We start from the raw sequence: 115,343 nt of genomic DNA, 5'->3' as shown, positions 1-115,343 counted from the left end.
ACAATGGCACGCTTGCCGTTCAACAAACCTTGCGGTCCGGTGGGGGTGTACTTGAAGGTCACACCCGCTCGCAACACGTGATCCAGCCAGGCCTTGAGGGTGCTGGGGATGGCGAAGTTGTACATCGGCGCAGCCATCACCAGCACGTCGGCGGCCAGCAGTTCGTCGGTCAATTCGTTGGAGCGGTCGAGGGAGGCCTGTTCGTTACCGTTGCGCTGATCCGCCGGTTTCATCCAGCCGCCGAGCAGGTTGGCGTCCAGGTGCGGAACCGGGTTGAGCGCCACGTCACGCACAGTGATCCGATCCGTCGGGTGGGCGGCCTGCCATTGGCTGATGAACTGCTGGGTCAGTTGACGGGAGATCGAATCCTGCTGGCGGGCACTGCTTTCGATGATCAGGACATTGGACATGGCTTCGTAGGCTCCATCTGTAATTGCTGTAAGTCGATGGAGTGGAGATTAGACAGAGCCAATTCGATAAAAAAGCGCAAAAAACTGCTATAACCCATCTATTAATTTGTTTATAAGCGGAGTATTCCTGTGGACATGCTCCGCTGCCGCTTTATTTTGGCGTGCAGGCCAACGCGATACGCATCTTGATAATGGCGCGGTTGAACTTGACCGTGGTGTTGGTGCTTTTTCCCGCCGGCACCGAAACCGTGCGGCGACGTGGCGATTCCGGACCGTTGGTGAACGTTACCGAACACACGGCGTCCTGGGTGCCGTAGTTATTCAGCTGGATCGAGCTGATATCGCCGTCCACGTCGGAGGCGGTGTAATCGATGCTCACGCCGTCGATCTTTTTCGTCACGTCGATGGGGTAGGCAAACGCGCTCATCGGCAGCAGCGTCAGCAACACACAACAGAATTTTCTCATTCGGCAGTCTCCAATAGGGACCGCCAGCTTAGGACAAGAGGAACACATCTTGAAAGCGCCCCGCGTTACCCTCGATCAATGGCGCACGCTGCAAGCCGTCGTCGACCACGGCGGCTTCGCCCAGGCAGCGGAAGCGCTGCACCGTTCGCAGTCCTCGGTGAGCTACACCGTGGCCCGTATGCAAGACCAACTCGGCGTGCCGCTGCTGCGCATCGACGGGCGCAAGGCGGTACTCACCGACGCCGGTGAAGTGCTGCTGCGCCGCTCCCGGCAACTGGTGAAAAACGCCAGCCAGCTGGAAGACCTCGCCCACCACATGGAACAGGGCTGGGAAGCCGAAGTGCGGTTGGTCGTCGATGCGGCCTACCCCAACGCGCGCCTGGTGCGCGCGCTCACCGCGTTCATGCCGCAGAGCCGTGGTTGCCGGGTGCGTTTGCGTGAAGAGGTGCTGTCCGGCGTCGAAGAGCTGTTGATGGAAGGCGTGGCCGACCTGGCGATTTGCGGCTTCAGCATCCCCGGCTACCTGGGCACCGAAATGAGCGACGTGGAGTTCGTCGCCGTGGCCCACCCCGAGCACGCCTTGCACCGCATGAACCGCGAGCTGAGCTTCCAGGACTTGGAAAGCCAGATGCAGGTGGTGATCCGCGACTCCGGCCGCCAGCAACCCCGGGATGTGGGCTGGCTCGGCGCCGAACAACGCTGGACCGTCGGCAGTCTCGCCACCGCCGCCGCCTTTGTCGGCAGCGGCCTGGGCTTTGCCTGGCTGCCACGACACATGATCGAGCGCGAACTCGCCGAAGGTGTGCTCAAGCAGCTACCCTTGGAACAGGGCGGCAGCCGCCACCCTACGTTCTACCTGTATTCAAACAAGGACAAACCCTTGGGGCCGGCAACGCAGATCCTCGTGGAGCTGCTGCGCACCTTTGACACCGCCCCCCTGGACGCGCCTTTCGCCGCCCCCCAGCAAGCCTGAAACGGAGTTCATGCATGGCCTGGTTCGACCATGAAGGCTGCAGCCTGCACTACGAGGAATATGGCCACGGCACGCCGCTGATCCTGATCCACGGCCTGGGCTCCAGCAGCCAGGATTGGGAGCTGCAGGTGCCGGTACTGGCTCGCCACTACCGCCTGATCGTGGTGGATGTGCGCGGCCATGGGCGCTCCGACAAACCCAGGGAGCGCTACAGCATCGAAGGGTTCACCTACGACCTGATTGCGCTGATCGAACACCTGGACCTGCCGCCTGCCCATGTGGTGGGCTTGTCCATGGGCGGCATGATCGCGTTCCAACTGGCGGTGGACGAACCCGGCCGGGTCAAGAGCCTGTGCATCGTCAACAGCGCGCCCCAGGTCAAGGTACGCAGTGCCCAGGAGTATTGGTGGTGGGCCAAGCGCTGGACGCTCGCCCGTGTACTTAGCCTGGCCACCATCGGCAAGGCCCTCGGTGACCGGCTGTTCCCCAAACCTGCGCAGGCCGACCTGCGCCGCAAGATGGCCGAACGCTGGGCAAAAAACGACAAACGTGCTTATCTCGCCAGCTTCGATGCGATTGTGGGCTGGGGCGTACAGGAACGACTTTCGAGGATTACCTGTCCAACCCTGGTCATCAGCGCCGACCATGACTACACCCCCGTGGCCCAGAAAGAAAACTATGTAAAACTGCTGCCCGATGCGCGACTGGTGGTGATTGAAGATTCCCGCCATGCCACGCCCTTGGACCAACCCGAAGTCTTTAATACCACCCTGCTCGATTTTCTAAAGACAGTCGAAACCACTACCCAGGATCACTGACCCATGCTGAAAAAAATCGCCTTCTTTGCCGGTTCCGTTCTGTTCGCTGCCAACCTGATGGCCGCCGAGCCTGCCAAGGCGCCACACGTATTGATCTCCACCACCAACGGCGACATTGAAATCGAACTGGACCCGGTCAAGGCGCCGATCAGTACCAAGAACTTCCTGGCCTATGTCGACAAAGGCTTCTACACCAACACGATTTTCCACCGCGTGATCCCGGGCTTCATGGTCCAGGGTGGCGGGTTCACCCAGCAGATGTCGCAAAAGCCGACCGAAGCGCCGATCAAGAACGAAGCCAGCAACGGCCTGCATAACGTACGTGGCACCCTGTCCATGGCACGCACCAATGACCCGAACTCGGCCACCAGCCAGTTCTTCATCAACGTGGCTGACAACGCCTTCCTCGACCCGGGTCGCGATGCCGGTTATGCCGTGTTCGCCAAAGTGGTCAAGGGCATGGATGTGGTCGACATCATCGTCAACTCCCAGACCACCACCAAACAAGGCATGCAAAACGTGCCAATCGATCCTGTCCTGATCAAGTCGGCCAAACGCATCGACTGAGGTCTGCAGGTAGCTCCGCGCGCGGCCCACAAGGCTGCGCGCGCATTTGAAAGGAGAGCCCGCCAGGCGGGCGTCAACCCTAATGCTCTATCGTCGTTTTGAACAACTGATCGATATTTTCCGCGACGCACCCAGCGCCGCCCCTCCCGACAAAGTCCTGCCCTTCTACCTCTACTACCTGCGCCAGGTGTGGCCCTGTTTTGCCGCACTGCTGGTGGTGGGCCTGGTCGGTGCGCTGATCGAAGTCGCGCTGTTCAGCTACCTGAGCCGTATCATCGACCTGGCCCAGGGCACACCGCCCGCTGACTTCTTCCAGATCCACAGCACCGAGCTGATCTGGATGGCCGTGGTCGCCTTGCTGCTGCGCCCGATTTTCAATGGCCTGCATGACCTGCTGGTGCACCAGACCATCAACCCCGGCATGACCAGCCTGATTCGCTGGCAGAACCACAGCTACGTGCTCAAGCAGAGCCTGAATTTCTTCCAGAACGATTTCGCCGGGCGCATTGCCCAGCGCATCATGCAAACCGGCAACTCCTTGCGTGACTCTGCGGTGGCAACGGCGGAGGCGATCTGGCATGTATCGATCTACGCCATCACCTCCCTGGTGCTGTTTGCCGAGGCCGATTGGCGACTGATGATTCCGTTGATCACCTGGATCATCTGTTACTGCCTGGCATTGCGTTACTTCGTGCCGCGGGTCAAGGAGCGTTCGGTCATTTCTTCCGAAGCACGTTCCAAACTCATGGGGCGCATCGTCGACGGCTACACCAACATCACCACCTTGAAGCTGTTCGCCCATACGCAGAATGAGCAGGAATACGCCAAGGAAGCGATCATTGAGCAAACCGAAAAAACCCAGCTGGCGGCCCGTGTACTGACCAGCATGGATGCGGTCATCACCGTCCTCAACGGCCTGCTGATCGTCACCACCACCGGCCTCGCCTTGTGGCTGTGGACGCAGTCGCTGATTTCCGTAGGCGCCATCGCCTTGGCGACCGGCCTGGTGATTCGCATCGTCAACATGTCCGGCTGGATCATGTGGGTGGTCAACGGTATTTTCGAAAATATCGGCATCGTGCAGGACGGCCTCAAGACCATCGCCCAACCCCTGGCCGTGGTCGACCGCGACAATGCCCCGCGCCTGACAGTGCCCCATGGCGAAGTACGCTTCGAGCAGGTGGATTTCCACTACGGCAAGAAGAGCGGGATCATTGGCGGCCTGAACCTGAACATCCAGGCCGGTGAAAAGATCGGCCTGATCGGCCCGTCCGGCGCGGGCAAGTCGACCCTGGTCAACCTGCTGCTGCGCCTCTACGACCTGCAAGGCGGACGTATCCTGATCGACGGTCAGAACATCGCCGAGGTGGCCCAGGAAACACTGCGTGAACAGATCGGCATGATCACCCAGGACACCTCGCTGCTGCACCGCTCGATCCGCGACAACCTGCTGTACGGCAAGCCGGACGCCACCGACGAACAACTCTGGGCGGCCGTGCACAAGGCGCGTGCCGACGAGTTCATCCCGCTGCTGTCGGACTCGGAAGGCCGCACCGGGCTGGACGCCCACGTGGGCGAACGCGGGGTGAAACTCTCCGGTGGGCAGCGTCAACGTATCGCTATCGCCCGTGTACTGCTCAAGGACGCGCCGATCCTGATCATGGACGAAGCCACTTCGGCGCTGGACTCGGAAGTGGAAGCGGCGATCCAGGAAAGCCTGGAAACCCTGATGCAAGGCAAGACGGTGATTGCGATTGCGCACCGGTTGTCGACCATCGCGCGGATGGACCGCCTGGTGGTGCTGGAGAAAGGCCAGATTGCCGAGACGGGCAGCCATGCCGAACTGCTGGCCCATGGCGGGTTGTATGCGCGGTTGTGGCAGCACCAGACCGGGGGGTTTGTCGGCATCGACTGAAGCAAATGTGGGAGGGGGCTTGCTCCCGATATCGGTGGGTCAGTCACCCAATTTTGCGACTGACACTCCGCCATCGGGGGCAAGCCCCCTCCCACATTGGTGGCCTGGATTTGTGTAAAAACCGTGCTGTACTCAGTGCAGTGCCCAGACGGGCGCTGAAGTAAATCTGCAGGGAGCATCACTGATTTACTGATTGGGTAGAGCGATCTATCAAGGACGTGTTGCATGTCTTTGTTCAAGCGTTCAGTCACAGAGGGGTTAGGTACGTTTTGGCTGGTGTTGGGCGGTTGCGGGAGTGCGGTGTTGGCCGCCGCGTTTCCCGCCGTCGGGATCGGATTGTTGGGCGTGGCCCTGGCGTTCGGGCTCACGGTGCTGACCATGGCGGTGGCTATCGGGCACATCAGCGGTTGTCACCTCAACCCGGCGGTATCGGTGGGGCTGGTGGTGGGCGGGAGGTTTCCGGCCAGGGAGTTACCGGCGTACATCGTGGCCCAAGTGATCGGCGGGGTAGTCGCCGCCGCATTGTTGTACTTCATCGCCAGCGGCAGGCCGGGCTTTGAACTGGCCGGTGGGCTGGCCTCCAATGGCTATGGCGAGCATTCGCCGGGCGGCTATTCAATGGCAGCGGGGTTGGTCTGTGAGCTGGTGATGACAGCCATGTTCGTGCTGATCATCCTGGGCGCCACCGACCACCGTGCCCCGAAGGGCCTCGCGCCCATCGCCATTGGCCTGGCCCTCACCTTGATCCACCTGATCTCCATCCCCGTGACCAACACCTCGGTCAACCCGGCCCGCAGTACCGGCCCGGCATTGATCGTGGGCGGGTGGGCGATCCAGCAGTTGTGGATGTTCTGGCTCGCGCCGATCCTCGGTGCGGTGGTGGGCGGTGTTATCTATCGATGGCTGGGCAAGGAGGAGCCGGCCTGAAACGCAACCCCCTACGGATTTGTGCGGTGTTGGATAAGACGGTATCTACGGAGGGCGGCTTATACGTGTCGATAAGGCAGTGCCGCCCTCGCCTCTTCGGCATACGCCGCAATCCCCACCCGCTCGCGCTCGAGGAAATCCTCCACGGCATTCTTCAACCCGGGATGACGCAGGTAGTGCCAGGACCGGGTGATCACCGGTTCAAACCCGCGAATCAATTTGTGCTCACCCTGGGCACCGGCGTCGAAGCGTTGCAAGCCATGGGCGATGGCGTAATCCATGCCCTGGTAGAAGCAGGTTTCGAAATGCAGCCGGTCGAACTCCGCCAGGCAGCCCCAGTAACGGCCGTAGAAGCTGTCGCCACCGATCAGGCTGAAGGCCATGGCCACCGGGCGTGTGCCTTGCTTGGCCAGCACCACACGGATAGCCTCGGGCATGCGCTCGGCCAGCAGGCTGAAAAATTCACGGGTCAGGTACGGTGACTGGCGGCGTACCGCATAGGTATTGGCGTAGCAGGCGTAGACAAAATCCCACTGCGCCTCGCTCAGCTCGTGGCCCTGCAACCATTCGAAGTCGATGCCCTGCCCCGCCACCTGTTCGCGTTCCTTGCGCATCTGTTTGCGCTTGCGGGAACTGAGGGCGTCGAGAAAATCCTGGAAGTCACGGTAACCGCGGTTCTGCCAATGAAACTGGCAACCCAGGCGCTGCAACCAGCCCGGCTGCTGGGCTAACGCGTCATCGGCCAAGCCGTCGGTGAAGTTGATATGGGCGCTGGAGAGCCCTTCGATTTCCAGGTAGCCCGGCAGGCTCTTCAGCAGTTCGAAACCATCGTCGGCGCTGGCAGCCAACAGGCGAGGACCGCTGACCGGGCTGAACGGCACGGCCGTCAACAGCTTGGGGTAATAGTCGATGCCGGCGCGCTCACAGGCATCCGCCCAACCATGGTCGAACACATACTCACCATAGGAATGCCACTTGCGATAACAGGGCAATGCCGCCACCAGTCGATCACCCTCCCAGTGCAACAAATGCTCAGGTTGCCAGCCCGAATGCGGTCCGACGCTCCCGCTGTCTTCCAGCGCGCTCAGGAAGGCATGCCTCACGAACGGTTGGGCCTGCGGCACCAGGGCATCCCAGGTATCCGGGGCTATTTCGGACAGGCTCAGCAGGCGTTGCAGCGGCATCGGCATCCTCACTACTTCAGGGCGTGAAAGCCTCGCGAGTATCGCTTATCGCCGGTCCGGGCACACCCCCAAATCGCCGGACAAGGCTCTAAATCAATAGTTCCATTCTTAAATAATTTGTCATCTACATGACATCACTTAGCCACTGCGCCGTCATAAACGATCGTGATACTGACGCCTGTTTTTAGAGCGCCTGGTTCTAGCAGGTGGTTATTTTTCCGTCCGTCATCGGTCGGTTGTGTCCTGGATGGTTTGCCATCCCTCCTCACTTTCGGAGATTGATATGCGTCTTGCTTCCACTAAAACTGCGGCGGTCCTGTGCGGTGGCCTGTTACTGGCCCTGAGCGTTCCGGCCAGCGCTGCAGTCGACGCTAAATTGCTCGACATGCTCAAGGCCAACGGCCAGATCACCGCTTCGCAGTACACCGAACTGCAAAACGAGTTGGCCAAAGACCAGAAAGAACAGCAGATCGCACGGCAAGCTCAACAAGAGACCAACGAACAGATCGCGGCCACCGCGAAGAAAACCAACGAGCTGAGCAGCTTCGACCAGAAGCTGGCCTGGGCCGCCAAGACTCAGTTCAAGGGTGATGTGCGCATGCGTCACGAGACCATCAAGGTCGAAGGCGAAAATGGCGTCACCCGCGCTGGCGTCACCGGCCGTGACAAGGACCGCGAACGGATCCGCGCGCGCCTCGGCGCCTACACCGAAATCAACCGACAGGTGGACACCGGTATTCGTATCGCCACCGGCGGCGGCAGCGATGCGCGCTCCACCAACCAGGACCTGGACGGCTATTTCGATAAAAAATCGATCTGGCTGGACCTCGGCTACATCGACTACCACCCCGACCAGATCAAAAACCTGCACATCATTGGCGGCAAAATGCTGCAGCCCTGGGTCAACATGGGCGATGTGATCTGGGATAGCGACATCAACCCGGAAGGCCTGGCAGTCACCTACAAGTATCCGCTGGGCGGCAACGCCGAGCTGTTCGGTAGCCTGGGCAACTACAACCTCAAGGACAACGTGGACGGTGACGGCGTGCAGTACCGCCATGACCTGCGCCTGACCACCGGCCAGTTGGGGACTCGTTTCTCGGTGACCGACAACCTGAGAATGACCCTGGGCGGCAGCGTCTACGCCTACCAGAACGATGAAGACAGCCGTGCCTCCGGCAGCAGTACCCCGAACGTGCTGGCAACCAACGGTAACACCCCCAACGGCGAGTTCCGCCTGTATGAAGGCTTCGGTCAAGTCGATATCGGCGGCCTGGCGGTCCCCCTGTCGTTGTACGGTCAGTATGTGAAAAACAACGACGCTGTCGACGATGCGGACACTGCCTGGTTGCTGGGTGCCAAGTCCCAGGTGTTCGGTTTCAACCTGGACTACAACTACCGCGACGTGCAGAAAAACGCCGTGGTGGGTGCCTTCACCGATTCGGACTTCGGCGGCGGCTTCACCGGTTCCCGTGGTCACAAGTTCAAAGTCGGCTATGACATCGACAAGAACTTCGCCGTCGGCGCGACCTACTTCCTGACCAAGACCGACACCTACAGCCGTACGCTCGTGAACGGTAGCGCCAAAGCCAACACCTTCCAGCTGGATGCAGAAGCCAAGTTCTAAAGAGAAGTGTTCAAAACCCCGGGCAAGGACGCCCGAGGTGGCTGCAACAGTCTCGCATGGGTGGATCGATCCCCATCATCCGTCCGATCCATCCACGCGAGCCTGCTTATTCCCCGCCTTTCTGATCCTTGAGCCGCTCGGCAGCCAGCCGCTGCGCCAAGGCATCCACATCCTTTACCGGGTCGTCCGGCAAAATCCGCAACGTCGCCTGCATCAGGCGCATCTGGCGGATAAACCGTCGGCAGTTCGGGCAGAACATCAAGTGATGACGCACCAGCAGACGTTCACGAAAGGTCAATTGCCCATCGAGATAGTCACTGGAACGTGCCACTTGTTCTTTACAGGTCAACATTCGCCCGTTTCCTCAAAATGCTCCACCGTGGCGAAGACTTTAAGCCGTGCTCGATGCAACAGCACGCGGACATTGGAGAGTGAGAGCGTCAGAAGATTACAGATCTCCTCCAGCTCCAGCCCCTGCCGTTCACGCAGCACCAGCACGCTGCTTTGCAGTTCGGACAAACTCAGCAACGTGTGCTCCAGGCACTCGCGCAGCTCATCCTCGGTCAGTAAGGCTTCCGGGGTGTCCTGGTGCCAGGCATACGGGGCGACGGCCCAGTGGCCATCATCGGGGGAGAATCGGTCATCGCCGATGGTACCGTGGGGCGAAGGCAAATCGTCGAGCAACACTTCCCGGCGATTCTGCTTATAGCGCCCCTTGGCAGTGTTGGCGGTGATGGTCAGCAGCCAGGTCTTGAGACTGGAACGCCCTTCGAACTTGGCCAGGTTGCGCACCACCGACAGCCAGGCGTCCTGCACCACTTCGTCGGCATGGCGCTGGCCGGCGATGGCATACGCCACCGCCCGCATTGCGCTTTGGTACGTGGTGACCAATTCCTTGTAGGCCCGTTGCTCGCCCTTGAGCAGTCGTTCAAGCAGGTGCGCGTCGTCCGCTGCTGCCATTCAAGACCTCGATTGTCTTAACGCTTACGCAGGATCACGCTACCGATCGAATAGCCTGCGCCAAACGAACTGAGTACCGCGACGGCGCCCTTGGGCAGATCGTCCTGGTAGGTGTGAAACGCAATCACCGAACCCGCCGAGCTGGTATTGGCGTAAGTATCGAGGATCACCGGGGCTTCTTCCACCGTGGCTTCGCGGCCCAGCAGTTTCTTCACAATCAGGTGGTTCATGCTCAGGTTGGCCTGGTGCAGCCAGAAGCGCTTCACATCGGCCACGTTCAACTGGTTCTCTTCCAGGTGCACGCCGATCAGCTCGGCGACCATCGGGCACACGTCGCGGAAGACTTTGCGGCCTTCCTGCACGAACAGTTTGTCGGGCGCACCGATGCCCTCTTCCGCCGCGCGGTTGAGAAAGCCGAAGTTGTTGCGGATGTTATTGGAGAACTTGGTCAGCAGCTTGGTGCTCACCACGTCGAACTGATGCTCGGAGGTCGCCAGGTCGGCGCGCTCGAGGACCACGGCCGTGGCGGCGTCGCCGAAGATAAAGTGACTGTCACGGTCGCGGAAGTTCAAGTGGCCGGTGCAGACTTCCGGGTTGACCATCAGGATCGCCCGGGCCTGGCCCAGCTGGATGCTGTTGGCGGCGTTCTGGATGCCGAAGGTCGCCGAGGAACACGCCACGTTCATGTCGAAACCGAAGCCTGCGATGCCCAGGGCTTCCTGGACTTCGATGGCGATGGCCGGGTAAGCACGTTGCAGGTTGGAACAGGCGACGATCACGCCGTCGATGTCGGCAGCGGTCTTGCCGGCGCGCTGCAGGGCCTGTTCGGCGGCACCGATGGCCATCTGGCAAAGCACCGACCACTCGTCATTGCTGCGCTCAGGCAGGCGCGGCGCCATGCGCTGCGGGTCGAGGATGCCGTCCTTGTCCATCACAAAGCGGCTCTTGATGCCCGAGGCTTTTTCGATGAATGCAGCGCTCGACTCCGTCAGCGCCTGGACTTCACCGCGCTCGATGGCGGCGGCGTTGTCCGAATTGAACTGATGCACGTAAGCATTGAAAGACTGCACCAGTTCTTCGTTGCTGATGCTGTTGGCAGGGGTGTAAAGGCCAGTGCCGCTGATGACGACGTTATGCACGATCGTTCCTCTAAATCTGTCAGGCAGATGATATTGGTACCGACGTACCAAACCGTAAGTAGTTCTATTCCGCCCAGCGGACATCAAACTGGCATCGCTTTATTCCATCGCGCCGTGGCTACACACCAGCCCATCACGACGATCCCGGCATTTATAACCGCGAAGTTTGCCACAAACCCTGGGGTTTGGCGCCATATGCCGGACAAACACCCTGATCAAAACGCCATCAAGTTTCAATGTGGGAGGGGGCTTGCCCCCGATAGCGGTGTGTCAGACAAAGATTCTGTGACTGATACACCGCTATCGGGGGCAAGCCCCCTCCCACATTTGGACCTGCTCAGTCTTGGAGACAGGGAGAGCTTCAGGGCTCTACTTGGCTCCACTGCTTGCTCAAGCGCTTGTCGGAAATCGGCACCTTGGTACCCAACTGCTGGGCAAACAACGACACCCGATACTCCTCCAACCACCAGCGATACAGCTCCAGTTGCGGGTCGCGCTTGCCTTCCTGGGTGTGCTTGTTCAAGCGGTTCTGGTACTGCGCCCACAGGCCGCCCAGCTCGCTGCTCCACACGCGGTCCTTTTGCACCTGGCTCGGCAGTTTCTCCAGGCGCAATTCAATGGCCTTGAGAAAACGCGGCAATTCCTTGAACCACTGCGCCGGGGTTTCGCGCACAAAGCCGGGATACACCAGGTTGCTCAATTGCTGCTTGATGTCGTTCAGGGCCACGGCCTGGGCCAGGTCGATCTTGCCCTTGAAGCGCTTTTGCAGGCCATGCCAGAGCTTCAGCACTTCCAGGGTCAGGCGCGCCAGGCGTTCGGCGTGTTCGGTCCAACTGCCACGCTTGCGTTCAGCCAGCGCCGCCAATCCGGCACCGTCACGCGGCAAACTGGCTTCGCCGTCCAGCACGCAGGTGTCGAGGCTGGCCAGCAGGATGTCTTCCACCAGGGCATCGATACGCCCCAGTTCGCGGTACATCAGGCCCAGTTCAGTGAGGCCGGGCAATTTGCCGCGCAGGAATTTGGCCGGTTCCGCCAATTGCTGCATCAGCAGGCGCTGCAACGCACGGCGGTGCTGGAACTCAGCCTCGGCGGCGGTGGAAAAACGTCCCTCTTTGACGGTGCCGTTTTCTTCCACCAGCGCCGGGTAGACCGTCATCGACAGCCCGGCGATCTTCTGCTGGGTTTTCTCGGCCACCGCCGCGAACACCTTGGCCTCCACCGGCTGCTGGCTTTTCGCGGTGTGCGGCACGGCCAGCGCGGCCTGGCTGGCTTCGACAAAACGCGCGGTCAACTCGGCCAGGTCGCGGCCTTCGCCAAGGAACTTGCCTTGGCCGTCGACCACTTCCAGGTTCATCTTCAGATGGTTTTCCACCTGCTGCGCCGCTTCGGCCCAGGCCTCATCGCTGACCCGCGCCCCGGTCATGCGCAGCAACTCGCGCCCCAATGCCTGGGGCAGCGAGCCCTGACCAAACTCGATGCGCTGCAGCGCCGCCTTGACGAAATCCGGCACCGGCACGAAGTTCTTGCGCAGGGCCTTGGGCAGGTTGCGCACCAGGGCGATGCACTTGGCTTCGATCACCCCAGGCACCAGCCACTCCAGACGCTCCGGCGGCAAGGCCGGCAGCAGCGGTGCCGGTACGCGCAGGGTCACGCCGTCGCGGGGGTGGTTGGGTTCGAAGTGGTAACTCAGGGCCAGTTCCAGATCGCCCAGGTGCAGGGTGTCCGGGTAATGCGCGGCAGTGACTTCACTGGCCTCGCGGGCCAGCACGTCTTCTTCGCGCATGATCAGCAACTGCGGATCTTTCTGGCTGTTGACCTTGTACCAGCTGTCAAAGGTGGCGGTCTGGTGGATCTCCGCCGGCAGCCGTGCATCGTAGAAGGCGTACAGGGTTTCTTCATCGGCCAGGATATCGCGGCGGCGCGCCTTGGCTTCCAGTTCGTCGAGTTGCTCCAGCAGTTGCTGGTTGGCCGTGAGGCACTTGGCGCGGGACTGGATCTCACCGCGTACCAGACCTTCGCGAATAAACAGCTCGCGCGACACCACCGGGTCAATCGGCCCGTAATGCACCGGCCGACGCCCGACCACGATCAGCCCGAACAGGGTGATCTGCTCGAACGCCACCACCTGGCCGCGCTTCTTCTCCCAGTGGGGTTCGAAGTGGTTCTTCTTGATCAAGTGCCCGGCCAGCGGTTCTATCCAGTCGGCATCGATCTTCGCCACCATGCGTGCATACAGCTTGGTGGTCTCCACCAGTTCGGCGGTCATCAGCCATTGCGGGCGTTTTTTGCCGATCCCCGAGGACGGGTGAATCCAGAAACGTCGCTGACGGGCGCCAAGGTAATCGCCGTCCTCGGTCTTCTGGCCGATCTGGCTGAGCAGACCGGACAGCACCGCCTTGTGCAGCTTGGGGAAGTCTGCCGGTTCTTTGTTGACGGTCAACTGCATGTCGCGACAGATCAGGCTCAACTGGCGATGGGAATCGCGCCACTCGCGCAGGCGCAGGTAGTTGAGGAAGTTCTTGCGGCACCAGTTGCGCAGCGGGCTGGCGGTCAGCTCCTGGCGCTGCTCTTCAAAGCCACGCCACAAATTGACCAGCCCGGCGAAGTCCGAATCCGGGTCCTTCCATTGTGCGTGGGCCTGATCGGCGGCCTGCTGACGCTCCGGTGGGCGCTCGCGCGGGTCCTGGATCGACATGGCACTGGCCACGATCAACACTTCCTGCAAACTGCCAAGCTTGGCGGCTTCGAGCAGCATGCGGCCCATGCGCGGGTCCACCGGCAGGCGCGCCAACTGGCGACCCAGGGGGGTCAGCTGGCTGTTACGGTCGACCGCCGAGAGTTCCTGCAACAGGTTGAAACCGTCGCTGATGGCCTTGCCATCCGGCGGCTCGATAAACGGGAAGTCGGTGATTTCGCCCAGGCGCAGGTGCAGCATCTGCAGGATCACCGCCGCGAGGTTGGTGCGCAGGATTTCCGGGTCGGTAAATTCCGGACGCCCGATAAAATCCTCTTCGCTGTACAACCGAATGCAAATCCCCGGCTCCACCCGGCCGCAACGACCTTTACGCTGGTTGGCACTGGCCTGGGAAATCGCCTCGATCGGCAGGCGCTGCACCTTGGCGCGGTAGCTGTAGCGGCTGATGCGAGCGGTGCCGCTGTCGATCACATAACGAATGCCCGGCACCGTCAGCGAGGTTTCCGCGACGTTGGTCGCCAGTACCACGCGGCGCCCTGGGTGGGACTGGAAAATGCGCTGTTGTTCGGCCGGCGACAGGCGCGCGTACAACGGCAGGATCTCGGTGTGCTTGAGCTGGGCCTTGCGCAGCATGTCGGCCGCGTCGCGAATCTCGCGCTCGCCGGGCAAAAACACCAGCACGTCGCCGGGACTGCGCCGTTCGCTGCGCTCATAGGCGGCGATTTCGTCGAGGGTGGCGAGGATCGCCTGGTCGACGGTCAGGTCGTCTTCGACACGGTTGCCTTCCTCGTCCTGTTCCAGGGTCAGCGGGCGATACCAGGTGTCGACCGGGAAGGTACGACCCGACACCTCGACAATCGGTGCGTCGTCGAAGTGCTTGGAAAAACGTTCCAGGTCGATGGTCGCCGACGTGATGATGACTTTCAGGTCCGGACGACGCGGCAGCAGGGTTTTCAGGTAACCCAGCAGGAAGTCGATGTTAAGGCTGCGTTCGTGGGCTTCGTCGACGATGATCGTGTCGTAGCGTTCCAGGTAACGGTCGTTCTGGGTTTCCGCCAGCAGGATGCCGTCGGTCATCAGCTTGATCAGGGTGTTGGCGTCGCTCTGGTCTTCGAAGCGCACCTGATAGCCGACCAACGCACCCAGCGGCGTGGCCAACTCTTCGGCGACGCGGCTGGCTACGCTGCGCGCAGCGATCCGGCGTGGCTGGGTATGGCCGATCAGGCCGTATTGGCCGCGGCCGATTTCCAGGCAGATTTTCGGCAACTGGGTGGTCTTACCCGAGCCGGTTTCGCCGGCAATGATCAGCACCTGATGCTTGAGCAGCGCGTCCTTGATCTCATCGCGCTTGGCGGCAATCGGCAGGCTGTCGTCGTAACGAATCACCGGCAGGCTGGCACGCCGCGCCGTGACCTGGGCGCAGGACGCCTGCATGCGCGTGACCCACTGCGCCAGCTTCTCCTCGTCGGGTTTCTTGCGCAGCTCGAGCAACTGGCGCCGCAAGCGGTGTCGGTCGGCGAGCATGGCGTGGTCGAGGTTTTTCAGCAGTTGGTCGATAGCGGGCGCTTGGTCAGTCATCAGGGCGGCAAGGGTCTTTTGGGTGAGGCAGGTGAGGCCTGCGCAGCGTAAGTCGTCAGAGAGGACGGGGATTGTCGCAGATTTCGACAAGTATGGAGACGGTCAGTCAATCATGACTGCGCTGACTTACCACTGAGGACGATATTTACTACGACACTGAGTGGACCATTCGGTAGTTTCAATAGCAGCAGTCCGATGGGATGGATGGCATGTGAACGGTTCAATGAGACTTCCAGACACCAACCTAATGTGAAACGGAGCCTCCATGCAGATCATGCCGTCCACTACACGCTCAGACGACCCGCCCTCTTACGCTGAAGCAATGAGTTCTCGGAACCCGCCGCCCTATGAACACCCCACAATGCCCGGGTGCCAATAGTGCAAAGCGCAAGTCATCAAAGAGGAAGGAATTGTCGAAGATTTCGGCAAGTCTGGAGACGGTCAGTCAATCACGACCGCGCTGACCTACCGCCTAAAAGGACATTTACTACGACACCGAGTGGATCATTCTGTCTTTTTAACAGCATAAGTCCGATGGAATGGATGGCGTGTGAAAGGTTCAATAAAACTTCCAGACACATCTGGCCAACCTTCATTTCTTAACGTGAACAGGAGTTTCCATGGAGATCAGTCCATCCACTACGCGCCTAGACAACCCGCCCTCCTACGCCGAAGCAACGAATCCTCGAAACCCGCCGCCCTATGAACACCCTCCCAGCTATGCGCGAGCAACAGGTACGCAGCGTTCGACGAGCAATAGCCGTACTCCATCCGCGCCAGCCACCAACCTGACAGCCAATCGAATCGCGAACTACCACACTACAAGCCAGGCCAATCGAGGAATGCGCTTCATGAGTAACCTTTAACAAAAGAAAAGCCAAGAAGACGCGTCTTTTTCCATTCGATACTTGAATACGCCATTAAAAAACATAGAAAACTATTTCACCAGAGGAATAAAGAAGCATCTCGCACTTTTGTGAGAACTCACTGATGCGCTGATGTAATATCGAAATTATATTCGGCGCGCTGTTTATCAATCATCAACAACAGTATTCATCGGAGTTTTTATGCCTATAGATCGCATGTCTTCCTCTCGTGTCGGAGGCTATGGACATTCATTTGCGGAAAAGCACCAACGTACGCCCGACAGCATGCCACAAGGTGCATCGGCGTCTTCCTCCAGCTCGTGGAAAACCATTGAAACTTTAAAAAGTCTCCCCACCGACTTCCCCACGTCCAAATTCGGTCAAAGTTACGTTGACAAGCCTATAGGTTTGCTACAGAGAAAAATTGAATTGCAGGACAAAGGATATTCAACCAAGAATATCGACAAAACGTATAAAGAATCGATGAATGACCTCTACCAGGCAACGGCTAAAGGCCAGAGGAGTTCGCCCAACGAAACAGACAGGAACCGTTTGACTAACTGGAGTGACAGGATACTGGAAACTAACAAAGACATGCCATTCCTGAAGTAAACTCAACCGAACCATTAGACATATCGACTTATAACCTGCATCACCTTGAACTACTGGCACTTTTATAATTGCCAGTAGTTTTTTTCAGTAGGCACACTCCAGGGTGTGCTAAACCACAGTGACTGAGCGGTTCAAGACACTTCTCCCCACCTGCGCCGATACGGAAACACATCAATCACCTTTCCCGCCCGAATCGTATCCTGCAGGCCTTTCCAGTAATCGGCGTTGTACAGCTCGCCGTGCAGTTGATCGAACAACTTGCGCTGGCCGGCATCGGCGAACAGAAACGGCGGGAATTCTTCCGGGAATACATCCAGCGGGCCGATGGAGTACCAGGGCTCGGACGCCATTTCGTCCTCGGGGGTACGCGGCGCGGGGATGTGGCGAAAGTTGGCCTCGGTGAGAAAGCAGATTTCGTCATAGTCATAAAACACTACGCGCCCATGGCGGGTAACGCCGAAGTTCTTCAGCAGCATGTCGCCGGGGAAGATATTCGCCGCCGCCAGTTGCTTGATCGCCAGGCCGTAGTCTTCCAGGGCTTCACGCACCTGGGCGGGGTTGGCGTTTTCCAGGTAGAGGTTCAGCGGGGTCATGCGCCGTTCGGTCCAGCAGTGGCGAATCAGCACGGTGTCGCCTTCCACTTCGACGGTGCCGGCAGCGACGTCCAACAATTCAGCCAGGCACTCGGGCTCGAACTTGCTCAGGGGAAAGCGGAAGTCGGCAAACTCCTGGGTATCGGCCATGCGCCCGACGCGATCGACGCTTTTGACCAGGCGGTACTTCTCGATCACCGTGGCGCGGTTGACGTTTTTCGACGGTGAAAATCGGTCCTTGATGATCTTGAACACGGTGTTGAAGCCCGGCAGGGTGAACACACTCATGACCATGCCACGTACGCCGGGGGCCATGATGAATTGATCGTCGGTGGTGGCCAGGTGGTTGATAAGCGCGCGGTAAAACTCCGATTTGCCGTGCTTGTAGAAACCAATCGAGGTGTACAGCTCGGCGATGTGCTTGCCCGGCAGGATGCGTTTGAGAAAGCCGACGAATTCCGCCGGCACCGGCACGTCGACCATGAAGTAGGAACGGGTGAACGAAAAGATGATCGACACCTCCGCCTCGTCGGTGATCAACGCATCGATCTGGATGCCCTGCCCTTCGCGGTGCAGCAGCGGAATCACCAGGGGCCATTGCTCGTCGCGGGTGTAGATGCGCCCTACGAGGTAGGCGCCTTTGTTGCGGTAGAGCACCGAGGAAAACAGCTCGACCTTGAGGTCCGGATCCTTGCACACCCAGTCCGGCAGGTTTTCCCGCAGTTGGATTTCGAGGCGCCCCAGGTCGGCCGCCAGATCGGCGTAGGGCTCGCTGAAACGATAGTCCGCAAAAATCTGCGCGAGCATTTCGGGAACCTGGCCGGCAGGCGCGTAGATCCGGGTTTGTGCCGCCCGTGCCCGGCGCAGGCTCGGCCGAGTGGTGTGGATGAACATGCAGCCGTCGCTGATCAGGTCATGGCTGAACAGGCCGCAGAAGATCGAGTTGTACCAGGTCTCGGACAGCTCATCGTCAAAACGCAGGTCGATCAGGCCGATGTAGGCGCTTTTCACCAGCGGCCATAGATCAATGTCGAACAATGTGCCGCCCTCGAAATTCCCACGCAGGCGCGTGGTCACTTCGCCGACCTTGTCTTCATACAGGTTGATCCGCGCCGCCGAGGCCGCTTGCCCCTGCTGCCACTGGGCCTTTTCGAAACGCTCGCGGGCGCCATCGGTGATCTGGCGAAAGTGCTCGCGGTAATCGTCGAAGCCTTCGAGGATCGTGCGGGCGATAGCGAGGGCGGGCGTGGATGTCGACATGCGGGAAACCTCTACGGGTATCTGGAAGCCCTGAGCTTAGCCAGTGTACGAAGGCAGGAGAAGGGTCATTTTTTGCACTGACTTGTACGGTTCTGTTCATTTCGTACATTTATTTTCAATTTTTTAATTCGACCATCTGGTCAATAAACGCCCCTTACAGTCACGGCGCGTTTTATCCACACGCCTTTACTATCGTGGCCTGGCCGGTAGAGGCGGGAAACCGCCAGCCAGCACGGGGGCGCACCCTCCGCAGGGCTTTGGATCCAACTAAGGGAAACCCCGATTACCACCTTAATGGCACTTTGATATACAGCGCGCCCTCTCCCACCCTAACAAGGTCCGAAGACCGATCCGGGAGCAGGTTCTAATCGCCCAAGGAGCATTGAGATGTCATTGAGGAATATGAGGATCGGTCTGCGTGCCGGCCTGAGTTTTGGGGTTTTGGCCAGCTTGCTGGTGATTGTGGGAATGTTTGGCCTGGGCCAGATGGCCAAGCTGCGCGAAAGCGCGCTGGTCATTGAACAGTCGTGGATGCCGAGCATCGAGAATATCCACGACAGCGCAGCCTTGGTGGCCACCATCCGCCTGGAATCCCTGCGCCTGGTGAGCACCGACGAATCTCGCGTGCGTGACACCAGCAGAGGCCTGATCAGCCGTACCAGCAACGAACTGCAAGCCCTGCTCGATCGCCATGAAACCTTGCTGAGCAATGACGAAGAGCGCGATCTGCTGAAAACCCTCAAGAGCAATGTCGCAACGTACCTGGCCATCGTCGGGCAGATGGTCGCGCTGGTGGACAAGGATCAACAGCAAGACGCCCTCGACCTGCTCGTCAGCCGCCTCGCCCCTCAGGGCACGATCTTGAGCCAGAGCCTGGAAAAACTGATCGTCTTTAACCAGAACGGCGTCGAAGCAGCGGCTGATTCGGCCGCACGGATGTATTCGAGCGCACAGTGGATTGTCGGCCTGATTATCGCCGTCGCCCTGATCACCACCTTACTGCTGGCCTGGCTGCTGACCCGCAGCATCACCGCGCCGATCGGCCAGGCCCTGAAGGTGGCTCGCACCATCGCCGCCGGCGACTTGAGCCAGCCGATTGTGGTGCGCGGCCATGACGAACCCGCGCAATTGCTGACCGCCTTGGCGACCATGCAAGTGCAGCTGCAGACCACCATCCGTGGCATCAGCGAATCGGCGCAGCAACTGGCTTCCGCCGCCGAAGAAATGAGCTCGGTGATGGAACAAAGCACGCGCGGCCTGCAGGCGCAGAATGATGAAATCGAGCAGGCTGCCACCGCCGTGACCGAGATGAGCACGGCGGTGGACCAGGTCGCGGGCAATGCGGTGTCCAGTGCCGAGGCGTCCCAGGCTTCCGATGAAGACAGCAAGCACGGCCACTACCAGATCAGCGAAACCATCAACTCGATCCAGAACCTGGTGGACGAAGTGCTCGGCGCCTCCAACAAGGCCGAAGGCCTGGCGCTGCAAGCCCAGGACATCAGCAAGGTGCTGGAAGTGATTCGCGGCATTGCCGGGCAAACCAACCTGCTGGCGCTCAACGCAGCGATTGAAGCGGCGCGTGCCGGTGAAGCCGGGCGTGGGTTCGCGGTAGTCGCCGACGAGGTGCGTTCGCTGGCACAGCGCACCCAGGACTCCACCGAAGAAATCGAGCAGATGATCACCGGTATCCAGCAAGGCACCCAGGATACGGTCACAGCGTTGAACAGCAGTGCCGAGCACGCCGGCCAGACCCTGCAACGGGCCAACGGCGCCGGCAGCGCCCTGGAGAAAATCACCGCCGCCATCTCGCAGATCAGCCAGCGCAACCTGGTGATAGCCAGCGCCGCCGAGCAACAGGCACTGGTAGCGCGTGATGTGGACCGCAGCCTGGTGAACATCCGCGACCTCTCCACCCAGACCGCCGCTGGCGCCACCCAGACCTCGGCCGCCAGCCAGGAACTGTCGCGGCTGGCGGTGGACCTCAATGGGCTGGTGACGCGGTTTGTTCTGTAATCAGTGAAAGCGGCGTGCAACACTCGCCGCCTTATTGATGTAGGAGCGTTCCGTGAGGCCTGTTGACACCCTTTACCTGCTGGGGCTCGCCGCCATCTGGGGCGCGAGCTTTCTGTTCATGCGCATCATCGCGCCGGAAATCGGCACGGTGCCGACCGCATTTTTCCGCGTATCGATTGCCGCCGCAGGCTTGCTGGTGATGCTGGCGGTGATGCGGGTGCGCTGGGATTTCCAGGGCAAGTTCAAGACCGTGCTATTGCTGGGGGTGATCAACTCGGGGATCCCGGCGACCATGTATTCGGTGGCGGCCCAGGTGCTGCCGGCGGGTTACTCGGCGATCTTCAATGCCACCACGCCGTTGATGGGGGTGTTGATTGGCGGGCTGTTTTTCAGTGAGCGCCTCACCGCGTCGAAAATCGCCGGGGTGTGCCTGGGCCTGTTCGGCGTGGGCGTGCTGACTCGCGCGGGGCCGGTGGCGTTTGACCTGGAATTATTGATGGGCGCACTGGCCTGCCTGTTGGCCACCACCTGCTATGGCTTTGCCGGTTTCCTCGCGCGGCGCTGGCTGGACCAGCGTGGCGGGCTGGACAGTCGTCTCGCGGCCCTGGGCAGCATGCTGGGCGCGACGCTGTTTCTGCTGCCGTTGTTTGCCTACAGCGCGATCAGCCATCCGCCCGCGAGCTGGGGTGGGTGGCAGGTGTGGCTGTCGTTGCTGGGGTTGGGGCTGGTGTGTACGGCGTTTGCTTATGTTTTGTACTTCCGACTGCTCACCGCTATCGGACCGGTGAGATCGATGACCACCACCTTCCTGATCCCGCCGTTTGGGGTGTTGTGGGGGGCGCTGTTGCTCGACGAACCATTATCAATGGCGCATTTATATGGCGGCATGTTGATTGCCGGGGCGTTGTGGCTGGTATTGCGGCCTCGAAAACCGTAGGCACCGGCTGGCCGGCGCCTACGGGGGGGTCAGTTTTTGCGGAACACGAAGACCAGCCCAATGATGATCAAGCCCATCCCCAACAGGCTAAGCACCGCCAGCCGGTTGCCGAAGATCAGGTAATCCATCACCGCCGTCACCGCCGGCACCAGGTAGAAGAGGCTGGTGACATTCACCAGGTTGCCCCTGGCGATCAGACGGTACAGCAACAGCGTTGCCAGTACCGACACCACCAGGCCCATCCACAGCACCGGCAGGTAAAAGCCGGCGTTGTGTTCAACATGGAACGGCTGGAACGGCACAAACACCGAACACAACAACAGCCCCGCCAGGTACTGCACCGGCAGGGTGCCGAGGGGGTTGTCGGTGATGCGCTTTTGCATGATCGAGCCGAAGGTCATGCTTGCCAGGGCCAACAGCCCGAACAGCATCCCGGCCAGGGACATGCCCGACAGCCCGATGCCTTGGTAGACCACCATGATCAGCCCGGCCAAGCCCAGACTCAGGCCGAACATGCGACGCCAGGAACGCTGGCGCTCCATCAGCACCACGGTGAGGATCGGCTGCACCCCCATGATGGTCGCCATGACGCCGGGGGTGACGTTGAGGTCCAGGGCCAGCAGATAGAAAATCTGATAGGCCCCCAACAACACCAATCCGGTTGCCGCCGCGTACAGCATGGGCTTGCCGGGACGCGGCAGTTTCAGCTTGAGGATCGGCACCAGCACCACCAAGCCTGCAAGGGCGACGGCAAAGCGGATCAACAGAAACGCGAAGGGTGACGCATGGGCCAGGCCCAGTTTGGAGAAGATCGCCCCGCTGCTCCACAGCAGGACAAACAGGCTCGTCGAGGCCGCCGCGGCCACGGAGTGTTTCGAAAGAACGGACATGGATACCACCTGTAATCAGGCAAAAAAAGCCGATTCAGCAGCAGATGCTGAAATTCAGTAGTTTTTTTCAGGCAGGCACAGCGGGAACAGCAACGCGCTGATCAGCCCGGAATGCCAACACCCGGCGGTGATACGACTGCGTACACCGGGGTGCTACTGACAGGTGGGGGGTAGTGACTGATCTGCGCAGGCTGCTTGTTCGCGCACGGCACGACCACAGCGTTGACCGCTGAATCGACTACCGCTATGCGCAGGGAAGCTGGCATGTGCTGATCTTTTTGAAGGGATAACGACGTGAGGACTATAACCAGCCGAAGACATGTTTTGCAATCACTTGCCCAAACCCTGTTGCGTGGAGGCGTTTTCACGTTCCGGCGCGCGGGCCGTCGCTATAATGTCGACCGTTTTTTCCCAAGGAATCCCCATGCTCGCATTGCCCTGGCTGTACCTGACGCTGCTTTCCATCGGCTATGTGCTGGCCTTGGCCTACGGGCAACTGGGCGTGCTGGCGCTGGTGTCCATCGCCCTGCTGTTGATCGCCGGCTATGCCGTACGCCAGCAACGCACGCCGTGGGCACGCAACCTCGGCCACGGGCTGTTTATCGTACTGGCCCTGAGCCTGGCAATGCACTGGTTGCCGGGGTTCTACAACGGACGCGGCATTGACCCGCAGCGCCTCACGCCTGATGCCGTGCCGTTCTCGATGTACCTGAACCAGGACAAGCCGTTGATTGGCTTTTGGTTGTTGCTGGCCTGCCCGTGGATTGTGGCGCGGCGTTCGTTGCGCTTGTCGATCTGCGTCACCGCGTTGGCGCTGGCGCTGACCGCCATCATCGCTCTGGGTGGCGCAGCCTTGCTGGGCGTGATCAGTTGGGCACCGAAATGGCCGGACCAGGCCTGGCTGTGGGTGCTCAATAACCTGCTGCTGGTGACCCTGGTGGAAGAAGCGCTGTTCCGTGGCTACATTCAAGGCGGCTTGAGCCGGCGCTTCAAACAGTTGCCCTACGGCGAAAACCTCGCGCTGCTGCTGGCGTCGCTGCTGTTCGGGCTGGTGCACGTGGGCGCGGGGTGGCATTGGGTGCTGCTGGCAAGCATCGCCGGGGTCGGTTATGGCCTGGCTTATCGGTTTGGCGGGCTGGGTGCGGCGATTGCCACGCACTTTGGCTTGAATCTGCTTCACTTCGGGTTGTTTACCTATCCGATGCTAGCGGGTTGACACCACCTCCAGAAACGAGCAACCCGCCGATTGTTGCAAAAATAAGTTAAATAAACCCCCGTTACCGCCGATACCCATTGAAAGCCTTGCGGATTGAACAATCATGCGTAATAACCAACCCGTTACCCAGCGCGAACGTACCTTCCCCGCTCAGCAACGGTTGATCTCCACCACAGATGCCAAAGGCGTGATCACCTACTGCAACGACGCTTTCGTTGAAATCAGTGGGTTCTCTCGCGACGAACTGGTGCGTGCGCCGCACAATCTGGTCCGTCACCCGGACGTGCCAGCGGCCGTGTTCGGGCATATGTGGACCACGCTCAAACAAGGCTTGCCATGGATGGGCATCGTTAAGAACCGTTGCAAGACGGGCGATCACTACTGGGTTAACGCCTATGTGACGCCGGTCTTTGAAGGCAATCAGGTGGTCGGCTACGAATCGGTGCGCATCAAGCCCACTGCCGAGCAGATCCGCCGTGCCGAGGCGCTCTACCAACGCATCAACCAGGGCAAGTCGGCCGTTCCCCAGCGGGACAAGTGGTTGCCGGTGTTGCAGGACTGGGTGCCGTTTATCCTGATCAGCCAGTTAAGCTTCATGATCGGTGCGTCGCTCAACTCCCACTGGGGCTTTGCCCTGGCGGCGGGGTTGTCGGTGCCATTGGGGCTGCTGGGCCTGAGTTGGCAACAGCGCGGTCTCAAGCGCTTGCTGCGTCTGGCCGAGCAGACCACGTCCGACCCGTTGATCGCACAGATGTACACCGACAGCCGTGGCGCCCAGGCACGCCTGGAGATGTCGATCCTCAGCCAGGAGGCGCGTCTGAAGACCTGCCTGACGCGTTTGCAGGACACTGCCGAGCACCTCAACGACCAAGCGGCGCAGTCCAACACCCTGGCGCATAACAGCTCCAGCGGCCTGGAACGCCAGCGCGTGGAAACCGAACAGGTGGCCACTGCGGTCAACCAGATGGCGGCGACCACCCAGGAAGTGGCCAGCCATGTGCAGCGCACCGCCGATGCTACCCAGGAAGCCAATCGCCTGACCGGTCGCGGTCGCTCTATTGCCGGGGAAACCCGCGAGGCGATTCAGCGTCTGTCGGTGGCCGTGGGCGAGACCGGCGTGACCGTCACCCAACTGGCCAAGGACAGTGATGAGATCGGCGGCGTAGTCGACGTGATCAAAGGCATTGCCGACCAAACCAACCTGCTGGCGCTCAACGCCGCCATTGAAGCGGCGCGTGCCGGAGAGATGGGCCGTGGTTTTGCGGTGGTCGCCGATGAAGTCCGCCAACTGGCGCAGCGCACCACTGAGTCGACCGGGCAGATCCATGCCCTGATCGCCAAGCTGCAGCAAACCGCTGCCGCCGCCGTGCAAACCATGGATGCCGGGCATCGCCAGGCCGAAGAAGGTGTGGCGCGGGTGATGGAGGCGGATCAGGCGTTGGTGGGCATCAGTGAAGCGGTGGCACATATCACCGACATGACCACCCAGATTGCAGCCGCCACCGAAGAGCAAAGCTCGGTAGCCGAAGAGATCAGCCGTAATATCAGCACCATTGCGCTGTTGGCGGATCAGACTTCGGAGCAGGCGATGAACTCGGCGCAGTTGAGTGAAGAGCTGACGCATACGGCGAATACCCAGTATTCGTTGGTCGAGCGTTTCAACCGGTAGACCGCTATCGGGAGCAAGCCCCCTCCCACAGTTAACCGCGTACATCCCTTGGAATGCGGTCGAATGTGGGAGGGGGCTTGCTCCAGATTGGCCCTAACAGGCGCTGAGAAACTCAGCCACTTGCACGGCCGCAGCCTCCAAATGCTGCTCATGCGTAAACCCCGAAGCCTTCAACGGCTTCAAGTCATGATCCCCCGCCTCCAGCCACATCACCTCGATGCTCGGCGACAAATCATAGCCTTCCACCGCCACCCGATTACCCAAGGCATCGCGCTCGCCCTGCACAATCAGCGTCGGCGTGTTCAGCCCGGCCAGGTGCTCGACCCGGGGTTTCTCCGGTTTCCCCACTGCATAGAACGGATACCCCAGGCACACCAGCCCATCTGCCGCCAATTCATCCGCCAACAGACTCGCCATGCGCCCACCCATGGACTTGCCGCCAATGGCCAGTTTCCCAGCGACATGACGTCGCACCTCGGCATACACCCCGCGCCACGCCTCCAACAGTTTCGGCGCCGGGTTGGGCGGGCGTTTACCGCCGTCCAATCGACGTTGAGCCATGTAGGGAAACTCGAAGCGCAACACGTTGACGCCATGCCCGGCAAGGCGTGCAGTCATGTCGTTCATGAAGGATGAGTCCATCGGTGCGCCGGCGCCATGGGCAAGGATCAGCGTCACGCAATCACCCGAAGCAGCGCCCGACGCGACATCCCAAAGCCAGCCATGTTCCCGCACACACTGCGCCCATTGATCCCCGTCAATACTGGCCTTGTGCTCTTTGCCCATGCTTGCCTCGCTATTCAGTCTGCCTATAACTCCAGCCCAAGTGCCGCATCTGCTTGGGTTGAACCGTGGATGGGGAACCATGAACACTACTTTAAGTACCGCCTATAACTACAAGGTGGTCCGCCAATTCGCCATTATGACGGTGGTGTGGGGCATCGTCGGCATGGGGCTCGGGGTTTTTCTCGCCGCCCAATTGGTTTGGCCCGCGCTCAACTTCGACTTGCCCTGGACCAGCTTCGGCCGCCTGCGCCCACTGCACACCAACGCGGTGATCTTCGCGTTCGGTGGCTGTGCGCTGTTCGCCAGCTCCTTCTACTCGGTGCAGCGTACCTGCCAAACCCAGCTGTTCGCGCCGAAAATCGCCGCGTTCTGCTTCTGGGGCTGGCAGTTGGTCATTCTTTTGGCCGCAATCACCTTGCCGCTGGGTTACACCAGCTCCAAGGAATACGCCGAGCTGGAATGGCCGATCGATATCCTGATCACCATCGTCTGGGTGGCCTACGCCATTGTGTTCTTTGGCACCGTGGCCAAGCGCACCACCAAGCACATCTACGTCGGTAACTGGTTCTTCGGTGCGTTCATCATCACCGTGGCGATCCTGCATATCGTCAACAACCTGGAAATCCCGGTCAGCCTGACCAAGTCCTACTCGCTGTATGGCGGTGCGACAGATGCCATGGTGCAGTGGTGGTATGGACATAACGCGGTAGGCTTTTTCCTCACCGCCGGTTTCCTCGGGATGATGTACTACTTCGTGCCGAAACAGGCCGAGCGTCCGGTGTATTCCTATCGCCTGTCCATCGTGCACTTCTGGGCACTGATCACCCTGTACATCTGGGCCGGTCCTCACCACCTGCACTACACCGCGCTGCCGGACTGGGCACAGTCGCTGGGCATGGTGATGTCGCTGGTACTGCTGGCTCCGAGCTGGGGCGGCATGATCAACGGCATGATGACCCTGTCGGGCGCCTGGCATAAGTTGCGCAGCGACCCGATCCTGCGCTTCCTCGTGGTGTCCCTGGCGTTCTACGGCATGTCGACCTTCGAAGGGCCGATGATGGCGATCAAGACCGTCAACTCGCTGTCCCACTACACCGACTGGACCATCGGCCACGTACACGCCGGCGCCCTCGGCTGGGTAGCGATGATCTCCATCGGCGCGCTGTACCACATGATCCCGAAAGTCTTCGGTCGCGAGCAGATGTACAGCCTCGGCCTGATCAACGCGCACTTCTGGCTGGCCACCATCGGCACCGTGCTCTACATCGCTTCGATGTGGGTCAACGGCATCGCCCAGGGCCTGATGTGGCGTGCGATCAACGACGACGGCACCTTGACCTACTCCTTCGTCGAAACCCTGGTGGCCAGCCACCCAGGCTTCATCGTGCGGTTGGTGGGCGGTGCGGTGTTCCTCAGCGGCATGTTGCTGATGGCTTACAACACATGGCGCACCGTGCGCTCGGCACAACCTGTCGAAGCCGCCCCTGTCGCGCAGATGGCCTGAGGAGTCAGTGATGAAACACGAAACGATTGAAAAAAACGTCGGCCTGCTGATGCTGCTCATGGTGCTCGCCGTGAGCATCGGCGGCCTGACCCAGATCGTCCCGCTGTTCTTCCAGGACGTGACCAACAAGCCGGTCGAAGGCATGAAGCCCTACACCGCGCTGCAACTGGAAGGCCGCGACATCTACATCCGTGAAGGCTGCGTACAGTGCCACTCGCAGATGATCCGTCCGTTCCGCGCCGAGACCGAGCGCTACGGCCACTACTCGGTCGCCGGTGAAAGCGTGTGGGACCACCCGTTCCTGTGGGGCTCCAAGCGTACCGGGCCAGACCTGGCACGCGTCGGCGCACGCTACTCGGACGACTGGCACCGCGCGCACTTGTACAACCCGCGCAACGTAGTGCCTGAGTCGAAAATGCCGGCCTACCCATGGTTGGTCACGGCTGCGGTCGACAACAGCCACACCGAGACCAAGTTGAAAGTGATGCGCACCCTCGGCGTGCCGTACACCGACGACGACATCAGTGCCGCCGTGGCCAGCCTCAAGGGCAAGACCGAAATGGACGCGCTGGTTTCGTACCTGCAAGTACTCGGCACTGCCATCAAGAGCAAGAGGTGAGCCATGGGATTTGAATTCGATGCGGGCACCATCCGCGGCCTCGGCACGCTGGTGGTCGCCATCGCCTTTATCGGCCTGTCGCTGTGGGTATTCAACAACCGGCGCAACGCGGAATTCGAGGAAGCGCGCCTGCTGCCCTTCGCCGATGAACCTTCGCCATCCGACGCTCACCAAGAGCCTGCAACAAGGAGCAACCGGCCATGACTACCTTCTGGAGTACATGGATCTGCGTACTGACCATCGGCAGCCTGATCGGCCTGACCTGGCTGTTGTTCGCCACCCGCAAGGGCGAGACCAAGGGCAGTGTCGACCAGACCATGGGCCACGCCTTCGACGGTATCGAGGAATACGACAACCCCCTGCCCCAGTGGTGGTTCATGTTGTTCGCCGGCACCCTGGTGTTTGCCGTCGGCTACCTGATCCTCTACCCGGGCCTGGGCAACTGGAAAGGCGTGTTGCCGGGCTATGAAAACGGCTGGACATCGGCCAAGGAGTGGGACAAGGAGATGGCCAAGGCCGACACCAAGTTCGGGCCGATCTTCGCCAAATTCTCAGCCATGCCCGTGGCAGAAGTCGCCAAAGACCCTCAAGCGCTGAAAATGGGCGGCCGCCTGTTCGCCTCCAACTGCGCGGTGTGCCACGGCTCGGATGCCAAGGGCGCATTCGGCTTTCCAAACCTGGCTGACAACATCTGGCGTTGGGGCGGTTCGGCCGAAGCGATCAAGACCACCATCATGAACGGTCGCCACGCGGCGATGCCGGCCTGGGGTGAGATACTGGGCGACGAGGGCGTGAAAAACGTCGCGGCCTATGTGCGTCACGATATCGCCAAGTTGCCATTGCCGGCCGACAGCACTGCCGACCTGGCTGCCGGCCAAGCCGCGTTCAACACCACCTGCGTGGCCTGCCACGGTCCACAAGGCCACGGCATGGAAGCCATGGGCGCGCCGAACCTGACCCTGCCTGCCGGTTACATCTACGGCACCAGCCTCGCGCAGTTGCAGCAGACCATTCGCCACGGCCGCCAAGGCCAGATGCCAGCGCAGGAAGCGCTGCAGGGCAATGACAAAGTGCACCTGCTCGCCGCCTACGTTTACAGCCTGTCCCATAACGCTGATGGTGCAACGCCAGAAAGCCCCGCTCAGTAACACCTGACTGCCGCCCCAATTTGGGGCGGCAGCTCTACCGCGCTACGCGACCAAGTGTCGCACCCTTCCAAAGCACACCTTTCCCCTCCTGCCATTCGGGTCTACGCTTGCTTGCACAGCGGACCGATCCTGGCGTACGCGACGACAGTCGTTGCGAACCCCAAAATTTCCTGTCCACTTGATCAGCTTTCGATTTCGGATTTTATCCTTACGCCAAACATGGAAAGGGCGCAGAATCTGGCGTGGAACGCATTGACACAGGTCAGCCTTGCGTTGCAATGGCCCCTTGCTTTCTACATACTTGCGGCCGAATTTTACCTATAAAAAAACCTAAACCGTGGAACCTTAGAATGAGCACAGCAATCAGTCCGACTGCTTATAACTATAAGGTAGTCCGCCAGTTCGCCATCATGACGGTGGTCTGGGGGATCCTTGGCATGGGGCTCGGGGTGTTCATCGCCTCGCAACTGGTTTGGCCGGAATTGAATTTCGGCTTGCCATGGACAACCTTCGGCCGCCTGCGCCCGCTGCACACCAACCTGGTGATTTTCGCCTTCGGCGGATGTGCATTGTTTGCCACCTCCTACTATGTCGTGCAGCGAACCTGCCAGACGCGACTCATCTCCGACAGCCTTGCAGCCTTCACCTTCTGGGGTTGGCAAGCGGTCATCGTCGGCGCCATCGTCACCTTGCCGCTGGGCTACACCACCACCAAGGAGTACGCCGAGCTGGAATGGCCGATCGCGATTTTGCTCGCCATCGTCTGGGTGACCTACGCGGTGGTGTTCTTCGGCACCATCGTCAAGCGCAACACCAAGCACATCTACGTGGGTAACTGGTTCTACGGTGCCTTCATCCTGGTGACGGCGATGCTGCACATCGTCAACCATGCCTCGTTGCCGGTCAGCCTGTTCAAGTCCTACTCGGCCTACGCCGGGGCAACGGACGCGATGATCCAGTGGTGGTACGGCCACAACGCGGTGGGTTTCTTCCTCACCACCGGTTTCCTGGGGATGATGTACTACTTCGTGCCGAAACAGGCCGAACGTCCTATTTACTCCTACCGCCTGTCCATCGTGCACTTCTGGGCGCTGATCACCCTCTACATCTGGGCCGGTCCTCACCACCTGCACTACACCGCGCTGCCGGACTGGGCGCAGTCCCTGGGCATGGCGATGTCGATCATCCTGCTGGCCCCGAGCTGGGGCGGCATGATCAACGGCATGATGACGCTGTCGGGGGCCTGGCATAAGCTGCGCACCGATCCGATCCTGCGCTTCCTCGTGGTGTCCCTGGCGTTCTACGGCATGTCGACCTTCGAAGGGCCGATGATGGCGATCAAGACCGTCAACTCGCTGTCCCACTACACCGACTGGACCATCGGCCACGTACACGCCGGCGCCCTCGGCTGGGTAGCGATGATCTCCATCGGCGCGCTGTACCACATGATCCCCAAACTGTTCGGCCGCGTGCAGATGCACAGCGTCGGGCTGATCAACGCGCACTTCTGGCTGGCCACTATCGGTACCGTGCTCTACATCGCCTCGATGTGGGTTAACGGCATCACCCAGGGCCTGATGTGGCGTGCAATCAACGATGACGGCACCCTCACCTACTCCTTTGTCGAAGCGCTGCAAGCCAGCCACCCTGGCTTCATCGTCCGCGCCATTGGTGGTGCGTTCTTTGCCAGCGGCATGCTGTTAATGGCCTACAACGTCTGGCGCACCGTGCGTGCCTCGGACCCGGCAGAAGCCGAAGCCGCCGCCAAGATCGCCGTTGTGGGAGCCCACTGATGAAGCATGAAGTAGTCGAGAAGAATATCGGCCTGCTGGCCTTCTTCATGGTCATCGCCGTGAGCATCGGCGGCCTGACCCAGATCGTTCCGCTGTTTTTCCAGGACGTGACCAACAAGCCGGTCGAAGGCATGAAGCCGCGCACTGCCCTTGAACTGGAAGGCCGCGACGTCTACATCGCCAACGGTTGTGTCGGCTGCCACTCGCAGATGATCCGCCCGTTCCGCGCCGAAACCGAACGCTACGGCCACTACTCGGTCGCCGGTGAAAGCGTGTGGGACCACCCGTTCCTGTGGGGTTCCAAGCGCACCGGCCCGGACCTGGCGCGTGTTGGCGGGCGTTACTCCGATGACTGGCAGCGTGCGCACCTGTACAACCCGCGCAACGTGGTGCCTGAGTCGAAAATGCCGGCGTACCCGTTCCTCGTGGAAAACAAGCTCGACGGCAAGGACACCGCGAAGAAGATGGAAGTCTTGCGCACCCTGGGCGTGCCCTACACCGACGAAGACATCGCCGGTGCAGCCGCAGCCGTGAAGGGCAAGACCGAAATGGACGCATTGGTGGCCTACCTGCAAGGCCTGGGCACCATCATCAAAAGCAAACGGTGATTCTTCATGGATATCGGGATGATTCGAGGCCTGGGCACCGTTGTGGTGATGGTGGCCTTTATTGGCCTGGCGCTGTGGGTGTTCAGTCCCCGGCGCAAGTCGGAGTTTGACGACGCGACCATGTTGCCCTTTGCGGATGATCCCGAAGCCATCAAGCACGTCGAGCAAGCTTCTAGGAGTAACAAAGAATGACTACGTTCTGGAGTCTGTACGTCACAGTCCTGAGCCTGGGTACCATCTTCGCCTTGACCTGGCTGCTGCTGTCGACCCGCAAGGGCCAGCGCGCCGAGCAGACCGACGAGACCGTCGGCCACTCGTTCGACGGCATCGAGGAGTACGACAACCCGCTGCCCAAATGGTGGTTCATGCTGTTCGTCGGCACCATCATCTTTGCCCTTGGCTACCTGGTGCTCTACCCCGGCCTGGGCAATTGGAAGGGACTGCTGCCGGGCTACAACTACCTCGACAACGACAAGCAAACCCCGTTCGCCAACGGCCAGACCGGCTGGACCGGCGTGCACGAATGGGAAAAGGAAATGGCCAGGTCGGACGCCAAGTTCGGGCCGATCTTCGCCAAATTTGCGTCGATGCCGATTGAAGACGTCGCCAAGGACCCGCAAGCCTTGAAGATGGGTGGCCGCCTGTTCGCCTCCAACTGCTCGGTGTGCCACGGCTCCGACGCCAAGGGCGCCTACGGTTTCCCCAACTTGACCGACGCCGATTGGCGCTGGGGTGGCGAGCCTGCCACCATCAAGGAAACCATCATGAAAGGTCGCCATGCTGTCATGCCGGCCTGGCTGGACATCCTCAAGGAGCAAGGCGTCAGCGACGTTGCCGCGTTCGTCGTCACCAACCTCGACGGCCGCAAGCTGCCGGAAGGCGTCAAGGCTGATGTAGCCAACGGCGAAAAACTCTTCGCCGCCAACTGCGTGGCTTGCCACGGCCCGGCCGGCAAAGGCACTCCCGCCATGGGCGCGCCAGACCTGACCCACCCGGGTGCATTCATCTACGGTTCGAGCTTCGCCCAACTCCAACAGACTATCCGTTGGGGTCGCCAGGGCCAGATGCCTGCGCAGGAACAACTGCAAGGCAACGACAAGGTGCACTTGCTCGCGGCGTATGTTTACAGCTTGTCCCATGGGGATAAGAAGGCTGACGAGCAGTAAGGCTCTCGGAAACAAAAGAGCCCCGCCCAGCGAAAGCTGGCGGGGCTTTTTCGTTTCCAATGCAGCGACAGCTCGCATGGGAAAAGCACGTTGACCGCTTGTAGCTTTAAGCTTGTGGCTAGCAAAGGTGAAGTAGTAACGTAACTACATTCAGCCCACTCCAGGGGAGGCGCACCATGACTTTCACCACCATTTCCAGCCGCGAATTCAATCAAGACACAAGCGGTGCCAAAAAAGCCGCTCGCCAAGGCCCGGTTTTTATCACCGATCGCGGCAAGCCTGCCCATGTACTGCTAAGCATTGAGGACTACCAAAAGCTGGCAGGTCTCAATGCCAACATCGTTGACCTGCTGGTGATGCCGGAAGCGGCCGATATCGACTTTGAAACCGAACGTGCCGTGATCACTCATCGACCCGTGGACCTCTCTTGATGTATCTACTCGACACCAACGTAATCTCTGAACTGCGTAAACCCCAGGCTGATGCGAACGTGGTCGCCTGGGCCAAAAGTGTCATCGCACCGCGTATGTTTATCTCGGCAATCACCCTTAAAGAATTGGAAACCGGGGTCTTGCGCATTGAGCGGCGAGACCCGGCTCAGGGGAAGGTGTTGCGAACCTGGCTCAAGCGTCATGTGATGCCGGCCTTTGATGCCAGAATCCTACCCGTCGATGCTGCAGTCGCGTTGCGTTGCGCACACTTGCATGTGCCGGACCGAGCCAATGAAAGTGATGCATTAATTGCCGCGACCGCGCTGGTGCATGGGCTCACGGTTGTCACGCGCAACGTCAGCGACTTCAAATCCAGCGGTGTTCCACTGATCAATCCTTGGGACGAATGACCGCCTCCCCCACGAAAACCGTCCATACTTCACAAGTCAATTGATCCAGATCACGTACACCATCAATTGATTTCCCCCAATGCGACCAAAGGTCGCACCCTTTGAGCGCCAGCGGGGGCGTATCATTACGCCACTGCAACACCCTTAATTTGACCCCGGTTGGCACGTACTGGCCGAGGCAAATCTCCACCGCCGTGGGATGCAATGATGACCAACCAGATACCGGTACATGACGTTACCCCGCCTGCCAAAATCTCGAATAGCCCTGAAGGTAAGAGCGTCGACCTCTACGCGTCGCGAGAGAAAATCTACACCCGTGCCTTCACCGGCCTGTTCCGCAACCTGCGCATGCTCGGCGGCGCCGGCCTGTTCCTGCTCTACTTCGGCACGGTGTGGCTGAACTGGGGTGGCCACCAGGCGGTATGGTGGAACCTGCCGGAACGTAAATTCTTTATTTTTGGCGCGACCTTCTGGCCCCAGGATTTCATCCTGCTCTCGGGCATCCTGATCGTCTCGGCGTTTGGCCTGTTCTTTATCACCGTGTACGCGGGCCGCGTGTGGTGCGGTTATACCTGCCCGCAAAGCGTGTGGACGTGGATCTTCATGTGGTGCGAGAAGGTCACCGAAGGTGATCGCAACCAGCGCATCAAGCTGGACAAGGCGCCGATGGGAGCCAACAAGTTCCTGCGCAAATTCAGCAAGCACACGCTGTGGCTGCTGATCGGCTTTGCCACCGGCATGACCTTCGTCGGCTACTTCTCGCCGATCCGCGAGTTGGTGTTCGACTTCTTCACCGGCCAGGCCGATGGCTGGTCGTATTTCTGGGTCGGCTTCTTCACCCTCGCCACCTATGGCAACGCCGGCTGGCTGCGCGAACAGGTGTGCATCTACATGTGCCCGTACGCACGCTTCCAGAGCGTGATGTTCGACAAGGACACCCTGATCGTCTCCTACGATCCACGCCGTGGCGAAGTGCGTGGCCCGCGTAAAAAAGGTGCCGATTACAAGGCCCAGGGCCTGGGCGACTGCATCGACTGTACGATGTGCGTACAGGTATGCCCCACCGGTATCGACATCCGCGACGGCCTGCAAATCGAGTGCATCGGTTGCGCCGCCTGTATCGACGCCTGCGATAACATCATGGACAAGATGGAGTACCCGCGCGGCCTGATCAGCTACACCACCGAGCACAACCTGTCAGGGCAGAAAACCCACAAGTTGCGCCCACGCCTGATCGGTTATGCCTTGGTGTTGCTGACGATGATGAGCCTGTTGGCCGGGGCGTTCTTCATGCGTTCGCTGGTGGGCTTCGACGTGAGCAAGGACCGCGTGCTGTACCGCGAAAACGCCGAAGGGCGCATCGAAAACGTCTACAGCCTGAAGATCATGAACAAGGACCAGCGCGACCACACCTACGTGCTCGACGCAGCCGGCCTGCCGGACCTCAAGCTGCAAGGCCGACGTGAAATCAAAGTGGCGGCCGGCGACATCGTCAGCATGCCGGTGGAACTGTCGAGTTCGCCCGAGCAACTGCCGTCGAGTACCAACGAGGTGACGTTCATCCTCAAGGATGCCGATGACACCAGCATCCATATTGAAGCCAAGAGCCGATTCATCGGCCCCCAGGTTCGTTAATAAATAGAAAGCTTCGTTAATAGAGAGCAGAACAATGCCCCAAGCCACTGCCGCAAGCCCTTGGTACAAGCACCTCTGGCCCTGGATCATCATTGGGATTCTGGCCTGCTCGGTGACCTTGACCTTGTCCATGGTGACCATCGCGGTGAACAACCCGGACAACCTGGTTAACGACAACTACTACGAGGCCGGCAAAGGCATCAACCGCTCCCTGGACCGCGAACGGCTGGCCCAGACCCTGCAACTGCGCGCCAAGCTGCACCTGGATGAGCTGACCGGTGAAGTCGAGTTGCAACTCACCGGCTACAGCAACCCGAACACCCTGGAACTGAACCTTATTTCCCCGACCCAGCCAGAGAAGGATCGCAAGATCAACCTGACCCGCAGCGACAGCGAACCGGGCCGCTACATCGGCCAGGTCACCGACAAGGTCGAAGGCCGTCGCTTCGTGGAATTGCTGGGCGTGGAAGGCGACAAGACCTGGCGCCTGTTCGAGGAAGAAGAAGTCAGCCACGACAAGGACTTGCTGCTGGGTGATGAACCGTTGCAGGGTGCTGAAGACCTGAAAAAATAGCAGCGCCCATGACCAGCCCAACCCCCTGCTACCACTGCGCCCTGCCCGTCCCGTCCGGCAGTCGGTTCACCGCCGTGATCCTCGGCGAGCGCCGCGAGCTGTGCTGCCCCGGCTGCCAGGCCGTGGCCGAAGCGATTGTGGCCGGTGGGCTGGAAAGCTATTACCAGCACCGCAGCGAAGCCTCGGCCAACCCCGAGACGCTGCCGGTGCAACTGGTGGACGAACTGGCGCTGTATGACCGCGCCGACGTGCAAAAACCCTTCGTGCACCACGAAGGCGACCTCGCCGAAACCACCCTGTTGATGGAAGGCATCAGTTGCGCCGCCTGTGGCTGGCTGATCGAAAAACACCTGCGCAGCCTGCCCGCCGTGGCCGAGGCGCGGCTGAACCTGTCCAACCATCGCCTGCAGGTGCGCTGGGCCGACGGGCAATTGCCGTTGAGCCAGGTGCTCAGTGAACTGCGCCATATCGGCTACGCCGCGCACCCGTATCAAGCCGACCGTGCGGCCGAACAACTGGCCAGCGAAAACCGCCTGGCCCTGCGCCAACTGGGGGTCGCCGGGCTGCTGTGGTTCCAGGCGATGATGGCGACCATGGCCACCTGGCCGGAATTCAATATCGACCTGAGCCCCGAACTGCATGTGATCCTGCGCTGGGTGGCGATGTTTCTGACAACGCCCATCGTGTTCTACAGCTGTGCGCCGTTCTTCAAGGGCGCCATGCGCGACGTGCGTACGCGTCACCTGACCATGGACGTGTCGGTGTCCCTGGCCATCGGCGGGGCTTATCTGGCCGGCATCTGGACCGCGATCACCGGCGTGGGCGAGTTGTATTTCGATGCGGTGGGCATGTTTGCGCTGTTCCTGCTGGCCGGTCGCTACCTGGAGCGCCGTGCCCGGGAGCGCACGGCCGCCGCCACCGCGCAGTTGGTCAACCTGCTGCCCGCCTCATGCCTGCGCCTCAAAGGTGACGGCCAGAGCGAACGTATTCTTTTGAGCGAACTGGCACTGGGCGACCGCGTGCTGGTGCATCCGGGCGCGGTGCTGCCGGCAGATGGGGTGATCCTCGATGGCCGGTCCAGCATCGATGAGTCGCTGCTCACCGGTGAGTACCTGCCGCTACCGCGCCAAACCGGCGACGCCGTCACCGCCGGCACGCTGAACGTCGAAGGCGCGCTGACCGTCGAAGTGCGCGCCTTGGGCCACGAGACCCGCCTGTCCGCCATCGTGCGCCTGCTGGAACGGGCCCAGGCCGAGAAGCCGCGCCTGGCGCAGATCGCCGACCGCGCCGCGCAGTGGTTCCTGTTGTGTTCGCTGATTGCCGCGGCAGTGATTGGCCTGCTGTGGTGGGAGCTGGATTCATCGCGGGCGTTCTGGATTGTACTGGCGATGCTGGTCGCGACCTGCCCGTGTGCGTTGTCCCTGGCCACGCCGACCGCCCTCACCGCCGCCACCGGCACCCTGCACAAGCTCGGGCTATTGCTGACCCGTGGCCATGTGCTCGAAGGCCTGAACCAGATCGACACGGTGATTTTCGACAAGACCGGCACCCTCACCGAAGGCCGCCTGGCGCTGAAAGCGATCAGGCCCCTGACCGCACTGAACAGCGACGAGTGCCTGGGCCTCGCCGCCGCCCTGGAAAACCGCTCCGAACACCCGATTGCCCGCGCCTTCGGCCGTGCGCCGCTGGCCGCTGACGAGGTGCTCAGCTCCCCCGGCCTCGGCCTGGAAGGACGTGTCGGCACACGCCAGTTGCGCATCGGCCAGCCGGGGTTTGTCTGCGCACTCAGTGGTTGCCCGATTCCTGCCTCTCCGGAGGATGACGGCCAATGGCTGCTGCTGGGCGACGGCGATGGCGCCCTGGCCTGGTTCGTCCTCGACGACCGCCTGCGCAGCGATGCCCCTGCCCTGCTGGCCGCCTGCAAGGCGCGCGGTTGGCGTACGCTGCTGCTGTCGGGGGACAGTTCGCCGATGGTCGCCAGCGTCGCCGCTGAACTGGGCATCGATGAAGCCCACGGCGGCCTGCGCCCCGACGACAAGCTGCACGTGCTGCAACAGTTGCACAAGGAAGGCCGCAAAGTGCTGATGCTCGGCGACGGCGTCAACGATGTTCCGGTGCTGGCCGCCGCCGATATCAGCGTGGCCATGGGCTCGGCCACCGACCTGGCCAAGACCAGCGCCGATGCGGTGCTGCTGTCCAACCGCCTCGACGCGCTGGTACAGGCCTTTACCCTGGCACGACGCACCCGCCGGGTGATCATTGAAAACCTGCTGTGGGCCGGGCTGTACAATGGCCTTATGCTGCCGTTTGCCGCCCTCGGTTGGATCACCCCGATCTGGGCGGCGATCGGCATGTCCCTCAGTTCGTTGACCGTGGTGCTCAACGCCCTGCGCCTGACTCGCGTGCCGAGTGCGCAGGCCACAAGCGCCCCTTTGGTAACCCGCCCGCTGCCGGCTTGAGCCGCGCGGGCATGGAGTGCAGATGCCAGCTTTATACGTGATGATTCCGGCGGCGCTGCTGTTAGTGGGCGTGGCCATCTACATCTTCTTCTGGGCCGTGGACAGCGGCCAGTACGACGACCTCGACGGCCCGGCCCACAGCGTGCTGTTCGACGACCAGGACCCGAACCACCTCGCGGCCGTCGACGAAGCCAACGGCCCCGAGCAACCGCCCACGCCCAAAGACCCACCCCATGCTTGAGCTGGCGCCGCTGCTGGTCTCTGCGCTGATCCTGGGCCTGCTGGGCGGCGGCCATTGCCTGGGCATGTGCGGCGGGCTGATGGGCGCGCTGACCCTGGCGATTCCCAAGGAACAACGCAGCCGCCGATTCCGCCTGCTGCTGGCGTACAACCTGGGACGTATCCTCAGCTATGCCACTGCGGGGTTATTGATCGGCCTGGCGGGCTGGGCCGTGGCCAACAGCCCGGCGGCCCTGTTCATGCGCGTGCTCGCCGGGTTGCTGTTGATCTGCATGGGGCTGTACCTGGCCGGTTGGTGGAGCGGCCTCACCCGTATCGAAAGCCTCGGGCGCGGCCTGTGGCACTACATACAGCCCGTCGCCAACCGTTTGCTGCCGGTGTCCAGCCTGCCCCGCGCGCTGCTGCTGGGCGCGCTGTGGGGCTGGTTGCCGTGCGGGCTGGTGTACAGCACCCTGCTGTGGGCCGCCAGCCAGGGTAATGCGCTCGACAGTGCGTTGCTGATGTTGGCTTTTGGCTTAGGCACCTGGCCGGTACTGTTGGCGACCGGGTTGGCGGCCGAACGCGTGACCGCGTTATTGCGCAAGCGCAGCGTGCGTATGGCCGGTGGCCTGCTGGTGATTATTTTCGGTATCTGGACCCTACCAGGTCCGCATCAGCACTGGCTAATGGGCCACTAAAAGGCCATGTGGCATAGCGCCGCTCCCCGTTGACGCAAATCAAGATGCCATATCGGCCACGCCCCTAGACTCGGCCCACTAGCCTATCCGGGGAATGCCCGCATGCTCGACGCCATTCGTTGGGACCCACATCTGATTCAACGCTACGACCTGGCGGGACCGCGCTACACGTCCTACCCCACCGCCGTACAATTCGACAGCCAGGTCGGCACCTTCGACCTGCTCCACGCCCTGCGCGAAAGCCGCAAGGCCACGCGACCGTTGTCGCTGTATGTGCATGTGCCGTTCTGCGCAAATATTTGCTACTACTGCGCGTGCAACAAGGTGATCACCAAAGACCGTGGCCGCGCCCAAGCCTACCTGCAACGCCTGGAGCAGGAGATTCAGTTGGTGGCCTGCCACCTCGACCCGAAACAATCAGTCGAGCAATTGCACTTCGGCGGCGGCACCCCGACCTTTCTCAGCCACGACGAACTGCGCCAGGTCATGGGCAGCCTGCGCCAGCACTTCAATCTGCTCGACGGTGACTCCGGCGACTACAGCATCGAGATCGACCCCCGCGAAGCCGACTGGGCGACCATGGGCCTGCTGCGTGAACTGGGCTTCAACCGTGTGAGCATCGGCCTGCAAGACCTCGACCCGGACGTGCAGCGGGCGGTCAACCGCCTGCAAAGCCTGGAAGAAACCCGCGCGGTGATCGACGCCGCGCGCACCCTGCAGTTTCGCTCGATCAATATCGACCTGATCTACGGCCTGCCCAAGCAGACGCCGATCAACTTCGCGCGCACCGTGGAGGAAGTGATCAAGCTGCAACCGGACCGCCTGTCGGTGTTCAACTACGCGCATTTGCCGGAACGCTTCATGCCCCAACGACGGATCAACAGCGAGGAGTTGCCGTCGCCGGAATCCAAACTGCTGATGCTGCAAACCACCATCGAGCAACTGACCCAGGCCGGCTACCGCTACATCGGCATGGATCACTTCGCCCTGCCGGACGACGAGCTCGCCATTGCCCAGGAAGAAGGCACGCTGCAACGTAACTTCCAGGGCTACACCACCCACGGCCATTGCGACCTGATCGGGCTCGGCGTGTCAGCCATCAGCCAGATCGGCGACCTGTATTGCCAGAACAGCAGTGACCTGAACGGCTACCAGAACGCCCTGGCCAGCGCCCAACTGGCCACCAGCCGCGGCTTGATCTGCACCACCGACGACCGCTTGCGCCGGGAAGTGATCCAGCAGTTGATCTGCACGTTCAGCCTGGCATTCGAGCAGATCGAACAGGCGTTCAATATTGATTTTCGTGGGTACTTCGACGAAGTCTGGCCGCAACTTGAGACCATGGCGCAAGACGGCCTGATCGAACTGGATACGCAGAGCATCAAGGTTCTGCCAGCTGGGCGGCTGCTGGTGCGTTCGGTGTGCATGGTGTTCGATGCCTATCTGGAGCACCAGAACCGGCAACGATTTTCACGGGTGATCTAGTTACATCGACAACGAAGCGGCTTTGAGCGCGTCATCGGCGCTCATGGTCTTCATCGCTTTGGCCAGAGATATCTGGGCCGTCATCAAACCTGCCTGCAACGAACTGATCGCGCCTTGCACATTGGCGGTCTTGGCCCGGGCCTGTTCCGGGGTCAAGCTTTTGTCAGCCGCGATCGCCTGAAGCTCAGCCATTTTCTCGGCGATCTGCTGTTTCAGCTTACGGATCATTTTCAGCACGTCCTTGACGTTATCGTCCAGGCCGCTGTCGTCGATATCGGCATTCGCGCTTTTGGGCGCCGCGGCCGCCTTGAACGCTGCGGCGGAAATAGTCACCGTAACCCCTTCATTCACCTTGGCCTCAGGCACCGGCGCGGTCACGGGCAGTTTTTCCTCGGTCTCGGCAGCGGGCTTCAAGTCCTGCACACTGGGTACACGGATGGCAGGGTTGTAAGCCGCGACAACAGACATGATCCAAGCTCCGAATGGTAGATGTGCAGCTTGTATCGGCATCGGTACAAAAAGCTTTATACCGTTGCCTGTTTTTTGTACAGACTGGCTTCACTGCCCCCCAGTGCGGTACCCTTACGTCTTATGTGTGTTTTCCCACAAGGATTTAAGAAATGTCCGAGCCAGTCAAACTGCGCGCTAACAGCCAGGCTCACTGCAAGGATTGCAGCCTGGCTCCCCTCTGCTTGCCACTTTCGTTGAATCTGGAAGACATGGATGCGCTGGACGAAATCGTTAAACGCGGTCGCCCGCTCAAGAAAGGCGAGTTTCTGTTTCGCCAGGGCGACAAGTTCGATTCCGTCTATGCAGTACGTTCGGGCGCGCTGAAGACCTTCAGCCTGAGCGACGGCGGCGAAGAGCAAATCACCGGTTTCCACCTGCCCAGCGAGCTGGTCGGGTTGTCGGGCATGGACACCGAGATTCACCCGGTGTCGGCCCAGGCCCTGGAAACCACGTCGGTGTGCGAAATCCCCTTCGAGCGCCTGGACGAACTGGCCCTGCAACTGCCACAACTGCGCCGTCAGTTGATGCGCGTGATGAGCCGCGAGATCCGTGACGACCAGCAGATGATGTTGCTGCTGTCGAAGAAAACCGCCGACGAGCGCATCGCCACCTTCCTGGTCAACCTGTCGGCGCGTTTCCGCGCCCGTGGTTTCTCGGCCAACCAGTTCCGTCTGAGCATGTCGCGCAACGAAATCGGCAATTACCTGGGCCTGGCGGTGGAAACCGTGTCCCGTGTGTTTACCCGTTTCCAGCAGAGCGAACTGCTCGCCGCCGAAGGCAAGGAAGTGCACATCCTCGATCCGATCCAACTGTGTGCGCTGGCAGGCGGTTCGCTGGAAGGCTGACGCAGACACTTGCGGCCGCGCCAATCGGCGAGGCCGCAGGTATACTTCGAGTCCGTTTTCCGCCCTGGACTCTTCGACGATGACCTTCGATTCGTTCGACATCAAATCCCTGATCCGCCCCGTCATCGACTTCCCCAAGCCTGGGGTGATCTTTCGTGACATCACACCGCTGTTCCAATCGCCCAAGGCCCTGCGCCTGGTGGCTGACACCTTTGCCCATCGTTACGTCGAGGCTGATTTCAGCCATATCGGCGCAATGGATGCACGAGGCTTCCTGATCGGCTCGATCATCGCCTACCAACTGAACAAGCCGCTGATCCTGTTCCGTAAGCAGGGCAAGCTACCGGCTGACGTGCTGGCCGAGGGTTACCAGACCGAATACGGTGAGGCCTTCCTCGAAGTGCATGCCGACAGCCTGTGCGAGGGTGATTCAGTGCTGATGTTCGATGACCTGATCGCCACGGGCGGTACCCTGATCGCGGCGGCGAACCTGGTGCGGCGCATGGGGGCGAAGGTTTTTGAAGCGGCGGCGATCATTGACCTGCCGGAGCTGGGTGGCTCGCAGCGCCTGGAAGATATGGGGATTCCGACGTTTTGCCTGACCCGCTTTGCCCTCACCGAGCGATAACGGTTGCCTGGACTGACGCTATCAGGGGCAAGTGAAATCGCCGCACCGCCCCTCCCACATTTGATCCTGCGGTGATCGTTAGAGCGCGATCGGTTTACGACCGGCAAACGAATGCGCCAACGTGCCGCCGTCCACCAACTCCAACTCGCCACCCAGCGGCACGCCATGGGCGATGCGCGAAGTGACCAGGCCTTTGTTGCTCAGCAGTTGAGCGATGTAATGCGCGGTGGCTTCACCTTCCACGGTCGGGTTGGTGGCCAGGATCACCTCGGTAAAGGTGCCCTGTTCTTCAATACGAGCCACCAACTGCGGAATGCCGATGGCCTCCGGCCCCAGGCCATCGAGCGGCGAGAGGTGGCCCTTGAGCACAAAGTAGCGCCCGCGATAACCGGTCTGCTCCACCGCGTACACATCCATCGGCCCTTCCACCACGCACAGCAGCGTGTCGTCGCGGCGCGGGTCGGCGCATTGCGGGCAGAGTTCTTCTTCGGTGAGGGTACGACACTGGCGGCAGTGGCCCACCCCGGTCATGGCCTGGCTCAGGGCCTGGGCCAACCGGGTACCGCCGCTGCGATCACGCTCCAGCAGTTGCAGCGCCATGCGTTGGGCGGTTTTCTGGCCGACACCCGGCAATGTGCGCAGGGCGTCGATCAGTTGGCGAATCAAGGGGCTGAAGCTCATGGGCGAATGGTCCGACAAAACAACGAGACGCGGTTTATACCCGCGCCCCGGATTAGCGTCAAATGCTCAATCCTGCGCGACCCGCACCACCAACTTGCCGAAGTTGCGCCCTTCCAGCAAACCGATAAAGGCTTCGGGCGCCTGCTCCAGGCCCTCGACCACGTCTTCACGGAACTTGATCTTGCCGTCGCGTACCCACGGTGCCATGGCGCTGAGGAACTCCGGCTGACGATCACCGTAGTCGTCAAACACGATAAAGCCCTGGATCCGTACACGCTTGGTCAACAACGTGCGTTGCAGCGCCGGCAAGCGGTCAGGCCCGCTGGGGGCTTCATGGGCGTTATAGCCGGCGATCAGCCCGCACAGGGGGATGCGCGCCTTGGGATTGAGCAGCGGCAGCACGGCGTCGAACACCTTGCCACCGACGTTTTCGAAGTAAATGTCCACGCCCTTGAAGCAGGCCTGGGCCAAGTCTTCGGCAAACGTTGCGCTCTTATGGTCTATGCAGGCATCAAAGCCCAACTCCTCCACCACGTAGCGGCACTTGTCGGCACCGCCCGCAATCCCGACCACACGCAGGCCCTTGAGCTTGGCCACCTGGCCGACCACCGAACCCACGGCGCCGGACGCTGCGGCCACCACCAGGGTTTCACCGGCTTTTGGCTGGCCGATGTCCATCAGGCCCATGTAGGCGGTCATGCCAGGCATGCCCAGTACCCCCAAGGCCATGGACGGGCTGGCCAGGCCATTGGGCACCGGAATCAGGTTGCGGCCGTCGGAAATGCTGTGGCTTTGCCAACCGGTGGCGCCGACGACCAGGTCACCCACCTCGAATTTCGGATTACGTGATTGCTCGACACGGCTGACAGCCCCGCCGGTCATCACCTCGTCGATTTCCACGGGCGCGGCGTAGGACGGTGCGTCGCTCATGCGACCGCGCATATAAGGGTCGAGGGAGAGATAGAGCGTTTTCAGCAGGACCTGGCCGTCTGCCAACTCCGGCAAGGTCACGCGCTCCAGGCGGAAGTTTTCCGGGGTGGGGGCGCCTTGGGGGCGTGAGACCAGGACAATGCGCTGGTTCAAAGTCGGTTCGTGAGGCATGAAGGGGCTCCTTTATCGAATCTATCGGTATAGGGTGCAGACCATGGGTGCCGCGCCAGGGTTCGATTGGATTGGCACAAACAAAAATGCCAGGCACAAGGCCTGGCATTGGAGTCTAGCTAAAGACCGCCGATTAGAACGGCAGCTTCATGCCCGGCGGCAGTTGCATGCCGGCGGTCACGCCGGACATTTTGTCCTGGCTGTTGGCTTCAATCTTGCGCACGGCGTCGTTGACGGCTGCAGCGAACAGCGCCTCGAGCATTTCCAGGTCATCTTCGCCCACGCCTGGCAATACGCTTGGGTCAATGCTCACGCGCTTGATGTCGTGACGACCGGTCATCACCACACTGACCATATCGCCACCGGCTTTACCGGTGACTTCGGCGTTGGCCAGTTCTTCCTGCATCTTGGCCATCTTTTCCTGCATCTGCTGTGCCTGCTTCATCAGGCCGGCCATGCCACCTTTCATCATGGGAATCACCTCAAAAGTACGTGGATCAATTAATAGCCCGGTGTCAGGACGCCTGGGGCACCGGGGCTTCGACAGGTTCAATTGTATCTTGGCGAACGACCGCACCGAACTGCTGCATCATTTGCTGGATGAGCGGATCGCCGTGGATCGAGTCCTCAGCCTCCCGCTGGCGGTTGATACGCCGGCGGGTCGCGGCCTGGGCCGGGGTTTCCTGCTCGGGCTTGATCAACTCGATGGTGATGGTCAGCGTGCGCCCATGGTACTGGTTCAGGGCATCGTTGAGGCGCCGCTGCTGGGTCGCGTTGAACAGGGCGCTGTGGGCCGGGTCCAGGTGCAACAGCCAGTGGTCGCCGTCAATGGCGATCAGGGTGCAGTTGGCGGCGATGCTGCCGGTCATGCCGGAAATCGGCAGTTTCGGGAACAGCTCCAGCCATTGCAGGGCCAGGCCGGTGGCCGGCGCCGCAGCGGGCTCTGCCTCGGGTTCCGGGGCTGGCTCGGCAGTGTGCTCGCTGGCCAGATCGTCCAGGTAGCTGTAGGCAGAATCCATGTCCGGCTCGATGTAATCTTCGTCCAGCGGCGGTTCGTCGTCGAGGTCGATGCCCGGGATTGCGGCTTCGACCTGGGCGACGGTCGGCTCGGGAACCGGCGCTGAAACCCACTCCGGGGCGGCCGGCACCACGCTGTCCGGCGTCGGTGCAGGCATCGGCGTCAACTCGGGCTGCTCGCCGGCGGTTTCCAGTACCGGCTCGACATAGGGCTGCTGTTCGACCTCGACCTCAGCGTCTACCGGGTCATTCCAGGGCAGGTCGACCACAGGCTCGGGCTCGACAACCGGTTCCGGCTCGACCACTGCTGCCGCCACCACCGGTGCCGGCTCAGGCGCCGGTGCAACGGGGGCAGCAACCACTGGCGCGACCACCGCCGCGCCAGCCACTGGTTTGGCGGAATCAACTGTGGCCTGGCTGATCCCCACTGGCTTTAGCGGCTGTCTCGGCGCATCGGCCGAATCCGCCGGTCGGAACGCCAGCATCCGCAGCAGGACCATCTCGAAGCCTCCGCGCGGGTCCGGTGCCAAAGGCAAGTCGCGACGACCGATCAGGCCCATCTGGTAGTAGAACTGCACGTCTTCGGCCGGCAACGCCTGGGCCAGGGCCAACACGCGGTCGCGGTCGCCATGGCCGTTGTCGACACCTTCCGGCAACGCCTGGGCGATAGCGACGCGGTGCAGCACGTTGAGGATTTCCGAAAGCACGCCGTTCCAGTCGGGGCCTTGCTCCGACAGGTGGCGCACGGCCTCGAGCAACGCCTTGGCATCGCCCTCGATCAGCGCGTGCAGCACGTCGAACACCTGCCCGTGGTCGAGGGTACCGAGCATGGCGCGCACGTCGGCGGCCATGACCTTGCCTTCACCAAAGGCAATGGCCTGGTCGGTGAGGCTCATGGCATCGCGCATCGAACCATCGGCGGCGCGGCCCAGCAGCCACAGTGCGTCATCTTCGAACGGTACGTTCTCGACGCCCAGCACGTGGGTCAAATGCTCCACCACGCGCTCAGGGGTCATGTTTTTCAGGGAGAACTGCAGGCACCGCGACAGGATCGTTGCAGGAAGTTTCTGCGGATCGGTGGTGGCCAGGATGAATTTAACGTAGGGCGGCGGCTCTTCCAGGGTTTTCAACAAGGCGTTGAAGGAATGGCTGGAGAGCATGTGCACTTCGTCGATCAGGTAGACCTTGAAGCGGCCACGGCTGGGCGCGTACTGCACGTTGTCGAGCAGCTCGCGGGTGTCTTCGACCTTGGTGCGGCTCGCGGCGTCGATCTCGATCAGGTCGACGAAACGCCCTTCATCGATCTCGCGGCACACCGAGCAGGTGCCGCAGGGCGTCGAAGTGATACCGGTTTCACAGTTCAGGCATTTGGCGATGATGCGCGCAATGGTGGTCTTGCCCACCCCCCGAGTACCGGTGAACAGGTAGGCGTGGTGCAGCCGCTGGCTGTCCAAGGCATTGATCAGAGCCTTGAGCACATGGGTCTGGCCGACCATTTCGCGGAACGAGCGCGGACGCCATTTACGTGCAAGAACCTGATAACTCATCGAAAACCGTCGCAACTGGGAAGCGGAAGCCGGTAATGCTAGCGGAGCAAGGGGGAAATTGCATCCGGCACGCTCGCCTAATCTGACTAAGCTCTGCTGATTGGCCCCAAAAAGGCCTTAACCCGGAGAGTGTATGCGTGTAGTCCTGGGCGCTTTATGGATGATGACCACGGCTTGCCTGGCGGCGCCTGCACCGCTGCGTTTCTCGGTTTCCGACAGTTGGGCGATGCCCATGGTGCAACTGGACGAGGGGCGGCCCACCCAGGGCATTCTGTATGACTTGATGTTGAGCCTGGCCACCCAGGTCGGCCGTCCGGCACAGTTCCATGTACTGGCCCGGGCACGTATCTCGACGGCCATGGAGCATGGCGATATTGATGTGCGCTGTTATGTCACCCAGGCCTGGCTCAACAACCTGTCCGGCGACTACACCTGGAGCATCCCGTTGATGGTGCAGCGAAACGTGCTGGTGAGTAGCCACATTCCCACGCAGCCGGTGCAAGTGACCAGACTGGCACCTCAATCGATCGGCACCGTGCTCAATTATCGCTACGCCATCCTCGACCCGCTGTTTGCCAGCGGCCAACTCTCCCGCGACGACGCACGCAGCGAAGAGCAGGTGCTGTACAAGCTGGTGGCCGGACGCTTCAAGTTTGCGGTGAGCAACGAATGGATCCTGGATCGTTTCAACCAGCGTATGCCAACCGGCACAAAACTGCATAAGGTCGCCGTGATCGATGAACAACGCGTGGGCTGCGCCGTGCGCAATGATCCGAACGTGCCGGTGCAGCAGATCCTGCGCACCTTGCTGCGCATGAAGATGTCCGGCGAAGTCGATGAAATCATCAAGCTGTACACCGGTGAGACTCCTGACAAGAACTGACAATGACGCCTTATAGACTCGGCGCCCTCACCCACCCGTTCTCAAGGAGCCCACATGAACACCGTCGCCCATTACTTCCTGCTGTACGTCGACAGCCCGGCCACCAGTGCCAACTTCTATAGCCGCCTGCTGGGCAAGCCACCGGTCGAATTGAACCCGACTTTTGCCCTGTTCATTCTCGACAACGGCGTAAAGCTCGGGCTGTGGTCGCGACATACCGTCGAGCCGGCAGCCCAGCTCACAGGCGGGGGCGGTGAAGTGGGCTTCTCGCTGCCCGACACGGCCGCCGTGGACGCGCTGCACGACCAATGGGCAGAACGGGGCGCCGTCATTATCCAGTCACCGACGAGCCTGGATTTCGGCTACACCTTCGTCGCCCAGGACCTCGATGGCCACCGCCTGCGCGCGTTTTGCCTGAACGACTGACCGCCAGCGCCCCTCCAGGCTGATGGCCGCCACGCTGGCCAGCACGATCACAGCGCCCAGCATCACCTGCAAGGCAATGTGTTCGCCCAGCAACGTCGCGGCCATCACCATCGCCACCGGCGGGATCAGGTACATCGCCACCGACGCGCGACTGACTTCAACATGCTTCAACACATAACCCCAGGCCAGGTACGCCAGGGCGCTGGGGAAGATGCCGAGCACCAGCACCGCCAGGTTCTCCGGCAACGGCGCCTGCAGCACCGCCGCAGGCAAGCCCGGCAGGTTCACACACAACATCAGCGTGCCCGCCCACACCATGTAGCACGCCATGGTCAGTGGGCTGTAACGGTGGGCATAGTGTTTCTGCAGGGCGAAATACACGCTCCACGACACCGCCGCCAGCAGAATCAACGCGCCACGCGGGTCGATGTCACCCACGCCCTGATCGCCCCAGATCACCACCAGCACGCCGAGCAGGCCCAGCAACACGCAGCCCCAGCGCCAGGCGCTGACCCGTTCCTTCAAGCAGAAAAACGCGATCAGCACACTGAACAACGGCGCTGACTGCGCCAGAACACTGGACGCCGCCGCAGTCACCCATTGCTGTCCGTAGTTGATCGCGGTGTGATGCAGGAACACGCCGAAAAACCCCAGTACCAGTAACCAGGGCACATCGCGCAAGCGCGGCCGGCCAATGCCCATCACCAGCGCCACGACGCCCATGAACACCGAGGCGATCAAAAACCGTAGCAATGCCAACTGGCCGGGACTGTAGCTGTGCAACCCCATGTGCACGCCAATCGGCGAATAGGCCCAACACAGGATGACGCTGGCGATGACTAGCGTAAGCTTTACGGGTGAAGGGGTATTCATCGACGGCGTCCAGAAACTGAGAAGGTGTGCCGTCAGTCTTGGCCCGGGTAAGGCGCAGGACAATTAACCGTTTCTGACTTCTGCAATCACTGGAACTGAGCAATGGAACTGGCCCAACTGAAAATGGTGCGAGCCGTGGCGCAAACCGGCAGCGTGGCCCAGGCCGCGGCGCAATTGCACTGCGTACCGTCCAACATCACCACGCGCATCAAGCAGCTGGAGGGAGAACTGGGCACACCGCTATTCATCCGCGCCGGGCGTGGGCTGGCCATCAGTGCTGCCGGTGAGATTTTCCTGGATTACTGCGAACGCATCCTGGCGCTGGTGGATGAGTCCAAACGCGCCGTGGACGCCAATGCCATTCCCCGTGGCACCTTGCGTATCGGCGCGGTGGAGTCCAGCGCCAGCGGACGCTTGCCGCCGCTGCTGGCGGAGTATCACCGGCGCTACCCCGATGTCAGCCTGGAACTGGTGACCGGCGCCTGGGGCCAACTGCTCGACGACCTGCAACACCATCGCCTGGACGTGGCGCTGGTGGCCGCCGGCAACAAGCGCACCAGGCTCGAACACAGCGTGGTCTACAGCGAGCGCCTGGTGCTGATCGCCAGCGCGTCCAGTGACCCCATCAGTGGCGCCGAGGACCTCGCCGGGCGCACCTTGCTGGTCTGGCCACCCGGCTGCCCATATCGCGCGGCACTGGAAAACTGGGTCAAGCCCCATGACTTCAAGCCGACCATCGCCAGCTATGCCAGTTGGGGCACGATCATCGGCTGCGTCAGCGCTGGGATTGGCGTGGCGCTGGCGCCGGAAGGCATCCTCGCCCGCTACGAGCAGGCCAACCAGCTGGCGTCTTATCGATTTGAAGAACTGGCGGCCGTGGATAACCTGCTGTTCTGGCACAAGGACACCCAGCGACATCTGGCCAGGGATGCATTTGCCGAGCTGTTGCGGGAGACTTTTGGCTGACACAAATCAAAAAGGTGGAACGGACTTGTCCCCTCCCACCTTTCGTTTTCAAGCATCTGCGCAATCAGCCTTCCGGAGCAGCCAACCTTGCGTACTGATCCTGACGGATCCAGCCGCTGAACGAGCGGTCGTCGGCATTGATGAACTCGACCTGGGCCCAACCGTCCTTGAAGGCCAGCACACCGACCACATCGCGCTTGACGATATACGGACGCTTGGCGGGCTTGGCGCCTGGGGTCTTCAGCAGGTAAGCCTTGTCGGCGGATACCGTCACCAGGCCGATCCATTTTTTGCTGGCGGTCTGGGTCAGGTCCAGGCCGGTGGCAATCGCCGGCATCAGCACGTTCATGCACCCAGGGTGCTGGCGGCCCTCTTCCACCGTCAGGGTCACGCCATCGGACGAAGGCGCCAGGCTGCCGGGATGAGCCTCATCGAGCCAAGTGGTGAGCGCCTCAGGTTTGCCTTGCAGGTAAAACGCGCAACGGCGGGTGACGCCCTCGCCCATGGCTTCAGAATAGAACCCTTCAACCCGATGTTCGGGCGTCACTGCCAGCATCAGCCCTTCGTACTTGCCCGAATGCAACGCAGCCGAACCGGCCAAGGCAGGGCCCACGGCGCACAACGACAACACACCTATCGCTAGAAAACGGATCATCCTATTTTTTCCCTTCAAGTTTTTCGTAGGCTTTTTGCATCAGGACGTCGTAGTTGCCGTAGTCCTCGCCATTATAGTTACGCGCCATGCCGGTAAAATCCTTGGCTTTCATGGCTTTCATCAAGGCCGGGCTCTTGCTGCAAAAACCGAGGAACGCTTTTAGTTGGTTGCCGGCATTCACTTTTAATGCTGCCGAAAACTCAAACACCGTCTTGTAGCCGCACGATGCAAAGTTGAAGCCCATGATCTGGAACATACCCCACGACGCCGACATGAGTGCCGCTTCCTGGTCCAGGGCAAATGCGGTGGCCATGGTTTCCCAAGCCTTGGCCTGATCCTTGTTATTGGCCTGCCACTGCGGCCCGGCTTTTTTCTTGTAGGGGTAGGACAACAGCGGGTGCGCCTGGTCGTAGATGTGCTTGGTGTACTTGCGAAACAAGTGCCCTTCAAACGCGATCACCGGCAACTTGGCCGGGCCGAACCCCGAACGCCCACCTGATTCCACAGTGGCGAAGGCCTTGATGATATTCACCGAAATACCGCTCCCCAACTGCGTGGCGGCGTTCTGGAAGTCCGTTTCGCTGAGGGTCATGCCCCCGTCGCACGTGGCCTGGAGCATCAATTGCCGGTTACGCCGCTCGGCCTCGATCATCGCGCGCATGCGGTCCAGGTACACATTGACCGTGGCCTGCACCGCATCGCCCTGGTTGTTGCCAAATGCATTGAGAAAACTCGGTATGCGCATCGCCGGGAAGGCCTTCACCGGCACCTTCACCGCTTCCTCGATCAGGCTGTTGAACGTGCGACCGGTGGGGTCGACCACGCCATCGGGATGGGCATACTTGAGGTGGCGAAACTGGTATTGGCTGATGCACTGCACCAACTGGCCATCGCACTTGCCGTTTTCGGCCAACGGGAAACCCATCTTGGGAATGATCAGATTGAATAAATACTGGATGCACTGCACATCGGCGGGCAAGTTGCGGGCTTTACCCGGCGCACCTACCGAAGCACTGATAAGACGAGGTAACCCTTGCAGGCTTTTCAATACAGACATCCTTGTTAGTTAAAGAAGTGATAGCACTTCAATATCAAATCAGCACCACTGTCATATTCTGAAACAAGTGGCCGGCGGAAACTAACAAGGCGGTTTGGGGTTGTCCAGAGGGGTGTTGGAAAGTTGTGAAACAGCCGTCATCGACCGCGCAATAAAACATCGGCAGTTGACTGAAAATAAGTAATTTGGATTTGAATCGAAGGTGGGGACTGCTGGGAAGAGCGTTATGGAGGCAACCCCACCAGCCACACCCCGGCACACAATGTTCCCGCTGTGGCTGCTGCCTTCCGGCTCTGACCAGGTTCACGGGTAATCGTTGCGGGGGGACCGATGGGGTCACCATAACGACGCTGGCCTCTCGGCAAGCGGGGCCATTGTACCGATCTCATCGGAAGTTACAACCGTTGGTGACGGATTAAAAATATGAAGGGGTTCAAGCACTTGCCATGCCATCGGCTTCCCCTTCCACATTGGCTGATCATTGTGCCTGCAACACCTCATCCGCCCGACCGCCCTCTTCCTGGATCACCAGGTGAATGAAGTGCAGCTTGGCGATCACCGCCGGTGGCAGCACAAACGGGTAGAAATCCGGCTGGCCCATGGCGCGGGAGAGTTCATTGAGCATGCCGGCCAGTTCGATCCAGGCGTTGACGAAGGACAGGAATGCAACACCGCCGGGATGTTCGGGGTCGTAGAGCGTGGTGAGGGGGAATGGCTGGTAATCCAGGTCCATCTCACGGGCGCTCATACCAAAGCCCAGGGCGGTGTCGACGGCGTCCATCATGTGCAGGTAGTGAGCCCAGGTCTCCGCCCAGTCTTCCCAGGGGTGCATGGTGGCGTAGGCACTGACGCTGGTTTGCTGCCAGTCGGGGCGTGGGCCGTTCTGGTAGTGCTGGTCGAGGGCGTCGGCGTAACTGGCGCGCTCGTCGCCGAACAACTGGCGAAAAGGCTCCAGCCAGTGGCTGTTGGCGATCAGGCGGTCCCAGTAATAGTGGCCGACCTCATGGCGGAAATGGCCCAGCAAGGTGCGGTAGGGTTCGCGCATCTGCACCCGGATTTTTTCGCGGTGGGCGTCGTCAGCTTCCTTGATGTCAAGGGTGACCAGGCCGTTGGCATGCCCGGTCATGGGCGCGTTGCCTTCCAGGTCGATGCCGACGAAGTCGAACGCCAGGCCGCTATCCTCGTCGACGCTCTTGGGCACTACTTGCAGGCCCAGGCTGATCAACTGCGCCACCAGCCGGCGCTTGGCGGTCTCTACCTTGCTCCAGCGCTCGGGGTTCTCCGGGATCGACAGGTCGGGGATGGTGCGGTTGAGGCTGCACGCCACACACAGCGGCGCAGTGCTGTGGGCGGGAATCAGCCAGTTGCAGGCCGCCGCGGTGTCGAGGTTGGCACAACGGCGAAAAGCGCCGGCGTCGAGGTTGTCGTCTTGCAGCCAGGTGCCTTCCACGGGCCCGGGCTGCAGGGAGGACAAGCGGCTTTGCTGCGGCTGATAGCCCAGCAGCGCCTGGCAGGCCAGGCATTGGCTGTTGCGAAAGAACAGCGCTTGCCCGCACCGACACTGCCACACCTTGCTGTTGCGCGAGGTTTCGGCCATGAACGGTGCAGCGATGCGCGAACTGAGTTGCTCGAAGTAGCGGAACATGGCGATCTCTCCCTGGGTGACTGAGACTAGATCATTTAGGACTCAGGATCGTTCCACTTTCTTCAGGGGCTGCGTCCCAGCCCGGCGCGGGGCAAGCCCGCTCACCACAGGCGCCGCGTCAGACCGAAATATTGTGTTTGGCAAGGAACGCGACAAAGGCCTCTTCGTCCAGCACCTTCAACCCCAGTTCGCTGGCCTTGGCCAACTTGGAGCCGGCACCCGGCCCGGCCACCACGCAATGGGTCTTCGCCGACACGGAACCGGCCACCTTGGCGCCAAGGCTTTCAAGCTTGTCCTTGGCCACGTCGCGACTCATCAGCTCCAGGGAGCCGGTGAGCACCCAGGTATGCCCAGCTTCGGGCAGGCCTTCGACCACCTTCTTCTCGCTCTGCCAGTGCATGCCGAAGTCCCGCAGTTGCTGCTCGATAGCCAGGGCGTGGCGAGCGTTGTCCGGGTTATCGAAAAACTCCCGCACGGCCTTGGCCTGCTTCTCCGGCAGCGCCTGGCGCATGTCGAGCCAGTCCGCCTTGATCACGCCTTCCAGGCTGCCGAACTTATCCGCAAGTTTCTGCGCAGCGCCGGGGCCCACCGAGGGTACATGCAGCTTGTCCAGGAAGCCGCCCAAAGTGGTACTGGCGGCGAACTCGGCGCTCAGCTCCCCCTGATCCTGCAATTGCAGGCCGCATTCATCAGGCGACAACAGCGCGCCGATCACGTCCTGGTTGTGGCTGTCTTCGAAGAAGCTGTGGATCTCATGGGCCACTTCCAGGCCCACATCCGGCAGGTACGTCAGCACTTCCGGCAAGGCTTTCTGCACGCGCTCAAGGGACGCCAGGGAGCGCGCCAGCACCTTGGCCGTCTCTTCGCCCACGTCGGGAATGCCCAGGGCGTAGATAAAACGCGCCAGGGTCGGGGTCTTGCTGTTTTCGATGGCGGTGATCAGCTTCTTGCTGGAGATATCGGCAAAGCCTTCCAGGTCGATGATCTGCTCGTATTTGAGTTTGTAGAGGTCGGCCGGCGAACCGATGAGTTTTTCATCCACCAGTTGCTCGATGGTTTTGTCACCGAGCCCGTCGATGTCCATGGCCCGGCGCGAGACGAAATGGATAATTGCCTGCTTGAGCTGCGCACCACAGGCCAGGCGCCCGACGCAGCGGTACACCGCACCTTCACTGACGGTTTCCTTGCCCTTGCTACGCTTGACCAGCTGGGTGCGCTCCACATGGGAGCCACACACGGGGCAGCTTTCGGGGATCTGCACCGCACGGGCGTTGCTTGGGCGCCTATCTTTGACAATTTGCATAATCTGCGGAATAACGTCGCCTGCGCGACGAACAATTACCGTGTCGCCAATCATCAGACCAAGACGCTCAACCTCGTCCATATTGTGCAGGGTCGCATTTGAAACAATAACACCAGCTACTCGAACAGGCTTCAAACGAGCAACGGGAGTAACCGCGCCCGTACGTCCGACTTGGAACTCCACATCGATCAGCTCAGTCAACTCCTCTAACGCAGGAAACTTGTAAGCAATAGCCCATCTAGGTTCACGAGCTCGGAAACCGAGCTCACGCTGAGAAGGCAGGCTGTTGACTTTAAACACAACACCATCGATTTCGTATGAGAGACTGCTACGACGTTCACCAATATCACGATAGTAAGCGAGGCATTCGTCGATCCCCTTCGCACGCTTCAGGTCTCGACTTATTGGCAGCCCCCATTCTTGGAGCTTTTCCAATATGTCAACATGCGTATCAGGCAAGCTTCCCTGAACCTGACCAATACCATAACTACAGAAGTCCAATGGACGAGTAGCAGTAATCCTAGGATCGAGCTGTCGGAGGCTACCCGCAGCAGCATTACGCGGGTTGGCAAATGTTTTTCCGCCACCCTCAGCTTGAAAAGCGTTTAAGCGCTCAAACCCTGCTTTTGACATAAAGACTTCACCGCGAACCTCCAGCACCGAAGGCCAGCCTGCTCCATGCAATGAAAGAGGGATGCTGCGTACCGTGCGTACATTTAGAGTGACATCCTCCCCAGTCGCGCCATCGCCACGAGTAGCACCTTGAACCAAAACCCCGTTCTTGTAGAGCAGGCTGACAGCAAGGCCGTCGAGCTTTGGTTCACAACTATATTCGATATCCTCAAATAGCAAATCACTATCCAAGTCCAGCCCACCTCGCACACGTCGATCAAATTCGAACATGCTGCTTTCATCAAAAGCGTTACCGAGGCTCAGCATCGAAACCTCATGACGAACCTGCCGGAATGTCGCAAGAGCCGTACTACCAACTCGCTGAGTAGGAGAGTCAGAAGTAACCAATGTTGGCCATTTGGCCTCAAGAGCCTTTAGCTCCCGGAACAGGCGATCGTATTCAGAGTCAGGAACAGTCGGCTCATCCAAAACGTAATACCGATGATTGTGCTCTCGCAGCTCCGAACGGAGCTGCAAAATTCGCTGGGTATCACTCTCAATGTCAGACATGGGATATTCTCATAAAGCAAAAGAGCAGCCGAAGCTGCTCAAATGTTGGTGCGCTTATTCTAATGACAACGCTGGAAACCAATCCTCAGCGTTTCTGTGTCAGGGCGCGACGCTCGAACTCGACGATGCGCTGACGGTAGTGTTCGATGGTCTGGGCGGTCAGGACGCTGCGTTGGTCGTCCTTGAGCTCGCCGTTGAGTTCCTGTGACAGCTTGCGGGCAGCGGCCACCATCACGTCGAACGCTTGTTTCGGGTGACGCGGGCCCGGCAGGCCGAGGAAGAAGCTCACCGCAGGGGTACTGAACAGGTCAATGTCGTCAAGGTCGAAGGTGCCTGGCTTGACTGCGTTAGCCATGGAGAACAGCACTTCGCCGTTGCCGGCCATGCTTTCGTGGCGGTGGAAAATATCCATCTCGCCAAAGCGCAGGCCGCTTTCGAGGATGTTCTGCAACAGCGCCGGGCCCTTGAAGCCGGCCGCGTCGCGGCAGATCACGCTGATCACCAGCACTTCTTCAGCGGCAGGCTGATCGTTGACCGATTGACGCGGCGCATTCTTGCCAGCGTTTTCATCCGGGAAATCATCGTCGCGGCTGCTGAAGCTCGGGCCTTCATCGACATCGAGGTTCAGGTCACCCTGATGCGGTTCGGCAACGCTGGCGCTGCCACGCTTGCCACGCTTGGAGGATGGCTCGCGGGCTTCACGCACCGGCGCGCTCATCGACGGCAAGTCATGCTCGTCCAGTTGCGGTTCCTTATGGGTATCCAGCACACGGGGCGGCCCCAGCAGCTCGGCGCTGCCGTCGTCGTCAGGCAAGTTGGACAGGTTGCGGTCCAGACGGAATTTGAGCTTGCCCTTGCCACCGCGCATGCGGCGCCAGCCATCAAAAAGAATACCGGCAATGACAATGATGCCGATGACGATCAGCCACTCGCGCAGACCGATTTCCATGTAATCCCGTGCCTCTAATAAAAAATGCTGAAAAATAAGGGGTTTAGCACCGTGCAAACCGCTTTAAAACGTGGCGCCAACTCTATGTTCTGACTGACGTTTTGCCCACGCATACGAAAAATTGACATTAAACTAGCACGACCAAAGATAACTTTACACAGTTGACGCGAAATGTGTCGAATTGCCAGCTTTCAGGCATAGTAGGCAATCTCCTACAGCAGGCGCCGACTGTGAGCTACAAGCCCTGAGCTACAAGCTTCAAGCCAACTCACTTGCTGCTTGAAGCTTGCCGCTAGGCGTCCACCATCGCCATCGCTTCTTCCACATCCACCGCGACCAAACGTGAACAGCCCGGTTCATGCATTGTCACCCCCATCAACTGATCAGCCATTTCCATGGCGATCTTGTTGTGGGTGATATAGATGAACTGCACCGTCTGGGACATCTCCTTGACCAGTCGCGCATAGCGTCCAACGTTAGCGTCATCCAGTGGTGCGTCAACTTCGTCGAGCATGCAGAACGGCGCCGGGTTCAACTTGAAGATGGCAAACACCAAGGCCAATGCGGTCAGGGCTTTTTCGCCGCCGGACAACAAATGGATGGTGCTGTTCTTCTTGCCCGGAGGCCGCGCCATGATCGTTACCCCTGTATCGAGTAGATCTTCGCCCGTCAGTTCCAAGTAAGCGCTGCCACCACCGAAAACTTTCGGAAATAACGCCTGTAAACCGCCATTAATCTGATCAAAGGTATCTTTGAAGCGGTTACGGGTTTCCTTGTCGATCTTGCGGATCACGTTTTCCAGGGTGTCCAGGGCTTCCACCAGGTCGGCGTCCTGGGCATCCAGATAACGTTTACGCTCGGACTGCTGTTGGTATTCATCGATGGCGGCGAGGTTGATCGCGCCGAGTCGCTGGATACGTGCGGCAATCCGTTCAAGTTCTTCCTCGGCCTCTTTCTCGTTGGCCTGGGCGGTCAAGGTGTTGAGCACGCCATGCAAGTCGTAGCCGTCTTCGAGCAATTGGTCTTGCAGGGTCTTGCGGCGCACGGTCAAAGCTTGCCATTCCATGCGCTGTTGTTCGAGCTGGCCGCGAATCAGCTGGGATTGCTGCTCGGCCTGGGTCCGGCGTTTTTCCGCATCGCGCAGTTCGCGATCGGCATCTTCCAGGGCGATCTGCGCGGTCTTGAGTTCTTCGTCGACGGTCATGCGTTTGTCGAGCAACTCTTCAAGCTTGAGGCGCAACTCTTCCAGCGGCGCTTCGCCCTCCTCCAGGTTGAGACTCAGTTGCTCGCGCTTTTCGGTCAGGCGTTCGGACTGCATTTCCAGGCGTTCAAGGGCCTGGGCCGTGGAATTGTGCTGGGCCTTGAGCGAACCCAGGCGCACTGCCAACTGATGGGCGTGGTCCTTGTGCTGGCGGGCTTCCTGGCGCACACGATCAAGGCGCTCGCGCAGGCTGTCACGCTGGGCCAGCAGCAGTTCGCGCTGCTCGGTGTCCAGGGCCATGCTGTCGAGGGCTTCCTGCAATTGCAGGCGCGCTTCGCCGATCTGTTCGTGTTCGAGGGCGCGCTGCTCGCCCATCTCCGCCACTTCTTCGTCGAGGCGGGTGCGGCGCAGGGTCAGTTGCTCGGCCTTGGCTTTGCTCGCGGAGAGCTGCGCTTTTAATTCGCCTTGCTGGCGTGCTTCGTCCTGCAACAGGCGGCGCAGGTGTTCGCGGCCGGTCTCTTGCTGGCGCTGTGTGGCGCGCAAGGTTTGCAGTTCGGTTTCGAGGCTTTCCAGAGTGGCTTCACGCTCTTCACGCTCGGCGATCAGGTTGACGATTTCCTGGCCACGGGCCAGAACGCCGCTTTCCGCTTCACTGGCACGGCGCACTCGCAGGAAGTGGCGGCCGACCCAGTAACCGTCGCGGCTGATCAGGCTTTCGCCGGCAGCCAGTTGACCGCGCTGGGCCAGGGCCTGCTCAAGGGACTCCACCGGTTTGACCTGGCCCAGCCACGGCGACAGGTCAATCGCCGCCTCGACCTTGTCCAGCAGGCTGCCCGGCACCCGCGTGCCATCAGCGGCGGGGCTGAGCAAACGCAGGTCACCCTGGGTAAAACCGGCCAGGTCGAAGCCGCCAAAATCATCCACCAGCACGGCTTGCAGGTCGGCGCCTAAAACGGTCTCTACCGCCAGCTCCCAACCGGCTTCAACCTTCAAGCCCTCGGCCAAACGCGGACGCTCCGCCAGGTGCTGATCACGCAGCCATTCGGCGGTGCCGGTGCCTGGGTCCAACGCCGCTTGCTGCAAGGCTTCAAGGGACGCCAGCCGGCCATTGAGCCGCTGCAAATCGCCCTGGGCCTGCTGCTGGGCCTGGGTCGCCTGTTGCAGCTGCTGACGCAGTTGCTCCAGGCGCTCCACTTGTTGTTCTTCGCTGGCTTCCAGCTCCTCCAGCGTCATTTCGCTTTCGGCCAGTTGCTCGCTGAGTTCCATGATCGCCGCGTCTTCCGGGTCGGCGGCAAGCAGCACCCGCTCTTCCTGCAGACGACGCTGGCGTTCGGCCAGGCGTTCCATGCTGGTTTCCAGTTGCTGGATGCGCGACTGCTGCACCTCGGCCTGGCGCCGCGGTTCGGCAGATTGCAGGTTGAAGGCGTCCCACTGCTCCTGCCAACCGTGCATGGTGGTTTCGGCTTCTTCCAGCGCAGCGGCGGCCTCTTCGGCGGCGGCGTTGGTGATCTCCTGCTCGGGGGTGAGCATGTCCAGCTCTTCGCCCAACGTCAGCAGCAAGGTGCGGTCGTGGCCCAGGTGCGATTCGGTTTCCAGGCGCGCGCGTTCGGCTTCCTTCAAATCGTCCTGCAACTGACGCAGGCGCTGCTGGCCGTGCTGGATGCTTTGCTCGACCCGGGCGATATCGCCGCCCACCGAATAGAAGCGGCCCTGCACCAGATTGAAGCGTTCGGACAGGTCATGGTGCCCGTCGCGCAGGCGCTCGATGGCGGCGTCGGCATTGCGCTGCTCGGCCACCAGGGCCTCGAAGCTTATTTCCTGGGTGCCGATGATCGCTTCGCGCTGGCCCACTTGGTCATTCAGCGCCTGCCAGCGCAGGGCCGACAGTTGCGCCTTGAGCTGGCGCTCTTCGCCCTTGTATTCCTGATACTTCTCGGCAGCCTGGGCCTGGCGGTGCAGGCGCTCCAACTGGCGCTCCAGCTCTTCGCGCAGGTCGGTGAGGCGGGCAAGGTTTTCATGGGTGCGGCGGATACGGTTTTCGGTCTCGCGGCGGCGCTCCTTGTACTTGGAGATACCGGCCGCCTCCTCGATAAAGTTGCGCAGGTCTTCGGGCTTGGCTTCGATCAGCTTGGAGATCATGCCCTGTTCGATGATCGAATAGCTGCGCGGGCCCAGGCCGGTGCCGAGGAAGATGTCGGTAATGTCCCGGCGTCGGCACTTGGTGCCGTTGAGGAAGTAACTGTTCTGGCTGTCGCGCGTCACCTTGCGGCGGATGGAGATTTCCGCGTAGGCCGCATATTCGCCGATCAGGGTGCCGTCGGAGTTGTCGAACACCAGTTCGATGCTGGCCTGGCTCACTGGCTTGCGGCTGGTGGAGCCGTTGAAGATGACGTCGGTCATCGACTCGCCACGCAGGTTTTTTGCCGAGCTCTCGCCCATCACCCAGCGTACGGCGTCGATGATGTTCGACTTGCCGCAGCCATTGGGCCCGACCACTGCCGCCATGTTACTGGGGAAGTTCACCGTGGTCGGGTCGACGAAGGATTTGAACCCCGCCAGTTTGATGCACTTGAGCCGCACGTTTAGGCGTCCGCCAACGCAGCGATGACCAGCGAGCTGCTGCGCTCGCAGTAGGCCGACAGCACCTGGCGAATCTGCAGAAGGTCACGGGCGAGCACGGCGGCGAGCAGTTGCTCGAACAGCGCCAGGTACTCACTCATGGACGCCTTACGCTGATCCAGGGCCAGATAATAGGCGCGGTTCATCGCTGGCTGCAGGTTCTCGACGGTTTCCTGCAAATACGGGTTGTTGGCAAAGGGGTATGCGGCGCGCATCACATTGAAGCATTCTTCGACAAAGGCGCGGATGTCCTGGCGCTCGAAATTGCTCACCAGGCGCTGCTGGATCTGTACGAACGGCGCCATGTCGGCCTGGGTCTGCCAGCCCTGGGCGACCGCATTGCCAAGCAGGATATACAGCTCACTCATCAGCGTGCACAGACTCTGCACCTTGTGCGCCGTGAGCTCGGTCACGTGGGCGCCACGGCGCGGCAGGATCGCGATCAAGTGGCGACGTTCAAGGATCAGTAAAGCTTCACGCACGGAACCACGGCTGACATTGAGCGCCAGCGTGACTTTCTGTTCCTGGATCCGCTCCCCAGGCTTGAGATCGCCGCGAATGATACGTTCGGCGAGGTGGTGAGCGATCTGCTCGGCGAGACTGTCCGGCGCCTTGAACGTCATGTTTTCCCTTCAAAATCTTCTATCGGTACAAGCGCGGCAGTGTAGCGCATTGGCCCGCTGATGGCGCTACGCCCACCGTGGCGAATTTGGCATGAAATAAGCAACTTTTACGCATCAGGCGAAACCCATAAGCCGCCAAAAACGCCGGTTCCAGAAGACTGGACCATAATTGAATGTGTTGAGATCGCAATTTCTTGACCTTAAAGTCAGAAAATCGTTGACCGAAAAGTCAGACATGACTAGATTCGGCGCAAAGCGGTTAACAACAATAATGAGTCTGCGAGGCCTTCCGTGATCCAGTTTTTACTTAACCAGGAACTCCGTAGCGAGCACGCCCTGGACCCCAACCTCACCGTGCTCAACTATCTTCGCGAGCATGTGGGTAAACCCGGTACCAAGGAAGGCTGCGCCAGCGGCGACTGCGGCGCGTGCACCGTGGTGGTCGGCGAGTTGCACACCGACCCTCAGGGCGTTGAGCAGATCCGTTATCGCAGCCTCAATTCCTGCCTGACATTTGTCTCGTCGCTGCACGGCAAACAACTGATCAGCGTCGAAGACCTCAAGCACCAGGGCCAACTGCACAGCGTGCAACAGGCCATGGTGGAGTGCCACGGTTCGCAATGCGGCTTTTGCACCCCAGGTTTTGTGATGTCGCTGTTCGCCCTGCAAAAGAACAGCGACGCTCCCGACAGCCAAAAAGCTCACGAAGCCCTGGCCGGCAACCTGTGCCGCTGCACCGGTTATCGGCCGATCCTCGCCGCCGCCGAACAGGCCTGCTGCAATAAACCGGTGGACCAGTTCGACAGCCGCCAGGCCGAGACCATCGCCCGCCTCAAAGCCATCGCGCCGACCCAAACCGGTGAACTCAACAGCGGCGACAAACGCTGCCTGGTGCCACTCACCGTTGCCGACCTGGCCGACCTCTACGATGCCTACCCCCAAGCCCGCCTGCTGGCCGGCGGCACCGACCTGGCCCTGGAAGTCACCCAGTTCCACCGCACCCTGCCGGTGATGATCTATGTCGGCAATATTGAAGAGATGAAGCGCATCGAGCGCTTCGACGACCGCCTGGAAATCGGCGCCGCCACGGCCCTCTCCGACTGCTACACCGCGCTGCACCACGAATACCCGGATTTCGGCGACCTGCTGCACCGCTTCGCCTCCCTGCAAATCCGCAACCAAGGCACCCTCGGCGGCAATATCGGCAACGCTTCACCGATTGGCGATTCGCCGCCGCTGCTGATAGCCCTCGGCGCGCAGATCGTGCTGTGCAAAGGCAACGTGCGCCGTACGTTGGCGCTGGAAGACTACTTCATCGACTACCGTGTGACGGCGCGCCAGGACAGCGAGTTCATCGAGAAAATTATCGTTCCTAAAGGCCACGCGTTGTTCCGTGCCTACAAGGTTTCCAAGCGCCTGGACGATGATATTTCCGCCGTCTGCGCTGCATTCAATCTGAAGATCGACAACGGTGTGATCAGTGAGGCCCGCGTCGCCTTTGGCGGCATGGCCGCCACGCCAAAACGCGCGAAAAGCTGCGAAGCCATGTTGGTCGGCGCCACCTGGAACGCCGCCACCGTCGAGAAAGCCTGCGCCGCCCTGGCCGAGGATTTCACCCCGCTGTCGGACTTCCGCGCCAGTAAGGAATACCGCCTGCTCAGCGCGCAGAACCTGCTGCGCAAATACTTCATCGAACTGCAAACGCCGCACATCGAGACTCGGGTGACCGCTTATGTCTAACCATCACGCCGTGGAAAAAACCCAGGCCGAACTGGCCGCGCTGTTTGCCCAGGACCTGACCTCCGGGGTCGGCCGCAGCGTCAAGCATGACAGTGCCGCCAAGCACGTATCCGGTGAAGCGCAGTACATCGATGACCGCCTGGAATTCCCCAACCAGTTGCACCTGTATGCGCGCATGTCCGACCGCGCCCACGCCCGGATCATCAGCATCGACACCGCGCCCTGCTATGCCTTTGACGGCGTGCGCATCGTCATCACCCATGAAGACGTGCCGGGCCTCAAGGACATCGGCCCGCTCATGCCCGGCGACCCGTTGCTGGCCATCGATACGGTGCAGTTCGTCGGCCAGGTCGTTTTGGCCGTGGCTGCCCGCGACCTGGACACCGCACGCAAGGCCGCGATGGCCGCGGTGATCGAATACGAAGACCTGGAGCCCGTGCTGGATGTGGTCGAGGCATTTCGCAACAAGCATTTCGTACTCGACAGTCACACCCACCAACGGGGCGATTCGGCGGGCGCGCTGGCCACGGCGAAAAACCGTATCCAGGGCACGCTGCATATCGGCGGCCAGGAACACTTCTACCTGGAAACCCAGATCTCATCGGTGATGCCCACCGAAGACGGCGGCATGATCGTCTACTGCTCCACGCAGAACCCCACCGAAGTGCAGAAGCTGGTGGCCGAAGTGCTGGACGTGTCGATGAACAAGATCGTCGTCGATATGCGCCGCATGGGCGGCGGTTTTGGCGGTAAGGAAACCCAGGCCGCCAGCCCGGCGTGCCTGTGCGCGGTGGTGGCGCGCCTCACCGGCCAACCGACCAAGATGCGCCTGCCGCGCGTCGAAGACATGCTGATGACCGGCAAACGCCACCCCTTCTATATCGAATACGATGTGGGCTTCGACGACAGCGGTCGTCTGCACGGGATCAATCTGGAGCTGGCCGGTAACTGCGGCTGCTCGCCGGACCTGTCCAACTCGATCGTCGACCGCGCGATGTTCCATGCCGACAACTCTTATTACCTGGGCGATGCCACGGTGAACGGCCATCGCTGCAAGACCAACACCGCGTCCAACACCGCCTATCGCGGCTTCGGTGGCCCGCAAGGCATGGTCGCCATCGAGGAAGTGATGGACGCCATCGCCCGTCATTTGGCTCTGGACCCGCTGGCGGTGCGCAAGGCCAATTACTACGGCAAGACCGAGCGCAACGTCACCCACTACTACCAGACCGTCGAGCACAACATGCTCGAAGAGATGACCGCCGAACTTGAAGCCAGCAGCCAATACGCCGAGCGCCGCGAAGCGGTTCGCCTGTACAACGCCCACAGCCCGATCCTGAAAAAAGGCCTGGCGCTGACGCCGGTCAAGTTCGGTATCTCGTTCACGGCGAGCTTCCTGAACCAGGCGGGCGCGCTGATCCATATCTACACCGACGGCAGCATCCACCTGAACCACGGCGGCACCGAGATGGGCCAGGGCTTGAACACCAAGGTCGCGCAAGTGGTGGCCGAAGTGTTCCAGGTGGACATCGACCGCGTGCAGATCACCGCCACCAACACCGACAAGGTACCCAACACCTCGCCGACCGCTGCCTCCAGCGGTGCGGACCTGAACGGCAAAGCCGCGCAGAATGCCGCCGAAACCATCAAGCAACGCCTGGTAGAATTCGCCGCGCGCAAGTACGACGTGAGCGAAGCGGATGTGGAATTCCACAACGGCCATGTGCGCGTGCGCGACCAGATCCTGACCTTCGAGGCGTTGATCCAGCAGGCGTATTTCGCCCAGGTCTCGCTGTCGAGTACCGGCTTCTACAAGACCCCGAAAATCTTCTACGACCGCAGCCAGGCGCGCGGTCGGCCGTTCTATTACTTCGCGTTTGGCGCTGCCTGCTGCGAAGTGATCGTCGACACCCTGACCGGCGAATACAAGATGCTGCGCACCGACATCCTTCACGATGTGGGCGCCTCACTGAACCCGGCCATCGACATCGGCCAGGTGGAAGGCGGCTTTATCCAAGGCATGGGCTGGCTGACCATGGAAGAGTTGGTGTGGAACAACAAGGGCAAGCTAGAGACCTGCGGCCCGGCCAGCTACAAGATCCCGGCGGTGGCCGACATGCCTTTGGATTTGCGCGTGAAGCTGGTGGAAAACCGTAAGAACCCGGAAGACACGGTGTTCCATTCCAAGGCCGTGGGCGAGCCACCGTTCATGCTCGGGATAGCCTCGTGGTGCGCGATCAAGGATGCGGTGGCGAGCCTGGGTGATTATCGCCATCAGCCGAAGATTGATGCGCCGGCGACACCGGAGCGGGTGTTGTGGGGGTGTGAGCAGATGCGCAAGGTGCAGACGGCGACAGCTGTCGAGACTGAAACTGAAATGGCTTCGCTCTAGACCGAGGCGCTGCCATCGGGGACAAGCCCCCTCCCACATTTGAAGGTATTCACAGATCAAAATGTGGGAGTGGGGCTTGCCCCCGATGACGGCCTGACAGACACCACAAGAGGTGACTATGAACAACTGGATCAGCGCCCTCGCCGACCTGCAAAACCAAGGCGAACCCTGTGTACTGGTGACCATCATCGAAGAGCTCGGCTCCACGCCGCGCAATGCCGGTTCAAAGATGGTGATCAGCGCCGCGCAGACCTTCGACACCATCGGCGGCGGGCACCTTGAGTACAAAGCGATGCAGATCGCCCGCGATATGCTCATGCGTGGCCAGCAGAACACCCACCTGGAGCGCTTCAGCCTCGGCGCGAGCCTGGGCCAGTGCTGCGGTGGCGTCACCGTGTTGCTGTTCGAACCCATGGGCCAGGTCCAGGCGCAGATCGCCGTATTTGGCGCCGGCCATGTCGGCCGCGCGCTGGTGCCGTTGCTGGCGACCCTGCCGTGCCGGGTGCGCTGGATCGATTCGCGCGAGCAGGAGTTTCCGGATCATATCCCCCACGGCGTGCGTAAAATCGTCAGCGAAGAGCCGGTGGACGAAATCGCCGACCTGCCGGTGGGCAGTTACTGCATCGTCATGACCCACAATCACGCGCTGGATCTGGAACTGACCGCCGCCCTGCTCAAGCGCAATGACTTTGCCTACTTCGGCCTGATCGGCTCCAAGACCAAACGCGTCAAGTTCGAACATCGCCTGCGCGATCGCGGCTTCGACGCCGCGCAGTTGCAACGCATGCGCTGCCCCATGGGCCTCACCGAGGTGAAGGGCAAGTTGCCGGTGGAGATCGCCATCTCCATCGCCGGCGAAATCATCGCCACCTATAACGCCAATTTCGGCCAGCACACCGCGAGCGCCGAACCCATTGCCAAATTGCTCCCGGCCTCGCGCCGCAGCCAAGCAATTCCTTCTTTTGCCAAGAATTGAGATCACCATGCCTTTGACTCGCAAAGCCTACCGTGCCGCCATCCTGCACAGCATCGCCGACCCCGCCATCGTTGGGATCGAAGCCTCCTACGAGTATTTCGAAGACGGCTTGCTGGTGATCGAAAACGGCCGGATCAGCGCCGTTGGCCATGCTGGCGACCTGCTGCCGACCTTGCCTGCCGACATCGACATCACCCACTACCAGGATGCGCTGATCACCCCGGGCCTGATCGACACCCATATCCACCTGCCGCAAACCGGCATGGTCGGCGCGTATGGCGAGCAGTTGCTGGACTGGCTCAACACCTACACCTTCCCGTGCGAAAGCCAGTTCGCCGACAAGGCCCATGCCGAAGAAGTCGCAGACATTTTTATCAAGGAACTGCTGCGCAACGGCACCACCACCGCACTGGTGTTCGGCAGCGTGCATCCGCAGTCGGTGAATGCTTTTTTTGAAGCGGCGGAAAAACTCGACCTGCGTATGATCGCAGGCAAGGTGATGATGGACCGCAACGCCCCGGATTACCTCACCGACACCGCCGAATCCGGCTACCGGGAAAGCAAGGCGCTGATTGAACGCTGGCACGGCAAGGGTCGCCTGCACTATGCGGTCACACCGCGTTTTGCGCCGACCAGCACGCCGGAGCAATTGGCGCTGGCCGGGCAACTGTTGGGCGAGTACCCGGACTTGTACATGCAGACGCACATCAGTGAGAACAAGCAGGAAGTCGAGTGGGTAAAGGCACTATTCCCCGAGCGAAACGGCTATCTGGACGTGTACGACCACTACAAGCTGCTGGGCGAGCGTTCGGTGTTTGCCCACGGCGTGCACCTGTGTGATGACGAATGCGCGCGGTTGGCGGAGACGGGGTCGGCGGTGGCGTTCTGTCCGACCTCAAACCTCTTCCTCGGCAGCGGCCTGTTCAACCTGCCGATGGCCGAGAAACACACACTCAACGTTGGCCTGGGCACCGATGTGGGCGGCGGCACCAGCTTCTCACTGCTGCAAACCCTCAACGAAGCCTACAAAGTCATGCAATTGCAGGGCGCGCGGTTGAGCCCGTTCAAGTCGCTGTACCTGGCCACCCTCGGTGGTGCGCGGGCGCTGCGCCTGGAAGACAAGATCGGCACGTTGCAGCCGGGCACCGATGCAGACTTCCTGGTGCTGGATTACAACGCCACGCCCCTGCTGAGCTATCGCTTGAAGCAGGCCAATAACATTGCCGAGACGTTGTTTGTGTTGATGACGCTGGGGGATGATCGGACGGTGTTGCAGACCTATGCGGCAGGCCAACTCGTGCACCAACGCTGATCTCAACCGCCACACAAAACCAAATGTGGGAGGGGGCTTGCTCCCGATGGCAGCGGTTCAGTTAGTAATGTGTTAACTGATCCACCGCTATCGGGAGCAATCCCCCTCCCACATTTTGTCCCGGGTGAGCCGGGGAAATTACAGCTTTATCGAGGAACGCCCCGGCTTCTTGGTCTGCAACAGATGCGAGAACACCGCATGCAAATCATCCGACGCACTTTCCTCGTCGAGGTTGAGCTTGCTGTCGATGTGATCCATGTGATGCATCATCAAATTCACCGCCAGCGCCGCGTCCCGTGCTTCGATCGCATCGATCAGCTGTGTATGTTCATCGTAAGAGCAGTGCGAGCGGTTGCCGCTTTCATATTGGGCGATGATCAACGAAGTCTGGGACACCAGGCTGCGCTGGAAGCTGATCAGCGGCGCGTTTTTCGCTGCCTCGGCCAGCTTGAGGTGGAATTCGCCGGAGAGGCGGATGCCGGCACCGCGATCGCCTCGGGAGAAGCTGTCGCGCTCGTCGTTGACCATCTGGCGCAGTTCGGCCAGTTGCTCGGCGGTGGCATGCTGCACTGCCAGCTCGGTGATCGCTCGCTCTACCAGCCGCCGGGCCAGGAACACCTGGCGCGCTTCTTCCACGCTTGGGCTCGCCACCACCGCGCCACGATTGGGCCGCAGCAACACCACGCCTTCATGGGCCAGGCGCGACAGGGCGCGGCGAATGATGGTGCGGCTCACGCCGAAGATTTCGCCCAGTGCCTCTTCGCTCAATTTGGTACCGGGTGCCAGGCGCTGCTCGAGGATCGCCTCGAAGATATGCGCATAGACGATATCGTCCTGGGTTCCGCTGCGACCGGCCTTACCGGCTCGCGGTTGTTTCTTGAGAGGTTGCAACTGTTCGTTCATGGGCACTCGGGTCGGGAGAACGGCGGCGAATTAACGGTAATACGGCAAATTCAAGGTAATACGGCAACACTGGGTCGCTGGCAAGTACCACCTAAAAACACGGCACATTGTACACAACCCACTGCGCCAACACACTGTACGGCTGTTTGCGGTGCCGTCTGTATTGCAATGAGTCGTTACGTTTGAGTTTAGGCTTGAATCTGCGCCGCCACCGGCAAAAAACCAGGTAAAAGGAACACCTCTCCATGACCGACGCCACCCAAGCGCCTTTGCGCCCGCTGGCCGACACTTCTGCCTCCGCCGTCGTCGCCGGCTTTATCGCCATGATGACCGGCTACACCAGTTCCCTGGTCCTGATGTTCCAGGCCGGCCAGGCTGCCGGCTTGACCACGGCGCAGATTTCTTCGTGGATCTGGGCGATTTCCATCGGCATGGCGGTGTGCAGCATCGGCCTGTCCCTGCGCTATCGCACGCCGATCACCATTGCCTGGTCCACCCCTGGCGCGGCGCTGTTGATCACCAGCCTGGGCGGTGTGAGTTATGGCGAGGCCATCGGTGCCTATATCACCTGCGCGGTGCTGGTGACGCTCTGCGGGCTCACCGGCAGCTTTGAAAAACTGGTCAAGCGTATCCCTGCGTCGTTGGCGGCAGCGTTGCTGGCGGGGATCCTGTTCAAGATCGGCAGCGAGATTTTCGTTGCCGCGCAGCATCGCACCGGCCTGGTACTGGGGATGTTTTTCACCTACCTGATCATCAAGCGCCTGTCGCCACGCTATGCGGTGCTGGCCGCGCTGGTGATCGGCACCCTGTTGTCGGGGCTGATGGGCTTGCTGGACTTCAGCGGCTTCCACCTGGAAGTGGCGACGCCGGTGTGGACGACGCCGCACTTCTCGCTGGCGGCGACCATCAGCATCGGGATTCCGCTGTTCGTGGTGGCGATGACCTCGCAGAACATGCCCGGCGTCGCCGTACTGCGGGCCGATGGCTATAACGTGCCGGCCTCGCCGCTGATCACCACCACCGGCCTGGCCTCGCTGGTGCTGGCGCCGTTCGGCTCCCACGGCATTAACCTGGCGGCGATCAGCGCAGCGATCTGCACCGGGCCCCATGCCCATGAAGACCGCAACAAACGCTACACCGCCGCCGTATGGTGCGGGGTGTTCTACGCCATCGCCGGGGTGTTCGGAGCGACGCTGGCTGCATTGTTCGCAGCCTTGCCCAAGGAGCTGGTACTGTCGATTGCGGCCTTGGCCTTGTTTGGCTCGATCATCAATGGCTTGAGCATCGCCATGAATGAGCCGAAGGAACGGGAAGCGGCGCTGATCACCTTTATGGTTACCGCGTCAGGCTTGACGTTGTTTTCCATCGGGTCGGCGTTCTGGGGGATTGTGGCGGGGGTGTTGACGCTGCTGATTCTGAACTGGCGCAAGGCATAAAAAAACGGCGACCCTCAGGTCGCCGTTTTTTTTAGTATCACTTGGCCGCGTTGATCGGCTTTTCCGGATACCACACGTCCAGCAGCGGGCTGACTTCAGCCTTGGTCAGCTCGGAACGGGTTTTCAGCCAGGCTTCGACGGCAGCACGCTGCTCTTCGGAGACCGAGCCACGCTTCTGCAGGCAAACCAGACCGTAGTCATCGCCGCCAACATAGCCCAGACCATTGGCTTCCATGGCTTCTTTGATGAACGCTTCGAGGAAAGCGTCGATAGCTTCTTCACTCAGGCCTTCTTTGAAGTCCAGGTTCAGTTCGAAACCCAGCTCTTGAAATTCATCAACGCACAGTTTTTTGCGCAGACGCTGGGAACGGTTAGTCGCCATTGGAACAATCCTCATAAGTAATAACGGGCGGCACTTTAGCAGTTTAAGACGACGATTGCCCGACTCTCTGGGACAGGCGGCACTTTGCTGTTAAAAAAACGCCGATTACCAGCTATCGTTCAGCTACAAGTGCGTTCACCTTGGGGCATAATGCCGACACTTTCATGACCATTGAGGGAATTTTCCTATTTACCCCTCGCCTTTTTCACCCTCCTCAGCAGTAGGGTTTTACTTCTTATGATCAAATCTTTGCGTCCATTGCTACTCGCCGGTTTTCTCCTGCCACTGGCCTTTTCCACCTCCGCTGCCCCGATCAATAACACCCTGCCGCCGAACGTCCAGCAGGCACTTGCCAAAGCCAAGCTGCAAAACACCGCGCTGTCCCTGGTGATGATCCCCCTGAACGGCCCCGGCACCCCCACGGTTTTCAACGCCGACGTCTCGGTGAACCCGGCCTCGACCATGAAGCTGGTCACCACCTATGCGGCTCTGGAAATGCTCGGCCCCAACCACCAGTGGAAAACCGAGTTCTACACCGACGGCACCCTCAGCGGTGGCGTGTTGCACGGCAACCTGTACCTCAAGGGAGGCGGCGACCCCAAGCTGAATATGGAAAAACTCTGGCTGCTTATGCGCGACCTGCGGGCCAATGGCGTACAGCAAGTCACTGGCGACCTGGTGCTGGACCGCAGTTTCTTCAACCAACCGCAGTTGCCGGAATTCAATGATGACGGCAACGACGAGAACAAACCGTTCCTGGTCAAGCCCGACGCCCTGCTGGTCAACCTCAAGGCCCTGCGCTTTGTGACCCGTAACGATTCGGGCCGCGTGCTCGTCTCGGTCGAGCCGCCGATTGCCAGCATCCGCATCGACAACCAGGTCAAGGCCTCCAACGCCAAGCAGTGCACCGGCGACGTACGCTACAACCCGGTCACAGGCGCCGATGGCAGTATGACGGTCACCGTCAGCGGCCAACTGGCCGATGGCTGCAGCTCGCAGACCTACTTGTCGCTGCTGGACCACGCCACTTACACCGCGGGTGCGGTGCGGGCGATCTGGCAGGAACTGGGCGGCAGCATCCAGGGCCGTGACATCCAGGCGCCGGTGCCCAAGGATGCCAAGGTGCTGGCCCGCGCGTTTTCGCCGGACCTGGCGGAAATCATCCGCGACATCAACAAATACAGTAACAACACCATGGCTCAGCAGTTGTTCCTGAGCCTGGGTGCACAGTTCCGCAACGATGCCGACGGCGACGATGCCAAGGCCGCGCAACGTGTGGTGCGCCAGTGGCTGGCGAAGAAAGGCATCACCGCGCCACACCTGGTGATGGAGAACGGTTCGGGCCTGTCCCGTGCCGAACGGGTCAGCGCCCGCGAGATGGCCGCCATGCTGCAAGCCGCCTGGAAAAGCCCCTACGCTGCGGAATACATCAGCTCGATGCCGATCGCCGGCACCGACGGCACCATGCGCAAACGCCTGAAGACCACCGCCATGCGCGGCGAAGCCCACGTCAAGACCGGTACGTTGAACACTGTGCGTGCCATTGCCGGGTTCAGCCGCGACAACAACGGCAACACTTGGGCGGTGGTGGCGATCCTCAACGACCCGAAGCCGTGGGGCGCTTCGTCGGTGCTGGACCAGGTGCTGCTGGATCTGTACCGCCAACCGAAGCTGGCGGCGCCTTCACCGGTGCTATAGGACACTATGGGAGGGGGCTTGCCCCGATGGCGATGAAGCAGTCACAGCCAGGTTGACTGACACTGCGCCATCGGGAGCCCTCCTCCCACATACCTTTCAAGCTCATACCCTCTCCGGCTCCACCCGGTCCCTGCCCGCCTGCTTGGCCAAATACACCGCCGAGTCGGCACGCAATAACAGCCCATCGATGCCTTCATCCACCCGCCAACTGGCCACCCCAAAGCTGGCGGTGACGATGCCCACCGGCTCCATCGGCAGGCTGCGCAGCGATTGCCACAACTCCATGGCCAGGCCATATGCCTGCTCGCCGCCGGTGTTGGGGCACAGCACCATAAACTCCTCTCCCCCCAAGCGGCAGAATACATCGGTGCGGCGCAGACGCTGACCGATGCGCTTGCACAACTCCTGTAACACCCCGTCGCCGACTGCATGCCCGTGCTGGTCGTTTATACGCTTGAAGTGATCGATATCGAGCATGATCACCGACAGCGTCCCCGAGGTCCGGTTGAGCCTGGCCATCTCGACCCTGAGGCGATCCTGGAAATAGCGGCGGTTGTGAATGCCGGTCAGGGAATCGGTAATGGACAGCGCCCGCAGTTCTTCTTCTACCCGCTTGAGATCGGAAATATCCGACACGTAGCCATGCCACAGCGTACCGCCCCCCGGTAATTCTTCCGGCGTGGCCTCGCCACGAATCCAGCGCAGGCCACGTTGCGGCAACAGCACCCGATACTCTTCGCGCCAATGGCTCAACTGCAACGCCGACAAACGAATCGACGCCCGTACCCGCTCCGCATCCAGCGGATGGATCCGTTCGAAGACCTTCGTCGCATCTCGTTGCAACGCGTTGACCTCGATTTCATAGATGTCGCGCATACCATCGCTGGCGTAGATGAAACGCCAGTTGCCCTGGGGCTCAAGGGTGAATTGGAAGATACCGCCGGGCACGTGGGCACTGAGTTTCTTGAGCAGGCGGTCCCGTGCCGACAGGGCCTCGTAGGCGCGTTTCTGCTCGGTAACATCCAGGTAAATGGCCAGGTGACCGATCCACAGACCATGGTCATCCAGCAATACGGTGGCCAACATGTTCACGATCAACTGGCTGCCATCCTGGCGGACCAAGGTCCACTCCCGGGCTTCGTGCAGGTTGTCGGGGCTTTCAACCAGCATGGCCTGGCTCGCAGGGATACGCTTGCCCAGGGTCACGCTCAGGCTGGCCGAGCGTGCCTCCAGCTCGACCGCCAAGTGCAGGCTTTCCAGGGTCAGCCTGCCCACCACCTGCTCGGCCGGGAACCCCAGCATCTGCTCGGCACCGGCGTTGAAAGTATTGATGACACCCCGCAGGTCAGTGGCGATGATCGCCACTTGGGTAGCGGCATTCAGCACACTGCGCAACTGGCCGTGGGCACCGCGCAGTTCCTGCTCACGCAAACGCAACTGCACAGTGCGTTGCTCCACCAGTTTCAACGCGCGCTGGCGTTGGCTTACCAACACATAGAGCAAGGCGCTGAGCAGCAGGCTGAGCAGGCCACCCATGGTCAGGATCGTGGACAGCGAGGAATGATTGGTCTGCTCGAATACCTGGCTCGGGCGCAGGCTCAGGGCGTACACATGGTCGCCCAGGGTCAGGCGGCGCGCGCCAGCGAGGTCGCTGTTGGCCACGGCATTGCCGGACTCGAAGAGCACACGCGATTGCAGGTCGGAGGTGTCGACGATCTGCATCACCAGGTTGTCCCGCTCCGCTTTGGGCAATCCATCGGCGACCAGTTGGCGCATGCTGATCACCGCCATCACATAACCGTAGGGCTCATTTTTGGACAGCTCGGACGTGGGTAGGTGACTCACCGGCGCGACCAGTAATACACCCATGGCATAAGCCGGCTCGACCCCCACCAGTTGCATCGGTTGGGACACCGCCAGCTTGCCGCTCTTTTGCGCACGTTCAAGGGCCGAGCGTCGCAAGGGCTGGGCCAGCAGGTCAAAGCCCAGGGGTGTGCCCAGCAGGCTTTGGGTCTGGCTGTAGAGCACCGGCACGTATTCATCACGCTCGGGCGCAGGGGTCAGTCCTCCGGCGCTATTTAACTCACGGATGACGAAGGGCACCCCACGCTGGCGGGATACTTCTTGCTCAAACTGTCTGCGCTGTTCGCGAAACACGCGGGGCGCCCAGGAGTAGGCACGGGCGCGCAATAACAACGGCTGGGCAAACCCATCGAACTCTTCGCGGGACACGTCATCGGAATTGACGAAGAACCGCCGCAGGCTGTTCAGGCGTTGCTCCTGATCCTCGAAGCGTTCCTGCAAGCGGGTGTAACGCTCGTTGACTAGCAACTGAAAGCGCTGGCGCACCTGTTGCTGATAGAGGTCGGAGGCGGCCCAGGCGATGACTGCCGTCAGCGCGAAACCTGCCAATAACACCACCAATGCCACCAGCCAAGCCGACGCCTGCTCACTGATAAAGCCTAGGATTTTCGGGCGAACGGCTTGCAACGGCATAGGCAGCACTCACAACGCCAGCCTGCGGGAGGTGTCACTTTGGCTAGGCCTTAAGTTATAGCTATCGGCCCAGGGTTTGACCAGCGTAAAAAAGCCGCAAGCCCGGAATAATCCAGGCTTGCGGCTTTTTCTTAGCGCCGATCAGCGAGCCATGATTTTCCATGCCCGGTGGATCTTCGCATTACGCGCAAAGTCCGGATCGATGGTCTTGTCGCTGATTTCCTCGACCGCATAGCGTTCGCTGAGGTTGTCCTCCAGCTGGAACTTGCGGAAGTTGTTCGAGAAATACAGCACGCCGCCCGGTGCCAGGCGCGCCATGGCCAGGTCGAGCAACTGCACGTGGTCGCGCTGGACGTCGAAGATGCCTTCCATGCGCTTGGAGTTGGAGAAGGTCGGCGGGTCGATGAAGATCATGTCGAACTCATCGCGGCTGGCGTCCAGCCAGGCCATCACGTCACCCTGCTCCAGGCGGTTCTTGTCGGAGAAACCGTTGAGGGAGAAGTTGCGGCGGGCCCAGTCCAGGTAGGTCTTGGACAGGTCGACACTGGTGGTGCTGCGCGCGCCGCCCTTGGCTGCGTGCACACTGGCGGTGGCGGTGTAGCAATACAGGTTGAGGAAACGCTTGCCGGCCGCTTCCTTCTGAATACGCATGCGCATCGGACGGTGATCGAGAAACAGACCGGTGTCCAGGTAGTCGGTGAGGTTGACCAGCAGCTTGACGCCGCCTTCGCTGACCTCGGTGAACTTGCCCTGGGCACTCTGGCGCTCGTACTGCTTGGTACCGCTCTGGCGCTCGCGACGCTTGACCACCACGCGGCTCTTGTCGATGTTCAGTGCCTGGGGAATGGCGGCCAGGGCATCGAACATGCGGGCCGAGGCTTTTTCCGGATCAATGGATTTGGGCGCGGCGTATTCCTGCACGTGAACCCAATCGTGGTACAGGTCGATGGCCATGGAGTATTCGGGCATATCGGCGTCGTACACGCGATAGCAATCCACGCCTTCACGCTTGGCCCACTTGCCCAGCAGCTTGAGGTTCTTTTGCAGGCGGTTGGCGAACATCTGCCCGCCTTCGCTCAGGCGTGCCTGCTCGACCACAGGGGCCGGAGTTGGCTTGATCGGGTTGCCGTTCTTGTTGTACTGGCGCTCTTGTGGCTCGACCGGGGCTTGGTCGTAAACGGCCTGCTCACGTTCAGCCTGGCGCTGTTCCGGGGTACGACGCTCGCCGGTGACGAACTGATCCGGGTTGACCTTGATCAGCAGCAATTTGCACGGCAATGCGCCGTTCCAGAACGAATACTGCTTGTGGCTGCGGATGCCCATGCGCTTGCCCAGGTCCGGCGCGCCGGTGAACACCGCCGCTTCCCAGCCCATGCACGCCTGGCGCAAACGCTCGCCAAGGTTCTGGTAGAGATACAACAGGCTGGCTTCGTCACCCAAACGCTCGCCGTAGGGCGGGTTGCAGATCACCAAGCCTTTCTGGTTCTGGTCCGGGCGCGGCTCGAAGGTGCCCACTTCGCCCTGGTACACCTTGATCCAATGGCTCAGACCGGCGCGCTCAATGTTGTTGCGTGCAGGCTGGATCAGGCGCGGGTCGGCTTCATAGCCACGCACCCACAACGGCGGCTTGTTCATGCCGATGGCTGCGCGTTCAGTGGCCTCGGTGTGCAGCTTCTTCCACAACGCCGGGACGTGACCCAGCCAGGTGGTGAAGCCCCACAATTCGCGATTCAGGTTGGGCGCCATGTCGGCGGCGATCATCGCGCCTTCCACCAGGAAGGTACCTACGCCGCACATCGGGTCAGTCAGCGCGCCGCCTTCGGCAGCAATGCGCGGCCAGCCGGCACGAATCAGGATCGCCGCCGCCAGGTTTTCCTTCAACGGCGCGGCGCCCTGCTGCAGGCGGTAGCCGCGCTGGTGCAGGCTGTGGCCGGACAGGTCGAGGGACAGGATGGCTTCGCCACGGTCCAGGCGCAGGTGGATGCGCAGGTCCGGGTTAATCTTGTCGATGGACGGGCGTTCGCCGCTCGGGGTGCGCAGCTTGTCGACGATCGCATCCTTGACCTTTAGCGCGCCGAAGTGGGTGTTGTCGATGCCTGAGCCGTGACCGCTGAATTCCACCGCCAGGGTACCGTCAGAGACCATGTGATCGGCCCATTCAATATCCAGCACGCCGTGGTAGAGGTCTTCGGCGTCCTTCATGGGAAAGCGCTTGAGCACCAGCAACACACGGTTGGCCAGGCGCGACCAGAGGCACAGGCGATAGGCGGTTTCCATGTCGGCCATACCGCGCACGGCCGAAGTGTGCTCGCGGGCTTCCTCAAGGCCAAGCCCGACGGCTTCCTCGATCAGCAGGCCTTCGAGGCCCTTGGGGCAGGTGAGGAAGAGTTCAAAACGGTCCGACATGGGGCATTCCAGGCTTTTCAGCAATAAATGAACGGGCGACGCATCGCCGGCTCGGTTTTCAAGCAAGCACTTTTCTTGAAGAGTGCTCGCGTGGCACGAATGTGCCGTTCCACCCCGTCAGACGGGCACTGGGGCCTTTATTGACAGGGCAGGGAGAGAATTTGACGCAACAAAAAGAAATATTCCGACCCTTCGTCGAATAATAACCGACTGCAACCAGTGGGCATTCTCACTAAAGGTTTAAACCCATCCTCTTTGCAGGGTGCATCATAGCTGGCTTTGCCCAACAAATGGGGCGAAAAGCCATCCCAGCTTATGGCTATAGCATCGTTATCGTTACGTGCTTATGACAAAACGATCATTGAATCCATGTGACCTATTGGTTAGAACTCAACACAGGTTGGCGCCGTAACGACGCCGACACCTAGGCTCGCCACGCCGGCAGCGAGCCCACCAACGGCAGAAAAACTCTGCCCGGCCTCAGACGAGGCCGAAGGATATCAAGACAGTCAACAAGTGAGGGAAACACCCTATGAGAAGACTTAAGCGTGATCCGTTGGAAAGAGCATTTTTACGCGGATATCAATATGGCGTTCATGGCAAATCCCGTGAGCTTTGCCCATTTACTCTACCGTCGGTACGCCAAGCCTGGATCAACGGCTGGCGAGAAGGACGCGGCGACAACTGGGACGGTATGACTGGCACTGCGGGCATCCACAGACTCAACGAACTTCACGCCGTCGGCTAATCAAGGGCATTAATTCCGACACCACCACGAATATGTAACGACTTAACCACGCACGCCCTATCCAGGCGGCGGGCTTCGGCCCAGGGGGCTCCTTTATGGAGCCCTTTTTATTGTGATGGTCCTTTTATTGTGGTGAGCGGGCTTGCCTCGCGTAGGGCTGCGAAGCAGCCCCAATAAGATCCACTCAGTCTTTCAGATAGAAATGCGCTGCCTGGTTTCAGGGCCGCTGCGCAGCCCCACGCGGGGCAAGCCCGCTGGCCGCAATCGCATCCACCGACTGGCGAATCAACGCCGGGCCTTTGTAAATAAAACCCGAGTACAACTGCACCAGGCTGGCACCCGCAGCGATCTTCTCGGCTGCATGCTTGCCTTCGGTGATGCCGCCCACCGCGATGATCGGCAAACGTCCGGCCAGCTCAGCGGCCAGCACCTTGACGATATGGGTGCTCTTGTCCCGCACCGGCGCGCCCGACAGGCCACCCGCTTCATCGCCATGGGCCAAGCCTTCGACGCCGACACGGCTGAGGGTGGTGTTGGTCGCAATCACCGCGTCCATGCCCGAATCCACCAGGGCCTGGGCCACCAGCACGGTTTCTTCGTCGCTCATGTCCGGGGCAATCTTGATTGCCAGCGGCACGCGCTTGCCATGGCGCGCGGCCAGGTCTTCCTGGCGCTGGCGCAGGGCTTCGAGCAATTGCTTGAGCGAATCGCCGAACTGCAGGCTGCGCAGGCCCGGGGTGTTGGGGGAACTGACGTTGACGGTGACATAACTGGCGTGGGTGTAGACCTTGTCCAAGCAGATCAGGTAGTCATCCACCGCACGCTCGACCGGGGTGTCGAAATTCTTGCCAATGTTGATGCCCAGGATGCCCGTGTACTTCGCGGCCTCGACACGCGAAAGCAGGTGATCGACGCCCAGGTTGTTGAAACCCATGCGATTGATGATCGCCTCGGCTTCCGGCAGGCGGAAGATCCGTGGCTTGGGGTTACCCGGCTGCGGGCGCGGCGTCACGGTGCCGATCTCCACAAAACCGAAACCCAGTTGCGCGAAGCCATCGATGGCCGCGCCGTTCTTGTCCAAGCCGGCGGCCAATCCGACCGGGTTGGGAAAGTCGAGCCCCATCACTGACACCGGCATTTTTGCCGGTGCCTTGCATACCAGGCCATTGAGCCCCAGGCGGCCACCGGCGCCGATCAGGTCCAGGGACAGATCGTGGGAGGTTTCCGGGGAAAGTTTGAACAACAGCTGGCGGGCCAGGGTATACATGGGCGGGCTAGACTCGGATGGCGGCGAAAGGTGGCCGCGATTATAGCCGGGGTGACGGGGTACACGCGAGGCGAGCCGCCCAAACGTCAGTAGCGCTGCTGTACCAGGGTCTCATAACGTGCCCAGATTTTTTCTGCATAGCGCATGCGCAACGCGTCGCGCTGAGGGCCGGAGCCGGGCCCGACATTGTAGGAACCCACAGCCGTCCAGTTGTAGCCAAAACGCTGGATAAACTCGGCGAGTATGGAGGCCCCGACTTCCACCGACAGACAGGGTTCACTCAACAGCCTTTCCTCGGTGATACCCAGCTTGAGCAGGCGAGGCAAATGGATACTGTTGATCTGCATCAGGCCGATATCCCGTGTGCCATTACCGTTCGCGTAGTTCATCGCATCCGGGCGAAAATCCGACTCCACGGCGGCGATAGCCTGTAGCAATTCCGGCTCGATATCGTAGCGATGGGCGGTTTCCTCCCAGCAATAGGCCAGTGCCTGGTTGCCGCTCGTCACCAGGCCAAGCAACAGCAACCTGCGCCAGAACTCAGCCATGACTGACTTGGCCACAGGCCGAACACACATACTGCACGGTATCCATAGGCCCGTGCCCATGCTGCTCAGCCTTCACCGGGCATGTAAAGCGATACCCCCGACCATAGATGGTCTTGATAAACCCCTTGTCAGCGCCAAGATGCTTTCGCAGCGAGTAAATGCAACGGGTCAGCGACTCCTCGGCGACCTCCCCCTGGGGCCAGGCCAACTCCAGCAAACGGTCCTTGCTCATCAGCACACCGCCAGAGACCAGCAGCAGCCGCAAAACATGCAGCTCCTTGGGTGGCAACTGGACATCGCTGCCGTCGCCGGTCAGGCGACCGTCGCCATGCAGCGTCCACTGGGAAAAGAGCAGGGAAGTCGCCGTCAATTCATCATTCACGACGGCCATATCTACCTCGACATCCGACTACTGACATTGAAGTCCTTATTTTCCAGTACTGGCTCTTTCGCCCACATCACGACTATAAAAAACCGCCTTGCAGCCCACGCTAGGAAAAAACCCATACAACCAACGCTTTTTAGCCACCCCCTGTAAGACTCTTCACCCACACACACCAGACGCTCCCCTCTTATAGACCTCGTGCAACTCAACCCCCAACCGGTCCTCCAGTTGCACCAACTCGCCCAATGCGAGCAACCGGCCATTAACCCGAACCTCCACGCAGTGGATAATGCCTGGCGACAATGGCAGCACCTTCCCAGGAGCAAAGGCTGCCAGGCGCCTGCGGCTGATTAGTTGTTCCTGTAGAAGAATTTCCAAATGCATGGGTCAACACCTTATTCACGGAGAGCTATCGCGACCCGGGCGTACAAACGCTCGTTGCACGCGCTCGTATTGCGCCGCACTCAACGGTGGTGCGCCGACGCCTGTCGCCAACGTTTTCAACTCGCTCCCCACGGCCCGGGCCTGAATCACAAACAGGCGAACCTTGGCCGGGCCAGTTGAATCGGCGCTGCGTCCCGACTCATGTGCCTCACGGCTGAACGCTCCCAGCCAAAGGCGCTTGCCCTGCGGCACCCTTACCACACTGCTGGCACTCACCCGCCCGACCGCTGTCGGTTTACCACGCCGCCCCGCCTGGCTCAGTTGTCGATCATCCTCGACATGGAGAAGCATCTCGATCTGATTCGCTTCGGCAAAACGCGGCAGCACGCTGACCTGGGAGCCATATTGCACGGGCTTCCAATCAGCATGGTCAGCTCCGGGAGCCGGCAGGTAGAAGGTATGGTTATCCTGAAACACGGCCGGCACATTCTCCTGGGTGAGAATTACCGGCAACGTCATCACCCTTGCTCGCCGCCGGCGCTCCAGCGTGGCTATTTGCGCCATCAAGCGGTAATCGTCCATCGGCTCCAGAATTCGCGTGGCCTGGGCCTTCGCGTCCTTGTCCCAGTCAAAGCCCAGCTTTTTCAGTTCATCACGGTCCACGTCCACCATCCACAGCGAGACTTCGATAGAACGCTTGGGTGTGTCCAACTCCGCCACCAGGCGTTCGATGAGAGCCAGTTGCGCAGGCTTGCCCTTGATCAGCAGGCTGTTGGTATCCGGATAGGCGATCACTACCAGGCTCTTGTCGGCCAGCGCTCCCTTCTGTTCAGAACCCAACAGGGTGTCGATCGTCGATGCGATGCCCGGCACCGTGACCTTTTCGTCGCCCATGGCATACCCTCGGTCTGCCACATGGGTGTTGAGTACCTGAACGACAGCAAACGCCTGGTTACCTACGTGCAATTCAGCCCGCTCGCGATCCATCAACTGGGCCAGACGCAAGACCTGGTCGACATAATGGGGTGGCCCGGACACATGGAATGTCCGCGTCCCGCTCACGCGCAGGGGGTAACGTGTTTCATCAAGTCCCGAGCGGCGCATGAAGCCACGAAACCTGTCGACCGATATATGCCGCAACACCACCGCCAGGCTTTTTGCCTCGCTGACGGCGTAGAGGTAGAGCGCCTGCCCATCGCTGTACCAGATCAAGCCGTATTGCTGTGAAAGCGTCTCCAAGGCGTGTTGCGGCGTATCGAGGTCAATGACATCGCTGATGCGTATGCGCGCCACTTCACTGCTCACGACGATGGGCAGGCCCATAGGCACGGACAAGGCGGTAAAAACGGTGTGCAGGCTCTCGTCCTGCGCCTGGTAGGTTTCGCCCTGGGCATCGACACTTCCCAGCATCAGCGCAGTAAACAGCAGCCAGAGACAGGGAGTCGTTACGGAAAAGTGAGCGTACACCTTGGATTTCCTGGGCGGCCTGGCAGTAAGAAGCGGCCATACTGAGAGGCAGCCGATTTTCAATCTTGATGGAAAGTTGACGGCCGGCGGCGCCCATCGGCCCGTGGCATGTGCCTTGCTATGGACTCTGTATCAGAGCGCGCACCAACGGCGGAGCGGGCTTACGGACAAAGGCGTCGTTACCCGCAATGGCCTTGCATCGCCATCTGAGGGAACGACGCTTTTTTTTGAAAGAAAAGGTAGGTGTTGATGAACGATTCGGTTGGCAACAGCCCGATGAACGACCCGCTGGCCTGGGTCAACGGCAGTGATGCCCCGGAGAAGAGCAGCCTTGACCTGGGCTTCATGGCCTTGAGCGATTGCGCATCCCTGGTGGTGGCGGCGACCCAAGGCTTCGCACAGCCTTATGGCTTGACCTTGAACCTCAAGCGCCAACCTTCATGGGCCAACCTGCGGGACAAACTGGTCAGCGGCGAACTGGATGCCGCCCACAGCCTGTACGGGTTGGTGTACGCAGTGCACTTGGGCATTGGCGGCGTCGCGCCTACCGACATGGCAGTACTGATGGGGCTGAACCAGAACGGTCAAAGCATCAACCTGTCCCACAGCCTGCAACAGCAGGGAGTGATCACTCCTGAAGCACTGGACCGCCACGTGCACCAAAGCCGAACAAAACTGACTTTCGCTCAGACCTTTCCCACAGGCACTCACGCCATGTGGTTGTACTACTGGCTGGCGAGCCAAGGCATTCATCCGCTACAGGATGTGGACAGCGTCGTAGTACCGCCCCCGCAAATGGTCGCGCACCTGCAGGCCGGGCGTATCGATGGCTTTTGTGTCGGCGAGCCCTGGTGCGCCAGTGCCGTAAAGCAAAACCAGGGCTTTACCCTGGCGACCACCCAGGCGATCTGGCCGAACCATCCGGAAAAGGTGCTCGGCTGCACCCAGGCCTTTGTCGACCAGTATCCCAACACCGCCCGCGTGCTGGTGATGGCGATCCTGGAGGCCAGCCGCTTTATCGAGCAAAACACCGAAAACCGTCGCTCCACCGCACAATTGCTCAGCGGCCGCGAGTACCTCGATGCCCCGCTCGACTGCATCGAGCCTCGCTTGCTGGGCGCCTATGACGACGGCCTGGGCAACCAGTGGCAGGACCCCCATGCCCTGCGTTTTTTTGCCGATGGCGAGGTCAACTTGCCCTACCTCTCCGATGGCATGTGGTTCATGACCCAGTTTCGACGCTGGGGCCTGCTGCGCGAAGACCCTGATTACCTGGGCGTTGCTCGCCAAGTGCAACAGCTGGCGCTGTATCGTCAGGCAGCCGAGGCACTGGGCCTCGGCAACAACGGCCAGGACATGCGCAGCAGCCAACTGATCGACGGCAAAATCTGGGACGGCTCGGACCCCGCCGGCTACGCGCGCAGCTTCCGCCTGCATGCCATGGTCGATCCTACCAGCCGCCAAGCCTTGCGCTGACAGGAGGACATCCATGCTGCGAATCCTGTTAATCAACGACACCCCGCGCAAGGTCGGCCGCCTGCGCACGGCGCTGATCGAGGCCGGCTTCGAGGTGATCGACGAATCCGGCCTGACCATCGACCTGCCTGCGCGCGTCGAAACGGTGCGCCCGGACGTCATCCTGATCGATACCGAGTCACCGGGCCGCGACGTGATGGAGCAGGTGGTGCTGGTCAGCCGCGACCAACCCCGGCCCATTGTGATGTTTACCGACGAGCATGACCCCGACGTGATGCGCCAGGCGATCAAGTCCGGGGTCAGCGCCTACATCGTCGAAGGCATTCAGGCCCAGCGCCTGCAACCGATCCTCGATGTGGCCATGGCCCGCTTCGAGAGCGACCAGGCCTTGCGCGCCCAGCTCCAGGCGCGGGACCAGCAGTTGGCCGAGCGCAAGCGCATTGAGTTGGCCAAGGGCATGTTGATGAAAATGAAGGCCTGCAATGAGGAAGAGGCCTACACCCTGATGCGCCGCCAGGCCATGAGCCGCCAGCAGAAACTGATTCAGGTGGCGGAGCAGATTATCGCCATGAGCGAACTGCTCGGTTAAACATCCATAGCATGTGTTGGATAAGACGGTAACTACGGCCAGCATGTTGGCGCAGGACTTGCTAAGTAATCATCACAGGTAACCAACGGCGGTTGCCCCTTCACGACAAAGACGTCGCACACCCGGTTTGCCCTCGCGAACCCGGTGGCGGCGTTTTTTTGTTTTGGCCCCCGTAGCACGGGGCCGGTGGGGCGGCCTCAGCCGGCGGCTCCATCACCAGGCCTTCTTACAACACTCCCAACCGTTGAGGTGCGTGATGAAATCAAGCTTCTGGAAATCCGGGCACACCCCGACCCTGTTTGCCGCGTTCCTGTATTTCGACCTGAGCTTCATGGTCTGGTATTTGTTGGGCCCCCTGGCGGTGCAGATTGCCGCCGACCTGCACCTGACCACCCAGCAACGCGGCCTGATGGTGGCGACGCCGATCCTGGCCGGCGCGGTGCTGCGCTTTCTGATGGGCATGCTGGCGGACAAGCTGTCGCCCAAGACCGCCGGGCTGATCGGCCAGGTGATTGTGATCGTCGCATTGTTCGGCGCTTGGAAACTGGGGATTCACAGCTACGAACAAGCCTTGTTGCTGGGGCTGTTCCTCGGCATGGCCGGCGCATCCTTTGCGGTGGCGCTGCCGCTGGCATCCCAGTGGTACCCGGCCGAACACCAAGGCAAGGCCATGGGTATCGCCGGTGCCGGTAACTCGGGCACGGTGTTCGCTGCCCTGCTGGCCCCCGTGCTGGCGGCCGCATTTGGCTGGAGCAATGTGTTCGGCTTCGCGCTGATTCCGCTGATCCTGACGCTGATCGTCTTCGCCTGGCTGGCACGCAACGCACCCGAGCGGCCGAAAGCCAAGTCCATGGCCGACTACTTCAAGGCCCTGGGTGACCGCGACAGTTGGTGGTTCATGTTTTTCTACAGCGTGACCTTCGGCGGCTTTATCGGCCTGGCGAGTGCCCTGCCCGGCTATTTCAACGACCAATACGGCCTAAGCCCCATGACTGCCGGCTACTACACCGCTGCCTGCGTGTTCGGTGGCAGCCTGATGCGTCCACTTGGCGGCGCCCTGGCCGACCGTTTCGGCGGGATCCGCACCCTGCTGGGCATGTACAGCGTTGCGGCGATCTGCATTGCGGCAGTGGGTTTCAACCTGCCCAGCTCCTACGCGGCACTGGCGCTCTTCGTCTGCACCATGCTCGGTCTGGGTGCGGGCAATGGCGCCGTGTTCCAGTTGGTGCCACAGCGTTTCCGGCGTGAGATCGGCGTAATGACCGGCTTGATCGGCATGGCCGGCGGCATCGGCGGTTTCGCCCTGGCGGCGGGCATGGGCGCGATCAAGCAAAGCACCGGTAGCTATCAACTGGCCTTGTGGCTGTTCGCCAGCCTGGGCGTACTGGCCTGGTTCGGCCTGCATGGCGTCAAGCGTCGCTGGAGAACCACTTGGGGTTCGGCCGCAGTGACCGCTGCACGCGTCTGATGAGCCTGCAACTGAGCGTCGCCCATGCCAGCGCCATCGGCCCACGGGCGGAAAACCAGGATGCGCTGCGGGTTGTCACCCCCGCAGCGGAACTGGCGGCGAGCAAAGGTTACCTGTGCGCCATGGCCGACGGTGTGAGCCAGTGCGCCGACGGCGGCCTGGCCGCACGCTCGACTTTGCAGGCCCTGGCCCTGGATTACTACGCCACACCGCAAACCTGGGGCGTGGCGCAGGCATTGGAGCGCCTGCTGCTGGCGCAAAACCGCTGGTTGCAGGCCAATGGCGGCGGCCAGCCGTTGCTGACCACCCTCAGCGCCTTGGTCTTTCGCGGCCAGCGTTTCACCCTGGCCCATGTCGGCGATTGCCGGGCGTATCGCTGGCTGGACGGTGAGTTGCAGCGCATCAGCGAAGACCATGTGTGGGAACAGCCGGGCATGCAGCACGTGCTCAAGCGTGCCCTCGGCCTGGATCAACATCTGGTGCTGGATTTTCTCGACGGTCAATTGCGCGAAGGTGAGTGCTTCCTGCTGCTCAGCGACGGCGTATGGGCCACCCTGGGCGATCACAGCATCAGCGCGATCCTGCGCGAACAAGCCGACCTGGACCTGGCGGTAACTACGCTGGTCAATGCCGCACACCTGGCGGGCAGCCAGGACAATGCCAGCGCCTTGCTGGTGCGTGTCGACACGCTCGGCGCCGCTACGCTCGGCGATGCCTTGGTGCAACTGCAGCAGTGGCCCTTGCCACCGCTGCTGAAAACCGGGCAACACTTCGAAGGCTGGCAAGTGGACGCCGTGCTGGCGCAAAGCAGGCAATCATTGCTGTACCGGGTGCGCGATGCCCAACAGCAACCCTGGCTGCTGAAAACCCTGCCCCTAAGCCGCGACGACGACAGCGACGCCGGCCAGGCATTGCTCTCGGAAGAGTGGTTTCTGCGGCGGGTAGCCGGGCGCGCGTTTCCTGAAGTGCATGCGGCCAGCGGGCGCCAGCACTTGTACTACGTCATGCGTGAATACCCAGGGCAAACCCTGGCCGAGCTGTTTCAGCACCAGGGCCCATTGCCCCTCGCGCAATGGCAGTCCGTGGCCGAGCGTTTGCTGCGCGCAGTGGGCATGCTGCATCGACGGCAGATCCTGCACCGCGACATCAAGCCGGAAAACCTGCTGCTGGGGGATGACGGTGAATTGCGCGTGCTGGATTTCGGTCTGGCCTACTGTCCGGGTCTTTCGGAGGACCGAGCCCATGTGCTGCCTGGGACCCCGAGTTTTATCGCGCCCGAAGCGTTCAATGGTGACCGTCCCACAGCCCAACAGGATTTATACAGCGTTGGCGTCACCCTGTATTACCTGCTGACCGGGCACTATCCCTACGGGGAAATCGAAGCTTTCCAACGGCCTCGATTTGCCCAGGCTGTCAGCGCCAACCGCTATCGCTCGGACCTCCCGGATTGGCTGCCCCTGAGCCTCGAACGGGCTGTGGCCGCACAGCCGGCGCATCGCTACGAAACCGCCGAGGAATGGTTGCGGGTGCTGGAACAGGCTGACCGCCAGGAACTGAGCATCCGTCCCAGGCCTCTGCTGGAGCGCGAACCGTTGAAGGTGTGGCGCACCTTGGGCCTGGTCTCGATGCTGATCAATCTGATTCTTCTGTATTCACTCTTTCACAGCTGACGTCAGCTCTAGACGAGGAAAAACCCATGAACGCGAAAGTCTGGCTGGTGGGCGCGGGCCCTGGCGACCCGGAGTTGTTGACCCTCAAGGCTGTAAGGGCCATGCACGAAGCCGATGTGGTACTGATCGATGACTTGGTCAACCCGGCGGTGCTGGAGCATTGCGCCAAGGCGCGAGTGATCACGGTTGGCAAACGCGGCGGCTGCCGCTCGACCCCGCAGGACTTCATCCACCGCCTGATGCTGCGTTACGCCCGCCAAGGCAAATGCGTGGTGCGGCTAAAGGGGGGTGACCCATGCATTTTCGGGCGCGGTGGCGAAGAAGCCATGTGGCTGCGCGAACGCGGCGTCGAAGTAGAGTTGGTCAACGGGATTACCGCCGGGCTGGCGGGCGCAACGAATTGCGCGATTCCACTGACGTTGCGTGGCGTCAGCCGCGGTGTGACCCTGGTCACGGCCCATACCCAGGACGACAGCAGCCTTAATTGGCGCGCGCTGGCGGAAGGCGGGACGACATTGGTGGTGTATATGGGAGTGGCGAAGCTGGAGGAGATTCGCAAGCAATTGCTGGAAGGTGGGATGGCGGCAGATATGCCGGTGGCGATGATCGAGAATGCATCACTGCCCCAACAGCGCGAATGCCGCAGCCAGCTGTCGCGGATGCATGAAGACGCCCAGGCATTTGCCTTGAAGAGCCCCGCGATTCTGGTGATCGGCCATGTTGCAGCCACCGAGCAGACGGCTTACGTCGCTACCGCAGTCAGCGCCTGAGACAAACTCCAGGCGAAAAAAAACCCGGCCGAAGCCGGGTTTTTTCTACATCTCAGTAATTACTGAGCGGTAGCTTCAACCGACGCTTCTACGCGACGGTTAACAGCACGACCAGCTTCAGTTGCGTTGTCAGCAACTGGGCGGGATTCGCCGTAACCTACAGCAGTTACACGGCTAGGAGCCACGCCGTCTTTAACCAGGACTTGCTTAACAGCGTCAGCACGACGCTGGGACAGCTTCTGGTTGTAAGCGTCTGGACCTACGGAGTCAGTGTGACCAGCAACTTCTACGTTGGTAGCTGGGTACTGAGCCATGAAGTCGGCCAGGTTTTTCACGTCGCCGTAGCTGTTAGGCTTAACAACGGCCTTGTCGAAGTCGAACTTAACGTCCAGCTCAACACGAACAACCTGAGCAACTGGAGCTTCTGGCTCTGGAGTTGGCTCTGGAGCTGGTGCTGGGGTAGGAGCTGGAGCAGCTGCGCCAGCGTTACCGCCGAAGTTCACGCCCAGGCCAACCAGTGCGGAGTAGTCCCACTTGCCGTTGTCCAGACCGTAGTCAGCTTCAACACCGGCACGAGCGTACAGGTTGTTGGTGAAGTAGTACTTCACGCCGGTACCAACGGTAGCGAAGGTAGTCTGGTCGCGACCGCTGTGGCCGTCAGCCTGAACGTTGGTACGGCTCTGGTGACCGAAGCCGCCTTCTACGTATGGACGCAGGCTGTCTACGCCAGCTTGACCGAAGTGATACTGGGCAACCAGGCTGCCGGTATCGCCTTTGATCTTCTGGTTACCAGTACCGTCGTTCGAACGGGTGTGGTTGGTCTTGTCGTAGGACAGGTTCAAGGACAGGTCGTCGGTCAGGAAGTAACCGATGCGAGCGCCAGGATTGAAGCCGTCTTCGATGTGCTTGACGCTATCGTTGTACTGCTTCTTGTAGAACAGCTCGCCTTCAACTGCGCCTTGGCCTTGTGCCAGAACGCCGAAAGAAGTAGCGGCAATAAGAGAACCAATGGCCAAGCCCAAGGTGTTTTTCAGTTTCATCCGTTAAATCCCCATCTGGTGATTGTAAAGCAGTCCCACAAACCGGGGGACAACTCGGCGACAAGTCTAACAGAACTTGCCTACACGTAAGAGATATTTGCCACGCACTAAGTTTCAGTCTCGCCCGCAAATTTCTCACGTAATTTATCTAGAGCACGTTTGTAACGCATTTTTGTAGCACTCAAACCCATGTGCATGATGTCAGCGATTTCCTGGAATTCCAGCTCTGCGACAAATCGTAGCACCAGAATTTCCCGGTCAATCGGGTTCACATACACCAGCCAGCGATCAAGTCCGCCCTTCTCCTCGGGTGCCGGCGCCTTTTCTTCAGACGCCTCCTCAAGGGGGTCCAGACTCAAGGCGTCCATCAAGCGACGCTTTCGCCGTTCCTTCCGATACTGCGTGATGCACTCGTTGTAGGTGATGCTGTATAGCCATGTCTTGAACTTCGATTTGCCCTCAAAGTTCTTCAGGCCGTACAGCACCTTGAGCATCACTTCCTGACAGACATCATCCGCATCTCTATCGTTCCCTAAATACCTTGAACAAACGTTGAACAGAGTGCGTTGATATCTGCGCATCAATTCTTCATACGCGCGAGTTACGTGAAACAGCTCCGTGTGCGCGCGCGCGACCAACTCCTCATCAGAGAGCTCACGGGGGTCATAGCGCGTGGACAGCGTTTGGGCTTTATTCAAAACAAGTCGTGCCGACAGTCAGGTCAATGTCCACTACAGCCCGGTCAGCCGGGCTTGCGGCGGCGTACATTAGCAGGGTTTACCGGGTTAGCGGCTACTGACCTGCTGCTCGAGGAGAATCCGATTGGACAGCGACACCAGGTCGCCGTCATCGGTCAGCACCGTCGTCTTGACTGTGCCGATCTCCTCGATTTGCCCTTCGACCTCGCCCACACGCACCTGTTGCCCAACCTGATACAACTCACGCACATAGATTCCCGCAAGAATCTGGCTGGCAATTTCCCGGCTTCCCAACCCCATGGCCAGCGCAACTGCCAGACCAACGGTAATCAAAACGATCACAATCACGTGGTTAAGCAGGTCAGTCTTGACCTCCAACTGGCTGATCGCGACCGAAATACTGATGATGATCACCAGCCCCTGGGCGATTCGCCCCAGGCCAGCGGCATAGTCCAATCCCACACCTTCGGCGGCACCGCGCACCAGCCCATTGGCCAATTGTGCGAGTAAAACGCCTACGAGGAGCACCAGCGCGCCGCCGAAAACCTTCGGCAAATACAGCGCCAGCATGTCGAGCGTAGCTGAAACTCGCTCAAGTCCAAGGGATTGCGCCGCTGAAACCAGAAAAATCAGCAAAACAAACCAATAGACGATCTTGCCGATTAACGTGGAGATCGGCACCTGCAGCCCGGCGCGCCCCAGCAGCTTGGTCAGGCCGGTGCCTGCCATCAGGCGGTCAAGGCCCAGTTTTGCGAGCAACTTGGACAGCAGGGTGTCGAGCAGCTTGGCCACGACAAAGCCCAGCAGCACCAGGACCAGGGCACCAAACAGGTTGGGAATGAAATTCGCCACCTTGGTCCACAATGCGGTCATCGCGGTGACCAGGCTCTGGGTCCAGAGATCAAGTTCCATATTCAATCAGCCTTATCAGCAGTGCGAGCAAGAGGTTTACGACGGGAAACCGGGGATACGTGGGCCGAACCGTTGTTCAGGGCCATCATCAACGCCGGCATCCAGCGGCCGAGCAGGCCGAACAGGTCACCCGCGCCCACCTGGCGATTAGCCGTTTTCAGCACACGGCCCAGACAGGCATCGTCGTCGCGGTTGGACGGCGAGGCATTGAGCATGTCACGCAAAGACTGTTCGAACGGATCGTGCATAAAGACCTCTCGCAAGTGATTTAAAAGACGAGGGTAAAATTCCTGGGGTCACATGGGACCCTTCCTACGTTCAGGTCATATTCAGCTCAAACCCAGCGCAATCGTCGAAACAACCACCATTGCCCGAGCGCCACCGACACCATCAACAGGCATGCAATCACGAATCCGTAGGGGCTGGCAGAGAACGGTATGCCACCCACATTTATACCCAGCAAACCGGTCAGGAAACTCATCGGCAGAAAGATTCCCGTGATGATCCCGAAGCGGTACATGGTGCGATTCATGCGCACGCTCAAGCGCCGGTCTTCGGCCTCAAGCACAAGCCCCACGCGCTCCCGGGTCAATTCGAGCTCTTCCAGGTAGCGGGTCAGACTGTTGTTCAATTCGTTCCAGTAGTCGGCATCGTCGTCACAGAACCACGGCAATTTTATCCGCGTGAGCTGGGCAAAAATATCCCGCTGCGGCGACAGGAAACGCTTGAGCCCGGCCGCTCGGCGACGGATCTGCAAAACACTGCCATGTTCAGGTGTGTACCGTTCGTCGGTATCGAGTTTTTCTTCCTCAGCATCGACGATTTCCGACAAATCCGTGACCAGATCCTGGACCTTGTTGGTCAGGTACTGAGCCATATAAAGGATGAGCTCCGAGGCGGTTTTCGGCCCCTTGCCATCTGCCAACTGCACCAGCAGCTCATCGGTAGCGCGCAGCGGGCGCAGACGCAGGGAAATCACGCGGCTGGCGGCGGCGAAGATACGTACCGAGACCATGTCTTCCGGCTCGGCCCCCGGATTGAGGTTGACCCCGCGCAGGAACAGCAGCAACTCGGCATCCGGCAGCGGCAACAGGCGTGGGCGGGTGTTCTCCTCCAGCAGCAGATCACAGGCGAATTCGCTCAAGCCGCTGGATTTGCGCAGCCAGGTCTGGGTCTGGGGATGACTGCGATCCCAGTGCAGCCACAGGCTTTCCTGGGGCTGCAGTTGCAAGTCGTCGAGCTCAGTCCGGGCAATCGAACGCGCACCGCCTTTACCGTCCAGCACCAGGGCATGCACCAGCCCCCACTGCGCGTTTTCTTCCTCGAACATCCCCACCCCTGTTGGTTATTGCGGTTTATTCAGGCATTTGCAGCGGGCTTGGCGAGACGATCACGCCATTATTGTCAGCGTAGATGTACTCACCTGGGCGGAACGTCACACCCGCAAATGTCACCACGACGTTCAGGTCACCGATGCCGCGCTTGTCGGTTTTCATCGGATGGCTGGCCAACGCCTGTACGCCCAGGTCAGTCTGGGCGATGACATCGACGTCACGGATGCAGCCGTAGATCACCAGGCCTTCCCAGCCGTTTTTAGCGGCTTTCTCGGCGATCATGTCGCCCAGCAACGCGCGGCGCAGGGAACCGCCACCGTCGACCACCAGCACCTTGCCGGTGCCCGGCTGGTCGGCCTGTTCCTTGACGAGGGAGTTATCTTCGAAGCATTTGATGGTGACGATCTCGCCGCCAAAGGAATCTCGGCCGCCGAAGTTGCTGAACATCGGCTCGACCACCTGCACCAGGTCAGGGTAGGCGTCGCACAGGTCGGGGGTCACGTAATGGTTCATTGAAAAAATTCCTTTCCGTCAAAGAAGTGTCTTTCGAAAGAAGCGCCAGCCGGAGCCGGTGCGCAACATCCCATCCGCTTCGTCGCAACGCAATAACCAGTGAGCGACTGAATATGACCAGAAGCGTTTAACGCGTCATATCTTAGCCGCAACCACACTCGAGCGAAACGCCCTTGGCAGAGCCCTGCGTCAAACTACGACCAATGCCTCAGGCTTGGCACCCAACAAAGGTGTCAGTGGATCGTTTAACCATTGTTTTACAAGCGGCCAGACCTCGGCCTGGGCGGCTTTGCTGACCAGCATTTCCACATGCCCGAAATCCTCAGTAAAGCCTTGCTGACGCCCCAGGCACAGGTACTGACGGTGCTCGGAGCCGATCTGCTCGAACAGCTTGCGGCAAGCCCAGTCCGGATCTTGCTGATCGCCCGCCGCGCTCACAGCCAACAGCGGCACGTCGACATCCGCCAGGCCTTTCCACCAATCGCGCTTACCTTCGCCAAAGCGACCGAACAGGCCATTCCAGCGCATGGCTTCGATCAGCACGCCCGCCGGTTCGTCCTCCGGTCCTCGCTTGAGCCGCGAGCCGGATACTCCGCCGAAGCGCTTTAAAAGCAGACGGCCGGTCCACTCCACCGGCGGAAGCTTCAACGGCCAGTGGCTGCGACTGACCTGACAGCCAAACAAGGCCACCGAGGCCACTGCCGGCGCGCCAAGATGCTGCCCACCCAGGGCCGCCGCCAGGGTTGTGCCGCCCAGAGAGTGACCAATCCAATGGGGAATCTGCGCACTTTGCTCACGCACAAACGCGCCAATGGCCGGCAAGTCGTAGCGCGCGTAGTCGGCGACCCGATTCCGGGCGTAGTCCTGATTGCGCCGGGAAAGCCCATGGCCACGCATTTCCGGGATCCACACATCGAACCCCTGGCGTGCCAGGTAGGCGCCAAGACCGATACCCTTGGGCGAGTACCAGAAGCGCCGATTGGAAAAACTGCCGTGCAACAAAATAACCGGGATGCCCCGGCTTTGCGGGACATCGGCCAGGCCCAAACGGGTAACGGCCAGCTCGACGGTACCGTCGGGGCTGTTACCGGGCTTGAGGCGGTACACATCTTCACTCAGGTCGCCACGACGTTCAGCACTGATCAGGGCGACGGGAAACAGGTTGCTGCTGCTTTGCATAATGCTCTTGCACAAAAAAGGGCGGCGTCCGGAAGGATTTCCGCCCTGCACAGATAAGAATGCCGGTCACCCTCGACGGGGGACCGGCACTTTTGACATCACGACCTTAGGCGGACGCTTGGCCTTCCGCCAGGAAGAACCAGGTTTCCAGCACGGAATCGGGGTTAAGCGAGACGCTTTCGATACCCTGCTCCATCAGCCATTTGGCCAGGTCCGGGTGATCGGAAGGGCCTTGGCCGCAGATACCGATGTACTTGCCGGCCTTGTTGCACGCCTGGATGGCGTTGGCCAGCAGCTTCTTGACCGCAGGGTTACGCTCGTCGAACAGGTGAGCGATGATCCCGGAATCGCGGTCCAGGCCCAGGGTGAGCTGGGTCAGGTCGTTGGAACCGATGGAGAAACCGTCGAAGAACTCCAGGAACTCCTCGGCCAGGATGGCGTTGGACGGCAGTTCGCACATCATGATCACGCGCAGGCCGTTTTCGCCGCGGGACAGGCCGTTTTCGGCCAGCAGGTCGACCACTTGGCTCGCCTCGCCCAGGGTACGTACGAACGGCACCATGATCTCGACGTTGGTCAGGCCCATCTCGTTGCGCACACGCTTGAGGGCGCGGCATTCGAGCTCGAAGCAGTCACGGAACGCTTCGCTGATGTAACGCGAGGCGCCACGGAAGCCCAGCATCGGGTTTTCTTCTTCCGGCTCGTAGAGCTTGCCGCCGATCAGGTTGGCGTATTCGTTGGACTTGAAGTCCGACAGGCGCACGATGACCTTTTTCGGGTAGAACGCCGCCGCCAGGGTGCTGATGCCTTCCACCAGCTTCTCGACGTAGAAGCCCACCGGGTCGTTGTAGCCGGCGATGCGCTTGTCCACGCTTTCCTTGATGTCCAGCGGCAGGCCGTCGTAGTTCAACAGGGCCTTGGGGTGCACGCCGATCATGCGGTTGATGATGAACTCCAGACGGGCCAGGCCCACACCGGCGTTCGGCAACTGCGCGAAGTCGAAGGCACGGTCCGGGTTGCCGACGTTCATCATGATCTTGAACGGCAGGTCGGGCATCGCGTCGATAGAGTTTTGCTTGATGTCGAAGCCCAGTTCGCCTTCAAAGATGAAGCCGGTGTCGCCTTCGGCGCAGGACACAGTCACGCCCTGGCCGTCCTTGAGCAGTTGGGTGGCGTTGCCGCAACCGACCACTGCCGGGATCCCCAGTTCGCGGGCGATGATCGCCGCGTGGCAGGTACGCCCGCCACGGTTGGTGACGATGGCGCTGGCACGCTTCATTACCGGTTCCCAGTCCGGGTCGGTCATGTCGGAAACCAGCACGTCACCGGGCTGGACTTTGTCCATCTCGGACACGTCCTTGATGATCCGCACCTTGCCGGCGCCGATGCGCTGGCCGATGGCACGGCCTTCCACCAGCACGGTGCCGGTTTCCTTGAGCAGGTAGCGTTCCATGACGTTGGCCGAGGTACGGCTCTTCACGGTTTCCGGACGGGCCTGCACGATGTACAGCTTGCCGTCGTCCCCGTCCTTGGCCCATTCGATGTCCATCGGGCACTGGTAGTGCTTTTCGATGATCATCGCTTGCTTGGCCAATTCGCTGACTTCCGCGTCGCTCAGGCAGAAGCGCGCGCGCTCGGCCTTGTCGACGTCCACGGTTTTCACCGAACGACCGGCCTTGGCCTCGTCGCCGTAGATCATCTTGATCGCCTTGCTGCCCAGGTTGCGGCGCAGGATGGCCGGGCGGCCGGCTTCAAGGGTGTGTTTGTGTACGTAGAATTCGTCGGGGTTGACCGCGCCTTGTACAACGGTTTCGCCCAGGCCGTAGGCGCCAGTGATAAACACCACGTCACGGAAGCCCGACTCGGTGTCCAGGGTGAACATCACGCCGGCGGTGCCGGTTTCCGAACGCACCATGCGCTGCACACCGGCAGACAGGGCCACCAGCTTGTGGTCGAAACCCTGGTGCACGCGGTAGGAAATGGCGCGGTCATTGAACAGCGAGGCAAACACTTCCTTGGCTGCGCGGATCACGTTTTCCACGCCGCGGATGTTCAGGAAGGTCTCTTGCTGACCCGCGAAAGAAGCATCCGGCAAGTCTTCGGCGGTGGCCGAGGAGCGCACGGCAACGGCCATGTCAGGGTTGCCCGCCGACAATGTGGCGAAGGCGGTGCGGATTTCTTCGTTGAGTTTCTCAGGGAACTCGGCTTCCATGATCCATTGGCGGATCTGGGCACCGGTCTTGGCCAGAGCGTTAACGTCGTCGACGTCCAGGGCGTCCAGCGCGGCGTGGATCTGAGCGTTGAGGCCGCTCAGTTCGAGGAAATCACGGTAAGCCTGGGCCGTGGTGGCGAAACCACCGGGCACCGACACACCAGCGCCTGCAAGATTACTGATCATCTCGCCGAGGGATGCGTTCTTGCCCCCTACGTGCTCTACATCATGGACGCCGAGCTTATCGAGGGAAACTACGTACTCTACCAAGGTGATCTCTCCACTAACTGTGTTGGAAAAGCTCAGGACGCCGGCTGCTCGTAGGAGCGATTACCCGCGTTTGTGGCCTGGACCTGGAAAATAAGTGAGAATGCGGCCCACTATGGGGCGGCAAAATCGCGCCTATCATATCCAAGATTCGTCATCAGCTTAAGGCCCAGGGCTCAAATGAAACGATCTGCTTTCTTTATCTCCGACGGCACCGGCATTACAGCCGAAACCCTGGGTCAAAGCCTGCTCGCGCAGTTCGAAAACGTTACGTTCGCCAAATTCACACGGCCCTATATCGACAGCGTGGATAAAGCGCGGGCTATGGTACAACAAATCAATCTGGCGGCTGAAAAAGACGGCTTTCGGCCGATCATTTTTGACACCATCGTCAATCAAGACATCCGTGAGATTCTCGCAACGTCGAATGGTTTCATGATCGACATTTTCTCGACGTTCCTGGCGCCGCTGGAGCAGGAGTTGAGCGAACACTCCTCCTATTCGGTCGGAAAGTCCCATTCCATTGGGCATAACTCCAATTATATGGAGCGTATCGAGGCGGTGAACTTCGCCCTCGACAACGACGACGGCGCTCGCACCCACTACTACGACAAGGCCGACCTGATCCTGGTCGGCGTGTCACGCTGCGGCAAAACGCCCACCTGTCTGTACATGGCCATGCAATTCGGCATCCGTGCGGCCAACTACCCGCTGACCGAAGACGACATGGAGCACCTGACGCTGCCTGCGGCGCTGCGCGCCCATTCGCACAAGCTGTTCGGCCTGACCATCGACCCGGACCGTCTCACCGCCATCCGCAACGAGCGCAAGCCCAACAGCCGCTACTCCAGCTATGCCCAGTGCGAATTCGAAGTGCGCGAAGTAGAAAATCTGTTCCGTCGCGAGAATATTGCGCACATCAATTCCACGCATTTTTCGGTGGAAGAGATTTCGGCGAAGATTCTGGTGGAGAAAGGGGTGGAACGGCGCTTCAAATAACACCTTGATACTCTGTTTTACTGTGGCGAGCGGGCTTGTCCCGCTCGCCACAGTTACAGTGTTCCTCCTTAACTGACTTGCTTGCCACAACAAGCCTGCTCACAGCATGGACGTCCACTCGCTATAGGTGAAACCGCCCTCCCCCCTGCCCCAACGCCGTCGCCAACGCATCAAACCCCGCCCGCAACAACTGATCGTCCCCAGACGTATTGCAGATACTCGCCCGAATGAACTGCGGCACCGCCGTCTGCCCTACGGCAAACGCCTCGGCGGTGGCGATCAGGTAATTATTCTGCTTGAGTTCCGCCTCGATTTCCGACGCGCGCCAGGGCTCCGGCACTTCGATCCAGAAGTGCGGGCTGTTCAGGTGAGTGCGGTACGCCAGGCCGGCCAACAAGTCCTGCACCAAGGTTTTGCGTCGGCTGATCTCGTTGATCTGCTGGCGCAGCAGGTATTCAGCCGTGCCGTTTTCAATCCACTGCGTCGCCAGTTCCAGGGTCACCGGCGTGGCCATCCAGCAGGTGGAGCGCAAGGCCGCCGAGATACGGCTGACCAGCGCCGGGGGCGCATGCACATACCCCACACGCAGCCCGGCAGACACGGCCTTGCTCAGGCTGCTGATCAAAATCGTACGTTCGGGAGCGAAATGGCTGAGGGGCGGTGGACGGTCTTCAACCAATACGCCGTGGGCTTCGTCCTCAAGAATCAGCAGATTATGTTCCCGGCACACCTTCACCAAAGCTTCGCGCCGCGCCACGGATAACACCGCCGTGGTCGGGTTCTGGATGGTCGGCGTGCAATACAACGCTGAAACCCGGTGATTACGACAGACTTCATCCAGCGCGCTCGGCAGCACGCCTTCTTCGTCCATCTCCAGGCCGATCAAGCGGATACCCAGCATGCGCGCGGCGGTGATCAGCCCCGGGTAAGTCAATTGTTCGGTGACCACCGTATCGCCGGCGCGCAGCAGGGCCATCATCGCGCACAGCAGGCCATGCTGGCCGCCGTTGACGCAGATCACCTGCTCGGGGATCGGATGAAAATCACGCTGCACCAGCCACTGCGCGCCCGCATCGCGATAACGCGGCAGGCCGGCGTCCGGGGTGTAGGCACTGATGTCCTGGAGGAACTTGGCGTTGGTCGAGAGGGTTTGGAAGCTCTGTGCCAGGAAGGTGGTTTCCTGACCCGGAATATGCATGTTGCGGCTCATGTCGAAGTACTGGCGCGGCTCCTCGCTGAAGTTACGAAAGCCTTCATCACGCTGGCGCTCCATCCCACGCTTGCGTACGAACGTGCCGTCACCCACTCGCGCTACCACCAAACCCAGACGCTCCAGCTCACCGTAGGCCCGGCTGATGGTGCCGATGGTCACCCCAAGATTGTCGGAAAGCACCCGATGAGGCGGCAGTTTTCGTCCCGGTTCAATCAAGCCTTCGAGGATGCCCCGTTCCATGACATCGGACAGGCGCTTGTACTTCACGCCCTGCCCGTTGGACAACCCCTCACGCATAATTGACACCATGTCAATATTTGTTTTGACAGCCATCTTTCGCCCTAATAGTGTGCTTTTACGGGTTCAATCGCCGAATTTTACAACTCATTACAAGCTCAATATAGAGTTCAATTCAGGCTCAGGGAAGCAATAAACGATGCCAATGTCCGCCGTTCTCGAAAACACCGCCAAAACCAAAACGCAAAAACAGTGGCTGGCCGGGCTGGTGACCAGTGTGATGTTCCTGATCGTGTGCCTGAGCTGGGGCACCACGTGGCTGGGGATCAAAATCGCCGTTGAGAGCGTGCCGCCGCTGACGTCCGCCGGCCTGCGTTTCCTGATCGCCTTCCCGCTGTTCCTGTGTTTCGCCATGGTGCGCCGTGAACCCATCCTGTTTCCGCGCGAGAGCCGCTGGTTCTTCGTGTTCGTGACCCTGTCCTACTTCAGCGTGCCCTACTACCTGCTCAACTACGGCGAGATGCATGTGTCATCCGGCCTCACCGCCCTGCTGTTCAGTTGCATGCCGGTGTTTATCCTGATTTTCTCCGCGTTGTTCCTGCGCGAGCGCATCTACTTTTCCCAGGTGGTCGGCATCGGTATCGGTTTCGGCAGCCTCTACATGATCATCAGGAGCCAAGGCCTGCACCTGGACCACGCCGAGTTCTTCGGGGTGCTCGCAATTCTGACTGCCGCGATCATGCATGCCTTGTGCTACGTGATTACCAAGCAGAAAGGCAGCGCCATCAGCGTGATCACCTACAACACCCTGCCCATCGGCATTGCCGGGCTGATGCTGTTCGTGGCCGGGTTGTGGTTTGAAACGCCGACCTTCGAAAACATCACCCTGCGCTCCTGGAGCGCGCTGTTCTACCTGGGGCTGGTGGCCTCGGTGGGAGGGTTCATCGTGTATTTCATGCTGCTCAAGCGCTTGAGCCCGATCATCCTGTCATTCGTGTTCATCATCTTCCCGGTGTTCGCGGTGATCATCGGTGCCTGGTACGAAGGCGTGGCGATTTCCCGCGACCTGATGCTGTATTCGGCCATCCTGCTGGCCGGCTTTGCGATCACCAAGTTGCCCGTTGAAAAACTCCTGGCCAAGAAAAATTGACCCTCCATCAACGCGAGAGAAACATGGACGTCCTCCGCCCCAAAGCCCTGGAACAGATCTACGCCCACGCCAGCCGCAGCTACCCCGAAGAATGCTGCGGCTTCGTCTTCGCCGACGGCAGCGTATACCTGGGCAAAAACATCCAGAACGAACTGCACCGCAAGAACCCCGAGATGTACCCGCGCAGCGCGGCCAATGGCTACACCTTCTCGGTGGCCGACACCCTGCTGCTGAACAAGGCGTTTCGCAGCGACAACCCGGTGGTGGTGATCTACCACTCCCACCCGGATGTCGGCGCCTATTTCAGCGATGAAGACCAGGACAAGGCCCTGTTCATGGGCGAGCCGATCTACCCCGTCAGTTACCTGGTGGTCGACGTTCGCCAGGGCCAGGCCCTGGGTTCAAAACTGTTTGCCTGGGATGGCAAGCATTTCGCCCTAACCCCCTTCAACGACCTGCACACGGAGTTGTCCATGAACGCTGTCTCTTTCCCCGACATTCTGGTTCGCGTGGCCAAGCTGCCGGAATCGACCCTCGAGGGCGCCGGATCGACATTGCGCGAAGTCATTGAAAACCTCTGCAGCAGCCACCCGCAGTTGCGCGCCCATCTGTTTCACGAAAAGAACAACCAGCTCAAGGAACACTTCCTGTTCACCGCCGAGGAAGAGCTGATCAGCGCCGACGACCGGCTGCCGGAAAAAGCCCGCATCGAAGTGCTGCTCGCCACCTCCGGCGGTATGGACGTCGACAGCCTCAGCAACGAGGAAGTGCAACGTTATGTGCGCCATATCACCCTGCCCGGCGTCGGCCGCGAAGGTCAGTTGAACCTCAAGAACGCCAAGGTCCTGATCATCGGCACCGGCGGCCTGGGCTCGCCCATCAGCCTGTACCTGGCGGCGGCCGGTGTCGGTACCCTGGGGCTGGTGGATTTCGACGTAGTGGAAAGCAGCAACCTGCAACGCCAGATCGTCCACGGCAACAGCACCCTGGGCATGCCCAAGGTCGAGTCGGCCAAGCAGCGCTTGCAGGACCTCAACCGCCATATCCAGATCAACGCCCACAACACCGCGTTGAACGCCGATAACGCCCTGGAACTGGTGGGCGCCTATGACCTGGTGATCGACGGCACCGACAATTTCGATACCCGCTACTTGGTCAACGACGCCTGCGTGCAACTGGGCAAACCCCTGGTGTACGGCGCCATCTACCGTTTCGACGGGCAGATCAGCGTGCTCAACTACCAAGGCGGGCCGTGCTACCGCTGCCTGTTCCCCAGCGCACCGCCCGTAGAACTGGCGCCCAATTGCAGCGCCGGTGGTGTGATCGGCGTGCTTCCCGGGGTAGTCGGGATGATCCAGGCCACCGAGGCGATCAAACTGTTGATCGGCATTGGCGAGCCCCTGTCCGGCCGCCTGATGCGCTTCGATGCACTGGCCATGAAGTTCAGCGAAATCCGTTTCAAGCGTCGTGCCGACTGCCCGTGCTGCTCCGACCTGCGACACAGCGAAACCCGGGCGCCAGCCGTCTGTGCGGACGCCGTGCCCAGCCAACCGTCCCTGGCCGAAGAGCGCTACATCAAGCCACGCGTACTCAAGCAGGTACTCGAACACCCCAGCAGCGCCGACGTGCTGCTGGATGTGCGCGACGCCAGTGAACTGGAGGTGTGCAAGTTACCGGGGGTGGTGCATATCCCCCTGGCCGAGCTGGATGGCCAACTCGGGCGCCTCAGCCGTGACAACACCCATTACCTGATCTGCTACGCCGGCACCCGCGCCGAGCAGGCGGCCAGCACATTGCTGGCGGCCGGATTCGCCAACACCAAAGTTCTGCAGGGCGGCATGAAGCACTGGGTTCGCGACGTCGAACCCGACATGCCGCTGTATTGAGCCGAGGACTGAATGATGTTGCATAACTCTATTCTCGACGCCATCGGCCACACGCCGATCGTCCGCCTGGCGCAGTTTTCCGAAGACCTTGGCATTGAGGTCTACGCCAAGCTCGAATCCCTCAACCCTGGCGGCAGCCACAAGGCACGCATCGCCCTGGGCATGATCCTCGACGCCGAGCGGCGCGGCGTGCTGATCCGTGATTCCGGGCAAACCATCATCGAACCCAGCGGCGGCAATACCGGCATCGGCCTGGTGATGGCCGGCAATGTGCTGGGCTACAAGGTGGTGCTGGTGATCCCGGACAACTACAGCCCCGAAAAACAGAAGCTGCTGCGCCTGTACGGCGCCAAGGTGGTGCTCTCCGACAGCCGCCTGGGCAACAACTCCCACGGCGAAAAATGCATGGAGCTGCAGCTGGAAAACCCCAGCTACGTGATGCTCAACCAGCAACGCAACGGCGCCAACCCGCAAACCCACCGCGACACCACCGCGCCGGAAATCCTCCGCGCCTTTGGTGATCGCCGTGTTGACTATTTCGTCAGCGGCATCGGCACCGGTGGCCACATCACCGGCATCGGCGAGACCCTGAAAGCCGCCTGGCCCGCCCTGCGCGTGATGGGCGTAGAGCCGGAAGAATGCGACCTGCTGAAAAACCAGCACGCGCCGCACCATATCCAGGGCCTGTCGATCGGCCTGATCCCGAGCATCCTCAACCTGGAGGTGATCGACGGCATGCTCAAGGTCTCGCGCCAGGAATGCATCGACATGATGAAACGCATCATGCGCACCGACGCCATCAGCCTGGGCCTGTCCTCGGCCGCCAACATGGTCGCCATCGCCAGGCTCGCCCCCGAATTGCCGCCCGAAACGGTGGTATTGACCATGGTCTACGACAATGCCGACAGCTACCTGCCCAGTTTCGAATAACGGGGCTTCCAACCAGCCAGAATGCGGGGATGCCTCCATGGGCGGCTTTATCGACATGCAACAGTTGCACGATGAGTTGCTCACCCAGCTCGTCAAGACCCTCACCCCCATGCAGATGAAACAACTGGAGCCGCACCTCGCGCCACTGATCCAGAATGCTGCCCAGGCGGTGGCCGAGGACTTGATCGCCTACGCCTATCGCGACCCGGCGTCCCGTGGGCGCGGCGAACTGATCCTGGAGTCCTACGCCTCGTTCAAGGCGGTGCTCTATTACCGGCTTGCGCACCTGGTGTGGAATTTCCCCGACCAGACCAACGGCGCGTTTTCACGCATCGCCCTCAAGCTGAGCAACCAGGGCAAAGTCCTGTCCGGGGCCGAAATCCACCCGGCGGCGCGTATCGGCCGGCGCTTTGTCCTGGACCACGGCTACGGCACGGTGATCGGCGAAACCTGCGAGATCGGCAACGACTGCTACATCCTCTGCGGCGTGACCCTGGGTGCCCGCGGCATCGCCAACAACCCCGATGGCAAGCGCCATCCGCGCCTGGGTAACAACGTCGAGGTCGGCTCCGGCGCCCGCGTGCTGGGCTATGTGCTGATCGGCGACAACGTGTTTATCAGCCCCTCCTGTGTGATCACCCAGGACGTACCCGCCGGCACCAAGGTGAAGGTGGTGAACCAGATCCAGCTGCAAAAAAACGATGAATCGGACCACAGTAACTATCTCGGGGCCTTCGCCCTCGATGAGCGCCTGCACGTGGTCGGCGAGGTCAATACCAGCCACAAGGTCACGGTGCTGGACGCCGACTTTCACCCGTTGCAAGGCTTGATGCTGGAGCCGACGGTGAAGGAGCGTCACCACCTGCAATTCAGGCTGCACCGCCTCGAATCCGGCAACTACCTGCCGCGCCTGCCGCTGAACCTGAAAGTCTGCGGGCCGGAATTCGAAATCACCCTGCTCTCCCCCCCTGGCTTGAGCGCGATGGTGCGCCACCTGCTGCAAGCCAGCCCACTGATCGTCGGAGGTTGAACATGTCCGTGCACACCATGGAAACCCTGGCGCTGTTTGACAGCGCGCCCTACCAGAACGCATTCAGCGCCCGGGTGATTGCCGTCAGCGAACATGGCATCGCCCTGGAGCACACCCTGTTCTACCCCACGGGTGGCGGCCAACCCGGCGATACCGGCCACTTGACCCTGGCGGACGGTACGCAGGTCGAAGTGACCGGCACGGTGCGCGACCCGGTGCTGCGTTCGATCATCTGGCACCAGGTGGAACACTGCCCCGAGCAACTGATCGCCGGGGTACTGGTGGACGCCGGCCTGGATTGGGAGCGGCGCTACCAGCACATGAAAATGCACACCTGCCTGCACCTGCTGTGCTCACTCATCGACGCACCAGTGACCGGTTGCAGCATCAGTGCCGACAAAGGTCGCCTGGATTTCGACCTGCCGGAAATGACCCTCGACAAGGACAGCATCACCCGTGACCTCAACGCGCTGATCGAACAGGCCCACGAGGTCAAAACCCTGTCGATGCCTGCTTGGGAGTACGCCACCCTGCTGCAGATCACCCGTACCCAGGCGGTTGCGCCGCCGGTGATCCAGGGCTCGGTACGGGTGATTGAAATCGGCGGGATCGATATCCAGCCGTGTGGCGGCACCCATGTGCTCAACACCGAAGAAATCGGCCGGGTGTTCTGCGAGAAGATCGAGAAGAAGAGCAAGCACAACCGCCGGGTGATCCTGCGGTTTGAGTGAGCGGGGTTCCAACTGTGGGAGGCAGCTTGCCCCCTCCCACAGGTTAAGCTCGGCGCATCCTGCTAGAGCACGAACAGGTCCACGAAACGATTGACCGGCGTGGCCTCGAGCTTCGCCTGGTCCGTGCACAACGCAAAGATTTCGGCACTGCGTTGCGCGGTAAACCGCGTGGCCAGGTTGGCCTTGAACTTGTCTTCCAGCATCGGAATGCCCTCCACCCGACGACGGCGATGGCCGATTGGGTATTCCACCGCCACTTGCTCGGTACTGGAGCCATCCTTGAAGAACACCTGCACCGCATTGGCGATGGAACGCTTGTCGGCTTCCAGGTATTCACGGCTGTAACGCGGGTCCTCGACGATGACCATCTTGTCGCGCAGTTCATCGATGATCGGGTGAGCGGCGTGAAACTCATCCTCGTACTGCTCGGCCACCAGGTTGCCGAATGCCAGGGGCACGGCGGTCATGTATTGCAGGCAATGGTCGCGGTCGGCAGCGTTGGCCAGTGGCCCGACCTTGGAGATGATGCGAATCGCCGACTCATGGGTGGTGATCACGATGCGCTCGATGTCGTGCAGGCGATCCTTGACCAACGGATGCAAGGTCACCGCGGCTTCACAGGCGGTTTGCGCATGGAACTCGGCGGGGAAGCTGATCTTGAACAGCACGTTTTCCATCACGTAGGTGCCGTAAGGCTGGGACAGGCTGAACGCACGCTTGTCCTCGGGCTTGAGCGCCAGGTCGTTATTGGTGTGGCTGAACAGCACATCGTAGAAGCCCCATTGCGGCGCGCTCAGCACACCGGGGATGCCCATTTCGCCGCGCAGGGCGATGTCCGCCAGGCGTACGCCGCGACTCGACGCATCCCCCGCCGCCCAGGATTTACGCGAGCCGGCATTCGGCGCGTGGCGGTAAGTGCGCAAGGCCTGGCCATCGACGAAGGCGTGAGACAGCGCCGACAGCAACTGTTCGCGGTTGGCGCCCATCAGCTTCGCGGTAACCGCCGTGGAGGCGACTTTCACCAACAGCACATGGTCGAGGCCAACGCGGTTGAACGAGTTTTCCAGGGCAATCACCCCCTGGATCTCGTGGGCCATGATCATCGCTTCCAACACCGCGCGCACGGTCAACGGCGCATCGCCATTGGCCACGCGCTTTTGCGACAGGTGATCCGCCACGGCAAGGATGCCGCCAAGGTTATCCGAAGGATGACCCCATTCGGCAGCGAGCCAGGTGTCGTTGTAGTCGAGCCAGCGCACGATGCAGCCGATGTCCCAGGCCGCCTTGACCGGGTCCAGGCGAAACGACGTGCCCGGCACCCGCGCGCCGAACGGCACCACCGTGCCCTCGACAATCGGCCCCAGGTGCTTGGTGCACTCGGGAAAACGCAGGGCCAGCAGGCCGCAACCGAGGGTGTCCATCAGGCAGTTGCGGGCGGTGTCGAGGGCGGCTTGGGAGTCGATGTGGTAGTTGAGGACGTAGTCGGCAATGTCCTGCAGGACCTGGTCGTAGTCGGGGCGGTTGTTCTGGTCGACGTTGGTGCTCATGGCAGATCTCCAAAGTGAGTTAGGGTTGCTGCATCCTCAGGGTCAGGGTTGATCGTTTCGCAGGTCTGAATGCCTGTTTATAACTGTGGGAGGGAGCTTGCCCCCTCCCACAGGGGATTGGTGTTGGACGTTAGAAAGAGTCGCCGGGTACGCGGACGAAACCCTCCATCAACACCCGTGCACTGCGGCTCATGATGGCTTTCTTCACCACCCATTCACCGTTCACCTGGGTAGCTTCAGCCCCCACCCGCAACGTGCCGGACGGATGCCCGAAGCGCACGGCATTACGCTCCACGCCGCCTGCAGCGAGGTTGACCAAGGTGCCGGAAATCGCCGCCGCCGTGCCGATCGCCACCGCCGCCGTGCCCATCATCGCGTGGTGCAGCTTGCCCATGGACAGGGCGCGCACCAGCAAATCCACATCGCTGGCCTTGATCGCCTTGCCGCTGGACGCCACGTAATCCGCAGGCTTGGCCACAAACGCCACCTTCGGCGTGTGCTGGCGCTGGGCGGTTTCGTCGAGGTGTTTGATCAGCCCCATGCGCAACGCGCCATAGGCCCGTACGGTCTCGAACATCGCCAGGGCCTTGGGGTCGCTGTTGATCGCGCCTTGCAACTCGGTGCCGGTGTAACCGAGGTCTTCGGCGTTGATGAAAATCGTCGGGATGCCAGCGTTGATCAGCGTGGCCTTGAAGGAGCCGACACCCGGCACTTCGAGGTCGTCGACCAGGTTGCCGGTGGGGAACATCGAGCCGCCGCCGCCCTCTTCTTCCGCCGCCGGTTCCATGAATTCCAGTTGCACTTCGGCAGCCGGGAAGGTCACGCCGTCCAGTTCGAAGTCGCCGGTTTCCTGCACCGCACCGTCGGTGATCGGCACGTGGGCAATGATGGTCTTGCCGATATTGGCCTGCCACACCCGTACCACGGCCACACCGTTGCGGGGCACGCGGGCCGCATCGACCAGCCCGGCGCTGATGGCGAACGAACCCACCGCCGCCGACAGGTTGCCGCAGTTACCACTCCAGTCGACAAAGGGTTTGTCGATGGAGACCTGGCCAAACAGGTAGTCCACGTCGTGATCGGCGCGAGTGCTTTTGGCGAGAATTACGGTTTTGCTGGTGCTCGATGTGGCGCCGCCCATGCCGTCGATTTGCTTGTCGTAGGGATCGGGGCTGCCGATCACCCGTAGCAGCAAGGCATCCCGCGCCGCTCCCGGCACCTGCGCCGACTCGGGCAGGTCCTGGAGGCGGAAAAATACGCCCTTGCTGGTGCCGCCACGCATATAGGTGGCGGGGATCTTGATTTGCGCTGCGTGTGCCATGGTCATCCTCTTCAGGCGGTGGTCGCCGATTCCAGGAAATCCTGGGCAAAACGTTGCAACACGCCGCCCGCCTCGTAGATCGACACTTCTTCGGCGGTGTCCAGGCGGCACGTCACCGGCACCTCGACACGTTCGCCATCCTTGCGATTGATCACCAGCGTCAGCTGCGCACGCGGGGTGCGTTCGCCGATCACGTCGTAGGTTTCGCTGCCATCAATCTGCAGGGTGTGACGGTCGGTGCCCGGCAGGAACTCCAGCGGCAACACGCCCATGCCCACCAGGTTGGTGCGGTGGATGCGCTCGAAACCTTCGGCGGCAATCGCTTCCACACCCGCCAGGCGCACGCCCTTGGCGGCCCAGTCGCGGGACGAGCCCTGGCCGTAGTCGGCGCCGGCAATGATGATCAGCGGCTGCTTGCGTTCCATATAGGTTTCGATGGCTTCCCACATCCGCGTGACCTTGCCTTCCGGTTCGATCCGCGCCAGGGAGCCCTGCTTGACCTTGCCGTTCTCCCGCACCATTTCGTTGAACAGTTTCGGGTTGGCGAACGTCGCGCGCTGCGCGGTCAGGTGGTCGCCACGGTGAGTGGCGTAGGAGTTGAAGTCGACTTCCGGCAGGCCCATTTTCGCCAGGTATTCGCCGGCGGCGCTGTCGAGCATGATCGCGTTGGACGGCGACAGGTGATCGGTGGTGATGTTGTCCGGCAGCACCGCCAGCGGGCGCATGCCCTTGAGCGGCCGCGCACCGGCCAGCGCGCCTTCCCAGTACGGTGGGCGGCGGATATAGGTGCTCTGCGGGCGCCAGTCGTACAGCGGCGCGACTTTCGGGCCGGTGTCTTCGTGGATCGCGAACATCGGGATATACACCGCGCGGAACTGCTCCGGCTTGACCGAGGCCTTGACCACCGCGTCGATTTCTTCATCGCTCGGCCAGATGTCCTGCAGGCGGATTTCCTTGCCGTCGGCGTCGAAGCCGAGCACGTCCTTCTCGATGTCGAAACGGATGGTGCCGGCAATGGCATAGGCCACCACCAGCGGCGGCGAAGCCAGGAACGCCTGCTTGGCGTACGGGTGAATACGCCCGTCGAAGTTACGGTTACCCGAGAGCACGGCGGTGGCGTACAGGTCGCGGTCGATGATCTCTTGCTGGATCACCGGGTCGAGCGCGCCGGACATGCCGTTGCAGGTAGTGCAGGCAAACGCCACCACACCAAAGCCGAGCTTTTCCAACTCATGACCGAGGCCGGCTTCTTCCAGGTACATGGCCACGGTTTTCGAACCGGGTGCCAGGGACGACTTGACCCACGGCTTGCGCGTCAACCCAAGCCTGTTGGCGTTACGCGCCAGCAGCCCGGCGGCGATCACGTTGCGCGGGTTACTGGTGTTGGTGCAACTGGTGATGGCGGCGATGATCACTGCGCCGTCGGGCATTTGCCCCGGCACTTCATCCCACTGGCCGGAGATGCCTTTGGCGGCCAGGTCGCGGGTGGCGACGCGGGCGTGCGGGTTGCTCGGGCCAGCCATGTTGCGCACGACACTGGACAGGTCGAAGGTGAGGCCACGCTCGTACTGCGCACCTTTAAGGTCGTCTGCCCACAAGCCGGTATGACGGGCGTATTGCTCGACCAGGGTGACTTGTTCGTCTTCGCGGCCGGTGAGTTTCAGGTAGGCGATGGTCTGCTGGTCGATATAAAACATTGCCGCCGTGGCGCCGTATTCCGGGGCCATGTTGGAGATAGTCGCGCGGTCACCGAGGGTCAGTTTGGAGGCGCCCTCGCCAAAGAACTCCAGCCACGCACCGACCACTTTCTGTTGACGCAGGAACTCGGTCAGGGCCAGCACCATGTCGGTGGCAGTGATGCCTGGCAGCAGCTTGCCGGTCAGTTCGACGCCGACGCTTTCCGGCAGGCGCATCCACGAGGCGCGGCCAAGCATGACGCTCTCGGCTTCGAGGCCGCCGACGCCAATGGCGATCACGCCCAGGGCATCGACGTGAGGGGTGTGGCTGTCGGTGCCGACGCAGGTATCCGGGAAGGCCACACCGTCACGCACTTGGATCACCGGGGACATTTTCTCCAGGTTGATCTGGTGCATGATGCCGTTGCCCGGCGGGATCACATCGACGTTCTTGAAGGCCTTTTTGGTCCACTCGATAAAGTGGAAGCGGTCTTCGTTGCGACGGTCTTCGATGGCGCGGTTTTTCTCGAATGCGTCCGGGTCGAAACCGCCGGCTTCGACGGCCAGGGAGTGGTCGACGATCAACTGGGTCGGTACCACCGGGTTGACCTGGGCCGGGTCGCCGCCTTGCAGCGCGATGGCGTCACGCAGGCCGGCGAGGTCGACCAGCGCGGTCTGGCCGAGAATGTCGTGGCACACCACGCGGGCCGGGAACCAGGGGAAGTCGAGGTCGCGCTTGCGTTCGATCAGTTGGCTCAGGGAAGCATTGAGGGTGGCCGGGTCGCAGCGGCGCACCAGGTTCTCGGCGAGCACACGAGAGGTGTAGGGCAATGTGGCGTAGGCGCCGGGGCTGATTGCATCGACGGCCGCGCGGGCATCGAAGTAATCCAGGCGGCTGCCGGGGAGCGGTTTGCGAAATTCAGTGTTCATCGTCAGGACTCGGTCACGGTGATTACAAACGGAACCGGCTGATCCGGGGCTGGAATGCGATTCAAATGTGGGAGGGGGCTTGCTCCCGATGGCGGTGTATCAGTTGCTATAGGTTTGAATGACACACCACCATCGGGGGCAAGCCCCCTCCCACACTGGGTCCGGTTTCCACTTCGGGATCGTCGGTATTCCCATTCAGCGACGTTCGATTGGCACGAACTTGCGCTGTTCAACGCCGGTGTACTCGGCGCTTGGACGGATGATGCGGTTGTTGGCACGCTGCTCAAATACGTGGGCCGCCCAGCCTGTAAGCCGCGAGCAGACGAAGATCGGCGTGAACAGCTTGGTCGGGATGCCCATGAAGTGGTACGCCGAGGCATGGTAGAAGTCGGCGTTGGGGAACAGTTTTTTCTGTTCCCACATGGTCTTGTCGATGGCTTCGGAGACCGGGAACAGCACGGTGTCGCCCACTTCGTCAGCGAGTTTTTTCGACCAGCCCTTGATCACTTCATTACGCGGGTCGTTGTCTTTATAGATGGCGTGGCCGAAGCCCATGATCTTGTCCTTGCGCGCCAGCATGCCGAGGGTGCCTTCGACGGCTTCCTCCGCCGAGCCGAAACGCTCGATCATTTCCATCGCCGCTTCGTTGGCGCCGCCGTGCAGCGGGCCGCGCAGGGAGCCGATGGCGGCAGTTACGCAGGAATACAGGTCGGACAATGTCGAGGCACACACCCGCGCGGTGAACGTCGAGGCGTTGAACTCGTGCTCGGCGTAAAGGATCAACGACACGTTCATGACTTTTTCATGCAGCTCGCTCGGCTTCTTGCCGTGCAGCAGGTGCAGGAAGTGGCCGCCAATGCTCGGCTCGTCGGTCACGCAATCGATGCGCTTGCCGTCGTGGCTGAAGCGGTACCAGTAGCACATGATCGCCGGGAACGCGGCGAGCAGGCGGTCGGTCACGTCGCGTTGCACGCTGAAGTCTTTTTCCGGCTCGATATTGCCGAGGAACGAGCAACCGGTGCGCATCACGTCCATCGGGTGGGCGTCGGCGGGGATGCGTTCGAGCACTTCTTTCAGCGCTTGCGGCAGATCACGCAACTTGCTCAGCCTGGCGCTGTAGGCGGCCAGTTCGGCCTGGGTCGGCAGTTCGCCGTACAGAAGCAGATAAGCGACTTCTTCAAACTGCGCATCGGCCGCCAGTTCGCGCACATCGTAGCCACGGTAGGTCAAGCCGGCACCGGCCTGGCCCACGGTGGACAGTGCGGTCTGCCCGGCGACCTGGCCACGCAGGCCGGCACCACTCAATACTTTTGCTTCAGCCATGGTTTTTCTCCAATTTTGTCGTTATTCAGGGAGGCGTGTTCGTCACTTTTTCGCGGCGAACAGCGCGTCAAGCTTCTGCTCGAAGGTGTGGTAATCGATGCGATCGTAAAGCTCCATGCGGGTTTGCATGGTGTCGATCACGTTCTGTTGGGTGCCGTCGCGACGGATCGCGGTGTAGACGTTCTCGGCGGCCTTGTTCATGGCGCGGAAGGCCGAGAGCGGGTACAGCACGATGGAAACATCGGCAGATTTCAACTGTTCGGTGGTGTACAGCGGCGTCGCGCCGAACTCGGTGATGTTGGCCAGGATCGGCGCCTTCACACGGGCGGCGAACAGTTTGTACATCTCCAGTTCAGTGATGGCTTCCGGGAACACCATGTCGGCGCCGGCTTCGATGCAGGCGGCGGCACGCTCCAGGGCAGACTCCAGGCCTTCGACGGCCAGGGCATCGGTACGCGCCATGATCACGAAGCTGTCATCGGTGCGCGCGTCCACGGCGGCCTTGATGCGGTCGACCATTTCCTGCTGGGACACGATCTCTTTGTTCGGACGATGGCCGCAGCGCTTGGCGCCGACCTGGTCTTCGATATGAATCGCGGCGGCACCGAACTTGATCATCGATTTGACGGTGCGCGCGACGTTGAACGCCGAGGAACCGAAACCGGTGTCCACGTCCACCAGCAGCGGCAGGTCGCAGACATCAGTGATACGGCGCACGTCGGTGAGTACGTCATCCAGGCCGGTGATGCCCAGGTCCGGCACGCCGAGGGAACCGGCCGCCACCCCGCCGCCCGACAGGTAGATCGCCTTGAAGCCGGCGCGCTTGGCCAGCAACGCGTGGTTGGCGTTGATCGCGCCGACCACCTGCAAAGGGTGCTCGCTGGCGACCGCGTCACGGAAACGCTGGCCGGGTGTGCTTTTGTTGTTCGAACTCATGACTCACCTCTATCAGGGGCGCCGCCTGGGAAATGACGGGCAATATTGCGTTTGGAAGCACCGATATGCCGGCGCATCAACAACTCGGCCAGTTCACCGTCGCGATCGGCAATCGCATCAAGAATGCGGTGATGCTCGGCAAAGGCCTGGCGTGGACGATTGGGGGTGGCGGAGAACTGGATGCGGTACATGCGCACCAGCTGGTACAGCTCGCCGCAGAGCATTTGAGTGAGCGTGCGGTTACCCGCACCTTGAATGATCCGGTAATGAAAATCGAAGTCGCCTTCCTGCTGGTAGTAGCCGACACCCGCCTGGAACGCTGCGTCGCGCTCATGGGTGTGCAACACCTGGCGCAGCTCTTCGATCTCCACGTCGGTCATGCGCTCGGCGGCCAGGCGACAGGCCATGCCTTCCAGGGACTCGCGGATTTCATACAGTTCAACCAGCTCGGCGTGGCTCAAGGACACGACCCGGGCGCCCACATGAGGTACGCGCACCAGCAGGCGCTGGCCTTCCAGGCGGTGGATCGCCTCGCGCAGCGGGCCACGGCTGATGCCGTAGGTGCGAGCCAGTTCCGGCTCGGAAATCTTGCTGCCGGGAGCGATCTCACCCTTGACGATGGCGGCCTGAATGCGTCGGAAGACGTTCTCGGACATCGTTTGGGATTCGTCCGACGCCATTATCGGAGCTTCTGATTGACCCAGCATATTGTCGACACCTTTGAAAGCAATGCGGCAAAAACTAGCCAATAAACCGCCACCAGTCAAAGAATAAATCGATATTGTCGACAATCGTCTAATAATCCCGGCTGCACGCCCTCAGGGCATGGCCGGCTGCCAGCGCTGGCGCCAAAAAAGCATCATGTTAGAATGCCCGCCGCATTTGCCTGACATCACTTGATGAAACGGCGCACGAAGGGAGCTTGCGCAGCAATGCCAGTCGCCTTGAATTGAACATCGCACTGCACCGCCTCAGGATCTATGAGACTCAAGCCCTTCCCCCTACTGTTTTGCCTATTGTCCATGCCGAGCCTTGGCGCTGCCGCCGAGAAGACTGTGTATGGCCTCAATGAATACGCCCAATTGGCCGGCATCGACCTGGAAGTAGCCGCCAAGCTCGACACCGGCGCCAAGACCGCCTCCCTCAGCGCCCGCGACATCAAGCGCTTCAAGCGCAACGGCGAATCCTGGGTGCGCTTCTACCTGGCCATCGACACCGCCCATTCCCATCCCATCGAGCGTCCCCTGGCCCGCGTCAGCAAGATCAAGCGTCGCGCCGGCGACTACGACCCCGATGAGGACAAGAACTACACCGCCCGTCCAGTGATTGCCCTGGATATCTGCATGGGCACCGCTTTACGCAGCATCGAAGTGAACTTGACTGACCGCAGCGCTTTCCAATATCCGCTGCTGATCGGCTCCGAAGCGCTCAAACGCTTTGATGCGCTGGTCGACCCCAGTCTTAAATACGCAGCAGGCAAACCTGCCTGCGCCGCCGACGCTCATACCGCCGAGTAAACCGAATGCGCGCTCTAACCCTACACCTGAGAATCCTGATCGCCATCCTGGTGGTGTTGGGTATTTCGGTCACCGCCTACCAGATCTTCGTGCTGGGCATTCCCGTCACCGAGGACGCCACCGACGACTTGTGGAACATCGACGCCAAGGTCGAGTTCGTCGCCAACCCGAAAGACCCGGTGAAGATCCAGATGTTCGTGCCGCCCTTGAGCCGCGACTTCGTCAGTCTTAATGAGAGCTTTATCTCCAATAACTACGGGGTCAGCGTCAACCGCATCGACGGCAACCGTAAGGTCACCTGGTCGGCACGCCGCGCCAAGGGCAACCAGACCCTGTATTACCGCCTGGTGCTGACCAAGCGCTACAGCGGCGAAAAAACCAAGATCAAGGGCCCGACCTTCCGCGACAGTATTGCCGTGGAAGGCCCGGAGAAAATCGCCGCCGAGGCCTTGCTGGCGCCGATTCGCCAGCATTCGGCCGACGTCGAGACCTTCATCACCGAAGCCATCAAGCGCACCAACAACCTCAACGACGACAATGTGAAGCTGTTGCTGGCCGGCGACCCGTCGACGCCGCACAAGGCCAAGATCGTCGAGTTGCTGCTGTCCATTGCCCATGTGCCGGTGGAAAAGGTCCACACCATCCGCCTGGTGGCCGACCAGCCGCAAAGCCCGGAGCTGTGGCTGCGTAGCTTCAATGGCAACGACTGGCTGTACTTCAACCCGGAAACCGGCGAACCGGGCCTGCCCGCCGACCGCCTGCTGTGGTGGACCGGCGATGAAAACCTGATCACCGTCGATGGCGGCAAGAAAGCCATGGTCACCTTCAGCCTGAACAACAGCGAAATGAACGCGATTCGCCTGGCCAAGCTGACCGACGAGAACACCGACGCCAACTTCCTCGAATACTCGCTGTACGGCCTGCCCCTGCAAACCCAGCAGACCTTCATGATCATGGTGATGATCCCGATTGGCGTGCTGGTGATCCTGATCCTGCGCAACCTGATCGGCCTGCAGACCCTGGGCACCTTTACCCCGGTGCTGATTGCCCTGGCGTTCCGAGAGACGCAGCTGGGCTTCGGGATTGTGCTGTTCACGATTATCACGGCGCTGGGCCTGTCCCTCAGGTCGTACCTGGAACACTTGAAGTTGCAGATGCTGCCGAGGTTGTCGGTGGTGCTGACCTTCGTGGTGGTGTTGATCGCGGCCATCAGCCTGTTCAGCCACAAGCTGGGGCTGGAGCGCGGGTTGTCGGTGGCGCTGTTCCCGATGGTGATTTTGACCATGACCATCGAACGCCTGTCGATCACCTGGGAAGAGCGCGGCGCCAGCCATGCCATGAAAGTGGCGATTGGTACGCTGTTCGCCGCGTCCCTGGCGCACATCATCATGAGCGTGCCGGAGCTGATCTACTTCGTATTCACTTTCCCGGCGATCCTGCTGATCCTGGTGGGCTTCATGCTGGCCATGGGGCGCTATCGTGGCTACCGCCTGACCGAGCTGGTGCGATTCAAGGCCTTCCTCAAGGCTGATTCGTAATGTTCGGCTTCTGGAAGACCTGGAAGGCCCTGGAAGCGCGGGGGATCATGGGCATCAACCGGCGTAATGCCGACTACGTGCTCAAGTACAACAAGCGCAGCCTGTACCCCATCGTGGATGACAAGATCATCACCAAGGAACGGGCGATCG

Annotated in this window: 100 protein-coding genes and 1 other RNA gene (2 of these 101 cut by a window edge); 53 read left to right on the top strand and 48 right to left on the bottom strand. The window is 60.8% G+C overall.

Going from position 1 to position 115,343, the window contains the following annotated elements:
- Both M2397_RS12720 and M2397_RS12715 read right to left on the bottom strand, forming a co-directional pair.
- Positions 1 to 410: the 5' portion of an FMN-dependent NADH-azoreductase gene (locus M2397_RS12720; protein ID WP_131698642.1), read on the bottom strand. It extends 190 nt beyond the left edge of the window; the window shows 410 of its 600 coding nt (coding positions 1-410); the start codon lies at positions 408 to 410; its stop codon lies off the left edge, out of view.
- 151 nt (positions 411 to 561) lie between these two features.
- Positions 562 to 876 carry a 3-phosphoglycerate kinase gene (locus tag M2397_RS12715; RefSeq protein ID WP_131698643.1) on the bottom strand — a complete coding sequence of 105 codons (315 nt, stop codon included), beginning with the start codon at positions 874 to 876 and terminating at the stop codon, positions 562 to 564.
- A gap of 49 nt (positions 877 to 925) precedes the next feature.
- On the opposite strand from M2397_RS12715, the gene M2397_RS12710 reads away from it, so the two are divergent.
- The 5 genes from M2397_RS12710 (at position 926) to aqpZ (ending at position 6,076) form a co-directional block, all read left to right on the top strand.
- A complete protein-coding gene (locus M2397_RS12710) occupies positions 926 to 1,849 on the top strand; it encodes a LysR family transcriptional regulator (RefSeq protein ID WP_065946860.1) in 924 nt (307 codons plus the stop codon).
- A gap of 14 nt (positions 1,850 to 1,863) precedes the next feature.
- Positions 1,864 to 2,667 carry an alpha/beta fold hydrolase gene (locus M2397_RS12705; protein ID WP_259243422.1) on the top strand — a complete coding sequence of 268 codons (804 nt, stop codon included), beginning with the start codon at positions 1,864 to 1,866 and terminating at the stop codon, positions 2,665 to 2,667.
- A 3-nt stretch (positions 2,668 to 2,670) separates the two neighbouring features.
- Positions 2,671 to 3,234, top strand: a complete 564-nt coding sequence (locus tag M2397_RS12700) for a peptidylprolyl isomerase (protein WP_032879982.1) — start codon at positions 2,671 to 2,673, stop codon at positions 3,232 to 3,234.
- A gap of 82 nt (positions 3,235 to 3,316) precedes the next feature.
- Complete coding sequence (locus M2397_RS12695; protein ID WP_131698646.1) at positions 3,317 to 5,149, top strand: ABC transporter ATP-binding protein; 1,833 nt, start codon at positions 3,317 to 3,319, stop codon at positions 5,147 to 5,149.
- A gap of 225 nt (positions 5,150 to 5,374) precedes the next feature.
- A complete protein-coding gene (gene aqpZ, locus M2397_RS12690; protein ID WP_131698647.1) occupies positions 5,375 to 6,076 on the top strand; it encodes an aquaporin Z in 702 nt (233 codons plus the stop codon).
- Positions 6,077 to 6,135: 59 nt separating this feature from the next.
- On the opposite strand, the gene M2397_RS12685 is transcribed toward aqpZ, so the two are convergent.
- On the bottom strand, positions 6,136 to 7,260 hold the full coding sequence (locus M2397_RS12685) for a GNAT family N-acetyltransferase (RefSeq protein ID WP_145337001.1): 1,125 nt from the start codon (positions 7,258 to 7,260) through the stop codon (positions 6,136 to 6,138).
- A 283-nt stretch (positions 7,261 to 7,543) separates the two neighbouring features.
- Between M2397_RS12685 and M2397_RS12680 the strand changes: the two genes are divergently transcribed.
- A complete protein-coding gene (locus tag M2397_RS12680; protein WP_131698649.1) occupies positions 7,544 to 8,887 on the top strand; it encodes a putative porin in 1,344 nt (447 codons plus the stop codon).
- Positions 8,888 to 8,993: 106 nt separating this feature from the next.
- Here the strand turns inward: M2397_RS12680 and M2397_RS12675 are convergent, their stop codons facing one another.
- From M2397_RS12675 to hrpA, 4 genes are all read right to left on the bottom strand, one after another.
- The gene (locus M2397_RS12675; RefSeq protein ID WP_131698650.1) at positions 8,994 to 9,239 is read right to left on the bottom strand and encodes an anti-sigma factor; all 246 of its coding nucleotides are present in this window, start codon (positions 9,237 to 9,239) and stop codon (positions 8,994 to 8,996) included.
- Positions 9,233 to 9,847, bottom strand: coding sequence for an RNA polymerase sigma factor (locus M2397_RS12670; protein WP_167656961.1), 615 nt, complete (start codon positions 9,845 to 9,847; stop codon positions 9,233 to 9,235). Before M2397_RS12670 ends, M2397_RS12675 begins: the two co-directional genes overlap by 7 nt.
- Positions 9,848 to 9,864: 17 nt before the next feature.
- A complete protein-coding gene (locus M2397_RS12665; protein ID WP_131698652.1) occupies positions 9,865 to 10,986 on the bottom strand; it encodes a beta-ketoacyl-ACP synthase III in 1,122 nt (373 codons plus the stop codon).
- Positions 10,987 to 11,347: 361 nt separating this feature from the next.
- Positions 11,348 to 15,259, bottom strand: coding sequence for an ATP-dependent RNA helicase HrpA (hrpA, locus tag M2397_RS12660; protein ID WP_131698653.1), 3,912 nt, complete (start codon positions 15,257 to 15,259; stop codon positions 11,348 to 11,350).
- A gap of 1,067 nt (positions 15,260 to 16,326) precedes the next feature.
- Here hrpA and M2397_RS12655 point away from each other — a divergent pair.
- Entirely contained in the window at positions 16,327 to 16,737 is a 411-nt protein-coding gene (locus M2397_RS12655) for a hypothetical protein (protein WP_131698655.1), read from the top strand.
- A gap of 131 nt (positions 16,738 to 16,868) precedes the next feature.
- Here M2397_RS12655 and aceK read toward each other — a convergent pair whose 3' ends face one another.
- Positions 16,869 to 18,590, bottom strand: a complete 1,722-nt coding sequence (aceK, locus tag M2397_RS12650) for a bifunctional isocitrate dehydrogenase kinase/phosphatase (RefSeq protein WP_131698656.1) — start codon at positions 18,588 to 18,590, stop codon at positions 16,869 to 16,871.
- A 387-nt stretch (positions 18,591 to 18,977) separates the two neighbouring features.
- Between aceK and M2397_RS12645 the strand changes: the two genes are divergently transcribed.
- Both M2397_RS12645 and M2397_RS12640 read left to right on the top strand, forming a co-directional pair.
- Positions 18,978 to 20,603: a methyl-accepting chemotaxis protein gene (locus M2397_RS12645; protein WP_131698657.1), complete on the top strand. Its 1,626-nt coding sequence runs from the start codon at positions 18,978 to 18,980 to the stop codon at positions 20,601 to 20,603.
- A 52-nt stretch (positions 20,604 to 20,655) separates the two neighbouring features.
- A complete protein-coding gene (locus tag M2397_RS12640) occupies positions 20,656 to 21,540 on the top strand; it encodes a DMT family transporter (protein WP_131698658.1) in 885 nt (294 codons plus the stop codon).
- Between the two features lie 29 nt (positions 21,541 to 21,569).
- On the opposite strand, the gene M2397_RS12635 is transcribed toward M2397_RS12640, so the two are convergent.
- A complete protein-coding gene (locus M2397_RS12635; RefSeq protein ID WP_184743624.1) occupies positions 21,570 to 22,430 on the bottom strand; it encodes a DMT family transporter in 861 nt (286 codons plus the stop codon).
- Between the two features lie 424 nt (positions 22,431 to 22,854).
- On the opposite strand from M2397_RS12635, the gene M2397_RS12630 reads away from it, so the two are divergent.
- Both M2397_RS12630 and M2397_RS12625 read left to right on the top strand, forming a co-directional pair.
- Positions 22,855 to 23,646, top strand: a complete 792-nt coding sequence (locus M2397_RS12630; protein ID WP_131699644.1) for a CPBP family intramembrane glutamic endopeptidase — start codon at positions 22,855 to 22,857, stop codon at positions 23,644 to 23,646.
- Between the two features lie 103 nt (positions 23,647 to 23,749).
- On the top strand, positions 23,750 to 25,315 hold the full coding sequence (locus M2397_RS12625) for a PAS domain-containing methyl-accepting chemotaxis protein (protein ID WP_145337006.1): 1,566 nt from the start codon (positions 23,750 to 23,752) through the stop codon (positions 25,313 to 25,315).
- Positions 25,316 to 25,408: 93 nt separating this feature from the next.
- Here the strand turns inward: M2397_RS12625 and M2397_RS12620 are convergent, their stop codons facing one another.
- On the bottom strand, positions 25,409 to 26,101 hold the full coding sequence (locus M2397_RS12620) for an alpha/beta family hydrolase (protein WP_145337007.1): 693 nt from the start codon (positions 26,099 to 26,101) through the stop codon (positions 25,409 to 25,411).
- Positions 26,102 to 26,180: 79 nt separating this feature from the next.
- Here M2397_RS12620 and ccoN (M2397_RS12615) point away from each other — a divergent pair, with 79 nt between their 5' ends.
- From ccoN (M2397_RS12615) to hemN, 16 genes are all read left to right on the top strand, one after another.
- Positions 26,181 to 27,605: a cytochrome-c oxidase, cbb3-type subunit I gene (ccoN, locus tag M2397_RS12615; RefSeq protein WP_131699647.1), complete on the top strand. Its 1,425-nt coding sequence runs from the start codon at positions 26,181 to 26,183 to the stop codon at positions 27,603 to 27,605.
- A gap of 10 nt (positions 27,606 to 27,615) precedes the next feature.
- Positions 27,616 to 28,224, top strand: coding sequence for a cytochrome-c oxidase, cbb3-type subunit II (ccoO, locus tag M2397_RS12610; protein ID WP_090400253.1), 609 nt, complete (start codon positions 27,616 to 27,618; stop codon positions 28,222 to 28,224).
- Positions 28,225 to 28,227: 3 nt separating this feature from the next.
- The gene (locus M2397_RS12605; RefSeq protein WP_145337008.1) at positions 28,228 to 28,428 is read left to right on the top strand and encodes a cbb3-type cytochrome c oxidase subunit 3; all 201 of its coding nucleotides are present in this window, start codon (positions 28,228 to 28,230) and stop codon (positions 28,426 to 28,428) included.
- Positions 28,425 to 29,372 carry a cytochrome-c oxidase, cbb3-type subunit III gene (gene ccoP / locus M2397_RS12600; protein ID WP_131699649.1) on the top strand — a complete coding sequence of 316 codons (948 nt, stop codon included), beginning with the start codon at positions 28,425 to 28,427 and terminating at the stop codon, positions 29,370 to 29,372. The genes M2397_RS12605 and ccoP (M2397_RS12600) overlap by 4 nt, the downstream gene beginning before the upstream one ends.
- A 350-nt stretch (positions 29,373 to 29,722) precedes the next feature.
- Positions 29,723 to 31,165, top strand: a complete 1,443-nt coding sequence (gene ccoN, locus M2397_RS12595; protein ID WP_131699650.1) for a cytochrome-c oxidase, cbb3-type subunit I — start codon at positions 29,723 to 29,725, stop codon at positions 31,163 to 31,165.
- Positions 31,165 to 31,773 (top strand): cytochrome-c oxidase, cbb3-type subunit II, encoded by a 609-nt coding sequence (gene ccoO / locus M2397_RS12590; protein WP_003193167.1) that lies wholly within the window; start codon positions 31,165 to 31,167, stop codon positions 31,771 to 31,773. The genes ccoN (M2397_RS12595) and ccoO (M2397_RS12590) overlap by 1 nt, the downstream gene beginning before the upstream one ends.
- A 6-nt stretch (positions 31,774 to 31,779) precedes the next feature.
- Positions 31,780 to 31,965 (top strand): CcoQ/FixQ family Cbb3-type cytochrome c oxidase assembly chaperone, encoded by a 186-nt coding sequence (locus tag M2397_RS12585; protein ID WP_003193169.1) that lies wholly within the window; start codon positions 31,780 to 31,782, stop codon positions 31,963 to 31,965.
- A complete protein-coding gene (ccoP, locus tag M2397_RS12580; RefSeq protein WP_065946875.1) occupies positions 31,962 to 32,939 on the top strand; it encodes a cytochrome-c oxidase, cbb3-type subunit III in 978 nt (325 codons plus the stop codon). Before M2397_RS12585 ends, ccoP (M2397_RS12580) begins: the two co-directional genes overlap by 4 nt.
- Positions 32,940 to 33,115: 176 nt before the next feature.
- A complete protein-coding gene (locus M2397_RS12575) occupies positions 33,116 to 33,370 on the top strand; it encodes a type II toxin-antitoxin system Phd/YefM family antitoxin (protein WP_131699651.1) in 255 nt (84 codons plus the stop codon).
- Positions 33,370 to 33,780: a type II toxin-antitoxin system VapC family toxin gene (locus M2397_RS12570; RefSeq protein WP_053132925.1), complete on the top strand. Its 411-nt coding sequence runs from the start codon at positions 33,370 to 33,372 to the stop codon at positions 33,778 to 33,780. Before M2397_RS12575 ends, M2397_RS12570 begins: the two co-directional genes overlap by 1 nt.
- Before the next feature lie 207 nt (positions 33,781 to 33,987).
- A complete protein-coding gene (gene ccoG, locus M2397_RS12565; protein WP_131699652.1) occupies positions 33,988 to 35,415 on the top strand; it encodes a cytochrome c oxidase accessory protein CcoG in 1,428 nt (475 codons plus the stop codon).
- A gap of 34 nt (positions 35,416 to 35,449) precedes the next feature.
- Entirely contained in the window at positions 35,450 to 35,989 is a 540-nt protein-coding gene (locus M2397_RS12560) for a FixH family protein (protein ID WP_131699653.1), read from the top strand.
- A gap of 8 nt (positions 35,990 to 35,997) precedes the next feature.
- The gene (locus M2397_RS12555; RefSeq protein WP_184743630.1) at positions 35,998 to 38,448 is read left to right on the top strand and encodes a heavy metal translocating P-type ATPase; all 2,451 of its coding nucleotides are present in this window, start codon (positions 35,998 to 36,000) and stop codon (positions 38,446 to 38,448) included.
- A 22-nt stretch (positions 38,449 to 38,470) separates the two neighbouring features.
- Positions 38,471 to 38,689, top strand: a complete 219-nt coding sequence (gene ccoS / locus M2397_RS12550; protein ID WP_053132914.1) for a cbb3-type cytochrome oxidase assembly protein CcoS — start codon at positions 38,471 to 38,473, stop codon at positions 38,687 to 38,689.
- A complete protein-coding gene (locus M2397_RS12545) occupies positions 38,682 to 39,365 on the top strand; it encodes a sulfite exporter TauE/SafE family protein (protein ID WP_259243401.1) in 684 nt (227 codons plus the stop codon). The genes ccoS and M2397_RS12545 overlap by 8 nt, the downstream gene beginning before the upstream one ends.
- Before the next feature lie 102 nt (positions 39,366 to 39,467).
- Positions 39,468 to 40,850 carry an oxygen-independent coproporphyrinogen III oxidase gene (gene hemN / locus M2397_RS12540; protein WP_131699656.1) on the top strand — a complete coding sequence of 461 codons (1,383 nt, stop codon included), beginning with the start codon at positions 39,468 to 39,470 and terminating at the stop codon, positions 40,848 to 40,850.
- Here hemN and M2397_RS12535 read toward each other — a convergent pair whose 3' ends face one another.
- A complete protein-coding gene (locus tag M2397_RS12535) occupies positions 40,851 to 41,318 on the bottom strand; it encodes a hypothetical protein (RefSeq protein WP_259243400.1) in 468 nt (155 codons plus the stop codon).
- Positions 41,319 to 41,470: 152 nt separating this feature from the next.
- Between M2397_RS12535 and fnr the strand changes: the two genes are divergently transcribed.
- Positions 41,471 to 42,205 (top strand): fumarate/nitrate reduction transcriptional regulator Fnr, encoded by a 735-nt coding sequence (gene fnr, locus M2397_RS12530; protein WP_259243399.1) that lies wholly within the window; start codon positions 41,471 to 41,473, stop codon positions 42,203 to 42,205.
- Between the two features lie 79 nt (positions 42,206 to 42,284).
- Positions 42,285 to 42,833: an adenine phosphoribosyltransferase gene (locus tag M2397_RS12525; protein WP_131699659.1), complete on the top strand. Its 549-nt coding sequence runs from the start codon at positions 42,285 to 42,287 to the stop codon at positions 42,831 to 42,833.
- 78 nt (positions 42,834 to 42,911) lie between these two features.
- On the opposite strand, the gene recR is transcribed toward M2397_RS12525, so the two are convergent.
- The 4 genes from recR to dnaX all read right to left on the bottom strand — a co-directional run bounded on the left by recR (position 42,912) and on the right by dnaX (position 47,179).
- The gene (gene recR / locus M2397_RS12520; protein WP_027603720.1) at positions 42,912 to 43,514 is read right to left on the bottom strand and encodes a recombination mediator RecR; all 603 of its coding nucleotides are present in this window, start codon (positions 43,512 to 43,514) and stop codon (positions 42,912 to 42,914) included.
- A 66-nt stretch (positions 43,515 to 43,580) separates the two neighbouring features.
- Positions 43,581 to 44,615, bottom strand: a complete 1,035-nt coding sequence (locus M2397_RS12515) for an NADP-dependent oxidoreductase (protein ID WP_131699660.1) — start codon at positions 44,613 to 44,615, stop codon at positions 43,581 to 43,583.
- 133 nt (positions 44,616 to 44,748) lie between these two features.
- Complete coding sequence (locus M2397_RS12510) at positions 44,749 to 45,087, bottom strand: YbaB/EbfC family nucleoid-associated protein (protein WP_003193199.1); 339 nt, start codon at positions 45,085 to 45,087, stop codon at positions 44,749 to 44,751.
- A gap of 43 nt (positions 45,088 to 45,130) precedes the next feature.
- Complete coding sequence (gene dnaX / locus M2397_RS12505; RefSeq protein ID WP_131699661.1) at positions 45,131 to 47,179, bottom strand: DNA polymerase III subunit gamma/tau; 2,049 nt, start codon at positions 47,177 to 47,179, stop codon at positions 45,131 to 45,133.
- 133 nt (positions 47,180 to 47,312) lie between these two features.
- On the opposite strand from dnaX, the gene M2397_RS12500 reads away from it, so the two are divergent.
- A complete protein-coding gene (locus M2397_RS12500; protein WP_131699662.1) occupies positions 47,313 to 48,062 on the top strand; it encodes an ABC transporter substrate-binding protein in 750 nt (249 codons plus the stop codon).
- Positions 48,063 to 48,116: 54 nt separating this feature from the next.
- The gene (locus tag M2397_RS12495; protein WP_131699663.1) at positions 48,117 to 48,488 is read left to right on the top strand and encodes a VOC family protein; all 372 of its coding nucleotides are present in this window, start codon (positions 48,117 to 48,119) and stop codon (positions 48,486 to 48,488) included.
- Here the strand turns inward: M2397_RS12495 and M2397_RS12490 are convergent.
- A complete protein-coding gene (locus M2397_RS12490; RefSeq protein WP_259243393.1) occupies positions 48,402 to 49,361 on the bottom strand; it encodes a DMT family transporter in 960 nt (319 codons plus the stop codon). The two genes, M2397_RS12495 and M2397_RS12490, sit on opposite strands and share 87 nt — an antisense overlap.
- A 102-nt stretch (positions 49,362 to 49,463) precedes the next feature.
- On the opposite strand from M2397_RS12490, the gene M2397_RS12485 reads away from it, so the two are divergent.
- Positions 49,464 to 50,327 carry a LysR family transcriptional regulator gene (locus M2397_RS12485; RefSeq protein WP_131699665.1) on the top strand — a complete coding sequence of 288 codons (864 nt, stop codon included), beginning with the start codon at positions 49,464 to 49,466 and terminating at the stop codon, positions 50,325 to 50,327.
- 64 nt (positions 50,328 to 50,391) lie between these two features.
- On the opposite strand, the gene M2397_RS12480 is transcribed toward M2397_RS12485, so the two are convergent.
- The 8 genes from M2397_RS12480 to M2397_RS12445 all read right to left on the bottom strand — a co-directional run bounded on the left by M2397_RS12480 (position 50,392) and on the right by M2397_RS12445 (position 61,561).
- Complete coding sequence (locus tag M2397_RS12480) at positions 50,392 to 50,982, bottom strand: hypothetical protein (protein WP_259243390.1); 591 nt, start codon at positions 50,980 to 50,982, stop codon at positions 50,392 to 50,394.
- 1 nt (position 50,983) lies between these two features.
- Positions 50,984 to 52,030 (bottom strand): N-acetylmuramidase family protein, encoded by a 1,047-nt coding sequence (locus M2397_RS12475; protein ID WP_259243389.1) that lies wholly within the window; start codon positions 52,028 to 52,030, stop codon positions 50,984 to 50,986.
- A gap of 245 nt (positions 52,031 to 52,275) precedes the next feature.
- Positions 52,276 to 52,372, bottom strand: an RNA gene (ffs, locus tag M2397_RS12470) — signal recognition particle sRNA small type.
- Between the two features lie 145 nt (positions 52,373 to 52,517).
- Entirely contained in the window at positions 52,518 to 53,684 is a 1,167-nt protein-coding gene (locus M2397_RS12465; RefSeq protein WP_131699668.1) for a putative zinc-binding metallopeptidase, read from the bottom strand.
- Between the two features lie 118 nt (positions 53,685 to 53,802).
- Complete coding sequence (gene ligA / locus M2397_RS12460; RefSeq protein WP_131699669.1) at positions 53,803 to 56,169, bottom strand: NAD-dependent DNA ligase LigA; 2,367 nt, start codon at positions 56,167 to 56,169, stop codon at positions 53,803 to 53,805.
- Between the two features lie 85 nt (positions 56,170 to 56,254).
- Positions 56,255 to 57,118, bottom strand: coding sequence for a cell division protein ZipA (zipA, locus tag M2397_RS12455; RefSeq protein WP_131699670.1), 864 nt, complete (start codon positions 57,116 to 57,118; stop codon positions 56,255 to 56,257).
- 292 nt (positions 57,119 to 57,410) lie between these two features.
- A complete protein-coding gene (gene smc, locus M2397_RS12450) occupies positions 57,411 to 60,899 on the bottom strand; it encodes a chromosome segregation protein SMC (RefSeq protein WP_167656052.1) in 3,489 nt (1,162 codons plus the stop codon).
- Between the two features lie 2 nt (positions 60,900 to 60,901).
- Complete coding sequence (locus M2397_RS12445; protein WP_053132831.1) at positions 60,902 to 61,561, bottom strand: GntR family transcriptional regulator; 660 nt, start codon at positions 61,559 to 61,561, stop codon at positions 60,902 to 60,904.
- Between the two features lie 291 nt (positions 61,562 to 61,852).
- Between M2397_RS12445 and xdhA the strand changes: the two genes are divergently transcribed.
- From xdhA to guaD, 4 genes are all read left to right on the top strand, one after another.
- Positions 61,853 to 63,301: a xanthine dehydrogenase small subunit gene (xdhA, locus tag M2397_RS12440; RefSeq protein ID WP_259243378.1), complete on the top strand. Its 1,449-nt coding sequence runs from the start codon at positions 61,853 to 61,855 to the stop codon at positions 63,299 to 63,301.
- A complete protein-coding gene (xdhB, locus tag M2397_RS12435; protein WP_145337019.1) occupies positions 63,294 to 65,693 on the top strand; it encodes a xanthine dehydrogenase molybdopterin binding subunit in 2,400 nt (799 codons plus the stop codon). The genes xdhA and xdhB overlap by 8 nt, the downstream gene beginning before the upstream one ends.
- Before the next feature lie 118 nt (positions 65,694 to 65,811).
- Positions 65,812 to 66,669 (top strand): xanthine dehydrogenase accessory protein XdhC, encoded by an 858-nt coding sequence (gene xdhC / locus M2397_RS12430; RefSeq protein ID WP_259243375.1) that lies wholly within the window; start codon positions 65,812 to 65,814, stop codon positions 66,667 to 66,669.
- Between the two features lie 7 nt (positions 66,670 to 66,676).
- Entirely contained in the window at positions 66,677 to 67,981 is a 1,305-nt protein-coding gene (gene guaD, locus M2397_RS12425; protein ID WP_131699676.1) for a guanine deaminase, read from the top strand.
- Positions 67,982 to 68,119: 138 nt separating this feature from the next.
- On the opposite strand, the gene M2397_RS12420 is transcribed toward guaD, so the two are convergent.
- Positions 68,120 to 68,884 carry a GntR family transcriptional regulator gene (locus M2397_RS12420; protein ID WP_015885332.1) on the bottom strand — a complete coding sequence of 255 codons (765 nt, stop codon included), beginning with the start codon at positions 68,882 to 68,884 and terminating at the stop codon, positions 68,120 to 68,122.
- Between the two features lie 245 nt (positions 68,885 to 69,129).
- Here M2397_RS12420 and M2397_RS12415 point away from each other — a divergent pair, with 245 nt between their 5' ends.
- Entirely contained in the window at positions 69,130 to 70,320 is a 1,191-nt protein-coding gene (locus M2397_RS12415; RefSeq protein ID WP_131699677.1) for a benzoate/H(+) symporter BenE family transporter, read from the top strand.
- A gap of 37 nt (positions 70,321 to 70,357) precedes the next feature.
- Here M2397_RS12415 and M2397_RS12410 read toward each other — a convergent pair whose 3' ends face one another.
- Positions 70,358 to 70,702 (bottom strand): YggL family protein, encoded by a 345-nt coding sequence (locus tag M2397_RS12410; RefSeq protein ID WP_010208515.1) that lies wholly within the window; start codon positions 70,700 to 70,702, stop codon positions 70,358 to 70,360.
- Between the two features lie 237 nt (positions 70,703 to 70,939).
- Here M2397_RS12410 and dacB point away from each other — a divergent pair, with 237 nt between their 5' ends.
- Entirely contained in the window at positions 70,940 to 72,400 is a 1,461-nt protein-coding gene (gene dacB, locus M2397_RS12405; RefSeq protein WP_131699678.1) for a D-alanyl-D-alanine carboxypeptidase/D-alanyl-D-alanine-endopeptidase, read from the top strand.
- A gap of 102 nt (positions 72,401 to 72,502) precedes the next feature.
- On the opposite strand, the gene M2397_RS12400 is transcribed toward dacB, so the two are convergent.
- Positions 72,503 to 74,896 carry a diguanylate cyclase gene (locus M2397_RS12400; RefSeq protein WP_145337021.1) on the bottom strand — a complete coding sequence of 798 codons (2,394 nt, stop codon included), beginning with the start codon at positions 74,894 to 74,896 and terminating at the stop codon, positions 72,503 to 72,505.
- A gap of 141 nt (positions 74,897 to 75,037) precedes the next feature.
- Positions 75,038 to 77,302: a bifunctional 23S rRNA (guanine(2069)-N(7))-methyltransferase RlmK/23S rRNA (guanine(2445)-N(2))-methyltransferase RlmL gene (gene rlmKL, locus M2397_RS12395; RefSeq protein ID WP_259243362.1), complete on the bottom strand. Its 2,265-nt coding sequence runs from the start codon at positions 77,300 to 77,302 to the stop codon at positions 75,038 to 75,040.
- Positions 77,303 to 77,834: 532 nt separating this feature from the next.
- Here rlmKL and rmf point away from each other — a divergent pair.
- Positions 77,835 to 78,050 (top strand): ribosome modulation factor, encoded by a 216-nt coding sequence (gene rmf / locus M2397_RS12390; RefSeq protein WP_002553055.1) that lies wholly within the window; start codon positions 77,835 to 77,837, stop codon positions 78,048 to 78,050.
- Between the two features lie 217 nt (positions 78,051 to 78,267).
- Here the strand turns inward: rmf and M2397_RS12385 are convergent, their stop codons facing one another.
- The 5 genes from M2397_RS12385 to sctC form a co-directional block, all read right to left on the bottom strand.
- On the bottom strand, positions 78,268 to 79,317 hold the full coding sequence (locus M2397_RS12385) for a quinone-dependent dihydroorotate dehydrogenase (RefSeq protein ID WP_259243361.1): 1,050 nt from the start codon (positions 79,315 to 79,317) through the stop codon (positions 78,268 to 78,270).
- A gap of 86 nt (positions 79,318 to 79,403) precedes the next feature.
- Positions 79,404 to 79,865 (bottom strand): transglycosylase SLT domain-containing protein, encoded by a 462-nt coding sequence (locus tag M2397_RS12380; protein ID WP_259243360.1) that lies wholly within the window; start codon positions 79,863 to 79,865, stop codon positions 79,404 to 79,406.
- A complete protein-coding gene (locus M2397_RS12375) occupies positions 79,858 to 80,256 on the bottom strand; it encodes a winged helix-turn-helix domain-containing protein (RefSeq protein ID WP_131699683.1) in 399 nt (132 codons plus the stop codon). Before M2397_RS12375 ends, M2397_RS12380 begins: the two co-directional genes overlap by 8 nt.
- Before the next feature lie 153 nt (positions 80,257 to 80,409).
- Positions 80,410 to 80,634: a FliM/FliN family flagellar motor switch protein gene (locus M2397_RS12370; RefSeq protein WP_131699684.1), complete on the bottom strand. Its 225-nt coding sequence runs from the start codon at positions 80,632 to 80,634 to the stop codon at positions 80,410 to 80,412.
- Positions 80,635 to 80,649: 15 nt separating this feature from the next.
- Positions 80,650 to 82,044 carry a type III secretion system outer membrane ring subunit SctC gene (gene sctC / locus M2397_RS12365; protein ID WP_259243544.1) on the bottom strand — a complete coding sequence of 465 codons (1,395 nt, stop codon included), beginning with the start codon at positions 82,042 to 82,044 and terminating at the stop codon, positions 80,650 to 80,652.
- Positions 82,045 to 82,377: 333 nt separating this feature from the next.
- On the opposite strand from sctC, the gene M2397_RS12360 reads away from it, so the two are divergent.
- The 5 genes from M2397_RS12360 to cobA all read left to right on the top strand — a co-directional run bounded on the left by M2397_RS12360 (position 82,378) and on the right by cobA (position 88,074).
- Positions 82,378 to 83,577, top strand: coding sequence for a CmpA/NrtA family ABC transporter substrate-binding protein (locus tag M2397_RS12360; RefSeq protein WP_167656091.1), 1,200 nt, complete (start codon positions 82,378 to 82,380; stop codon positions 83,575 to 83,577).
- A gap of 13 nt (positions 83,578 to 83,590) precedes the next feature.
- Positions 83,591 to 84,166, top strand: coding sequence for an ANTAR domain-containing response regulator (locus M2397_RS12355; protein WP_027603690.1), 576 nt, complete (start codon positions 83,591 to 83,593; stop codon positions 84,164 to 84,166).
- Positions 84,167 to 84,422: 256 nt separating this feature from the next.
- Positions 84,423 to 85,634 carry a NarK/NasA family nitrate transporter gene (locus tag M2397_RS12350; protein WP_053132785.1) on the top strand — a complete coding sequence of 404 codons (1,212 nt, stop codon included), beginning with the start codon at positions 84,423 to 84,425 and terminating at the stop codon, positions 85,632 to 85,634.
- Positions 85,634 to 87,304 (top strand): bifunctional protein-serine/threonine kinase/phosphatase, encoded by a 1,671-nt coding sequence (locus M2397_RS12345; protein WP_184744150.1) that lies wholly within the window; start codon positions 85,634 to 85,636, stop codon positions 87,302 to 87,304. The genes M2397_RS12350 and M2397_RS12345 overlap by 1 nt, the downstream gene beginning before the upstream one ends.
- Before the next feature lie 26 nt (positions 87,305 to 87,330).
- Entirely contained in the window at positions 87,331 to 88,074 is a 744-nt protein-coding gene (gene cobA, locus M2397_RS12340) for a uroporphyrinogen-III C-methyltransferase (protein WP_145337025.1), read from the top strand.
- Positions 88,075 to 88,133: 59 nt separating this feature from the next.
- On the opposite strand, the gene M2397_RS12335 is transcribed toward cobA, so the two are convergent.
- From M2397_RS12335 to ppsA, 8 genes are all read right to left on the bottom strand, one after another.
- Positions 88,134 to 89,114, bottom strand: a complete 981-nt coding sequence (locus M2397_RS12335) for an OmpA family protein (RefSeq protein ID WP_065873888.1) — start codon at positions 89,112 to 89,114, stop codon at positions 88,134 to 88,136.
- A 107-nt stretch (positions 89,115 to 89,221) separates the two neighbouring features.
- Positions 89,222 to 89,812, bottom strand: a complete 591-nt coding sequence (gene sigX / locus M2397_RS12330; protein ID WP_003175518.1) for an RNA polymerase sigma factor SigX — start codon at positions 89,810 to 89,812, stop codon at positions 89,222 to 89,224.
- A gap of 87 nt (positions 89,813 to 89,899) precedes the next feature.
- Positions 89,900 to 90,724: a mechanosensitive ion channel family protein gene (locus M2397_RS12325; RefSeq protein WP_131699687.1), complete on the bottom strand. Its 825-nt coding sequence runs from the start codon at positions 90,722 to 90,724 to the stop codon at positions 89,900 to 89,902.
- A gap of 2 nt (positions 90,725 to 90,726) precedes the next feature.
- Complete coding sequence (locus M2397_RS12320; protein ID WP_015885347.1) at positions 90,727 to 90,972, bottom strand: hypothetical protein; 246 nt, start codon at positions 90,970 to 90,972, stop codon at positions 90,727 to 90,729.
- 86 nt (positions 90,973 to 91,058) lie between these two features.
- Positions 91,059 to 92,054, bottom strand: coding sequence for a zinc transporter ZntB (locus M2397_RS12315; protein ID WP_027603685.1), 996 nt, complete (start codon positions 92,052 to 92,054; stop codon positions 91,059 to 91,061).
- Positions 92,055 to 92,079: 25 nt separating this feature from the next.
- Positions 92,080 to 92,571 (bottom strand): ribonuclease E activity regulator RraA, encoded by a 492-nt coding sequence (gene rraA / locus M2397_RS12310; RefSeq protein ID WP_145337026.1) that lies wholly within the window; start codon positions 92,569 to 92,571, stop codon positions 92,080 to 92,082.
- 189 nt (positions 92,572 to 92,760) lie between these two features.
- The gene (locus M2397_RS12305) at positions 92,761 to 93,750 is read right to left on the bottom strand and encodes an alpha/beta fold hydrolase (protein WP_131699688.1); all 990 of its coding nucleotides are present in this window, start codon (positions 93,748 to 93,750) and stop codon (positions 92,761 to 92,763) included.
- Between the two features lie 106 nt (positions 93,751 to 93,856).
- Entirely contained in the window at positions 93,857 to 96,232 is a 2,376-nt protein-coding gene (gene ppsA, locus M2397_RS12300; protein WP_259243330.1) for a phosphoenolpyruvate synthase, read from the bottom strand.
- A 177-nt stretch (positions 96,233 to 96,409) separates the two neighbouring features.
- On the opposite strand from ppsA, the gene M2397_RS12295 reads away from it, so the two are divergent.
- Complete coding sequence (locus M2397_RS12295; protein ID WP_003175525.1) at positions 96,410 to 97,228, top strand: pyruvate, water dikinase regulatory protein; 819 nt, start codon at positions 96,410 to 96,412, stop codon at positions 97,226 to 97,228.
- A gap of 121 nt (positions 97,229 to 97,349) precedes the next feature.
- Here M2397_RS12295 and M2397_RS12290 read toward each other — a convergent pair whose 3' ends face one another.
- Positions 97,350 to 98,774 carry a PLP-dependent aminotransferase family protein gene (locus M2397_RS12290; protein ID WP_027603680.1) on the bottom strand — a complete coding sequence of 475 codons (1,425 nt, stop codon included), beginning with the start codon at positions 98,772 to 98,774 and terminating at the stop codon, positions 97,350 to 97,352.
- 160 nt (positions 98,775 to 98,934) lie between these two features.
- Between M2397_RS12290 and M2397_RS12285 the strand changes: the two genes are divergently transcribed.
- From M2397_RS12285 to M2397_RS12265, 5 genes are read left to right on the top strand one after another with little or no spacing between them, the layout of a single operon-like run.
- Positions 98,935 to 99,828, top strand: coding sequence for a DMT family transporter (locus M2397_RS12285; RefSeq protein WP_167361139.1), 894 nt, complete (start codon positions 98,935 to 98,937; stop codon positions 99,826 to 99,828).
- Between the two features lie 23 nt (positions 99,829 to 99,851).
- Positions 99,852 to 101,714 (top strand): molybdopterin-synthase adenylyltransferase MoeB, encoded by a 1,863-nt coding sequence (moeB, locus tag M2397_RS12280; RefSeq protein ID WP_131699691.1) that lies wholly within the window; start codon positions 99,852 to 99,854, stop codon positions 101,712 to 101,714.
- 15 nt (positions 101,715 to 101,729) lie between these two features.
- Positions 101,730 to 102,644 (top strand): PLP-dependent cysteine synthase family protein, encoded by a 915-nt coding sequence (locus tag M2397_RS12275; protein ID WP_167656060.1) that lies wholly within the window; start codon positions 101,730 to 101,732, stop codon positions 102,642 to 102,644.
- A 37-nt stretch (positions 102,645 to 102,681) separates the two neighbouring features.
- Positions 102,682 to 103,674 (top strand): serine O-acetyltransferase, encoded by a 993-nt coding sequence (locus M2397_RS12270; protein WP_259243313.1) that lies wholly within the window; start codon positions 102,682 to 102,684, stop codon positions 103,672 to 103,674.
- 2 nt (positions 103,675 to 103,676) lie between these two features.
- Entirely contained in the window at positions 103,677 to 104,405 is a 729-nt protein-coding gene (locus M2397_RS12265) for an alanyl-tRNA editing protein (RefSeq protein ID WP_259243311.1), read from the top strand.
- A 62-nt stretch (positions 104,406 to 104,467) separates the two neighbouring features.
- Here M2397_RS12265 and prpD read toward each other — a convergent pair whose 3' ends face one another.
- The 6 genes from prpD to M2397_RS12235 form a co-directional block, all read right to left on the bottom strand.
- Complete coding sequence (gene prpD, locus M2397_RS12260; protein ID WP_145337031.1) at positions 104,468 to 105,952, bottom strand: 2-methylcitrate dehydratase; 1,485 nt, start codon at positions 105,950 to 105,952, stop codon at positions 104,468 to 104,470.
- Between the two features lie 130 nt (positions 105,953 to 106,082).
- Complete coding sequence (gene prpF, locus M2397_RS12255; protein ID WP_259243298.1) at positions 106,083 to 107,273, bottom strand: 2-methylaconitate cis-trans isomerase PrpF; 1,191 nt, start codon at positions 107,271 to 107,273, stop codon at positions 106,083 to 106,085.
- A gap of 11 nt (positions 107,274 to 107,284) precedes the next feature.
- A complete protein-coding gene (gene acnD, locus M2397_RS12250) occupies positions 107,285 to 109,879 on the bottom strand; it encodes a Fe/S-dependent 2-methylisocitrate dehydratase AcnD (RefSeq protein WP_145337032.1) in 2,595 nt (864 codons plus the stop codon).
- A 195-nt stretch (positions 109,880 to 110,074) separates the two neighbouring features.
- Positions 110,075 to 111,202, bottom strand: a complete 1,128-nt coding sequence (prpC, locus tag M2397_RS12245) for a 2-methylcitrate synthase (protein ID WP_131699698.1) — start codon at positions 111,200 to 111,202, stop codon at positions 110,075 to 110,077.
- A 42-nt stretch (positions 111,203 to 111,244) separates the two neighbouring features.
- The gene (gene prpB, locus M2397_RS12240; protein WP_027603670.1) at positions 111,245 to 112,138 is read right to left on the bottom strand and encodes a methylisocitrate lyase; all 894 of its coding nucleotides are present in this window, start codon (positions 112,136 to 112,138) and stop codon (positions 111,245 to 111,247) included.
- Positions 112,135 to 112,845, bottom strand: a complete 711-nt coding sequence (locus M2397_RS12235; protein WP_131699699.1) for a GntR family transcriptional regulator — start codon at positions 112,843 to 112,845, stop codon at positions 112,135 to 112,137. Before M2397_RS12235 ends, prpB begins: the two co-directional genes overlap by 4 nt.
- A gap of 273 nt (positions 112,846 to 113,118) precedes the next feature.
- On the opposite strand from M2397_RS12235, the gene M2397_RS12230 reads away from it, so the two are divergent.
- The 3 genes in view from M2397_RS12230 to M2397_RS12220 are tightly spaced (at most 5 nt apart) and all read left to right on the top strand, a layout consistent with a single transcriptional unit that may run on beyond the window.
- The gene (locus M2397_RS12230) at positions 113,119 to 113,655 is read left to right on the top strand and encodes an ATP-dependent zinc protease (RefSeq protein ID WP_065924789.1); all 537 of its coding nucleotides are present in this window, start codon (positions 113,119 to 113,121) and stop codon (positions 113,653 to 113,655) included.
- Between the two features lie 5 nt (positions 113,656 to 113,660).
- Entirely contained in the window at positions 113,661 to 115,193 is a 1,533-nt protein-coding gene (locus M2397_RS12225; protein WP_131699700.1) for an inactive transglutaminase family protein, read from the top strand.
- Positions 115,193 to 115,343, top strand: partial view of an alpha-L-glutamate ligase-like protein gene (locus tag M2397_RS12220; protein ID WP_131699701.1) — the 5' end (the start) only. Its footprint extends 836 nt past the window's final position; the window shows 151 of its 987 coding nt (coding positions 1-151); its start codon is at positions 115,193 to 115,195; its stop codon lies off the right edge, out of view. Before M2397_RS12225 ends, M2397_RS12220 begins: the two co-directional genes overlap by 1 nt.

Source organism: Pseudomonas sp. BIGb0381 (assembly GCF_024809815.1).
Taxonomy (GTDB): domain Bacteria; phylum Pseudomonadota; class Gammaproteobacteria; order Pseudomonadales; family Pseudomonadaceae; genus Aquipseudomonas.
Note: the sequence above shows the minus strand (reverse complement) of the source record. Positions and strands in the feature narration are given on the sequence as shown.

Excerpts from the sequence above, each read along its gene's own strand:
- sctC (WP_259243544.1), bottom strand. The coding sequence starts at position 82,044 with ATGCTGGGAAGTGTCGATGCCCAGGGCGAAACCTACCAGGCGCAGGAC.
- prpC (WP_131699698.1), bottom strand. The coding sequence starts at position 111,202 with ATGGCTGAAGCAAAAGTATTGAGTGGTGCCGGCCTGCGTGGCCAGGTC.
- aceK (WP_131698656.1), bottom strand. The coding sequence starts at position 18,590 with ATGTCGACATCCACGCCCGCCCTCGCTATCGCCCGCACGATCCTCGAA.
- M2397_RS12525 (WP_131699659.1), top strand. The coding sequence starts at position 42,285 with ATGACCTTCGATTCGTTCGACATCAAATCCCTGATCCGCCCCGTCATC.
- M2397_RS12305 (WP_131699688.1), bottom strand. The coding sequence starts at position 93,750 with ATGCAAAGCAGCAGCAACCTGTTTCCCGTCGCCCTGATCAGTGCTGAA.
- M2397_RS12315 (WP_027603685.1), bottom strand. The coding sequence starts at position 92,054 with ATGTTCGAGGAAGAAAACGCGCAGTGGGGGCTGGTGCATGCCCTGGTG.
- M2397_RS12645 (WP_131698657.1), top strand. The coding sequence starts at position 18,978 with ATGTCATTGAGGAATATGAGGATCGGTCTGCGTGCCGGCCTGAGTTTT.
- M2397_RS12635 (WP_184743624.1), bottom strand. The coding sequence starts at position 22,430 with ATGTCCGTTCTTTCGAAACACTCCGTGGCCGCGGCGGCCTCGACGAGC.
- rmf (WP_002553055.1), top strand. The coding sequence starts at position 77,835 with ATGAGAAGACTTAAGCGTGATCCGTTGGAAAGAGCATTTTTACGCGGA.
- M2397_RS12570 (WP_053132925.1), top strand. The coding sequence starts at position 33,370 with ATGTATCTACTCGACACCAACGTAATCTCTGAACTGCGTAAACCCCAG.
- rraA (WP_145337026.1), bottom strand. The coding sequence starts at position 92,571 with ATGAACCATTACGTGACCCCCGACCTGTGCGACGCCTACCCTGACCTG.
- M2397_RS12630 (WP_131699644.1), top strand. The coding sequence starts at position 22,855 with ATGCTCGCATTGCCCTGGCTGTACCTGACGCTGCTTTCCATCGGCTAT.
- M2397_RS12360 (WP_167656091.1), top strand. The coding sequence starts at position 82,378 with ATGAACGACCCGCTGGCCTGGGTCAACGGCAGTGATGCCCCGGAGAAG.
- M2397_RS12515 (WP_131699660.1), bottom strand. The coding sequence starts at position 44,615 with ATGCCTCACGAACCGACTTTGAACCAGCGCATTGTCCTGGTCTCACGC.
- xdhB (WP_145337019.1), top strand. The coding sequence starts at position 63,294 with ATGTCTAACCATCACGCCGTGGAAAAAACCCAGGCCGAACTGGCCGCG.
- acnD (WP_145337032.1), bottom strand. The coding sequence starts at position 109,879 with ATGAACACTGAATTTCGCAAACCGCTCCCCGGCAGCCGCCTGGATTAC.
- M2397_RS12495 (WP_131699663.1), top strand. The coding sequence starts at position 48,117 with ATGAACACCGTCGCCCATTACTTCCTGCTGTACGTCGACAGCCCGGCC.
- M2397_RS12265 (WP_259243311.1), top strand. The coding sequence starts at position 103,677 with ATGTCCGTGCACACCATGGAAACCCTGGCGCTGTTTGACAGCGCGCCC.
- M2397_RS12560 (WP_131699653.1), top strand. The coding sequence starts at position 35,450 with ATGCCCCAAGCCACTGCCGCAAGCCCTTGGTACAAGCACCTCTGGCCC.
- M2397_RS12535 (WP_259243400.1), bottom strand. The coding sequence starts at position 41,318 with ATGTCTGTTGTCGCGGCTTACAACCCTGCCATCCGTGTACCCAGTGTG.
- M2397_RS12385 (WP_259243361.1), bottom strand. The coding sequence starts at position 79,317 with ATGTATACCCTGGCCCGCCAGCTGTTGTTCAAACTTTCCCCGGAAACC.
- cobA (WP_145337025.1), top strand. The coding sequence starts at position 87,331 with ATGAACGCGAAAGTCTGGCTGGTGGGCGCGGGCCCTGGCGACCCGGAG.
- rlmKL (WP_259243362.1), bottom strand. The coding sequence starts at position 77,302 with ATGTCGGACCGTTTTGAACTCTTCCTCACCTGCCCCAAGGGCCTCGAA.
- M2397_RS12670 (WP_167656961.1), bottom strand. The coding sequence starts at position 9,847 with ATGGCAGCAGCGGACGACGCGCACCTGCTTGAACGACTGCTCAAGGGC.
- M2397_RS12695 (WP_131698646.1), top strand. The coding sequence starts at position 3,317 with ATGCTCTATCGTCGTTTTGAACAACTGATCGATATTTTCCGCGACGCA.
- ccoP (WP_065946875.1), top strand. The coding sequence starts at position 31,962 with ATGACTACGTTCTGGAGTCTGTACGTCACAGTCCTGAGCCTGGGTACC.
- hrpA (WP_131698653.1), bottom strand. The coding sequence starts at position 15,259 with ATGACTGACCAAGCGCCCGCTATCGACCAACTGCTGAAAAACCTCGAC.
- M2397_RS12655 (WP_131698655.1), top strand. The coding sequence starts at position 16,327 with ATGCCTATAGATCGCATGTCTTCCTCTCGTGTCGGAGGCTATGGACAT.
- M2397_RS12370 (WP_131699684.1), bottom strand. The coding sequence starts at position 80,634 with ATGCATTTGGAAATTCTTCTACAGGAACAACTAATCAGCCGCAGGCGC.
- prpB (WP_027603670.1), bottom strand. The coding sequence starts at position 112,138 with ATGAGTTCGAACAACAAAAGCACACCCGGCCAGCGTTTCCGTGACGCG.
- M2397_RS12510 (WP_003193199.1), bottom strand. The coding sequence starts at position 45,087 with ATGATGAAAGGTGGCATGGCCGGCCTGATGAAGCAGGCACAGCAGATG.
- M2397_RS12700 (WP_032879982.1), top strand. The coding sequence starts at position 2,671 with ATGCTGAAAAAAATCGCCTTCTTTGCCGGTTCCGTTCTGTTCGCTGCC.
- prpD (WP_145337031.1), bottom strand. The coding sequence starts at position 105,952 with ATGAGCACCAACGTCGACCAGAACAACCGCCCCGACTACGACCAGGTC.
- xdhC (WP_259243375.1), top strand. The coding sequence starts at position 65,812 with ATGAACAACTGGATCAGCGCCCTCGCCGACCTGCAAAACCAAGGCGAA.
- M2397_RS12490 (WP_259243393.1), bottom strand. The coding sequence starts at position 49,361 with ATGAATACCCCTTCACCCGTAAAGCTTACGCTAGTCATCGCCAGCGTC.
- M2397_RS12335 (WP_065873888.1), bottom strand. The coding sequence starts at position 89,114 with ATGAAACTGAAAAACACCTTGGGCTTGGCCATTGGTTCTCTTATTGCC.
- aqpZ (WP_131698647.1), top strand. The coding sequence starts at position 5,375 with ATGTCTTTGTTCAAGCGTTCAGTCACAGAGGGGTTAGGTACGTTTTGG.
- M2397_RS12410 (WP_010208515.1), bottom strand. The coding sequence starts at position 70,702 with ATGGCGACTAACCGTTCCCAGCGTCTGCGCAAAAAACTGTGCGTTGAT.
- M2397_RS12350 (WP_053132785.1), top strand. The coding sequence starts at position 84,423 with ATGAAATCAAGCTTCTGGAAATCCGGGCACACCCCGACCCTGTTTGCC.
- M2397_RS12465 (WP_131699668.1), bottom strand. The coding sequence starts at position 53,684 with ATGTTCCGCTACTTCGAGCAACTCAGTTCGCGCATCGCTGCACCGTTC.
- M2397_RS12415 (WP_131699677.1), top strand. The coding sequence starts at position 69,130 with ATGACCGACGCCACCCAAGCGCCTTTGCGCCCGCTGGCCGACACTTCT.
- M2397_RS12355 (WP_027603690.1), top strand. The coding sequence starts at position 83,591 with ATGCTGCGAATCCTGTTAATCAACGACACCCCGCGCAAGGTCGGCCGC.
- M2397_RS12295 (WP_003175525.1), top strand. The coding sequence starts at position 96,410 with ATGAAACGATCTGCTTTCTTTATCTCCGACGGCACCGGCATTACAGCC.
- M2397_RS12545 (WP_259243401.1), top strand. The coding sequence starts at position 38,682 with ATGCTTGAGCTGGCGCCGCTGCTGGTCTCTGCGCTGATCCTGGGCCTG.
- M2397_RS12705 (WP_259243422.1), top strand. The coding sequence starts at position 1,864 with ATGGCCTGGTTCGACCATGAAGGCTGCAGCCTGCACTACGAGGAATAT.
- M2397_RS12320 (WP_015885347.1), bottom strand. The coding sequence starts at position 90,972 with ATGCACGATCCGTTCGAACAGTCTTTGCGTGACATGCTCAATGCCTCG.
- M2397_RS12715 (WP_131698643.1), bottom strand. The coding sequence starts at position 876 with ATGAGAAAATTCTGTTGTGTGTTGCTGACGCTGCTGCCGATGAGCGCG.
- M2397_RS12585 (WP_003193169.1), top strand. The coding sequence starts at position 31,780 with ATGGATATCGGGATGATTCGAGGCCTGGGCACCGTTGTGGTGATGGTG.
- guaD (WP_131699676.1), top strand. The coding sequence starts at position 66,677 with ATGCCTTTGACTCGCAAAGCCTACCGTGCCGCCATCCTGCACAGCATC.
- M2397_RS12225 (WP_131699700.1), top strand. The coding sequence starts at position 113,661 with ATGCGCGCTCTAACCCTACACCTGAGAATCCTGATCGCCATCCTGGTG.
- ligA (WP_131699669.1), bottom strand. The coding sequence starts at position 56,169 with ATGTCTGACATTGAGAGTGATACCCAGCGAATTTTGCAGCTCCGTTCG.
- M2397_RS12400 (WP_145337021.1), bottom strand. The coding sequence starts at position 74,896 with ATGCCGTTGCAAGCCGTTCGCCCGAAAATCCTAGGCTTTATCAGTGAG.
- ccoP (WP_131699649.1), top strand. The coding sequence starts at position 28,425 with ATGACTACCTTCTGGAGTACATGGATCTGCGTACTGACCATCGGCAGC.
- ccoN (WP_131699650.1), top strand. The coding sequence starts at position 29,723 with ATGAGCACAGCAATCAGTCCGACTGCTTATAACTATAAGGTAGTCCGC.
- M2397_RS12230 (WP_065924789.1), top strand. The coding sequence starts at position 113,119 with ATGAGACTCAAGCCCTTCCCCCTACTGTTTTGCCTATTGTCCATGCCG.
- fnr (WP_259243399.1), top strand. The coding sequence starts at position 41,471 with ATGTCCGAGCCAGTCAAACTGCGCGCTAACAGCCAGGCTCACTGCAAG.
- M2397_RS12375 (WP_131699683.1), bottom strand. The coding sequence starts at position 80,256 with ATGGCCGTCGTGAATGATGAATTGACGGCGACTTCCCTGCTCTTTTCC.
- ccoG (WP_131699652.1), top strand. The coding sequence starts at position 33,988 with ATGACCAACCAGATACCGGTACATGACGTTACCCCGCCTGCCAAAATC.
- hemN (WP_131699656.1), top strand. The coding sequence starts at position 39,468 with ATGCTCGACGCCATTCGTTGGGACCCACATCTGATTCAACGCTACGAC.
- M2397_RS12275 (WP_167656060.1), top strand. The coding sequence starts at position 101,730 with ATGTTGCATAACTCTATTCTCGACGCCATCGGCCACACGCCGATCGTC.
- ccoO (WP_003193167.1), top strand. The coding sequence starts at position 31,165 with ATGAAGCATGAAGTAGTCGAGAAGAATATCGGCCTGCTGGCCTTCTTC.
- M2397_RS12500 (WP_131699662.1), top strand. The coding sequence starts at position 47,313 with ATGCGTGTAGTCCTGGGCGCTTTATGGATGATGACCACGGCTTGCCTG.
- M2397_RS12480 (WP_259243390.1), bottom strand. The coding sequence starts at position 50,982 with ATGATCCGTTTTCTAGCGATAGGTGTGTTGTCGTTGTGCGCCGTGGGC.
- M2397_RS12685 (WP_145337001.1), bottom strand. The coding sequence starts at position 7,260 with ATGCCGCTGCAACGCCTGCTGAGCCTGTCCGAAATAGCCCCGGATACC.
- zipA (WP_131699670.1), bottom strand. The coding sequence starts at position 57,118 with ATGGAAATCGGTCTGCGCGAGTGGCTGATCGTCATCGGCATCATTGTC.
- M2397_RS12325 (WP_131699687.1), bottom strand. The coding sequence starts at position 90,724 with ATGGAACTTGATCTCTGGACCCAGAGCCTGGTCACCGCGATGACCGCA.
- ccoO (WP_090400253.1), top strand. The coding sequence starts at position 27,616 with ATGAAACACGAAACGATTGAAAAAAACGTCGGCCTGCTGATGCTGCTC.
- M2397_RS12605 (WP_145337008.1), top strand. The coding sequence starts at position 28,228 with ATGGGATTTGAATTCGATGCGGGCACCATCCGCGGCCTCGGCACGCTG.
- ccoS (WP_053132914.1), top strand. The coding sequence starts at position 38,471 with ATGCCAGCTTTATACGTGATGATTCCGGCGGCGCTGCTGTTAGTGGGC.
- dnaX (WP_131699661.1), bottom strand. The coding sequence starts at position 47,179 with ATGAGTTATCAGGTTCTTGCACGTAAATGGCGTCCGCGCTCGTTCCGC.
- M2397_RS12270 (WP_259243313.1), top strand. The coding sequence starts at position 102,682 with ATGGGCGGCTTTATCGACATGCAACAGTTGCACGATGAGTTGCTCACC.
- M2397_RS12235 (WP_131699699.1), bottom strand. The coding sequence starts at position 112,845 with ATGCTGGGTCAATCAGAAGCTCCGATAATGGCGTCGGACGAATCCCAA.
- M2397_RS12555 (WP_184743630.1), top strand. The coding sequence starts at position 35,998 with ATGACCAGCCCAACCCCCTGCTACCACTGCGCCCTGCCCGTCCCGTCC.
- moeB (WP_131699691.1), top strand. The coding sequence starts at position 99,852 with ATGGACGTCCTCCGCCCCAAAGCCCTGGAACAGATCTACGCCCACGCC.
- recR (WP_027603720.1), bottom strand. The coding sequence starts at position 43,514 with ATGAGCTTCAGCCCCTTGATTCGCCAACTGATCGACGCCCTGCGCACA.
- M2397_RS12485 (WP_131699665.1), top strand. The coding sequence starts at position 49,464 with ATGGAACTGGCCCAACTGAAAATGGTGCGAGCCGTGGCGCAAACCGGC.
- prpF (WP_259243298.1), bottom strand. The coding sequence starts at position 107,273 with ATGGCACACGCAGCGCAAATCAAGATCCCCGCCACCTATATGCGTGGC.
- dacB (WP_131699678.1), top strand. The coding sequence starts at position 70,940 with ATGATCAAATCTTTGCGTCCATTGCTACTCGCCGGTTTTCTCCTGCCA.
- M2397_RS12575 (WP_131699651.1), top strand. The coding sequence starts at position 33,116 with ATGACTTTCACCACCATTTCCAGCCGCGAATTCAATCAAGACACAAGC.
- M2397_RS12620 (WP_145337007.1), bottom strand. The coding sequence starts at position 26,101 with ATGGGCAAAGAGCACAAGGCCAGTATTGACGGGGATCAATGGGCGCAG.
- M2397_RS12290 (WP_027603680.1), bottom strand. The coding sequence starts at position 98,774 with ATGGCTGTCAAAACAAATATTGACATGGTGTCAATTATGCGTGAGGGG.
- ccoN (WP_131699647.1), top strand. The coding sequence starts at position 26,181 with ATGAACACTACTTTAAGTACCGCCTATAACTACAAGGTGGTCCGCCAA.
- M2397_RS12380 (WP_259243360.1), bottom strand. The coding sequence starts at position 79,865 with ATGGCTGAGTTCTGGCGCAGGTTGCTGTTGCTTGGCCTGGTGACGAGC.
- M2397_RS12625 (WP_145337006.1), top strand. The coding sequence starts at position 23,750 with ATGCGTAATAACCAACCCGTTACCCAGCGCGAACGTACCTTCCCCGCT.
- M2397_RS12675 (WP_131698650.1), bottom strand. The coding sequence starts at position 9,239 with ATGTTGACCTGTAAAGAACAAGTGGCACGTTCCAGTGACTATCTCGAT.
- M2397_RS12420 (WP_015885332.1), bottom strand. The coding sequence starts at position 68,884 with ATGAACGAACAGTTGCAACCTCTCAAGAAACAACCGCGAGCCGGTAAG.
- M2397_RS12445 (WP_053132831.1), bottom strand. The coding sequence starts at position 61,561 with ATGACGTTCAAGGCGCCGGACAGTCTCGCCGAGCAGATCGCTCACCAC.
- M2397_RS12345 (WP_184744150.1), top strand. The coding sequence starts at position 85,634 with ATGAGCCTGCAACTGAGCGTCGCCCATGCCAGCGCCATCGGCCCACGG.
- M2397_RS12680 (WP_131698649.1), top strand. The coding sequence starts at position 7,544 with ATGCGTCTTGCTTCCACTAAAACTGCGGCGGTCCTGTGCGGTGGCCTG.